This is a genomic window from Arenimonas sp., from assembly GCF_035721105.1.
Classification (GTDB): domain Bacteria; phylum Pseudomonadota; class Gammaproteobacteria; order Xanthomonadales; family Xanthomonadaceae; genus Arenimonas.
On record NZ_DASTNG010000040.1, the window covers coordinates 1 to 84,938 of the forward strand.

The window sequence follows — 84,938 nt, forward strand, 5'->3', positions numbered from 1 at the left end:
AGATGGTGATGCCGGGCGACAACGTGAAGATGGTGGTCACCCTGATCGCCCCGATCGCGATGGACGAGGGCCTGCGCTTCGCGATCCGCGAAGGCGGCCGTACCGTCGGCGCCGGCGTGGTTGCCAAGGTCATCAAGTAAGCGTATAGTGCGCGGCTCGGTCGCCCCCAGGGGCGGCCTACATACGAAATGAGGGGCAGGACGCCCCTCGTGTTCGCGGCCAGGACGGTCGAAGCTGTGTAAAACAACCCTTTACAGGGCGGTTTAACACAAGCTATACTTTCTTGCTCGGTGGACCAGACATGGTCCGCCGAGTTTGTTTTCCACGGGAACCAGGGCGCAAAGCCCCTGGTTCCGACGCTCTTTACCGAAACAAGGAATTCGCCATGGCGGACCAGAAGATCCGGATTCGGCTCAAGGCCTACGATCATCGCCTGATTGATCGTTCGGCTTCCGAAATCGTGGAGACGGCCAAGCGGACCGGCGCGCAGGTGCGCGGCCCGATCCCGCTGCCGACCAAGATCGAACGCTACACCGTGCTGGTGTCGCCGCACGTCGACAAGGACGCGCGTGACCAGTACGAGACCCGCACCCACAAGCGTGTGCTGGACATCGTCGACCCCAACGACAAGACCGTTGACGCGCTCATGAAGCTCGAGCTCGCGGCCGGCGTCGACGTCCAGATCAAGCTGACCTGAGGCAAAGACCATGACGACCAAAAACATTGGAATCGTGGGCCGCAAGGCGGGCATGAGCCGCATCTTCACCGACGATGGCCGTTCCATCCCGGTGACCGTGATCGAGGCCAGCCCGAATCGCATCACCCAGATCAAGACCGTCGAGAACGACGGCTACACCGCCGTGCAGGTCACTGCCGGCACCAAGCGCGCCGCGCTGGTCAACAAGCCGCTGTCGGGTCACTACGCCAAGGCGAAGGTGGAGTCGGGCCGCGGTCTGTGGGAGTTCCGCATCGCCGACAAGGACGCGGGCAACTACGAAGTCGGCGCCGAGATCAAGGCTGACATCTTCGCCGTCGGCCAGATGGTCGACGTCGCCGGCGTCACCAAGGGCAAGGGCTTCCAGGGCACGATCAAGCGCTGGAACTTCAAGATGGGCGACGCCACCCACGGTAACTCGCTGTCGCACCGCTCGCCGGGTTCCATCGGCCAGCGCCAGACGCCGGGCCGCGTGTTCCCGGGCAAGAAGATGTCCGGCCACATGGGTGCCGAGAACCAGACCATGCAGAACCTCGAAGTGGTCAAGGTCGACGCCGAGCGCGGCCTGATCGCGGTCAAGGGTTCCGTTCCCGGTGCGCCGGGCGGCGATGTCATCGTCCGTCCGACGAGCAAAGGTTGAGGAGTAAGTAATGGAACTCGCCGTTATTGGAAGCGCCAAGCCGCTGTCGGTCTCCGACGCCGTCTTTGGTCGCGAATTTAGCGAGGATCTGGTGCACCAGGTGGTGGTTGCTTTCCGCAACGCCGGCCGTGCAGGCACCAAGGCCCAGCTGACGCGCTCGGAAGTCTCCGGCACGACCAAGAAGTTCAAGAAGCAGAAGGGCGGCGGTGCCCGCCACGGTGACTACCGCGCCCCGATCTTCATCGGTGGTGGCGTGACGTTCGCCGCCAAGCCGCGCAACTTCGCCCAGAAGGTGAACCGCAAGATGTACCGCGCCGCTGTCTGCGCGATCATCTCGGAGCTCAACCGCCAGGGTCGCCTGAAGGTCGTCGATTCGTTCGACGTGGCCGAGGCCAAGACCAAGGCGCTGGTCGCCAAGTTGAACGAGATGGGCATCGCCCGTCCGCTGATCGTCACCGAGGACGGCTCCGACGCCCTGTTCCTGGCCGCCCGCAACCTGCCGTACGTGCAGGTCCGCGACGTCCAGGGCCTGGACCCGGTCGCCCTGGTCGGTGCCGAGTACGTGATCATGACCGCGGAAGCGGTCAAGAAGGTCGAGGAGTGGCTGGCATGAGCAACATCAAGATCCTCGGCGTGATCCGCGCGCCGCGCGTGTCTGAAAAGACTGCGCGCATCCAGGAGCAGAGCAACCAGTACGTCTTCGAAGTGGCGACGACTGCGACCAAGGCCGACGTCAAGTCCGCCGTTGAGTCGCTGTTCAACGTCAAGGTCGAAGCGGTCAACGTGTTGAACGTGAAGGGCAAGAGCAAGACCTTCCGTTCGCGCGCAGGCCGTCGCGGCGACTGGCGCAAAGCATACGTTCGCCTGGCCGATGGCCAGTCGATCGACGTGATGGCCAAGGCCTGAGGCATTACCCATGGCACTAATGACTTTCAAGCCGACCTCGCCTGGCCGCCGCGCCATGGTGCGCGTCTCCACCGCCGGCCTGCACAAGGGCGGCCCGCTGGAATCGCTGGTCGAAAAGCAGAGCAAGAGCGGCGGCCGTAACAACTACGGTCGCATCACCACCCGCCACATCGGCGGTGGCCACAAGCAGCATTACCGCATGATCGATTTCAAGCGCGACAAGGAGGGCATCCCCGCCCGTGTCGAGCGGATCGAATATGACCCGAACCGCACCGCGCACATCGCGCTGCTGTGCTATGCCGACGGCGAGCGCCGCTACATCATCGCTCCCAAGGGCCTGGCCAACGGCGACCAGGTGATCGCCGGCAAGGACGCGCCGATCAAGACCGGCAACAGCCTGCCGCTGCGCAACATGCCGGTCGGTTCGACCGTGCATTGCGTCGAGATGAAGCCGGGCAAGGGTGCCCAGCTGGCCCGCGCCGCTGGCGCCGGCGCCCAGCTGATCTCCCGCGACGGCGGCTACGCCACCCTGCGCCTCCGCTCCGGCGAGATGCGCAAGGTGCCGGCCGACTGCCGCGCCACCATCGGTGAAGTCGGCAACGTCGAGCACAACCTCGAGAAGCTGGGCAAGGCCGGTGCCAAGCGCTGGCGCGGCGTCAAGCCGACCGTCCGCGGCGCCGCCATGAACCCCGTCGACCATCCGCACGGTGGTGGCGAGGCCAAGGCTGGCCAGGGCAACCCGCACCCGGTGTCCCCGTGGGGCACGCCGGCGAAGGGTTACAAGACGCGCAAGAACAAGCGCACCCAGAAGTTCATCGTGCGCGATCGCAGGGGTTGATAGGCCATGGCACGTTCTCTTAAGAAAGGTCCCTTCATCGACCACCACCTCATCAAGAAGGTGGAGGCCGCCCAGGGCAACAGCAAGAAGCCGATCAAGACTTGGTCGCGTCGTTCCATGGTCTCGCCGGAAATGGTCGGGCTCACCATCGCCATCCACAATGGCAAGGTGCACATCCCGGTCCTGGTGAACGAGAACATGGTGGGTCACAAGCTCGGCGAGTTCGCCCTCACCAGGACCTTCAAGGGTCATGGCGGCGACAAGAAGTCCGGCAAGTAAGGGGTATGACCATGGAATCCAAAGCCATCCTCCGCACCGCCCGGATCTCGCCGCAGAAGGCCCGCCTGGTCGCCGACCAGGTCCGCGGCATGCAGGCCTCCCGCGCCCACGATCTGCTGAAGTTCTCGGACAAGAAAGCCGCCCACCTGATCGGTAAGGTCCTGTGGTCCGCGATCTCGAATGCCGAAAACAACCTCGGCGCTGACATCGACGAGCTCAAGGTCGCCACCATCATGGTCGACGAGGGCCCCGTCCTGAAGCGTTTCATGGCCCGCGCCAAGGGCCGCGGCACCCGCATCCTCAAGCGCACCAGCCACATCACTGTGGTTGTGGGCTCGGGCAAGTAAGGCAGGGACGAAGAATATGGGTCACAAAGTTCATCCGACCGGAATCCGCCTGGGCATCGCCAAGGATTGGAATTCCAAGTGGTTCGCCAACAAGCGCGACTACGCCCAGTACCTCACGTCCGACCTCAAGGTCCGTGCGATGCTGCGCAAGAAGCTCGCCCAGGCCGGCATCTCGAAGATCCTGATCGAGCGCCCGTCGAAGTCCGCCCGCGTCACGATCCACTCCGCCCGCCCGGGCGTGGTGATCGGCAAGCGCGGTGAGGACATCGAGAAGCTGCGCAAGGAAGTCTCGGACATCATGGGCGTCCCGGCGCACATCAATGTCTCCGAGGTGCGCAAGCCCGAGCTCGACGCGCAGCTGGTGGCCGAGTCGATCGCGCAGCAGCTCGAGCGCCGCATCATGTTCCGCCGCGCGATGAAGCGCGCCGTCGGCAACTCGATGCGCCTCGGTGCCCTGGGCATCAAGGTCAACGTCGCCGGCCGCCTGAACGGCGCCGAGATCGCGCGTTCGGAGTGGTACCGCGAGGGCCGCGTGCCCCTGCACACCCTCCGCGCCGACATCGACTACGGCTTCGCCGAAGCCCTCACCACCTACGGCATCATTGGCGTGAAGGTGTGGGTCTACAAGGGCGAGATTTTCGATTTCAGCCAGGTTGGCCAGGAGAAAGTGGAGGAGCGCTCCGAGCGCCCGTCCCGTCCTGCGAAGGAAATGAGGTAAGCCGCCATGCTGCAACCCAAGCGAACCAAGTACCGCAAGGTCTTCAAGTCCCGTAACGACGGCCTGAGCTGGGCCGGCGCCGCCGTCAGCTTCGGCGAGTACGGCCTGAAGGCCACCTCGCACGGCCAGCTGACCGCTCGCCAGATCGAGGCCGCGCGTCGTTCCATCAGCCGTTACGTCAAGCGTGGCGGCAAGATGTGGATCCGCGTGTTCCCCGACAAGCCGATCACGAAGAAGCCGATCGAAGTCCGAATGGGCGCCGGTAAGGGCAACGTCGAGTACTGGGTGGCCCAGATCGCCCCCGGCCGCGTGATCTATGAAATCGAGGGTGTCGACGAAGCCACCGCTCGCGAGGCGTTCCGCCTGGCGGCCGCGAAGCTCTCGGTCACCACCACTTTCGTGACCCGGACGGTGCGCTGATATGGAACTCAAGGAACTGCGTCAAAAGTCGGCGACCGAGCTGAAGACCCACCTGCTGGACCTGCACAAGGAGCAGTTCGCGCTCCGCATGCAGAAGGCCACCGGTCAGCTCAACGCCCCCCACCGAATCAAGCTGGTCCGTCGCGAGATTGCGCAGACGATGACCCTGCTGACCGATAAGAAGTAAGGGCGAGCCATGAGCGATAATGCCAACCAGACGCGCACGGTCGAAGGCCGCGTCGTCAGCAACAAGATGAACAAGTCCGTGACGATCCTCGTGGAGCGCCAGGTCAAGCACGCCCTGTACGGCAAGTACATCCGGCGCTCGACCAAGCTCCACGCCCACGACGAAGAGAACGCCTGCAACGAAGGCGACGTCGTCCGGGTGACCGAGTGCCGTCCGCTGTCGAAGACCAAGAACTGGCGCGTGGTGGAAATCATCACGCGTGCCGTGAAGTAAGGAGGCCAGACATGATCCAGGTACAGAGCTACCTCGAGGCCGCCGACAACTCCGGCGCCAAGGAAATGATGTGCATCAAGGTGCTCGGCGGCTCCAAGCGCCGTTACGCCCACATCGGCGACATCATCAAGGTGACCGTCAAGGACGCCATTCCCCGCGGCAAGGTCAAGAAGGGCGAGGTCTACGACGCCGTCGTCGTCCGCACCCGTTCCGGCGTGCGCCGGGCCGATGGCTCGCTGATCCGTTTCGACGGTAACGCCGCCGTGCTGCTGAACAACAAGCAGGAGCCGATCGGCACCCGCATCTTCGGGCCCGTGACCCGTGAACTTCGCTCCGAGAAGTTCATGAAGATCGTCTCGCTCGCTCCCGAAGTGATCTGAGCGAAGGAACCGACAATGAACCGTATTCGCAAGGGCGACCAGGTGATCATCATCGCCGGCGCCGACAAGGGCAAGAAAGGTGAGGTCGTGCGTGTTGCCGGTGACAAGGTCATCGTGCAGAACGCCAACATCATCAAGCGCCACACCAAGCCGAACCCGCAGGCGAACGTCGCCGGTGGCATCGTCGAGCGTGAAGCGCCGATCCACATCTCCAACGTGATGCTGTTCAACCAGGCCTCGGGCAAGGGTGAGCGCATTGGTTTCAAGGTGCTCGAGAATGGACGCAAAGTGCGTGTGTTCCGCTCGAGCGGTGAGGCGATCGACGCCTAAGGAATGATGTCATGAGCACCCGTCTCGAAAAGATCTACAAGGAAACCGTGGTCCCGCAGCTCATGGAGCAGTTCGGCTACGAGAACATCATGCAGGTTCCCCGCATCTCCAAGATCACGCTGAACATGGGCGTGGGCGAGGCCGTGGGCAACAAGAAGATCCTGGAAAATGCCGTCGCCGACATGACCAAGATCGCCGGCCAGAAGCCGATCACCACCAACGCCCGCGTCTCGGTCGCCAGCTTCAAGATCCGCGACGGCTGGCCTATCGGCTGCAAGGTGACCCTGCGCCGCGCCAAGATGTTCGAGTTCCTCGACCGCCTGATCAACATCTCGCTGCCCCGCGTGCGTGACTTCCGCGGCGTCTCGGGTCGTTCGTTCGACGGCCGCGGCAACTACAACATGGGCATCAAGGAACAGATCATCTTCCCCGAGATCGATTTCGATGCCGTTGACGCGATGCGCGGCATGGACATCGCCATCACCACGACGGCGAAGACCAACGAAGAAGCCAAGGCGCTGCTGCAGGCCTTCAACTTCCCGTTCCGCAACTGATTTCGAGGATATAGATCATGGCCAAGACGTCGATGGTTAACCGCGACATCAAGCGGAAGAAGCTGGTAGCCAAGCACGCGACCAAGCGCAACGCGCTGAAGGAAATCATCAGCAGCGTCACCGCTTCTTTCGAAGAGAAGATGGACGCCGCCACCAAGCTGCAGAAGCTGCCGCGCGACTCGAGCCCGAGCCGCGTGCGCAACCGCTGCGAACTCACCGGCCGCTCGCGCGGCGTGTACAGCAAGTTCGGCCTCGGCCGCAACAAGCTGCGCGAAGCCACCATGCGTGGCGACGTCCCCGGCCTGCGCAAGGCCAGCTGGTAATCGCCGGTCCCCCTCGGGGGACTTGCGGATATCGGTGCTCCTGAAACCTAGAAGGTAATAACAATGAGCATGACTGATCCTATCGCCGACATGCTGGTGCGCATCAAGAATGCGCTCGCCGTCGGCAAGCAGCAGGTTTCCATGCCTGCCTCCAAGATGAAGCTGGCCATCGCCACCGTGCTGAAGTCCGAAGGCTACATCGGCGACTTCCGCGTGAGCGGCGAGGGCGCCAAGGCCAAGCTGGAAGTCTCCCTGAAGTACTACGAAGGCAAGCCGGTGATCGAGCGCCTCGAGCGCGTCTCCCGTTCGGGCCTTCGCCAGTACAAGGGCAAGGACGACCTGCCGAAGGTGCTCGCCGGCCTCGGCGTCGCCATCATCTCCACTTCCCAGGGTCTGATGACCGATCGCCAGGCCCGCGCTGCGGGCGTGGGCGGCGAAGTCATCTGCCTCGTGGCCTAAGGAGAACGCACCCATGTCCCGCGTTGCCAAGAAGCCGATCCAGATGCCCAAGGGCGTCGATTTCAACGCCACCGCCGACCAGGTCACGGTCAAGGGCCCGAAGGGCACCCTGAGCCTGGCCAAGCCGGCCGGCGTCGAGTTCAAGCTCGACAATGGCGTCCTGCAGCTGTCCGCAGTCAATGCCGAGAACATCCCCATGGCCGGCACCGCCCGCGCCATCCTGGCCAACATGATCCAGGGCGTGGCCGAAGGCTTCACCCGCAAGCTCGAGCTGGTCGGCGTCGGTTACCGCGCCGCCATGCAGGGCAAGGACCTGAACCTGAGCCTGGGCTTCTCGCACCCGACTGTTTACGTGGCGCCCGAGGGCATCACGCTGTCGACCCCGACCCAGACCGAGATCCTGGTCTCCGGTGCCGACAAGCAGCAGGTGGGCGAAGTTGCCGCCAAGATCCGTGCGTACCGCAAGCCGGAGCCCTACAAGGGCAAGGGCATCCGTTACTCCGGCGAGAAGATCATCATGAAGGAAGCCAAGAAGGCCTAATGGGCGCTTCCGCTTCCTCGAGGTAAGAAACCATGGACAAGAACATCGCCCGCCTGCGTCGCGCCAAGACCACGCGTTCGCACATCCGCAAGCTCGGCGTCGCCCGCCTGTCGGTGCTGCGCTCGGGTCAGCACATCTACGCCCAGCTCTTCACCTCCGACGGCTCCAAGGTGCTGGCTTCGGCCTCCACCGTGCAGGCCGAAATCAAGGATGGCCTGAAGGGTTGCAAGAACATGGAAGCCGCCGCCAAGGTCGGCCGCACCATCGCCGCCAAGGCGCTGGCTGCTGGCATCGACAAGGTCGCCTTCGATCGTTCTGGCTACCGCTACCATGGCCGTATCAAGGCCCTGGCCGACGCCGCCCGCGAGGGTGGCCTGCAGTTCTAAGCCCGGCCATCGCGGCAGGGCTTGTGTTTCCAGTACCAACCACAACCATAAGCGGCCATAGGCCGTAAGCAAACCCAGGAATCCATCCAAATGGCTAGCAACGAGCGCGATCGCAATCGCGGGGAAAGCGACGACGGCTTCATCGAGAAGCTGGTCGCCGTCAACCGCGTCTCCAAGACCGTCAAGGGCGGTCGTCAGTTCACCTTCACCGCGCTGACCGTGGTCGGCGACGGTGCCGGCAAGGTCGGCTTCGGCTACGGCAAGGCGCGCGAAGTGCCGGTCGCCATCCAGAAGTCGATGGAATACGCCCGCAAGGCGATGGTCCAGGTCGATCTCAACGAGGGCACCCTGTGGCACCCGGTCAAGGCCGGCCACGGCGCCGCCCGCGTCTACATGCAGCCCGCCTCGGAAGGTACCGGCGTGATCGCCGGCGGCGCCATGCGCGCCGTGCTCGAAGCGGTCGGCGTCAAGAACGTGCTGGCCAAGGCCGTCGGCTCGCGCAACCCGATCAACCTGGTCCGTGCCACCGTCAAGGGCCTGACCGAGACCACCTCGCCGGCGCGCATCGCCGCCAAGCGTGGCAAGAAGCTCGAGGAGATCCTCAATGGCTGACAAGACCGTCAAGGTTCGCCTGGTGAAGGGCCTTCGTGGCTGCCAGGCCCGCCACCGCCTTTCCGTGAAGGCCCTGGGCCTGAACAAGCTCAATGATGTCCGCGAGCTCAAGGACTCCCCGTCCGTGCGCGGCCTGATCAACCAGGTGCATTACCTGGTTCGCGTCGAGTCCTGAGCGAGCCAAGGAGAACCCATATGAAGCTCAATACTCTCAAGCCCGCCGACGGCGCCCGCAAGGATCGCGTCCGCGTTGGTCGCGGCATCGGCTCCGGCCTCGGCAAGACCGCGGGTCGCGGCCACAAGGGCTCGTTCGCGCGCGCCGGCAAGGGCAAGATCAAGGCCGGCTTCGAAGGCGGCCAGATGCCCATCTACAAGCGCCTCCCGAAGGTCGGCTTCCGCTCCAAGCTGAAGAACGACACCGCCGAAGTGCTGCTGTACCAGCTCGACAAGCTCGAGGCCGGCGAGATCGATTTCGCCGCCCTGCGCGCCGCCAAGCTGGTGCCGGCCAACGCCAAGCAGGCGAAGGTCGTCAAGAAGGGCGAACTGACCAAGAAGTTCGTGCTCAAGGGCCTGCTCGCGACGGCCGGTGCCAAGGCCGCCGTTGAAGCGGCCGGCGGCAGCGTGACGGAGTAAGGCCTTGACGCAGTCCACTTCCGCAGCAAGCGCCCTGGGAGGGCTCGGTAAGTTCACCGAGCTCCGCCAGCGCCTGGTCTTCGTGATCCTGGCCCTGGTCGTCTACCGCGTCGGCAGCTACATCCCGGTGCCGGGCATCGATCCCCAGGCCATGCTGCGGTTGATGGAGGCCCAGCAGGGCACCATCGTCGACATGTTCAACATGTTCTCCGGTGGCGCCCTGAACCGCTTCAGCCTGTTCGCGCTGAACGTGGTTCCCTACATCTCCGCTTCCATCATCGTGCAGCTCATGGGCCAGATCTACGAGCCCTGGAAGGCGATGAAGAAGGAAGGCGAGAGCGGTCGGCGCAAGCTGACCCAGTATTCCCGCATCGGTGCGGTCGTCCTGGCCGTCGTCCAGGCCGGCTCGATCGCCAGCATGCTGCAGCAGCAGCCGGGCGTGGTGTATGCGCCGGGCCCCGGCTTCATCCTGACCGCCATCGTGGCCCTGACCGCCGGCACCATCTTCCTGATGTGGCTGGGCGAGCAGATCACCGAGCGCGGCATCGGCAACGGCATCTCGCTGATCATCTTCGCCGGCATCGTCGCCAGCCTTCCCAGCGCGGTCTTCTCGACCCTGCAGCAGGCCGGTAGCGGCGAGCTGAGCTGGTTCGCCGTCATGGCGATCCTTGCCCTGGTCATCGGCGTGACTTACTTCGTGGTGTTCATGGAGCGCGGCCAGCGCCGCATCACCGTGAACTACGCCCGCCGGCAGGGTGGCCGCCAGGCCTACATGAACCAGAACTCGCACCTGCCGCTGAAGCTCAACATGGCGGGCGTGATCCCGGCGATCTTTGCCTCCAGCCTGATCATGTTCCCGGCGACCATGGTTCAGTGGTTCGGCCAGGCCGGTGAGCCGACCGGCGTCGCCTGGCGCGACAACCTCAATGTCTGGCTGCAGGACCTGAGCCAGGCCCTGGCGCCGAGCGAACCGCTGCACATGCTGCTCTACGGCGGCCTGATCGTGGGCTTCGCCTTCTTCTACACCGCCCTGGTCTTCAATTCCCAGGAAACCGCGGACAACCTGAAGAAGTCGGGCGCCCTGGTCCCGGGCATCCGTCCGGGCAAGGCCACCGCCGACTACATCGACGGCGTGCTGACCCGCCTGACCCTGATCGGCGCCCTGTACCTGGTGCTGGTCTGCCTGCTGCCCGAAGTCATCCGTGCCTTCTGGTCGGTCCCGTTCTATTTCGGCGGCACGTCGCTGCTGATCGTTGTCGTGGTGGTGATGGATTTCACCGCCCAGATCCAGGCCCACCTGATGTCCCATCAGTACGAAAGCCTGATGAAGAAAGCGAATCTGAAAGGTGGCGGCCGGGGCCTGACCCGCGGCTGACACCAACGATGGGCGGTCCGCGCGGCGGCTTGGCGCGCGGATAAGCCGGAACTGGTTCCTGCGCTGGAGTAGCGCGGGGCGCCCGACCCCAGGAAGGGGGAGGGCAGGTTCCAGCTTGTCGCCGGAGCATGGGCACACTCCCCATGCCGGGTTTCCCGGGTCCTTGGACCCGGGGGGCTACAATTAAACCCCAAGCCCTGTTATAATTCGTGATTCACTGCGCTCAATTTTAAGTTGGAGAACGCCTGATGGCGCGCATTGCGGGTGTCAACCTGCCTGTCCAGAAGCATGTCTGGGTGGGCCTGCAGAGTATCTTTGGCATCGGCCGTACCCGGTCGAAGCTTGTTTGTGACGCGGCTGGCGTGGCCCAGGCCACCAAGATCCGCGACCTGTCCGAGCCGGAAATCGAGCGCATCCGCGCCGAGGTGGCCAAGTACATCGTCGAGGGCGACCTCCGTCGCGAAGTCGGCATGTCGATCAAGCGTCTGATGGACCTGGGCTGCTACCGCGGCCTGCGTCATCGTCGCGGCCTCCCGATGCGCGGTCAGCGTACCCGGACCAACGCCCGTACCCGCAAGGGTCCGCGCAAAGCCATCAAGAAGTAAGGGCAGCCAATGAACAAGCCGGCAGTCAAGACCAAGAAGAAGATCAAGCGAGTCGTCACCGACGGCATCGCCCACGTCCAAGCTTCTTTCAACAACACCATCGTCACCATCACCGATCGCCAGGGCAATGCGCTGTCGTGGGCCACTTCGGGCGGCGCGGGTTTCCGCGGTTCCCGCAAGTCGACCCCGTTCGCCGCCCAGGTGGCCGCCGAGAAGGCCGGCAAGGCCGCCCTCGACTACGGTGTGAAGACCCTGGAAGTCCGTATCAAGGGCCCTGGCCCGGGCCGCGAGTCGGCCGTGCGTTCGCTGAACGCCGTCGGGTACAAGATCACCAACATCATCGACGTCACCCCGATCCCGCACAACGGGTGCCGGCCGCCGAAGAAGCGCCGCGTCTAACGGGAACTGGAGACTATATAAATGGCTCGTTACATTGGTCCCACCTGTAAGCTCGCCCGCCGCGAAGGCGCCGACCTCAGCCTGAAGTCGCCCGCTCGCGCGATCGACTCCAAGTGCAAGCTCGAACAGAAGCCCGGCCAGCACGGCCCGGTTGCCCGCAAGGGCAAGCTGTCCGACTACGCCACCCAGCTTCGCGAGAAGCAGAAGGTCAAGCGCATCTACGGCCTGCTGGAGCGTCAGTTCCGCTCGTACTACACCAAGGCCGCCCGCAAGAAGGGCAACACCGGCGAGACCCTGCTGCAGATGCTCGAGCAGCGCCTCGACAACGTCGTCTACCGCATGGGCTTCGCCGTCACCCGTCCGCAGGCCCGCCAGCTGGTGTCCCACAAGGGCGTGCTGGTCAACGGCAAGCCGGTGAACCTGCCGTCCTACCAGGTCAAGGCCGGCGACGCCGTCACCCTGACCGAGAAGGCGCAGAAGCACCTGAACGTCCAGGAAGCCGTGAACCTGTCCCAGCAGATGGACCTGGTCCCGAGCTGGTGCGAAGTCGACGCGAAGAAGTTCGCCGGCGTCTTCAAGGCCGTCCCGGATCGTGCCGACCTGCCCTCGGATATCAATGAAGCGCTAATCGTCGAGTTGTACTCGAAGTAATCCTCTCAGGAGACACCTTGACCATGACGGTTACCGCCACCCAGGTGCTGCGTCCGCGCGGCCCGCACATTGAACGACTCGGTTCCAACCGCGCGAAGGTGGTCATCGAGCCGCTGGAGCGCGGCTACGGCCACACGCTGGGCAACGCCCTGCGTCGCGTGCTGCTGTCTTCGATCCCCGGCTTCGCCATCACGGAAGTCGAGATCGACGGCGTGCTGCACGAGTACACCACCGTCGAGGGCCTGCAGGAGGACGTGCTCGAAGTCCTGCTCAACCTCAAGGACGTCGCCATCCGCATGCACAACGTGGACCACACCACGCTGACGCTGCAGAAGAAGGGCCCGGGCATCGTCACCGCCGCCGACATCAAGGTCGACCACAACGTCGAGATCTTGAACGGTGACCACGTGATCGCCCACCTCACCAAGGACACGGCGCTGAACATGCGCCTGAAGATCGAGCGCGGTTTCGGCTACCAGCCGGCCGCCGATCGCCGCCGCCCGGACGAAGAGTCCCGTGCGATCGGCCGCCTGGTGCTGGACGCGACCTTCTCGCCGGTCCGCCGCGTCGCGTATGCCGTGGAAGCGGCCCGCGTGGAGCAGCGCACCGACCTGGACAAGCTGGTCCTGGAGATCGAGACCAACGGCACGATCGATGCCGAGGACGCGATCCGCACGGCCGCCGACATCCTCACCGACCAGCTTTCGGTCTTCGGTGACTTCACCCAGCGCGACCGCAGCGCCGCCAAGCTGCCGGCGACGGGCATCGATCCGGTGCTCCTGCGCCCGATCGACGACCTGGAGCTGACGGTGCGTTCGGCGAACTGCCTCAAGGCCGAGAACATCTACTACATCGGCGACCTGATCCAGCGCACCGAGGTCGAGCTGCTCAAGACCCCGAACCTGGGCAAGAAGTCGCTCACCGAGATCAAGGAAGTGCTGGCTCAGCGCGGCCTGTCCCTCGGCATGAAGCTGGAGAACTGGCCGCCGGCCGGCCTGCAGCAGGGCATGCTGGGCTGAGCCCGGTAATTCACTAAGGAAACACGACCATGCGCCATCGTAATTCCGGACGCCAACTCAGCCGCAACAGTGCCCATCGCGAAGCGATGTTCAGCAACATGGCGGCGTCCCTGATCAAGCACGAACTCATCCGCACCACCTTGCCCAAGGCCAAGGAACTGCGCCGCGTGGCCGAGCCGCTCATCACCATCGGCAAGACCGATGGCGTGGCGAATCGCCGCCTGGCCATGTCCCGCCTGCGTGACAAGGAAGCGGTCGGCAAGCTGTTCGTCGAGCTGGGCCCGCGTTACCAGGCCCGTCCCGGCGGCTACCTGCGCATCCTCAAGTGCGGCTTCCGTCCGGGCGACAACGCCCCGATGGCCTACGTCGAGCTGGTGGACCGTCCGCAGGCCGCGGCTGACGCCGAGTAAGCCAAGCGACACCGCAACACACCAAGACCCCGGCTCCGGCCGGGGTCTTCGTTTCCGGCCCGGGCCACCGGCCGGGCCGGCGCCAGAACTTCACCGCGCCGGCGCGGTCTGTGTACCCTGAGCCCCTCCGACACGGATTTGCACGATGACCGCCAACCCCTTCGCCTGGACCTTCCGTGCGCAGTACCTGACCGGCTTCGTGCTGTGCTTCGGACTGATCGGCTACGCGCTCTACGTGCAGTTCGGCATGCTGATGCTGCCGTGCCCGCTGTGCATCCTGCAGCGCATCGCGTTCGCGGCGCTTGGCCTGGTGTTCCTGGTCGGTGGCCTGCATTCGCCGCGGGGCCGGCTGGGCCGCGGTATCTACGGTTTCCTGGCGCTGTGCGCCGCCGGCGCCGGTGCCGGTGTCGCCGGCCGCCACGTCTGGCTGCAGTCGCTGCCGCCCAGCGACGTGCCGCTGTGCAGCAGCATGGGCCTGGACTACATGCTCGAGGCGATGGGGCCGCTGAAGGCGCTGTCGAGCATCCTGCAGGGCTCGGGCGAATGCGCCAAGGTCGACTGGACCTTCCTCGGCGTGTCGATGCCGGCCTGGACCCTGGTGTGGTTCGTCGGCCTGGGCCTGGGCGCGCTGTGGGCCGCGCTGCGCCGTCGCCCCTGAGTCAAGCAAGGCAGCACGCCCCGCGGCGCGATCGCCCGCGAGGCCGCCAACACAGCGTCCTGACAACGCCTCGGCGACGCTGTGGCATGATTTCCTTCCCTCTTTGAAACGGAACCACGATGAGCGCCAGTGATCGCAACCTGCAGTCCGTACCAGTGCCCGGCGATTGGACGCCGGCGAGCTGGCGGGGCCGGGTTGCGACCCAGCAGCCCACCTATCCCGATCCCGCCGCGCTGGCCCAGGTGCAGGATGAGCTGGGCCGGCTGCCGCCGCTGGTGACGTCCTGGGAAATCCTGGCGCTGAAGAAGCAGCTGGCCGAGGCCCAGGAAGGCAAGCGCTTCCTGCTCCAGGGCGGCGACTGCGCCGAGAGCTTCGCCGACTGCGAATCCGGGCTGATCTCCAATCGCCTGAAGGTGCTGCTGCAGATGAGCCTGGTGCTCGTGCACGGCCTGCGCCTGCCGGTGGTGCGCGTGGGCCGCTTCGCCGGCCAGTACGCCAAGCCGCGCTCGGCCGACACCGAGGAGCGCGGCGGCGTGTCGCTGCCCAGCTACCGCGGCGACTTCATCAACCAGCCCGAGTTCAGCGCCGAGGCGCGCACGCCGGATCCGCGGCGCATGGTGAAGGGCCACGCCCGCTCGGCGATGACGATGAACTTCGTCCGCGCCCTGGTCGACGGCGGCTTCGCCGACCTGCACCACCCGGAATACTGGGACCTGGGCTGGGTCGGCCACTCGCCGCTGTCGGACGAGTACCAGAAGATGGTCGCCGCGGTCGGCGACGCCGTGCGCTTCATGGAGACCATCGCCGGCGAGGCGCTGCACAACCTCAATCGCGCCGATTTCTACACCTCGCACGAAGCGCTGCTGCTGCCCTACGAGGAAGCGCTGACCCGCCAGGTGCCGCGCCAGTGGGGCTGGTTCAACCTGTCCACCCACTTCCCGTGGATCGGCATGCGCACGGCCGCGCTGGACGGCGCCCACACCGAGTACTTCCGCGGCATCCGCAATCCGATCGCGGTCAAGATCGGCCCCTCGGTCACGCCCGACCAGCTGCTGCGCCTCACCGACGTACTCAACCCCGAGAACGAGCCGGGCCGCCTGAGCTACATCCACCGCATGGGCGCCGGCAAGGTCGCTACCCAGCTGCCGCCGCTGCTCGACGCCATCCGCAAGGAGGGCCGCCGCGTGCTCTGGATCTGCGATCCGATGCACGGCAACACCGAAAGCACCAGCAACGGCTTCAAGACCCGGCGCTTCGACAACATCCGGGGCGAGGTCGAGGCCAGCTTCGAACTGCACGCGGCCGCCGGCACCCGCCTGGGCGGCGTGCACCTGGAACTGACCGGTGAAAACGTCACCGAATGCACCGGCGGCGCCCGTGACCTGACCGACATCGACCTCGAGCGGGCCTACCGCTCCACCGTCGATCCGCGCCTGAACTACGAGCAGTCGCTGGAGATCGCGATGCTGATCGTGCGCAAGCAGTCGCTGCTGGCCGCGCCGGTCCCGGCCTGAGACCGGCGCCGCCCGGCGGCCTCAGGCGCCCTGCGCCTGCGAGTAGCCCGCCTTGCCGTCGAACCGGTACAGGTTCTCGGTCTTGATCACGTCCAGGCCGGCGTGCGCGGCGCGCGCCATCAGCGCGGCGATCGCCAGCGGCGACACCCCGGCCGGGGCGCGGAAGCGGCAGCGCCAGTGGTCGGAGCACAGGGTGCGCGCGTTGCCGTTCGGGTAGACCTTCACGCCGCGGTTGGTGATCAGCTCCAGGCTGAAGTCGGGCCCCGCGATCCGCTCGAGGCGTGCGCCCAGGGCGGCGGGGGAGCGACCGTCCTGGTCCCAGTGCAGGAACAGGTCGACGCCTTCGAGCTGCTTGTCCGCGGCCGGGCGCCGCGCGACCGACAGGGTTCGCGCCGGCGCGGCCGCCGTCGTTTCCGTCCGGCTCGGGTAATCGACGGCACGCAGGCGGGTGGGCGCCTGGCCGAGCCGCTCGATCACGGCGTCGGCGAAGGCCTGGGTCCCGACCCGCCGGACCTGGCCCGCCGCCGCCACGTCGCCGGTCAGCACGCCGTCCTCGAGCGTGCGCAGCCAGGCGTTGTGGACCAGGGTGGCCGGCGCGCCGCGACCCAGGTGCACCAGCATCATCACCGCCGACAGCAGCAGGCCCGACGGGTTGGCGAGGTCCTTGCCCGCGATGTCGGGCGCCGAGCCGTGCACCGCCTCGAACATCGCCGCGCCGTAGCCGATGTTGGCCGAGGGCGCCAGGCCGATGGAGCCGGCCACTTCCGCGGCGACGTCCGAGAGGATGTCGCCGTAGAGGTTCGGGGTGACGATGACGTCGAAGTCGCGCGGGCGCGTCGCCACCCGGGCGGTGCCGATGTCGATGATCATGTGCTCGGTGGCGATGCCGGGGTACTCGGGGGCGATCTCCTCGAAGACGGCGTGGAACAGCCCGTCCGTGAGCTTCATGATGTTGTCCTTGGTCATGCAGGTGACCTTGCGGCGGCCGTTGGCCACGGCGTATTCGAAGGCATGCCGCACGATGCGCTCGCAGCCCGGGCGCGTGATCAGCTTCAGGCACTGCACCACTTCGTCGGTCTGCCGGTGTTCGATGCCCGCGTAGGTGTCCTCTTCGTTCTCGCGCACCACCACCAGGTCCATGCCCGGGTGCGGGGCCGGCAGCGCCGGGTGGTAGGCCACGCAGGGCCGGACGTTGGCGAACAGGCCCAGGGTCTTGCGCAGGGTGACGTTCACGCTCTTGAAGCCGCCGCCCTGGGGCGTCGACAGCGGCGCCTTGAGCAGCACGCCGTGCGAGGCGATCACGTCCAGCGCGTCGCCATCGAAGCCGCCGGCATGGCCGGCCTCGTAGGCCTTGAGGCCCAGCGACACTTCGTGGAAAGTGAGGGCCGGATCCGCTGCGGCAAGCACGCGCAGGGTGGCCGCCATGATTTCCGGACCGATGCCGTCGCCATGGGCGACCGCGATGGTACGGGCGGGGAGGGTGGCAGGCAGGCGATTTCCAGCGGCAGCAGACATATGAACTCCAATGCACGAAAAAAATGTCGTGAATATAGAATCAGGTTTTGAGCCGCCCGTCAATGACCCGGCCGCGTCCGCGGGCTGGACCTTCATGTCCAACCACACCCACGTGCTGGTGGCCCTGGCCTCGGTGCCGGGCGCGACGCTGCGCGAAGTCGCGGCGAAGGTGGGGATCACCGAGCGGGCGGTGCAGCGGATCGTGGCCGAGCTGGAGGGCGCCGGCGCGCTGGTGCGGGAACGCGAGGGCCGGCGCAACCTCTACCGAATCCAGCACGACCTGCGGCTGCGCCACCCGCTGGAGGCGCACCGTACGATCGGCGAATTGCTGGAACTGGTGCTGTCCGGGGCCTGAGCCCCGGCGGCGCTCAGGGCGCCAGCGTCGGCAGGTAGCGCGGCGGCTTGCGCGCCTTCGTGGCCTGCTCGAAGGCATGGCCCAGGGCCAGCAGCTCCGGCTCGCTGTAGGGCCGCCCCATGAACACCAGCCCGATCGGCAGGCCCTGCACCTCGCCCGAAGGCACGGTCAGGCTGGGTGTGCCGGCCACCGCGGCGCTGCCGTAGCCGGCGCCGCTGAAGTGGTCGCCGTTGATCCAGTCGGTCGGCCAGGCCGGCGAGGTGCTGGGGGCGATGATGGCGTCGAGCTGCGCGCCATCCAGCGCCTTGAGCAGGCCCTCGGCCCCGGCCAGGCGCCGGATGCGGTCACGCGCGGCCAGGTAGTCGGCCGAATCGAGCCCGCCCTTGGCCTGCGCCTGCAGGAACAGCTCCTGCCCGAACCAGGGCATGGCCTCGTCGGCGTGGGCGTCGTTCCAGGCGATCAGCGCTTCCAGCGAGCCGGGCACGCCGTCGCGCCCGGCCAGGTAGGCGTTGAGCCCGTCCTTGAACTCGTAGAGCAGCACCTCGAGCTCGTCCGCGCCCCACTGGCCCAGGGTGTCGATACGGACGTCCACCACCTCGGCGCCGGCGGCGCGCAGGGCGGCGATCGAGGCCTCGACGTTGGCGTCCACGCCCGGGTGGTAGCCCATGGCCTGGCGCAGCACGCCCAGGCGCTTGCCGGCCAGCGCGCCGGCATCCAGCGCGGCGGTGTAATCGACCGGAAGATTGCCGGCGGCCGCGTGCGAGGCCGGATCCTGCTCGTCGATGCCGGCCAGGGCGTTCATCAGCGCCGCCACGTCCGCCACCGTGCGGCCCATCGGGCCGGCGGTGTCCTGCGAGATCGAGATCGGAATGATGCCGTCCCGGCTGACCACGCCCACGGTCGGCTTCAGGCCCACCAGCCCGTTCACCGCGGACGGGCAGATGATGCTGCCGTCGGTCTCGGTGCCCACGCCCACGGTGGCCAGGCTGGCGGCGATGGCGCTGCCGGTGCCGGCGCTGGAGCCGCAGGGATTGCGGTCGAGCACGTAGGGGTTACGGGTCTGGCCGCCGCGCGAGCTCCAGCCCGAGCTTGAGCGGGTCGAGCGGAAGTTGGCCCACTCGCTCAGGTTGGTCTTGCCCAGGATCACGGCGCCGGCGTCGCGCAGGCGCGTGACCAGGAAGGCGTCGTCACCGGGGCGGTTGGCGGCCAGCGCCAGCGAGCCGGCGCTGTTGGCCATGCCGACCGCGTCGATGTTGTCCTTGAGCAGCACGGGGATGCCGTGCAGCGGGCCGCGCAGCTTGCCGGCGGCGCGCTCGGCGTCGAGCGCGCGGGCCTCGTCGATCGCCGCGGGGTTGGTTTCGATCACCGCCCGCAGGGCCGGGCCTTCGCGGTCGATCGCATCGATGCGCGCCAGGTAGGCGCGGGTGAGCGCTTCGGACGAGGTCTCGCCGGACGCCATGCGCGCTTGCGCGTCGGCGACGCCGAGCTCCTCCACGACGGGGTCGGCTGCGGCCATCGGCGCGGGCTCGGTGCCGGCGGGGGACGGGGCAGGCGATGGCGTGCAGGCCGCCAGCAGCAGGAGGAGGGCGAACGGAAGCAGACGGCGCATGGCGGGAATCCGGGCGGGCGGGCAGGGTGCGCCGCCGGCCGAGTATCCGGCGCGTCGCCGGACGCCGCAATGCACGTCAGGTGAAGAACACGCCCCAGGCCAGCCGCGCCACCAGCGCCAGCACCACCGCCAGGAAGACCATGCGGATGAAGCGGTCGCCCTGGCGGATCGCCAGCTTGCTGCCGACGTAGCTGCCGAGCATGTTGCCGATGATGAGCGGGATCGCCAGCAGCCAGACCACGTAGCCCGACAGCGCCAGCACGGTCCACGAGCTCAGGTCGGCGGCGACGTTGGTGGACTTCGAGACGGCGGAGGACTTCAGGAAGTCCAGGCCCAGCACGCTGACGAAGGCGAACACCATCAGGGTGCCGGTGCCGGGCCCGATCAGGCCGTTGTAGAAACCGCAGGCGCCGCCGACCGCCACCGCGGCCCAGGCTTCGCGATGCGGCGCGAACCGGCGCGCTTCCTTCTGGCCCAGGTCCTTGCGCAGCACCGTGTAGACGGCCAGCAGCACGCAGACCACCAGCACCGCCATCTTCAGGAGCTCGGGATCGCTGCGTTTGGCGAACTGCACGCCGATCGCCGAAGCGGCGAGGGCGGACACCAGGGCGGGGACGACGATGCGCCGCTCCACCACGACGTGGCGGAAGTAGTTCCAGGCGGCGACGCTGGTGCCCAGCAGCGAACTGGTGCGCTGGGTGCCGATGGCCTGCAGGATGTTCAGGCCCGGATGCAGGTTCAGCATGGCGGGCGTGAGGATCAGCCCGCCGCCGCCCACGATGCTGTCGAGCAGGCCGGCGGCGAAGCCGGCCAACGCAGTCAGCAGCCACAGTTCGGCCGTCATGGCCGTGCCTGCTACGGAAGGGCTCCCGGCTTAGCCGCGCGAGGCCTTCTTGCGGTCGTTCTCGGTGCGGAACTTCTTGCGCAGGCGGATCGCGACCGGGGTGATCTCGACCAGTTCGTCGTCGTCGATGAACTCCAGGGCCTGCTCGAGCGAGAACTTGACCGGCGGGATCAGGCCTTCGTCCTTGTCGGTGCCCGAGGCGCGGAAGTTGGTCAGCTGCTTGCCGCGCAGGGCGTTGACCGTGAGGTCGTTGTCCTTGGAGTGGATGCCGACGATCTGGCCTTCGTAGATCTCCTCGCCCGGCTCGACCATCAGGCGGCCGCGCTCCTGCATGGCGATCTGGGCGTAGGCCGGCGACGGGCCCTGGCCGTTGGAGATCAGCACGCCGTTCTGGCGCTGGCCGATCTCGCCTTCCTGCTTCGGCGCGTAATGGTCGAAGACGTGGAAGAGCAGGCCGGTGCCGGCGGTGATGGTGCGGAATTCGGTCTGGAAGCCGATCAGGCCGCGCGCCGGGATCAGGAAGTCGATGCGGACGCGGCCCTTGCCGTCCGGCTCCATGTTCTGGAGGATCGCCTTGCGCTCGCCCAGGCGCTGCATCACGCCGCCCTGGTACTGCTCCTCGAGGTCGACCACCAGCGACTCGAACGGCTCGGACTTCACGCCGTCGATGTCCTTGATGATCACTTCCGGGCGCGACACGGCCAGCTCGTAGCCTTCGCGGCGCATGGTCTCGATCAGGATCGAGAGGTGCAGCTCGCCGCGGCCACTGACCTTGAACTTGTCGGCGTCGGCGGTGTCCTCGACCTTCAGCGCGACGTTGTGCTGGGTCTCGCGCATCAGGCGGTCGCGCAGCTGGCGCGAGGTCAGGAACTTGCCGCCGCTGCGCTCCTTGCTGCCGGCGAAGGGCGAGTCGTTGACCTGGAAGGTCATCGAGATGGTCGGCTCGTCGACGGTGAGCACCGGCAGCTGCTCGGCGGCGCCGAGGTCGCAGACGGTGTCGGAGATGCCCAGGCCTTCGATGCCGGAGATCGCGATGATGTCGCCGGCGCGCGCTTCCTTCACCTCATGGCGCTCCAGGCCCATGAAGCCGAGCACCTGCAGCACCTTGGCGTTGCGGGTCTTGCCGTCGCGCGCGACCACCGTGACCTGCTGGTTGGTGCGGATGGTGCCGCGCTGCACGCGGCCGACGCCGATGATGCCGACGTAGTTGTTGTAGTCGAGCGAGGTGATGCGCATCTGGAACGGGCCGTCCATGTCGACCGGCGGCGGCGCCACCTTGTCGACGATGGTCTGGAACAGCGGGGTCATGTCGCCCGAGCGCACCGATTCGTCCATGCCGGCGTAGCCGTTCAGGCCCGAGGCGTACACGGTGGTGAAGTCGAGCTGCTCGTCGGTGGCGCCCAGGCGGTCGAACAGGTCGAAGGTCTGGTTGAGCACCCAGTCCGGGCGCGCGCCCGGGCGGTCGACCTTGTTGATCACCACGATCGGCTTGAAGCCCATTGCGAAGGCCTTCTGGGTCACGAAGCGGGTCTGCGGCATCGGGCCGTCCATCGCATCGACCAGGATCAGCACCGAGTCGACCATCGACAGTACGCGCTCGACCTCGCCGCCGAAGTCGGCGTGGCCCGGGGTGTCGACGATGTTGATGCGGTATTCCTGGCCGTCCGGCGCGGTCCAGCGGATCGCGGTGTTCTTGGAAAGGATCGTGATGCCACGCTCCTTTTCGATGTCGTTGCTGTCCATCGCGCGCTCGGCGAGCTGCTGGCGTTCACCCAGGGTGTTGGACTGCTTGAGCAGCTGGTCGACCAGGGTCGTCTTGCCATGGTCGACGTGGGCGACGATGGCGATGTTGCGGAGCTTTTCGATGGACATGCGGATGGACGCCTCGCGGCGTGCTGCTCTTGGCTGGGGAAGCCGGCGATTATAGCGGTAAACCCTTGCTGAATGCCTGTTCAGGCGCCCGGGCGCGGGCCCGCCTGTGGCATCCTATCCGGCCCGCCGGGTCCCGCCCGGCCACCCCTGCCGGAGCCCGACATGTCCCTGACCGCCGTTTTCACCACTTCCCGCGGCCCGATCCGCATCAAGCTGCACGCCGACAAGGCGCCGCTGACGGTCGCCAACTTCGTCAACCTGGCCCAGCGCGGCTTCTACGACGGCCTCAGCTTCCACCGCGTCATCCCCGATTTCATGATCCAGGGTGGCTGCCCCAAGGGCACCGGCACCGGCAACCCGGGCTACCGCTTCGAGGACGAGTGCCGCGCCGACCTGCGCCACGACAAGCCGGGCGTGCTGTCGATGGCCAACGCCGGCCCGGGCACCAACGGCAGCCAGTTCTTCATCACCCACGTCGCCACCCCGTGGCTCGACGGCAAGCACACCGTGTTCGGCGAAGTCATCGGCGCCGGTGACCAGCAGGTCGTGGACGCCGTGCGCGGCGGCGACAAGATCGAGAGCGTGAAGATCGAGGGCGACGCCGCGCCGCTGCTGGCCAGCCAGGCCGCCCGCGTCAGCGAGTGGAACAAGGCCATCGACGCCCAGGCCTGAGGCCCGGCGCCGGCCGGGGCGCGACGCCCCGGCCGCGCCTCACTCCACGAAGCGCAGGCTGTCGAACAGCCGCGAGACCGCTTCCGCGTCCCGGCCGTAGTAGTGCTCGGCCGGCGCGATCCACACCAGCAGGGTCAGCCGGCCGTCGTGTTCGGCCGCCGTGGCCAGGCCGCGGTATTGCAGGCCGCCCGGGTTGTCCAGCGCCAGGTCGAAGCGGAGTCCCGGCGTCGGTCCCCAGGTTGCCGGCCGCAGGTCGCTGCCGCGCACGTTGGCCCAGCCGCCGCCGCGCAGGCCGTCGAGCACGATGTCGCGGACCTCGTCCGGCCGCATGCCGGCGCGGAACCAGGGGCCATCGGGCCGGCTGCGGCGCGCCTTCGCGCCCAGGAACACGTGCTCGCCCGGCTTGATCCGGGAAATGATCATCAGCTGGTTCAGCGGCGCGCCGTCGATCGTCCACTGCTCCTGGCGCGGCGCCTTCAGCCGGGCCCAGTCGAGCTCGGTGTCCAGCGCCAGGTCGAACACGCGGGCATCGCCGGCGGTCTGCAGGCGGCCGCCCGCGCCGCCGGTGGCGCAGGCGGCGAGCACCGCCACGGCCAGCGCCAGGGTCACGATGCGAAGCAGTTTCCGGCTCATCGGGCGGTCTCCAGTTCAGCGAGGTATTGCTGCACGAACGCGGCGTCTTCGGCGTCCGGCGCCAGGTCCAGGTAGTGGCGCAGCGCCGCCGTCGCCTCGTCCGGACGCGCCTGCGCGCGCAGGGCCAGGCCGTGTTCGCGGAAGGCGGCCGCGGGCGGGTCGGGCAGGGCCACGGCCTCGGCGTAGAGCGCATGGGCGCGGGCCAGGTCGCCCTCGGCCGCGCGCCGGCGGTAGGCCTCGCCCTCGAAGAAGGCGTAGGTCGCCTGCAGGTCGGGCTCGGCGTGGGCGCGCAGGTCTGTGATCACCCGCACGGATGAGTCGTACATCCGCCGCGACAGCTCCATCTCCAGCCAGTGCGCCAGGAACGGCCGCACCGCGGCGCGGTAGGCCTCGCGCCCGGATTCGCCTTCGTCCCGGGGGTGGGCGGCGGCCGCGGCGCGCACGTCCTCGAGCCGCTCGGCGGTCTTCGGGTGGCTGGCGAACACCGGCACCGGCTTGCCGTAGCGGCGGGCGTCCTCCTCGTCCTTCATGCGCTGCCACAGCCGGGCCCCGGCGTGGGCGTCGTAGCCCTGGCCGGTGGCGACGTCGAAGCCGATGTCGTCGGCCTCGCGTTCGGCGTCGCGCGAGAACTGGTACATGCTGGCCGTGCCCAGGATGTTGGCCAGGTAGCTGGCCGCCCCGGCGCCGCCGCCCCAGGCCAGCAGCCCGAACGAACCCAGGAAGGCCGAGCTGCGCTTGGCCCGGCGCCACTGCTGGAGCGAGTGCCGCTGGCGGAAGTGGGCGAATTCGTGGCCCAGCACCAGGGCCAGTTCGGCTTCGTCCTGGAAGCGGAGCAGGGCGCCGGTCCAGACGATCATCATGCCGTTGGGCGACATCGAGGCGTTGAACCAGGGCTGTTCGACGATGTAGACCCGCATGTCGCCGCAGTGGTCGGCGGCGACCCGGCAGGCGACGCCGCGGACGTATTCGTTCAGGGCCGGGTCGCGCACCAGGCTGGGGTGCTGCTGCAGTTCGCGCTCCGAGCGCTCCATCGCGTACCACAGCTCGTCCTCGTCGCTGCCGGCCGGCGGGCGCTGGCCCGGGCGCGCCGGGTCCACCGCCTGCAGGGCGGGCGGGGCGAGGGCCAGCAGGCAGGCCAGCAGCAGGGCCGGGCGGCGGCTCACAGCGGCAGTCCGGTCATCATTTCCTCCACGGTCTGGGCCGCGCCTTCCGGGTCGCGCAGGTCGCCGGACTGGTTCGACATCAGGTTGAACCACACCACCTGGCCCGTGCGCAGGTCGACCAGGGTGGCGACGCCGACCTGCTGGCCGCCGCCGATGTCGACATAGCTGCCCATCGCGGCCCCGGCCAGGAAGCCGAGCACGCGCATCGCCTTGCGCCCGCCGCTGGCGTAGCTGTCGCGGATGTAGGTGAACAGCGCGTAGTCGGCGCCGGTAGCCTCGCGCAGGGTCTCGACGCCGGGGCCCAGGGTCCAGTCGAGCTTGCGGTCCTTGGTGGCCAGGTAGCTGCCGGAGCGGGTGTAGACGGCGATGCTGGTGGCCACCGCCTCGTTCAGGCGCACCACCTGGCCCAGGCGGGAATCCGGCGCGAGGTCGTCGGGGAGGTCGAAGTCGGGCTGGCGGGCCGTGCCGCCGGCGTCGAGCAGGCGCGCGACCTGGGCGGGGAAGTGCCGCCGCGCGGCCTCCGACCACTCCCGGCGCGGCTCCTGCAGGCCGCCGGCGGTGACCTCGGTCAGCTCGATGTCGGGCTCGACCACCACCACGCTGCCCTGGATGCGCAGCGGGCGGCCGGCATCGTCGGTGGCGACGCGGTTCTGGTCGTAGGCCGCGGCCTGCAGCGGAAGCCACAGGGCCAGGGCCCAGGCGAGGTGAAAGCGGATGCGACGGGTCGTGGCCATGGCGTTCCTCCTGGCCCACAGCATGCCCGATTGCCCGTCACGGGCAAGCCCGGCCCGGGGCCCGGGACAGGCGTGCGTGGTATCCTTTCGGGGTTTTTCCGCCCCGCCACAACATCCTGCGAGGATTGCGATGCCCCAGCTCGCCACGCGCATGGGCCGTGCCAAGCCCAGCGCCATCATGGCCGTCGCCGACAAGGCCAAGAAGCTCAAGGCCGAAGGCCGCGACATCGTCAGCTTCTCGATCGGCGTCCCCAACTTCCTGCCCGGCGAGCACGTCTACGCCGCCGCCCGCGAGGCCCTGGCCAAGGACAGCGGCCAGTACGGCAGCAACCGCGGCTCGGACGCCCTGCTCGACGCCTTCCTGCACCACCTCGAGGGCCTGGGCCTGACCGGTTACACGCGCCTGCACTGCGCCACTGGCATCGGCGCCAAGCACATCCTCTACAACCTGGCCGAGGCCCTGCTGGACGAGGGCGACACCATCGCCTACGCCGTCCCGTACTGGACCACCTACGCCGACATCGCCGAGGTGCTCAACGCGAAGATCCTCGAGCTGCCGTGCCCGGCCAGCCAGGACTACAAGCTCACCCCGGCCCAGCTCGACGCGGCGCTGGCGACCAAGCCCAAGGTGTTCCTGTTCAACAACCCGAACAACCCGACCGGCATGGTCTACACGCGCGAGGAAATCGCCGCGCTCGCCGATGTGGTCGCGAAGCATCCCGATACCTGGGTCATCACCGACGACATCTACAACACGATGGTGTTCGACGGCCTGGGCTACCACAACTTCGTGCAGGCCCGTCCCGAGCTGCGCGACCGCGTCATCTTCGTCGACTCGCTGTCCAAGACCTACGGCATGCCCGGCTGGCGCGTCGGCTTCATGGCCGGCCCGGAAGTCGTGGCCAAGGCGATGACGGTGCTCAACTCCACCCACATCACCAACCTGCCGGAAGTCGTCGTGGCCGCCGCGGTCGCCGCACTCACCGGCCCGCAGGACGTGCCGCTGGGCAAGTGCGCCGAGTTCCAGGCCAAGCGCGACCTCGTGGTGGACACGATGAACGCGATCCCGGGCGTCATCTGCCCGAAGCCGCAGGGCGCGTTCTACGTGTTCCCCGACATCAGCTGCGCCTTCGGCAAGTCGCACGACGGCAAGCTGATCGCCAACGACGTCGATTTCTGCAGCGTGCTGCTGGAAGCCAAGGGCGTGGCCTGCGTGCCGGGCTCGGCCTTCGGCGAGCCGCGCGCGCTGCGCATCAGCTACACCTGCCCGACCGAGCAGCTGCCCAAGGGCCTGCAGCGGATCCAGGAATTCTTCGCCGAACTTTCGTAAGGAGCTGTCATGAAAACCCCCGTTCGCGTTGCCGTCACCGGTGCCGCCGGCCAGATCGGTTACTCCCTGCTGTTCCGCATCGCCTCGGGCGAGATGCTGGGCAAGGACCAGCCGGTGATCCTGCAGATGCTGGAACTGCCGATGGAGAAGGCCCAGGCCGCCCTCCGCGGCGTGATGATGGAGCTCGAGGACTGCGCCTTCCCGCTGCTGGCCGGCATGGTCGGCACCGACGACCCGATGGTCGCGTTCAAGGACGCCGACGTGGCCCTGCTGGTCGGCGCCATGCCGCGCGGCCCGGGCATGGAGCGCAAGGACCTGCTGCTCAAGAACGCCGAGATCTTCACCGTGCAGGGCAAGGCCATCAACGCCGTCGCCTCGCGCGACATCAAGGTGCTGGTGGTTGGCAACCCGGCCAACACCAATGCCTACATCGCCATGAAGTCGGCGCCGGACATCAGCCCGAAGAACTTCACCGCGATGCTGCGCCTCGACCACAACCGCGCGCTGTCGCAGCTGGCCCTCAAGGCCGGCGCCGACGTCGCCGGCATCGAGAAGCTGATCGTCTGGGGCAACCACAGCCCGACCATGTATCCCGACTACCGCTTCGCCACCGTGGCCGGCGGCTCGCTCAAGGACAGGATCGGCGACGAGGCCTGGAACCGCGAGACCTTCATCCCGAAGGTCGGCAAGCGCGGCGCCGCCATCATCGAGGCCCGCGGCCTCAGCTCGGCCGCTTCGGCCGCCAATGCCGCCATCGACCACGTCCGCGACTGGGTGCTGGGCACGAACGGCAAGTGGACCACGATGGGCATCCCGTCCGACGGCAGCTACGGCATCCCGAAGGACGTGATGTACGGCTTCCCGGTCACCTGCAAGGACGGCAAGTACGAGATCGTGCAGGGCCTTGAGATCGACGAGTACTCGCGCACGATGATGGACAAGACCCTGGCCGAGCTCGAGGAAGAGCGCGCCGGCGTCGCCCACCTGCTCTGATGGCACCGCGAAGGCGACCTCCGGGTCGCCTTCGCGCTTGAGGGAATCGAAATGACAGACAAGCATTCGGCCGGCGCGCGCTTCCGCGCCGCCCTGGCCGCCGAGTCGCCGCTGCAGGTGATCGGCGCCATCAACGCCAACCACGCGCTGCTGGCCCAGCGCGCCGGTTATCGCGCGATCTATCTCTCTGGCGGTGGCGTCGCCGCCGGCTCGCTCGGCATCCCCGACCTTGGCATCACCGGCATGGAAGACGTGCTGGTCGACACCCGCCGCATCACCGACGTCTGCGACCTGCCGCTGTTGGTCGACATCGACACCGGCTTCGGCCCCAGCGCCTTCAACATGGCGCGCACGGTGAAGTCGCTGATCAAGGCCGGCGCCGCTGCCTGCCACCTCGAGGACCAGGTCGGCGCCAAGCGCTGCGGCCACCGCCCGGGCAAGGAGATCGTGCCGGTCGACGAGATGGTGGACCGCGTCAAGGCCGCGGTGGATGCGAAGACCGACAAGGACTTCTTCATCATCGCCCGCACCGACGCCATCGCCGTGGACGGGGTGGACGCCGCGATCGAGCGCGCGGTGCGCTGCGTCGAGGCCGGCGCCGACGGCATCTTCGCCGAGGCCGCCTACGACCTGCCCACCTACCAGCGCTTCGTCGACGCGGTGAAGGTGCCGGTGCTGGCCAACATCACCGAGTTCGGCCAGACCCCGCTGTTCACCCGCGACGAACTGGCCTCGGTCGGCGTGGCCATCCAGCTCTACCCGCTGTCCGCGTTCCGCGCCATGAACAAGGCCGCCGAGGCCGTGTACACCGCCATCCGCCGCGATGGCCACCAGAAGGCGGTGGTCGATTCGATGCAGACCCGCGACGAGCTCTACGACCGCATCGGTTACCACGCCTACGAGCAGCGCCTCGACGCCCTGTTCGCCAAGAAGAAATAAGGGAGACCACCATGACCGAATCCACCCTGCCCAAGCCCAAGAAGTCCGTCGCCCTGAGCGGCACGCCGGCCGGCAACACCGCGCTGTGCACCGTCGGCCGCAGCGGCAACGACCTGCACTACCGCGGCTACGACATCCACGACCTGGCCACGAAGGCCGGCTTCGAGGAAGTGGCGCACCTGCTGGTGCACGGCGTGCTGCCCACCGCCGCCCAGCTGGCGGCCTACAAGACCAAGCTCAAGCGCCTGCGTGGCCTGCCGGCGATCGTCACGGACGCGCTGGAGCTGGTGCCCGCCAATGCCCATCCGATGGACGTCCTGCGCACCGGCTGCTCGGTGCTGGGCGTGGTGCTGCCCGAGCGCGATGGCCACCCGGTGAACGAAGCCCGCGACATCGCCGACAAGCTGATGGCGAGCTTCGGTTCGATGCTGCTGTACTGGTGGCACTTCACCCGCAACGGCCGCCGCATCGACGTCGAGACCGACGACGACACCATCGCCGGGCATTTCCTGCACCTGCTGCACGGCGAGCCGCCCAGCGCCTCGCACGCGCGCGCGCTCGACCAGTCGCTGGTGCTGTACGCCGAGCACGAGTTCAACGCCTCCACCTTCACCGCGCGCGTCATCGCCGGCACCGGCTCGGACCTGTTCAGCTGCATCACCGGCGCCATCGGCGCGCTGCGCGGCCCCAAGCACGGCGGCGCCAACGAAGTGGCGATGGAGATCATCGCGCGCTACGGCAGCGCCGACGAGGCCGAGGCCGACATCCGCGCCCGCGTCGAGCGCAAGGAGATCGTCATCGGCTTCGGCCACCCGGTGTACACCATCGGCGACCCGCGCAACCCGATCATCAAGGACATCAGCCGCACGCTCTGCAAGGAGGGCGGCAACCAGGTGCTGTTCGACGTCAGCGAGCGCATCGAGACGCTGATGATGGACCTGAAGAAGATGTTCCCGAACCTCGATTGGTACAGCGCGTCGGCGTACCACATGATGGGCGTGCCGACCGCGATGTTCACCCCGCTGTTCGTGATCGCCCGCACCAGCGGCTGGTCGGCGCACGTGATCGAGCAGCGCATCGACGGCAAGATCATCCGCCCCAGCGCGAACTACACCGGTCCCGAGGACCGCGCCTTCGTCGCCATCGACAAGCGCTGACCCGGCGACCCCGGGGAACGAAAAAGGCCGCGCAGGGATGCGCGGCCTTTTTTATTGCCCGGTTGGCCCGCCCGGCGGAGAGCCCGGCCGGCGCCGCCGGCGCGCGCTCAGGGCGCCAGGCGCTGGGTCTGGTGCGGGCCGGCCGGCACGCCGACCGTCGGCACCGTCATGGTCACGGTCGGCGGCGTCAGGCGCTGGACCCGGAAGAAGGTGTGGTCGCCGATGGTGGCCACCCGCGGGGCCGTGGCCCAGGCCGGGTTGGCCAGGTCCAGGGCGGCGAAGTGGCTGGCGCCCGGGACGACCTCGTTGCGCTGGCCGGCCGGCTGGCGCCAGTCGTTCTGGGTCTCGAACGCGACCTGCACGGCCTTTTCCCAGGCCTTGAGGTTCTTCATCCGCAGGCCCGGATGGACGATGGTCGGGGCGAACTGCTTGCGGGCGGTCACCACCTCGCAGACCGAGGCGCCCCAGCGGCCGCTGTCGCGGCGGCGCAGGGCCACTTCGGCCACGGCGCGCTGGCCCAGTTCGGACTGGTCACGGGCTTCCAGGTAGATCGTCGTCGCCAGGCAGAGCGGGTCGGCGGCGGGCTGGGGCAGTACCTGGGCAAGCCACAGGATGAAAGACAGCTTCATGGCGGAACTCCTTGCTCCGTTGCGCCGCAATTCCCCGTCCGCCTCTCGGCGGGTCGCCTGCTGAAGTTCAACGGGACGAGGGAAGGCTTGCGGCCTGGCGTTTTGGGGATGGACGAGCGGGGCTCGCATTCCGGACGGGGCGGCGTAGGTTGGGCGCCGTCCGGAAACCCCGCCAAGCCATGCGCTGGGGGGCCGTATCTGGCCGGCGGGTCCTGGGGACGGGAGCCGGTTCCGACGCGCATGGTACGGCCAGAACCCGAACGCCAGCTGAACAGCCTTTCACAAGCTGTTGATTTTATTTGGAGTGAATACTCCAGCCGGCCGCGGAAAACGCGGCCGGAGGCTTTAAAACGCCGCGGCCAGCCGGCTGCCCTGGTCGATCGCGCGCTTGGCGTCCAGCTCGGCCGCCACGTCGGCACCGCCGATCAGGTGCGGCTGCCGCCCGGCCGCCACCAGCGGATCGAACAGGGCGCGCAGCGGCTCCTGGCCGGCGCAGACGACCACGTGGTCGACCGGCAGGCACTGTTCGCGGCCGTCGACCCGGATCCGCAGGCCCTCGTCGTCCACCCCCAGGTACTCGACGCCGCCCAGGGCCACGACGCCCTTGCCCTTGAGCGCGGCGCGGTGGATCCAGCCGGTGGTCTTGCCCAGGCGCGCGCCCGGCTTCCCGGGGCTGCGCTGCAGCAGCCAGACCTCGCGGGCGGGCGCCTCGGGCGCCGGCTTGGCCAGGCCGCCGGAGCCCTCGAAGTCCGGGGCCACGCCCCATTCCGCCAGCCAGCGGCGGGTGTCCAGGGTCGGCGACTCGCCTTCGTGGACCAGGTACTCGGCCACGTCGAAGCCGATGCCGCCAGCGCCGATGATCGCCACCTTGCGGCCGGGCAGGACCCGGCACGACAGCACGTCCAGGTAGCTGACGACCTTGGCGTGGTCGCTGCCCGGGAAGTCGACCCTGCGCGGGCGGATGCCGGTGGCCAGCACGATCTCGTCGAAGCCGCCGGCCAGCAGCTGCGCCGCGTCGACCGCCGCGCCCAGGCGCTGCTCGACGCCGGTGAGCTGCAGGCGCTTGTCGAAGTAGCGCAGCGTCTCGTGGAATTCCTCCTTGCCCGGGATGGTCTTGGCCAGGTTGAACTGGCCGCCGATCCGCGGCGAGGCGTCCATCAGGGTGACCTGGTGGCCGCGCTCGGCCGCCACCGTGGCGCAGGCCAGGCCGGCGGGACCGGCACCGACCACCGCGATCCGGCGCGGCGTGGCCGCCGGCAGGTAGTTGAGCTCGGTCTCGGCGCAGGCGCGCGGGTTGACCAGGCAGCTGGCCTTCTTGGCCACGAACACGTGGTCCAGGCAGGCCTGGTTGCAGGCGATGCAGGTGTTGATCTCGTCGCGGCGGCCGGAGCGGGCCTTGGCGACCCACTGTGGGTCGGCCAGCAGCGGGCGGGCCATGGACACCATGTCGGCCTGGCCGCGGGCCAGGATGTCCTCGGCAACTTCGGGCATGTTGATGCGGTTGGTGGCCACCAGCGGCAGCGCCACGTGCGGCTTGAGCTTGGCGGTGACGCCGGCGAAGGCTGCCCGCGGCACCGAGGTGGCGATGGTGGGCACCCGCGCCTCGTGCCAGCCGATGCCGGTGTTGATGATCGTGGCGCCGGCGGCTTCGATCGCCTTGGCCTGCAGCACGATCTCGTCCCAGTCCGAGCCGCCTTCGACCAGCTCGAGCATGGACAGCCGGTAGATCAGGATGAAGTCCGGGCCCACCGCCTCGCGGATGCGGCGGACGATCTCGACCGCGAAGCGCATGCGCTTCTCCGGGGTGCCGCCCCAGGCGTCGCTGCGCTTGTTGGTGCGCGCCGACAGGAACTGGTTGATCAGGTAACCCTCGGAGCCCATGACCTCGACGCCGTCGTAGCCGGCCTCGCGGGCCAGGCGCGCGGTGTTGACGAAGGCCTTGATCTGGCGCTCGACGCCCCAGGCGGTGAGCGCGCGCGGCGTCAGCGGGCTGATCGGCGCCTTCACCTTGGAGGCCGACACCAGCAGCGGATGCGCGGCGTAGCGGCCCGCGTGCAGGATCTGCATGCAGATCCGGCCGCCGGCCTCGTGCACGGCGCGGGTGACGATGCGGTGCTTGTGGATTTCCCAGGGCCAGCTGAGCTTGCCGGCGAAGGGCTTGAGCCAGCCGACCAGGTTCGGTGCGATGCCGCCGGTGACCATCAGGCCGACGCCGCCCTCGGCGCGTTCGCGGAAGTAGGCCGCGAGCTTGGGGAAGTCGCGGGCGTGGTCCTCCAGGCCGGTGTGCATCGAGCCCATCAGCACGCGGTTGGGCAGGATGCAGAAGCCGAGGTCGAGGGGCTGGAAGAGGTGCGGGTAGGGCGAGGCGGTCATGGCGGGCGGGTCGTTCGGCACAGCGCACCACCTTGCCCGGAATGGCCGCGACCGACAAGCCGCGGACGCGTCCTGTCGCGCGCCCCGGCGCCGTTATTCTGGGGGCCCCGGGTCGGCGAGACGGGGTCGCTTCTGGCACCATACGGTTCATCGCCCTCGCCACGACGCACGGACTGCCGCCCATGAGCCAGCAAGACATCCGTTCCGCCCAGCGCCCTGAGCCCGACCAGGCGATGGTGGACATCGCCAACTACGTCACCGACTACTACATCGGTTCGTCGGAGGCCTACACCACGGCGCGCTTCATGCTGCTCGACTCGCTGGCCTGCTCGATGCTGGCAATGCGCCACCCCGAGTGCGTCAAGCACCTGGGTCCGATCGTGCCCGGCGCCACCCTCCCGGGCGGCGCCCGCGTCCCCGGCACCTCGTTCGAGCTCGACCCGGTGCAGGCGGCCTACAACATCGGCGTCCAGGTGCGCTGGCTCGACTTCAACGACACCTGGCTGGCGGCCGAGTGGGGCCACCCGTCCGACAACCTCGGCGCCATCCTCGCGGTGGCCGACTACCTCAGCCGCAAGGCCGAGCGCGAACACGGCAAGATGATCACGGTCCGCGACGTGCTCACCGCCGCCATCAAGGCCCACGAGATCCAGGGGTCCTACGCCCTGCTCAACAGCTTCAACCGGGTCGGCCTGGACCACGTGCTGCTGGTGCGGCTGGCCTCCACGGCGGTCGCCACCCACCTGCTGGGCGGCGGCAAGGAAGAGATCATCAACGCCGTCAGCCACAGCTGGGTCGACGGCGGCGCCCTGCGTACCTACCGCCATGCCCCCAACGCGGGTCCCCGCAAGGGCTGGGCCGCCGGCGACGCCTGCCGCCGCGCGGTCACCCACGCCCTGAACGCGGTGAAGGGCTGCGTGGGCTACCCCAGCGCGCTGACCGCCCGCACCTGGGGCTTCTACGACGTGCTGTTCGGCGGCAAGCCCTTCGCCTTCGATCGTCCGTTCGGCAGCTACGTGATGGAAAACGTGCTGTTCAAGATCAGCCACCCGGCCGAGTTCCACGGCCAGACGGCGGTCGAGTGCGCCATGGCGCTGCATCCCAAGGTCGCCGGCAAGATCGACCAGATCGACCGGATCGTGATCGAAACCCAGGACGCGGCCCGCCGCATCATCGACAAGACCGGCCCGCTGGCCAATCCGGCCGACCGCGACCACTGCCTGCAGTACATGGTCGCCGTGCCGCTGCTGTTCGGCCGGCTGGACGCCGAGGACTATTCCGACGCCCGCGCCGCCGACCCGCGCATCGACGCGCTGCGCGACCGCATGGAGGTCCGCGAGAACCCGGACTTCACGCGCGACTACGCCGATCCCGAGAAGCGCTACATCGGCAATGCCGTCGAGGTCTTCTTCAAGGACGGCAGCCGCTCGGGCAAGGTCTCGATCGACGTCCCCCTGGGCCACCGCGAGCGGCGGGGGGAGGGCCTCCCGGTCCTGCTCCAGAAATTCGAGTCGGCCGCCCGGGGCCAGCTGCCCGGCCGGAAGGTCGACCAGATCCTGGCCCTCACCGGGGACACCTCCCGGTTCGAGGCCACCCCGATCCACCGCTTTGTGGATTTGTTCACGTTGTGAAGGGCAGGCTTGCCTAACGGGTAGTTCGAATGTTAGATTCCCGTTAACGCAAGAACAGTTAGCGTTGAATCGTGTCCACGTGGTGCGTCGCAACGTCGTCTGTGCCCCCGTGTAAAGTCACCCCTGTTGATATGGAGCTAGTCATGAAGAAGAACCTCCTGTGCTGCGCCCTGCTTGCCGCGGCCGCCATGGCGCAATCCGCTGCTGCTCAAGATTTTGATGACCGTTGGTACGTCTCCGGCGGTGCCGGCCTGAACTTCCAGGACGACGATCGCGCCACCGCCGACGGCATGTACTACACCCTCGGCATGGGCAAGTTCATCTCCCCGAACTGGTCGCTCGACGGTGAGATCAACTACCAGAACCCGAACTTCAACGGCCGCGAACTGCTGTTCAGCCAGTACGGTGCCACCATCGACGCGCGCTACCACTTCATCAAGGAAGGCCGCAGCTGGAACCCGTACCTGCGCTTCGGCCTGGGCGCGCAGAAGTCGGAAGAAGAGTTCGACAACTTCCCGAACCCGGCCTCCCCGGGCCAGCGCGAAGACACCAACCTGACCGCGCAGATCGGCCTCGGCGTGCAGGGCAACTGGGACCGCTACGCCCTGCGTGGCGAGCTGGCCGAGCGCCTGTCGTTCGACGACACCTCGGTCGTCGCCCCGAGCTCGGACCGCTTCAATGACCTGATCGCCGGCGTCACCCTGCTCGTGAAGCTCGGCGACCTCGCCGCGCCGGTCGAGCCGACCCCGGCCCCGGTCGTCCCGCAGACCACCTGCGCCGACCTGGACGACGACGGCGACGGCATCAACAACTGCGACGACAAGTGCCCGGGTTCGGCCGCTGGCCAGGCCATCGGTCCGGACGGCTGCCCGGTGCAGCTGACCATCGACCTGAAGGGCGTGAACTTCGACTTCGACAAGGACACCCTGCGTCCGGACGCCGAGGCCATCCTGGCCGAGGCCGTGTCGATCCTCGCCAAGTACCCGCAGCTGCGCGTTGAAGTCGCCGGCCACACCGACTCGGTCGGTTCGGAGCAGTACAACCAGGGCCTGTCCGAGCGTCGCGCCCGCACGGTGTACAACTACCTGACCAACAACGGCATCGACGCCGGTCGCCTGGTCGGTCCGAGCGGCTTCGGCGAAAGCCGTCCGCTGGACACCAACGACACCGCCGAAGGCCGCGCGCGCAACCGCCGCACCGAGCTGAACGTCCAGAACTGATTCCGATCAGTTCCGGCGGCAATCCACGGAGCCCGGCCTTGTGCCGGGCTTCGTTTTTTCGAGCGGCTGCATCGCTTTTGTGAACTGCCTCACGTTTTTCGTGATTGCGTGAGACGCAGGTCACACCTAAGCTGCCGCAACCCCCCGAACACCGGTGTCACATGATCCGCAGCGCCCTCCTGGTTTCCCTCTTCCTGCCGGCCCTCGCGGCCGCCGCCACCGCGCCCTGCGGTACCCCGGTGTCCCCGCCGGTCCCGGCCACCGTTCCGGCCCCCGAGATGTACCGCGCACCGCCGGCGTCCGCGGCCTGCGTGAACGTCACTGATTTCCTCGCCCGCGCCAGCCAGCCGGCGCCCCGCCAGGTCGCGGCGCGCGAGCAGGCCGCCGCGCCTGCCGCACCCGCCGCGGCCCCGGCCTACCAGCCCAAGACCGCGCACGACAATTCGCCCTGGCGCTTCGACATGAGCCAGAACGGCCGGCGCATGACCGCCGAGGAATTCGATGCGTGGATGAAGGCCAAGGGCATCCGCGTGGCCACCGGCAAGCCCGGCACCGCCACGACCACGGCCGCGCCGGCCGCCGCGCCGGCGCCCGCCGCCGCCGGCTGCCGCGTCACCGCTACCGAGAAGTGCTGAACCGGTAGTGGGCCACGGCCCACTCGTTGCCGCCTGAGTAGCCGAAGAGTTCGGCGCAGGCCATCCAGAACATCCGCCAGCGCTGGTGCCAGCGCGCCGCTTCGGCGGCGCCGTAGGCCTCGGTCAGCACCGCCATCACCTCGTCGCGATTGCGGTCCTGGTTCTCGAGCCACTGGTTGGCGGTGCGCTCGTAGTGGCGGCCCGACAGCAGCCAGCGCTGTTCGATCGACAGGTCGTCCTGGAAGTGCAGCAGGGTATCCGCCGACGGCATCAGGCCGCCGGTGAAGAAGTAGCGGCCCATCCAGTTGTCATCGCCCTCGGTCTCGAACGGATACATCAGGCTGCGGTGGCAGAAGATGTGCACGAACAGCTTGCCGCCCGGCACCAGCCAGCGCGACACGCGGCCCAGCAGGTGCTGGTAGTTGCGCATGTGTTCGAACATCTCGATCGACACCGCGCGGTCGAACTGGTGCTCCGGCAGCTCGAGCTGGTTCACATCGCAGGTGAGGATCTCGATGTTGCCCAGGCCGCGGCGTGCGGCCTGGGCCAGGATGTGCTCGCGCTGGGTGCGGGAGTTCGACACGCCGGTGATGCGCGCGTTCGGGAAGCGCTGCGCCATCCACAGCGTCAGCGAGCCCCAGCCGCAGCCCAGCTCGAGGATGCGCTGGCCGTCGGCCAGCTCGGCCCGCTCGCCGTACAGCGCCAGCATGGCCTCTTCCGCGGTATCGAGGTCCTCGTCGCCGTTGGCGTAGTAGCAGCTCGAGTACTTGAGCCGCTTGCCCAGGCACAGTTCGAAGAATCGGGTCGGCACTTCGTAGTGCTGCTCGTTGGCGGCCGCGGTCTCGATCGCGATCGGGCTCTGGCGCAGTTCGTCGAGCAGGCCGCGGAAGCGCCGGTCGGCCGCCTCCAGGTCACTGGCGCCCTCGTCGCGCAGGCGCTGCGCGCATAGGCGGCGGATGCCGAGGCGGGTGAGGGCATCGGGCAGCAGGCCGCGCTCGCACAGGTCGATCAGGGACATTCAGGGCTCCGGTCAATCAGGGGTTGCGGCGCGGCGGCCAGGGGAAGAAGGCGCTGACTTCGCGCTGGTAGCGGGCATAGTCCTCGCCGCGCGAGCGCAGCGACTGGGCTTCGGTCCAGGGGATGCCGCTGACCCGGTACAGGAAGGCGAACATCACCACCGGGCCGGCCAGCGAGAACCAGAACAGCGGGCTGCCCACGGCCAGCAGCACGTAGCTGAACCAGTGCAGCCATTCGAAGAAGTAGTTCGGGTGCCGCGACCACGCCCAGAGCCCGGCCCGGCAGGTCTTGCCGCGGTTGGCGGGTTCGGCGCGGAAGCGCGCCAGCTGGCGGTCGGCGAGCGATTCGCCGGCCATGGACACCAGCCACACCGCGATCGCCAGCAGGATCCAGCCGCTGACCTGGTAGTCCGGGTTGGCCGCGGCCGCCATGAAGGGCAGCGAGAACAGCACCACCACCACCGCCTGCAGCTGGAAGAAAGCGAAGAAGCGCGCCGGACTGCCGTTCCAGGCTTCGCGCAGGGCGCGGTAGCGGCCGTCTTCCTCCTCGTTCAGGACCCGGTGCAGCAGGTGCAGGCACAGTCGCGCGCCCCAGACGCTGCCGAACATCGCCACCAAGCCGCGCACCAGCGGCGCGCCCTCGCCGACGATGCCGGCGAACAGCGCCGCCAGGGCCATCAGCCCGGCCCAGCCGACGTCGACGTAGCCGACGTTACGGACCCGCATCGAGAACGCCCACAGCGCCGTCATCGCCAGCGCCGAGGCCAGCCAGACGATGCCGAGGGATTGCCAGCAGTTCACGCCAGCGCCTTTTCCGGCGCTTTCGCCCACAGGCGCGTGTCCAGCGCGAACAGGGCCGGCAGCACCACGGCCCAGCCCAGCGCCAGCGCGCCCATGACGGCGGCCACCGGGGCGCCGAAGCTGACCGCGTCGAACGCGCCCGCCGCGGTCCAGTAGGCCAGCGGCCCGCCGACCAGGCCCAGCAGGCAGGCTGCCAGCGGCCGCTCGCGCAGGAAGGCCATCGAGTGGTTCAGGGTCATGGCGAAGCCGGCCCACAGCGACCAGATCCAGACCGGCGCGGCCCAGGTCCAGGGCCAGGGCTCGGCGTAGCGCAGCCAGCCGGAGGCGGCGAAGGCGGTGTCGAGCGCGATGCCCAGCGGCAGCGCCACCGCCAGCAGGCGCAGGTCGCGGCCGCGGCGGCCGCCGAAGGCGAGCGTGGCGGCCACGAAGGCCAGCGCCGCCAGCGGCCCGGCCCAGACGTGGCCGGCGCCGGCGCCGGCGATGCTGGCCAGCCAGACCGCCTGGTAGCCGACTACGTTCGCCGCGGTGGCGAGGGCGCGGTTCACGTCAGGTCGCCTCGGGCGCGGGCAGGTACTGCGGCCGGCGATTGCCGGGCCGGGCGAACAGCAGGTGCACGTCGCCGATCGAGCGCTCGATGAAGCCGCCCTCGCAGTAGCACAGGTAGAACTCCCACATCCGGATGAAGCGCTCGTCGTAGCCCAGCGCCCGCACCTGGTCGAGCTTGGCGAGGAAGCGCTGGCGCCAGTGGTTGAGGGTGATGGCGTAGCTCGGGCCGATATCCTCGAGGTTCACCAGGCGCAGGTCGCTGGCGCGCGCCGCGGCGCCGGTGATCGCGCTCACCGAGGGGATGAAGCTGCCCGGGAAGATATGCCGCTTGATGAAGTCGACCGAGCCCAGCGCCTGCTCGTAGCGGCTGTCCTCGATGGTGATCGCCTGGATCAGCGCCAGCCCCTCGGGCTTGAGCAGGGAGGCGCACTTGTCCAGGTAGGTCCCGAGGTACTGGTGGCCGATGGCCTCGATCATCTCGATCGACACCAGCTTGTCGTAGTGGCCGGTGAGGTCGCGGTAGTCCTCCAGCAGCACCGTCACCCGGTCCGACAGGCCGGCCTGCGCGATGCGCGCGGTGGCCAGCGCGTGCTGTTCGCGGGAGATGGTGGTGGTGGTGACCCGGCAGCCGAAGTTGGCGGCCGCGTACAGCGCCATCCCGCCCCAGCCGGTGCCGATCTCGACCAGGTGGTCGGAGGGCTTGAGGTCGAGCTTGCGGCAGATCCGCTCGAGCTTGCGGCGCTGCGCCGCCTCCAGCGACTCGCCCGGCTCGGCGAAGATCGCCGACGAGTACATCAGGTTCTCGTCCAGGAACAGCTCGAACAGGTCGTTGCCCAGGTCGTAGTGGGCGGCGATGTTGCGGCGGCTGCCGCCGCGCGTGTTGCGGTTGAACGCGTGCAGGCCGCGCATGGCCAGGCCGCCGAGCCGGGCCAGGCCGGTCTCCATGGCGTCCAGGCGGTCACGGTTGATCACCAGCAGCCGGACCAGGCCGACCAGGTCGTCGCAGCGCCACAGGCCGTCCATGTAGGCCTCGCCGGCCCCGACCGAGCCGTTGCCGGCCAGCGCCCGGTAGAAACCGGCGTCCAGCACCTCCAGCGTGACCGAGAGGCCGCCGCTGGCCTCGCCCAGGGTCACGGTGCCCAGCCCGTCGCGAACGGTCACCTGGCCGCCGGACAGGCCGTCCAGGGTCGCCAGCAGGCGCTTGCGCAGGAACCGGTCCAGCGCGCCGTAGCGGCTGGCGGCGTCGGAGGCGCGGGCCAGGGTGTCGGCGGGACTGCTCATCGAATCAACTCCGGGTCGGGCTTTCAGGGTGCGGATGGAACGGAATGCGCTTGAACCAGAGGCGGGCCGCCTGCCAGTAGATGGCGGCCGCGACCTTCACGGTGATGAATGGATACCGCGCCAGGCATGAAGCCAGCGTGTGCGCGTCGGCCGGCCGGCGCGCCAGCACCAGGGTGGCGTCGAACTCGCGGGCCTCGCCGTCGAGCACGTCCATGTGCACCCGCAGGCCCTCGCAGGGCACCTGGAAGGCCCAGCGGTAGCGCCGCTGCATGGCCATGAAGGGCGACACGTGGAAGGCCTTGTCGAAGTCCCAGTGCAGGGCGTCGCCGCGGCGCTCGGCGCGGTCCACCGGCAGCAGGTAGGCGTGGCGCTCGTTCCAGGGGGTGTTGGTGATCTCGGCCAGGATCCAGTCCAGCGTGCGGCCGTCGGCCTTGAAGCCGTAGTAGAAGCTCACCGGGTTCATCACCACGCCGAAATAGCGGCCGTGGGTGAGCAGGCGGATCGGGCCGTCCGGGCGCCGGCCCAGCGCGGCCTCGACCCGGTCGCGCACGGCGGTGTCGAGCGGCACGGCCGGATCGCCCAGGTAGTCGCTGCGCTTGAACTGGGCCAGGTTGCGCCGGCCCACCGACCAGAACCAGCGGCCCGCGAACACCCGGTCCAGCTCGGACAGGTCGAGGTAGAGCTGGAACATCCGGTAGCGGAAATCGTGCGGCCGCGGCGCGTAGCGGCGGTGCCGCACCCAGCCTTCGTAGATGGCGGAGTTCAGGGCCACGAAGCGCCCAGCGCCCGCGCGACCTCGATGCCGCTGCGCAGGCCGTCCTCGTGGAAGCCGAAGCCCCAGTAGGCGCCGGCGTACCAGGTCCGGTTCACGCCGCTGACCTCGCCGCGGCGCGACTGCGCGGCGACGCTGGCGTGGGTGTAGACCGGGTGGTGGTAGCGCATGCGCGCCAGCACCTTGGCGGGATCGATGTCCTTGCTGCGGTTGAGCGTGACCACGAACGGATCGCGCGACTCGATGCCCTGCAGCAGGTTCATGCAGTAGCTGACGGTGCAGGCCGCGCCGGGCTCGGCTGGCACGTAGGCGCTCCAGGCGGCCCAGGCCTTGCGGCGGCTCGGCAGCAGGCGGGCGTCGGTGTGCAGCACGGTCTCGTTGGCCTGGTAGGGGATGGCGCCCAGCACCTCGGTCTCGGCCGCGCTGGGGTCGGCCAGCAGGGCCAGGGCCTGGTCGCTGTGGCAGGCCAGCACCACCTGGTCGAAGCGCTCGACGCCGGTGTCGGTGTGCACGTCCACGCCGTCGGCGTCGCGGTGCACGCGACGGACCGGGCTGGAGAGCCGCACCTGCACCGCCCAGTCCTTCTCGAGCGCGCGGATGTAGCTCGACGAGCCGCCGGTCACCACGCGCCAGGGCGGGCGACCCTGCACCTGCAGCATGTGGTGGTTGTCCATGAAGCGCGCCAGGTACTTCGCCGGGAAGCCCATGATGCCTTCCGCCGGCGACGACCACAGCGCCGAGGCCATCGGCACCAGGTGGTCCTCGATGAACATCGCCGAATAGCGGTTCTGCGCCAGGTAGTCGCCCAGCGACGGCCCGTCGCCCGGCAGCGCCAGCAGCGCCGGCGCTTCGCGGTAGAAGCGCAGGATGTCGCGCACCATGCCCCAGAACCGCGGCGACACCAGGTTGCGGCGCTGGCAGAACAGGCTGTCGAAGTCGGTGGCGTTGTACTCGAGCCCGCTGCGCGCGTCCTGCACCGAGAAGCTCATGGTGGTGGCCTGCGACGGCACGCCCAGGTCGTCGAGCATGCGCGAGAACAGCGGGTAGTTGTCGGCGTTGAAGACGATGAAGCCGCTGTCGACCGAGTAGCTGCGCTCGCCCTGGCTCACCGTATGCGTGTGGGTGTGGCCACCCAGGCGCGACTCGCGCTCGAACAGCACCACCTCGTGCTCGCGCGAAAGCCGCCAGGCCGCGCCCATGCCGGCCACGCCGCTGCCGATGACCGCGATCCTCATGCCGATTCCGGACGCGCGGTGCGCATGTTGGCCGGCACCGGCTTGAGGTCGCGGACCAATCCGAACAGGGCCATCGTGCGCAGGACCAGGTAGGTGATGTCGAGCTCCCACCAGGCGAAGCCCTGCCGCGCCGACCCGGGGAAGTGGTGGTGGTTGTTGTGCCAGCCCTCGCCGAAGGTCAGCAGGGCGAGCAGGGCATTGTTGCGGCTGTCGTCGCGGGTGGCGAAGCGGCGCGTGCCCCAGCGGTGCGCGAGCGAGTTGATGGTGACGGTGACGTGGAACAGCACGATGGTGGACACGAAGAAGCCCCACACCAGCAGCTGCGGCCCGCTCGTGCCCAGGCCCGGATACGCGCCTTCCAGCCACGCGCCCAGCGCATACAGGCCCACGGCCAGCAGCACCGGCACCAGGATGTCGAAGCGGTCGAGCAGGCGCAGCTCGGGGAAGCGCGCGAAGTCCTTGATGGCGTCGAGGTTGGTGGCGAAGCCGCGGCGGGTCAGGAACCAGCCCATGTGGCTGCGGAAGAACCCGTGCCGCGGCGAATGGATGTCGTGCTCGGTGTCCGCGAAGCGGTGATGGTGCCGATGGTGCGCCGCCCACCACAGCGGCCCGCGCTGCACCGAGGCCGCGCCGACCACCGCGAACACGAACTGCACCGGCCGCGAGGTGCGGAAGGCCTTGTGCGAGAAATAGCGGTGGTAGAAGCCGGTGATCGCGAACATGCGCGCGGCGTACAGCGCCACCGCGATGCCAAGCGCGAACCACGAAAAACCGACCCAGAACACCGCCAGGCAGGCCAGGTGCAGGGCGATGAACGGCACCACCCGGAGCCAGTCGATCCGGTCCGGGTCCTCGCCTTCGACGGGCGCCGCGGAGGTGTCGAACCAGAGGGCGGCCGCGCGCAGGGCGCGGCGCCAGGGGGACGGGGCGTCGGAATGGCGGTCAGGCATGGGATCTATGGTCGGTATCCGGCGGTGATGGGTCGGTGAACCGGCGGCGCCGCGGCATACCGCAGGCGTCGCACGACGACGAAGACTAGCCGTGTTGACTACGCATGCGCCATGCTCCGCGGATGCGATCGCCCCCTTCCCACCGACCGGCCGCGACCGTGCGCCACGGTATAGCGCGCGTGCTGTCCAAGGCCGGGCTGTGTTCGCGCACCCAGGCCGCCGAGTGGGTGCGCGCGGGCCGGGTGGCGGTCAACGGCCGCCGCGTCACCGATCCCGAGCATCCGGTGCGCCAGGGCCTGGACCAGGTCGCGGTGGACGGGCGCGCCCTGGGGGCCGCCGCGCGCGTCTACGTCGCGCTGAACAAGCCCCGCGGCCTGGTCACCACGGCCCGCGATGAACGCGACCGCGGCACCGTCTACGACTGCCTGGCCGGAAGCGGCCTGCCCTGGCTGGCGCCGGTGGGCCGGCTGGACCAGGCCAGCGAGGGCCTGCTGCTGCTGAGCAACGACCCGGCCTGGGCCGCGGCCATCACCGACCCGGTGCAGGGCCTGGACAAGACCTACCACGTGCAGGTCGACGCGATCCCCGGGCCGGACCTGCTGGCGGCGCTGGTCGCGGGCGTGGTGGACGCCGGCGAGCCGCTGTCGGCGAAGTCCGCGGCCTTGCTGCGCAGCGGCACCCGCAACGCCTGGCTGGAGATCGTGCTGGACGAAGGCCGCAACCGCCAGATCCGCCGCCTGCTGGCCGCGCACGGACTGGGCGTGCTGCGCCTGGTCCGGGTTGCGATCGGCGGCGTCGCGCTGGGCGAGCTGCCGAAGGGGGCTTGGCGCGAGCTCACGGCTGGGGAAGTATTGGGACTGGCCCTGCCCACCGTTGACTGAAGCCATGACCCCGCCCATCACCGTGCGTCGCGCCGAGCCCGAGGATTTCGCCGCCGTGCAGGCTATCTACGTCGCGCCACGCGCCCAGGCCGGGACGCTGCAATTGCCGTTCCCGTCGCTGGACCTCTGGCGGCAGCGGCTGCAGGTCGCCAACCCGAACGCCCACGTGCTGCTGGCCTGCGCTGGCGACGAGGTGGTGGGCCAGCTCGGCCTGTACGTCTCCGCCAATCCCCGCCGCCGCCACGTCGGTGACCTGGGCATCGGCGTGCGTGACGACTGGCAGGGACGCGGCGTCGGCACCGCGCTGCTGGCGGCCGCCATCGACCTGGCCGACCGCTGGTTGCAGCTGAGCCGCCTCGAATTGCAGGTCTATGCCGACAACGTGGCCGGCATCGCGCTATACGCGCGACACGGATTCGTGGAGGAGGGCCGACACCGCGATTTCGCCTTCCGCGACGGCGCCTTCGTGGACGCTCTTTCGATGGCGCGCCTGAGGCCTTAGCCCGCCGGCGCGAACACCACGTGGTAGTGCTCGTCGTGCCGCACCCAGGCTGCCCGCGGGCTGAAGCGCACGCGCTGGCGCAGGCGGGCGCCGCCCTCGGCCGCGAACAGCGCGGCGTGCAGCGGCGGATCGAAGATGACCACCTCGATGCGCAGGCCATGGCCACGCGCCGCCTCGTCGAGCGCCAGGAGGTGCGCAGCCATGGCCTCGAAATCAATGCGCAGCCCGCCCAGCCGGCCCTCGGCGTCGAATTCCAGGCCGTAGCCCCACTGGTTCCAGGCGGCGGTCGGCAGCCAGCGCGACCGGCCTTCGGCGTCGACCACCGGCACGTGGAAGTCGACCGCCATGCCGTTACGGTGCGTGCGGTGCGGACGGAAGCGCCCGCCGGACGGCCAGCCGGTTTCCGCATAGACGTAGCGCGTGGCGGGCCGCGTGGTCGCGAGCGTGGCGTAGGCGTCGACCACGGAATTGCGCACCGCGTGGTGCACCGCGTTGCGCCCGGCCAGGGTGCCGAGCGAGGAATAGGCGCGGAAGTTGTCGCCCCGGCTGGGCAGCCGCTTGCCGTTCTCCAGCCGGCCGTTGCCGGGCGTGCCGTGGCTGCGGCTGGGCGCGTCGTCCTCCAGCGCGATCGCGACGTCGTTGCCCCAGCGCAGCACCGCCAGCCAGGCCAGCAACAGGCCGCCGGCGACCAGCCAGCGCTTGCGCGCGCGGCTCACCCGCCGATGACGCCGAGCTCGCGGCCGACCCGGGTGAAGGCGTCGATGGCGCGGTCGAGGTGCTCGCGGGTGTGGGCGGCGCTCATCTGGGTGCGGATGCGGGCCTGTCCCTTGGGCACCACCGGGAAGAAGAAGCCGATCGCGTAGATGCCTTCCTCGAGCAGGCGCTGGGCGAACTTCTGCGCCAGCGGGGCGTCGTACAGCATCACCGGCACGATCGGGTGCACACCGGGCTTGAGATCGAAGCCGGCGGCGGTCATCCGCTCGCGGAAGTACGCGGTGTTGGCCTTGAGCTGCTCGCGCAGGTCGCCGGCGGCGGCCAGCATGTCGAACACCTTCGTGCCCGCGGCCACCACGTGCGGCGGCAGCGAATTGGAGAACAGGTAGGGGCGCGAGCGCTGGCGCAGCAGCTCGATCACCTCGGCGCGGCCGGTGGTGAAACCGCCCAGTGCGCCGCCGAGCGCCTTGCCCAGGGTGCCGGTGATGATGTCGATGCCGTCCAGCACGCCCTTGACCTCGGCGCTGCCGCGGCCGCTGTCGCCCAGGAAGCCGGTGGCGTGGCATTCGTCGATGTGCACCAGCGCGTCGTACTTGCGGGCCAGCGCCACGACCTGGTCCAGGGGCGCGATGAAGCCGTCCATCGAGAACACGCCGTCGGTGGTGACCAGGATCGTGCGCGCGCCGTCGGCCCGGGCCTGCTGCAGCTGCTTCTCGAGGTCGGCCATGTCGCAGTTGGCGTAGCGGTAGCGCTTGGCCTTGCACAGGCGCACGCCGTCGATGATCGAGGCGTGGTTGAGGGCGTCGGAGATGATCGCATCCTCCTCGCCCAGCAGCGGCTCGAACAGGCCGCCGTTGGCGTCGAAGCAGGCGGCGTAGAGGATGGTGTCCTGCTTGCCGAAGAAGGCCGCGATCTTCGCCTCCAGTTCCTTGTGCAGGTCCTGGGTGCCGCAGATGAAGCGCACCGAGGCCATGCCGAAGCCGTGCGTGTCCAGGGCGTCCTTCGCGGCCGCGATCACCTCCGGATTGTCGGCCAGGCCCAGGTAGTTGTTGGCGCAGAAGTTCAGCACCGTGCGGCCGTCGGCCAGGGTGATCTCGGCCGACTGCGGGCCGGTGATGACGCGTTCGGCCTTGAACAGCCCCTGGGCGCGGATCGCGTCGAGTTCGGCGGCATAGCGGGCGAGGGCGGCATCGGACATGGGCGGGGACTCGTCGGGCGGGGAAGGGCGCCATTATCCGGATTCAGCGCGCCGCGGGTCAGGTCCTGCCTCGCGACCCCGGCGGCCGGAGCGGTCCGGCGGTCCTGGCCCTGGCGCCCCGGGGCGCCCTACCGGCCTCGCGCCCGACCGCCGGAGGCATTCGACCGGCCGCGGGCCCGGCGCTATGCTGCGCTGCGGCATGCCTGTCCGGCCGGGCTGGGGGACACTGCGGCCATTATTTTCAACACCCCGTCCGGGTATTCGAAACGGACGACAAAGCAACAAATAACAACCACCGCTGCACTTCGCCCCAAGAAAACAGAGGACATCCCGATGAACCACAAGAAGCTTTCGCTTGCGCTCGCCGCCGCGCTGCTCGCGCTGCCGATGCTGGCCTCCGCCCAGGACGAGATGGGCGGTGACGCCGCCGAGGAAGAATCGTCGATCTTCAGCTGGAACGCCGCCCTGACCAGTGACTACGTCTTCCGCGGCGTGTCGCAGACCGACGAAGAGCCGGCCCTGCAGCTCGGCGCCGACCTCAACTTCGACTCCGGCTTCTACGTCGGCGCCTGGGCCTCGAACGTCGACTTCGGCAACGGCGGCCCGGACCTCGAGATCGACACCTACCTGGGCTGGAACGCGGACATCAACGACGCCTGGAACTTCGACATCCAGGTCAACCGCTACAACTACATCGGCGAAGCGTCCGGCTACGGCACCATCGACTACAACGAGCTGATCACCACGGTCACCTGGTCCGAGACCCTGAGCCTGACCTACGGCTTCACCAACGACGTCTACGCGCTCGGCGAGCGTGGCCAGTACTTCGGCCTGGGCGGCAGCTGGGACGTTGGCCATGACATCGGCCTGGACATCGGCGTCGGCATGAGCACCTTCGACAACGCGACCGGCATCGACAACTACCGCGACTGGTCGGTCAGCCTCAACCGCGACTTCGGTCCGGTGAACGCCGCGCTCGGTTACTACGACACTGACGGCGAAGGCACCAACAACTTCGGCGAAGTGGCCGACGGCCGCGTGGTGCTGACCTTCTCGATCGGCGGCTGATCGCGACGCAAGCCTGGAAACCAAAACGGGGCGCCGAAAGGCGCCCCGTTTTCATTGCGTCCGCCGCGGGCGGTCAGGACCAGCTGCAGACCACCTTGCCGCACTGCCCCGACTCCATCAGCTCGAAGCCCTTCTGGAAGTCGTCGATGTGCATCTGGTGGGTCAGCACCTTGCCCAGCGGGAAGCCCGACTGGATCAGCTGGGTCATCTTGTACCAGGTCTCGTACATCTTGCGGCCGTAGATGCCGTGCAGCACCAGGCCCTTGAAGATCACCTTGTCCCAGTTGATGCCGGCGCCGTTGGGCAGGATGCCGAGCAAGGCGACCTTGCCGCCGTTGTACATGCAGTCGAGCATGTCGTTGAAGGCGTGCGGGTTGCCGCTCATCTCCAGCGCCACGTCGAAGCCCTCCATGTGCAGGTCCTTCATCACCTCCTTGAGCGACTGCTTGGAGACGTTGACCACGCGGGTGGCGCCCATGTCGGCGGCGAGCTTGAGGCGGTAGTCGTTGACGTCGGTCACCACCACGTTGCGCGCGCCGATGTGCTTGCAGATGCCGGCGGCGATGATGCCGATCGGGCCGGCGCCGGTGATCAGCACGTCCTCGCCGACCACGTCGAACTCCAGCGCGCAGTGCGCGGCGTTGCCATAGGGATCGAAGAACGCGGCCAGCTCGGACGGGATCGAGTCCGGGATCGGCCACAGGTTGGAGGCCGGCATCACGATGTACTCGGCGAAGGCGCCGTTGCGGTTGACGCCGATGCCGGTGGTGTTCGGGCACAGGTGCTGGCGGCCGGCGCGGCAGTTTCGGCAGTGGCCGCAGACGATGTGGCCCTCGGCCGAGACGCGGTCGCCTTCCTTGTAGCCGGTGACGCCCGGGCCCATGCCGACCACGCGGCCGACGAATTCGTGGCCGATCACCAGGCCGGGCTTGATGGTGCGCTGGCTCCACTCGTCCCACTTGTAGATGTGCAGGTCGGTGCCGCAGATCGCGGTCTTCTCGAGCTTGATCAGCACCTCGTTCGGGCCCGGCGTGGGCACCGGCACCTGTTCCATCCAGATGCCTTTCTCGGCGTGGCGCTTCACCAGCGCCTTCATCATCGGCTGTGCCATTTCTCTGCGTCCGCGTGGGCCCGACCGGGCCGGTTGGGCGGCGATTATACGCGCCGGGCGTGAACCGCCCGGAAAGGCCGCCCGGCCGCGGCGCGGAACTCAGGGCAGCTCGATCCGCCAGCCCAGCGCCAGCAGGCGCTCATGCAGGAAATCGTGGCCCAGCCGCTGCCGGACCTCGACGAAGGCCGAGTGCCCGCCGGTGAACACGAACACCGCACCAATCCCGGCCTCGGCCCAGTCGCTGTCGGCATCGTCGGTCTCGAACACCACCCGGGTGCCGTTGGCGTCGCCGAGGAAGCGCACCCCGAGCGGCCGTGCCGGATTGGCGAACTCGTGGCGCCAGCCCACGCGCACCATCGGCTGCCAGACGCCCCAGCCGGCGGAGATATTGCGCGCCAGGGCGGCGTCCAGCCGCCCGCGCTGGCTGGTGATGCTGCGTCCGGGCACGAACAGCGCCAGGCCGGCGCCGCCGCGTTCGGCATAGGGATCGATGTCGGTCCGCTGCCAGTCGACGCCGGCACCGAGCTGCCACTCCCAGGCGCCCGCGGGCAGGAACCACGACAGGCCCAGGCCCGCGAGCCGGCGCTCGGCCTCCGGGTCGGCCGCGGCCAGGGTGCGCACGCTCACGCCGCTGGGCAGGCTGTAGTCGATCTGCCGCCGCAGCCGGTAGTCGCCCTGCAGCAGGCCGGCGTAGGCGTCCACCGACACCGCGTCCGACAGGTTCCAGCCGCCGGTGGCCATCAGCCCGGTGAAGCGGGTGCGGGTGGTGCCGTCGGAGCCGAGGAAGTCGAGCGAGTCGCGCGTGTGGTTGAGCAGCAGGCCCAGCCGCCAGGGGCTGCCCGGGGCCCAGTCGACGCCGGCGGTCAGGGCGCCGGTATCGCCGTCGAAGGGCGCCTCGTTGCTGCCGTCGCGCCGCTTCAGCCGGCCCACGTCGGCGGAGGTGAACACGGCCCAGCCGGCGCCCAGGTCCTGCCGCAAGGCCTCGTCGCCGGGCGAACCGTCGCGGGTGGCGACGCGGCCCTGGCCGGGGATTTCGCCCAGGAAATTGCCGGCCGCGGCGGCGGCGTTGCTGCCGGGGCCGCCGGCGAAGATCTCGGCGCAGCGCGTCGCCAGGTCCGAACCCGGTGCCGCCCCCGCGCACACCGCGGTCCAGCCTCCGGCAAGGGCGTCGTCGGGTGATTGCGCCCGCGCGCGGTCCGGCGCCGCCATCAGCAACAACAGCAGCAGGCAAGGCATGAGTGCACGCATATCCAGTCCCCGGTTGTCCCCTGTCGAAAGTCTACTCCGCCCTCACGCCCCCGCAATCGCCGGCGCTGCTAGGCTTGGGGTTTGCCAGCCGACCCAGGAGCCACCATGCGCCTTGCCGTACTCGTCGCCGCCATCTCGCTTTCCTTCGCCGCCCAGGCCAAGGAAGGCATGTGGGTGCCCCAGCAGCTGCCGGAGATCGCCGGCCCCCTCAAGCAGGCGGGCCTCAAGCTCGATCCCAAGCAGCTCGCCAACCTCACCGGCGACCCCATGGGCGCCGTGGTCGCGCTGGGCGGCTGCACCGCCTCGCTGGTCTCGCCCGAGGGCCTGGTGGTCACCAACCACCACTGCGCCTATGGCGCCATCCAGCTCAACTCGACCGCCGAGAAGAACCTGATGACCGACGGCTTCATCGCCGCCAGCCGCGACCAGGAGCTGTCGGCCGGTCCGAACGCCCGCGTCTACGTGATGGACCAGATCACCGACGTCACCGACAAGATGCTGGCGGCCACCTCGCCCGACCAGGACGGCCTGGCCCGCCAGATGGCGCTCGAGGACACCCAGAAGGCGCTGATCGCCGGCTGCGAGTCCGAGCCCGGCTACCGCTGCACGCTGTACAGCTTCTTCGGTGGCCAGACCTACCGCCTGTTCCGCCAGATCGAGATCAAGGACGTGCGCCTGGTGTACGCGCCGCCGAATTCGATCGGCACCTTCGGCGGCGACATCGACAACTGGATGTGGCCGCGCCACACCGGCGACTTCACCTTCTACCGCGCCTACGTCGGCAAGGACGGCAAGCCGGCGGCGTATTCGGCCGACAACGTGCCGTTCAAGCCCAAGCAGTACCTCAAGCTCGCCACCGAATCGCTCGACGAGGGTGATTTCGTGATGGTCGCCGGCTACCCGGGCAGCACCAACCGCTACGCGCTGTTCGACGAATTCCAGAACGTGTCCGGCTGGCAGTACCCGGTGGTCGGCCAGCACCTCAAGAACCTGATCAAACTGGTCGAGGCCGCGGGCAAGGCCAACCCCGAGGTCGCGGTGAAGTACGCCACCTCGGTGCGCGGCTGGAACAACACCAGCAAGAACTGGGACGGCCAGCTCGAGGGCTTCGAGCGCATCGATGCGGCCGCGACCAAGCGCGCCGAGGAAGAGGCCGTGCTGGCCTGGCTGCGCAGCCGCGGCGACGAGGGCAAGGCGGCGCTGGAAGCGCACGCGCGCCTGGCCGAGCTGTCGGCCGAGACCCGTGAAACCCGCGTCCGCGACCTGGCCGTCGGCCAGATCGCCGGTACCGGCCTGCTGGGCAACGTGCGCAGCCTGTACCGCCTGGCCATCGAGCGCGAGAAGCCCAACGCCGAGCGCGCCCCGGGCTACCAGGAGCGCGACCTGCCGGGCATCGAGGGCGGCACCCGCCAGCTCGATCGCCGCTTCGACCCGGGCATGGAGAAGCAGCTGATGGCCTACTGGCTGGCCGAGTACGTGAAGCTGCCGGCCGACCAGCGCGTCGCCGCCATCGACGCCTGGCTGGGCGGCAACGATGCCGCCGCGATCCAGCGCGCCCTGGATGAAACCTACGCCGGTACCCGGGTCGGTGACGTCGAGGCCCGCCTGGCGCTGTTCAATGCCGACCGCGCCGCCTTCGAGTCCAGCACCGATCCGCTGGTGAAGCTGGCCGTCGCGCTGCAGCCGACCATGCTCGAGCAGGAAACCAAGGCCAAGGTCCGCAGCGGCGAAAGCACCCGCTACCGCCCGGTCTACCTGGCCGCGGTGCAGGACTACAAGCGCAGCCAGGGCCAGGCCGTCTATCCCGACGCCAACCTCAGCCTGCGCATCACCTACGGCAACGTGATGGGCTATTCGCCCCGCGACGGCGTGGCCTACACGCCGTTCACCACGCTGGACGGCGTGGTCGCCAAGACCACCGGCGTGGAGCCGTTCGACGCGCCCAAGGCCCAGCTCGACGCCACCGCCGCGATGAGCGCCGCCGAGAAGGCCAAGGTGCCGGTGAACTTCCTGTCCGACCTCGACATCACCGGCGGCAACTCCGGTTCGCCGGTGCTCAACGGCAAGGGCGAGCTGGTCGGCCTGGCCTTCGACGGCAACTGGGAGAGCGTGAGCTCGAACTGGGTGTTCGACCCGACCATGACCCGCATGATCGCGGTCGACCACCGCTACATGGTCTGGATCATGGACAAGGTGTTCCCGGCGCCGCACCTGCTCGAGGAGCTCGGCGCCAAGCGCTGAGTCCCGCCAAGCGCTGCAAAGGCGACGGCCGGGCTTGCCCGGCCGTCGTCGTTTCTGCGATACATTGGGCGTCTACCGCGCAAGGATCGAGCATGCGAGTCCGCTTCCACGGTGCCGCCGGTGAGGTCACCGGTTCCTGCCACGAGGTCGAGGCCGGCGGCCACCGCGTCCTGCTCGACTGCGGCCTGATCCAGGGCAGCGAGGAGGACGAGAAGCGCAACTTCGAGCCGTTCGGCTTCGACCCGGCCTCGGTCGATGCGCTGGTGCTCAGCCACGCCCACATCGACCACTGCGGCCGGCTGCCGGTGCTGGTCAAGCGCGGCTTCAAGGGGCCCATCTGGACCCAGGCCGCCACCGCCGACCTGCTCCGGATCATGCTCGATGATTCGGCCTTCCTGGCCGAGATGGACGCCGAGCACGCCAACAAGCGCAACGAAGACGGCCACGCCAGGCACAAACCGCTGTTCACCCGCGCCGACGTCGGCCAGGTGATGCGGCAGGTGCGGGCGCTGCCCTACCACCAGCCCAGCGAGATCCTGCCCGGGCTGACGGTGCAGTTCCGCGAGGCCGGCCACATCCTGGGCTCGGCCACCGTCGAGCTGCGCGCACGCGCCGGCGGCGACGAGCGGGTGCTGGTGTTCTCCGGCGACCTGGGCATGAAGGGCACGCCGATCCTGCGCGACCCGGAAGCCGTCGCCCAGGCCGACCTGGTTCTGCTGGAGGCGACCTACGGCGGCCGCGCCCACCGCGACCGCGCCGCCACCGTCACCGAGATCGGCGACGTGCTCGAGCACGCCTGGACCGACGGCGGCAACCTGCTGATCCCCGCGTTCGCGGTCGGCCGCACCCAGGAGATCCTGTACTGGTTCGCCCGCTACTGGGACCGCTGGAACCTCGACCGCTGGAAGATCTTCCTCGACAGCCCGATGGCCTCGAAGGTCACCGAGGTCTACGACCGCCACGTCGAACTGTTCGACAGCAAGGCGCGCGACGTCTGGCGCGGCCAGCCGCATCCCTTCCGGCTGCCGAACCTGCGCTACACCGAAAGCGTCGAGGAGTCGCGCGGCATCAACGCCCACGAGCGCGGGGCGATCATCATCGCCGGCGCCGGCATGTGCAACGGCGGCCGCATCCGCCACCACCTGCGCCAGAACCTGGGGCGCCGCCAGTCGCACGTGATGTTCGTCGGCTACCAGTCGCGCGGCACGCTGGGCCGCCGGCTGGTGGACGGCGCACCGCGGGTGAAGCTGTTCGGCGAGGACATCCAGGTCAATGCCCAGCGCCACACCGTCGGTGGCCTGTCGGCGCATGCCGACCAGCCGGGGCTGCTGGACTGGTACGACGGCTTCGCCAACAAGCCGCCGGTGGTGTTGGTGCACGGCGAGGACGACGCCCGCGAGGCGCTGGCCGGCAAGCTGCGCGAGCGCGGCACGTCGGTCGAGCTGGCCCGGCCCGACGCGGTGCGCGAGGTCTAGCGCGGACGGATCAGTCGCCGGCCGGCGGCGGGGCGCAGCGGCAGGCCCCGTCGTCGAACACGACCTGCCAGCGGCCCGTGTCGTCGCGGCGCCAGGTCGAGCGGAATTCGAGCACCGGCTGGCCATCGGGGCCGGTGACCGGTCCCTTGGTCTGCCCCAGGCGGCCACTGTCCAGCACCACCACCGTTTCCGGCGCCCAGGCGAACGGCGCCTGTTCGCCTTCGAAGTAGCCCGCCCACGCGGCGAGGATCGCCGTCTTGCCCCGCAGCGGCTGGCGGCCATTGACGAACACGGCGTCCTCGGCGATGAAGCCCCCGAAGGCCTGCAGGTCCCGGTCGGCCATCGACTTCGCGAAGGCGGTCTCGGCGTCCCGCAGCTGCTGCTCCAGCGCGGCCACGTCCACCGGGCCGGGTGCGGCGGCGGCCGCGGCGAAGGACATCGTCATCAACATCAGTGCGGCGAGGGCGCGGGAAGGCTTGGTCATTGTCTGGTCCATGGCGGGCCCCTCCGGGGCCGGGGCGGTCGGGCGAACAACGTCGCGGCGACGCTAGCACGGCGCCGGGCGGCGCCAGACGTGCCGGAGGGCAGCCCGTCGGCCGGGCCACGTGCTAGCGTCGGCCGAATCCAAGCCACCGGCTGCCCGGCATGACGCCCGTCGAAAACGACCGTCCCTTCGTGGTGCCCTGCGCGACGCTGGCGCGCGGCGCGCCCCTGCGCTGGCTGGTCTTGGGCTGGCGGGATTTCCGGCGCGCGCCCGGCCTGAGCCTGTTGTTCGGCGGGGTCGTGCTGGTCGTCAGCCTGGGCGTGTCGGCGCTGGCCTGGTCGCTGGGGCGGTTCGCGCTGCTGGCGACGCTGCTGTCGGGCTTCGTGTTCGTGGCGCCGCTGATCGCGGTCGGGCTGTACTGCGTCAGCCGGGCGCTGGAGGCCGGGCGCCGGCCGACGCTGCGCGAAAGCTTCGTGCTGGCGCGCCGGGTGGCGGGCCAGGCCGGCGTGTTCGCGCTGGTGCAGCTGGTGATCCTGTTGCTGTGGTCGCGCGCCGGCATGATGGTCAACGCCTTCGTGCCGATCGAGGATGGCAGTACGCGCGCGCTGCTCGAGTTCCTGCTGATCGGCTCGCTGGCCGGCTCGGTGTTCGCGGCGCTGACCTTCGCCATCGCTGCGTTCTCGCTGCCGATGATCGCCGACCGCGACGTGGACATGGTCACCGCCGGCATCTCGAGCGTGAACGCCGTGCTGCGCAACAAGGGCGTCTGCCTGCTGTGGGCGGTGATCATCGCCGCGCTGACCGCGGTGGGCTTCCTCACCGCCTACCTGGGGCTGGTGGTGGTCATGCCCTGGCTGGCCTACGCGGCCTGGCACGGCTACCGCGAGACGCTGGACGCGGGCGAGTGGCCCCGCCTGGACTGACCCGCGGGGGGCGCCGGCACCGGCGCGCCGGTCACTCGCGCAGCCAGCGCCGCATGTGCGGGTAGGGCGCTTCGCCGCGCTGTCGCGCCTGCTCGCCGGTGCTGGCCATGCCGGCCTGCACCAGCCCGTGTGCCCCGGGGTAGACGCCCAAGGCGTAGGTCCGCACCAGGTCCGCGGACCGGCCGTGGTAGCCGCCCGCGTGGAACAGCACGGCCGGATCCAGCCCCAGCGCGACGGTGGCGGCGTAGGCCCAGGCCGTTGCCTCCATTTCGCCGGCATGCGGCACCTCGTCGTGCCCGGCCAGGGCGTCCGACATCGCCGCGCGGTGGCTCGGCGGCAGCACCGCCAGGTGTCCGGCTTCGTGCAGCAGGTCGCCGGGCCAGCGCAGGTGCGCGCGGTCGACCACCAGCCCGCCGGCGTCGACGCGCACGCCCGGCAGGAAGGCGTCGCCGCCGGCGTCGCCGTCGCGCACCGGCAGGCCGATCGAACGCAGGAAATCGAGGATGCGGTCGGTGACGTCCCCGGGCCGCGGCGGCGCGCTGGGGTTCATGGGCCGTCGACCACCCGGAACAGCCGCTGGATGTAGGTGTTGCGCAGCGCCAGCAGCTCGCCCTGGCGCGCGCGCAGGGCGTCGGCCAGCGCCGGATCGAGGTCGGCATAAGGATCGGGCAAGGCCGCCATCACCGCGCCGGCCTGGCGGCGGGCCTCGGCGGCGGTGGCGGCGTCCATGCCGCGGGTGTCGGGGTCGCCGTACTCCGCTTCCAGCGCCGTCCGGGTCTCGATCGCCCCCAGGTGCTCGTAGAGCGCGTCGCGCAGGCGGCGGTAGTCGTGCACCGCGAGGCCGGCGGCTTCGGCGCCGACGGCGTCCAGGCGCTCGGCCTCGATTCCGGCCAGCGCCACCAGCCGGGCGGCGTCATCCCGGGCGTCCTGCAGGCGCGACAGCGTTTGCTCGAGTCGGGCGTTCTCGGCGGCGATGCCCTGCGCCAGCGGATCCAGGTGCGCGGCCGCGAGTCCGGCCACCGGTGCCAGCGGACTGTCCCCGGCCATCGATTCGCCGGCGTCGTCGGCGGCGATCGCCGCCACCTCCGCGGCGGTCGCCGGGGCCCCGGGTGGCGGGCCGCCGCAGCCTCCCAAGGCCAGCAGGCTGGCGAGCAACCACGGGTTCGAACGGGGCATGGGCGGGATCCGGCGGGCAGGGCGTGGGCCAGCAGGATGTCCCCGACGCAGGCGGAACGTCCAGCCCTTGGCCGACCCGGTCCGCGTGCGCGGGGGCTCAGTCCCGGGCGGCCGCCGCGCGCAGCTGCGCGGCCTGGCCCTGGCCCAGGTAGGCGGTGATGCCCCGGCGCACCAGGTAGAGCAGGGGGATCAGGGCGATCGCCGCGGCCATCTTGTAGGCGTAGTTCAGGCTGCCCACCGCCAGGAACAGGCTGGTCGGCCACTGCTGCGGCCCGAGCACGAAGGCGATGTACAGCACGATGAAGCTGTCGACCAGCTGCGACACCGCGGTCGAACCGGTGGCGCGCAGCCACACCATGCGCTCGCCGGTGAGGCGGCGGATGCGCTGGAAGACGCTGACGTCGATCAGCTGGCCCAGCAGGAACGCGACCAGGGATCCGCCGATGGTCCAGAGCCCTTGCCCGAACACGGCGGCGAACGCCTTCTGGTAGTCCGGCACGCCCTGCTCGGCGGCCACGCCGACCCACCACGACGCCGGCGCCAGCGCGATGGCCGCGTAGGCGAACAGGAAGCCGTAGACGATCAGCACCACCGCCAGCCAGCTGATGAAGCGCACGCCGCGCTTGCCGTAGAACTCGTTGATGACGTCGGTCATCACGAACACGATCGGCCACAGCAGGGTGCCGGCGGTGAAGTTGAGCGAACCGGTCTGGCCGAACAGGTTCCACTCGAACGGCGCCAGGCCCAGGGTGTCCTCCAGCGCGAAGATCTTCACGCCGATGAACTCGGCCAGCAGCGCGTTGCTGACGAAGAACGCCGCCAGCACCAGGAACATGCGGTTGGCGCGCTCCTGGCCGGTCACGCCTGCTCACCCGCGCGCTGGAAGGGAATGGTGTCGGGGCTGACCGCGCCGCCGGAGATGATGAAGGCCATCGCCTCGTCCACGGTCCAGTCGGTGGGCGTCAGCCGGTCCACCGGCACGATCTCGAGGTAGCCGGACGTGGGGTTGGGCGTGGTGGGCACGTACACCGCGGCCAGTTCGCGGCCGGTGCCGTGTTCGCGCACGACGCGGGTGACGAAGCCCACGCACTTCATCTCGCGGTGCGGGAAGTCGATCAGCACCACGCGCTGGGTGCCGTCGGGCTTGGTCTGCAGCAGGTCGAGCAGCTTGCGCGCGCTGCCGTACACGGTCTTCATCAGCGGGATGCGGGCAATCATGCCTTCGAACCAGGCCAGCAGCCGCTGCCCGACCACGCGCCGCGCCAGCGCGCCCACCGCGATGATCACCAGCACCGTGCCGATGACGGCGAACGTGGCCTGCGCCCAGGGATCGTCCATCCAGCCCAGCCAGGCCGGGTGCGCCGCCGCCAGCCGCACCGACAGCGGGCCGACCCAGGGCTGGCTGATGTCGGAGAGCAGCGCAAGCACGAACTTGAAGACGATCCAGACCAGCCAGATCGGCAGCAGGGTCAGCAGGCCGGTGAAGAAATAGGCGCGGAGTCGTCGCATGCCCGGATTGTAGGGCAATCGGTGCTCGACGAATCAGCGTGCGGCCAGTTCCTCGGCGGTGACTTCACGCACCAGGCGGAAGCCGACGTCGTCGAAGCCGGTGTCGGCATCGAAATCGTTGGTGCCCTGCGGGTTGGCGCGCGCGGCCGGATCGCGCCAGCCGACGCCGCCGACCAGACGGCGGGCGCAGCCGCGGTCGCAGTCCGACAGCCATTCGCGCGCGTTGCCGCGCATGCCGGTGAGGCCCAGGTGGCTGGCGGGTCCCTGGCTGGCGGCGACGGTGCCTTCGTTGCCGCAGGCGATGCGGCCGTCGCGGCAGGCGTTGCCGGTGCCGCGGTAGCTGGCCAGCGGGACCCATTCGGCGCGGGTCGGCAGGCGGTATTCATGGCCGGTGCGGCGACCCAGCCACTGCGCATAGGCGCGGGCATCGTCGAAGCTGACGCAGACCACCGGGTGGGTGCCGGCCTGGCCGAAGCCTGGATCGTCCCAGCTGCGGCGCTTGAGTGAAATCGGCGCCAGGCGGTTGCGGCACCGCGCCTCGGCACGACCGCTGGCGGCGTCGAAGGCGGCGTATTCGCCGCGCGTGACTTCGGTGCGCATCGCGGCCAGGCCGGGGCGGCCGTCGCGCGGCAGCGACACCAGCACCATCGCCACGCCGTTGTCGTCGATCGGGTCGCCGGCCTTGGGCAGCTGCACCGCCTGCGACCAGGCCGGCTCCAGCGCCGCCGGGTCGATGGCCAGCGAGCCGGCCAGCGACTTGGTGCGGGCCACGGCGTCGGCGTCCACCTGCTCCAGCCCGGCCTGCAGGCGGGCAAGCAGCGCCGGCACCAGGGCCTCGCGCATGCGGGTCCAGGGTGCCCCCTCGGCGCGCGCCATGTCCTCGACGAACGGAGCCACGCGTGCGTGGTCGTCCAGCGCGTCCTGGTCCTGGCCGGACTCGACCGCGGTGACGATGCGGCCGGCGTAGAACGCCACCACTTCGTCCGCCAGCCGGGCGATGGCCGGCTCGCGCGGCGCCAGGTCGCGGGCGGCGCGCAGCGACTCCATGGCGTTGTCGCCGGGCGGCAGGCTCAGGCGCTGGCGATCGATCTGGCGCCGTGCGGCGGCGAGCTCGCGGGCACCGGGCCGGGTGGGGTCGTAGTCGAGCGGGTGGACGGTGACTTCGGCGCTGACCTGCGCGAACGGTGCGGCCGGTGCCGCCGCCGCGTCGGCCGGCGTCGCCGCCTCGGCCGGCGCGGGTGCGGCGACGGCATCCTGCGGCGGCGCCTCGTCGGGCGCGGGCGTTGTCGCCGGGGCCACGACGGCCGGGGCGTCCTGCACGGTGAAGAAATCGGATTCCGGCGCCGCGGCCGGCGGGTCGCGCAGGAACCAGGCCAGCGCCACGGCCACCACCGCCACGCCGGCGATCGCCGCCAGCGCCGGCTTCCAGTAGGGCGCCACGGCGCCCCGCAGCTTGGCCAGGTCGACGGCGGGTTCCGGCGGCTTGCCGTTGGCGATCTGGTTGAGCGCGCTCAGCATCTGCTGCGCGTTGCGGTAGCGATTGTCGGGCGACTTCGCCATCGCCCGGTCCAGGAAGGGCTGCCAGTGCTTTTTCTCGGGCGGCAGCCGCGGCACCGGGTCCTGGGCATGCATCAGCGCCAGCGCCAGCGGGTCGGCGGCCTGGTAGGGCAGGCGGCCCATCAGCAGTTCGTAGGCCAGCACGCCCACGCTGTAGAGGTCGGCGCGGCCGTCCACGACTTCGCCGCGGGCCTGCTCTGGCGCCATGTAGCCGCCGCTGCCGACCGCCAGGCCGGCGGTGGTGATGCGGGTCTGGTCTCGCTTGCTCAGCGCGATGCCGAAGTCGGTGAGCAGCGGCCGGTCGGCGTTGTCGAACAGGACGTTCTCGGCCTTGACGTCGCGGTGGACGATGCCGCGCGCATGCGCGTATTCCAGCGCGGAGAGCAGCGAGCGCAGCACTTCGATCGCGCGGTCTTCGTCGTGGGTGAAGTCGCGCTGGCCCAGGTGGCCCTTGGCCAGGTAGGGCAGCACGTAATACAGCAGGCCCTGGCGGGTGCGTCCGACCTCGTGGATGCCGACGATGCAGGGGTGCTCGAGCTTGGCGATGGTGCGCGCCTCGTGCTCGAAGCGCTGCTTGGAGATTTCGTCGGTGAGCGCGGCCGGCGACATCACCTTGATGGCGACCTGGCGGTCCAGCGATTCCTGCACGCTCAGGTACACCTGCGACATGCCGCCCTTGCCGATCCGGCGCAGCACGCGATAGCCGGGGATCTCGGGCATGTAGCTCGAGAGCAGCGCGGTCAGTTCATCAGGCGAGAGTTCTTCTTCCTGCTGCATGTCGCGGTCGGGGGCGGGGCGGGGGGCCGGGAGGGCCAGCATACGGCGTCCGGCCGTTCAGGCAAGCCATTTGTGAAAGTGTGAACTGGCTCACGTTCCCGGGGTGGCGGCGGCGCCGGCGTCCCGCTTCCGCCGCACGTAGACCTGCTTGCGGACCTTGGCCACCACGTCGCCGCTGGCATCCCTGACGTCCATCTCGAACCAGCGCAGCACCTTCTCGCCCCCGGACGCGGCGGCCCGGATCTCGTCGAGCACCGATTCGTCCAGGTCGAACTCGACCGACACCGTGCCCCGGCCGGGCTTGGTGAAGCGGATGTCGGCGGCCTGGTCCCAGACCAAGTAGTCGCGGCCGAGCCGGCGCAGCACCATGATCATCCAGAACGGATCGGTCATCGCGAACAGGCTGCCGCCAAAGTGGGTGCCGACGTAGTTGCGGTTGTACCAGCGCTGGCGCAGTTCGACCCGGGCGTGCCGGAAGTCGTCGTCCAGGCGCGTGATGTGGATGCCGGCGAACAGGAACGGCGGCCAGAAGTTCATGTAGCGGCGGAGCGAGCTCGCTTTCATGCCGGCGCGCTCAGAACAGCACCGAGGCCATCTTGCGACGGTACTGGCCGACCAGGTCCTCGTCCTCGACCACGCGGAAGGCGTCGATCAGCGCCTTGCGCGGCAGGCCGTCCTCGAAGCCGCGGTCGCGGCGCAGCATCTCCAGGAACTGCTCCATGCCGGCGGCGGCGTCGCCGTCGACCAGGTGGCGCGCGCCCAGCAGGTGGCGGGCGCGCAGGTCGGCGGGATTGGCGGCGATCGCGGCTTCCAGCACGGCGGCCGGCGGCGCGTCCTTGAGCAGGGCGGCGAAGCCCAGGCGCGCGCGTCCGCGCAGCGCGCGGTCGTCCTGCGCCAGGTTGGCGGGCAGGGCGTCGATCAGCTGTTCGGCCTCGGCCACGGCGCCGGTGCGCAGCAGGGCCAGGGCCAGGTCGAGCCGGTGCTCGTCCTTGTCCGGCTCGGCCAGCACCAGCGCGCGCAGGCGCACCACCTCGGCGTGCGGGTCGGCCGGCGCCTCGGCTTCGGGCGCCGCCTCCTCCACCGCGGCCCGGGCCTCGACGCCGTGGTGCTTGAGGAATTCGCGCAGCTGGCCCTCGGGAAGCGCGCCCGGGAAGCCATCGACGATCTGGCCGTCCTTGACCAGCATCACCGTCGGCACCGACTTGATCTGGAAGTAGCCGGCGAGCTGCTGCTCCTTGTCGACGTCGACCTTGGCCAGCAGGAAGCCGCCGTTGAACTCGGTGGCCAGCTTCTCCAGCACCGGGCCCAGGGTCTTGCAGGGCCCGCACCAGGTCGCCCAGAAGTCGAGCAGCACCGGCACTTCCTTGGATTTAAGCAGCACGTCCTGTTCGAAGGTCGGCAGGCCGGCGTCGAAAACGTGGGGATTGGCGGGGGTCATCGCGGGTCCGTCCGGGTGGGGTGACATCCCCAGATGGTACCGGCAGGGCGCCGGCGCAAGCCCGGTGCCGGCTCAGCCCGGCTCGCTGCGCCGGAACCAGGCCAGGCCGGCCAGGGTCGCGGCCACGCCGCCGGCCAGGCTGTAGGCCAGCACCCGTGGCGCCACGCTGGCGTCGTCGGCCAGCACCTGCAGCGGCAGCGACCACGGATACCAGGGCCCGAAGCGGGCGGACTGGCCGACCAGGAAGCCCATCACGGTCGCGCCCATGCCGATGCCGACGGCCACCGCGAAGCTGCGCCAGCGGATGGCGATCCAGGTGTGCAGCGCCGCCAGCAGCACGGTCGCGCCGAAGATCGCGGCCAGGGTGGCGCCCAGCGTGGTCCAGGGCGGCGCCCCGGCGAGGCCGAAGCCGGGCTTGGCCAGCATCAGCACCGCGCCGCCCAGCGGCACCAGCGCGAACATCGCCAGCTGCGACAGGCCCAGCATGGCCAGCAGCGCGATCAGTTTCGCCAGGTAGTGCACGTGCCGCGGCGGTGCCAGCGCCAGCAGGTGCTTCCATTGCTGGCCCTGGTGCTCCAGGCCCGCCAGCAGCGCCGCCTGCAGCGTCACCAGCAGCGGCAGCATCAGGAAGGCCCACAGCACCAGCGTCGCCTGCATGAAGGCCTGCCAGGCCTTGGCGCCGTCGGCCGGGTCCAGGCGCGCGGGGAAGGTGGAGAAGATGATCTGCAGGACGTAGACGCCGACCACCAGCGCCGGCGCCACCAGGCACATCCAGAGCGCCAGCGTGCCGCGCAGCTTCAGCTGTTCGGCCCACAGGGCCCCCGCCAGCGCGCTCATGCCACCTGCTCCCGGCGCGGATCCGGTCCGGTGAGTTCGAAGAACAGGCGCTCCAGCGTCACCGGTTCGATGGCCAGGTGGGTGACGGCGACGCCCGCGGCCACCAGCCGGCGGTTGATCTCCGCCACCGGCAGGCGCGGCCACAAACGCAGGGCGTGGCCCTCGGCCAGCGCCGGGTCTTCGCCGGCATCGACCAGCACCCGCACGGCGCGCGACGGGTCGTCGCAGCGAAGCAGCAGGGCGTGGCGGGCGCGCTCGCGCAGCGCCGCCAGCGTGCCCTGGAAGCGCAGGCGGCCGCCGTCGAGCACGCCGACATGGCTGGCCAGCTGGTCGATCTCGCCGAGCAGGTGGCTCGACAGGAACAGGGTCAGGCCCTCGGTGGCCACCAGCTCCCGGAGGAAGCCGCGCAGCTGCTGGGTGCCCGCGGGGTCCAGGCCGTTGCCGGGCTCGTCGAGCACCAGCAGCCGCGGCCGCGACAGCAGGGCCAGGCCGATGCCCAGGCGCTGGCGCATGCCCAGTGAATACTCGCGGACGCGGCGGCCGGCGTCGGCGGCCAGGCCGATGCGTTCTAGCACTTCGCCGACGCGGGTCGCCGGCAGCCCCAGCAGGCGGCGGGTGACTTCGAGGTTGGCGCGGCCGTCGAGGTGTGGATACAGCGACGGGTTCTCGACCAGGGCGCCCACCCGGGCCAGCACGCCGCGGCGGAGCGGATCCAGCGGCTCGCCCAGCAGCCGGATCTCGCCGGCGTCGGCGCGCAGCAGGCCCAGCAGCAGGCGGATGGTGGTGGTCTTGCCGGCCCCGTTGGGGCCCAGGAAGCCGTAGATGGCGCCCGCCGGCACCGCGAGGTCGAGCGCGTGCACGCCCTGGCCGCCGGGGAACCGGCGGCTCAGGCCTTGGGTCTGCAGTGCAAGTTCCATGGCGGCCGGGAGCAGGGGGCGGGGCGGCCAGTGTGACCGCCGCCGGCGCGGCCGCCCCGTGCCATGGGTTGCCCAACCGCGGTCATGCCGCGGCGGGGGCTTACTCCGGGCTGCGGACGATCACGCCGTCCTTCATCACGAAGTCGACCCGCTTCACCGCCTGGATGTCGGCCAGCGGGTCGCCCGGCATGGCCACCACGTCGGCGCGGAAGCCCGGCGCGATGCGGCCGATGTCGGTGACGCCCAGTACCTCGGCGGCGTTGACCGTGGCGGTCTGCAGCGCGGCCGCGGCCGGCATGCCGGCCTCGACCATGAACAGGAACTCGTCGGCGTTGTCGCCGTGCAGGCTGACGCCGGCATCGGTGCCGAAGCCAATCTTCACGCCCGCGCGCCAGGCCCGGCCGAAGGTGCCCTGGATCAGCGAGCCGATGCGCGCCGCCTTGGGCCGCACCACCTCCGGGTAGAAGCCGTCGATCTTGGCCTTCTCGGCCACGAAGCGGCCGGCGCTGATGGTGGGCACGTACCAGGTGCCGTTCTTCTTCATCAGCGCGAAGAGCTCGTCGTCCATGTAGGTGCCGTGCTCGATCGAGGTCACGCCGCCGACGATGGCGCGGCGGATGCCCTCCTTGCCGTGCGCATGGGCGGCGACGCGGTAGCCGTAGTCGTTGGCGGCCTCGACCACCGCGCGCACCTCGTCCACCGTGAACTGCGGGCCGTCGCCGCTGGTGGCGTAGCTGAGCACGCCGCCGGTGGCGGTGATCTTGATCAGGTCGGAGCCGTCCTGGTAGCGCTCGCGCACGGCCTGGCGGGCCTGGTCGGGGCTGTTGATCACGCCTTCGGCCGGACCGGGCTCGCCGATCGCCTCCTCCAGCAGGTGGTTGAGGCCATTGGTCGAGTCGGCGTGGCCGCCGGTGGTGGCGATCAGCTTGCCGGCGGCGTAGATGCGCGGACCTTCGATCAGGCCCTGGTTGATGGCGTCGCGCAGGGCCAGGGTGGTGACGCCGCCCAGGTCGCGCACCGTGGTGAAGCCGGCGTCCAGGGTCTTGCGCGCATAGCCCACCGAGCGCAGCACGGTGAACTCGGGGTTGAGCCGGAAACCTTCGGAGTAGGACTGGGCGCTGGACTGGCCGTTCAGGTGCACGTGCAGGTCGATCCAGCCCGGGCTGCAGGTGTGGCCACGCAGGTCGACCGAGCGGGCGCCCTCGACCGCGGCCAGGCCGGCGCGGACTTCGCGGACCTTGCCAGCCTCGACCACGATGGTCTGCTCGGCGCGGCTGCGGCCGCTGGCGCTGTCGAACAGCTGGCCGCAGTGCAGGGCCAGGGTTTCGGCCTGGGCGGCGGCGGGCAGGGCGAGGCAGAGGGCGAGCGGGAGCAGGGCACGGGTCGGTCGCATGGGGTTCCCCTTTGGATGGAAGCCCGATGTTACCCCCTGGCGGGCACGGCGCCGTCAAGCCCCGCCGGCGCCGCCGGGGACCGGGCGGGGCGCGCCCGCGGGCGCGCCGATTTGTTACGCTGGACGCCTGTTTTTTCCCGCCCCAAACCCATGTCCGACATCCAAGACCCCAGCGCCTACGACCCGAAGGCGGTGGAATCCGCCGCGCAGACCCATTGGCAGGCCACGGCCGCCTTCGCCGTGCGCGAGGACACCTCGCGCCCGAAGTACTACTGCCTCTCGATGCTGCCCTATCCCTCGGGGGCGCTGCACATGGGCCACGTGCGCAACTACACCATCGGCGACGTGATCAGCCGGCACCGGCGCATGAAGGGCTTCAACGTGCTCCAGCCGATGGGCTGGGACGCCTTCGGCCTGCCGGCCGAAAATGCCGCGATCAAGAACAAGACCGCGCCGGCGAAGTGGACCTACAAGAACATCGAGCACATGCGCGGCCAGCTCCAGCGCCTGGGCTTCGCCTACGACTGGACCCGCGAGTTCGCCACCTGCACCCCGGAGTACTACCGGTGGGAGCAGCTGATGTTCACCCGCCTGATGAAGAAGGGCATGGTGTTCCGCAAGAACTCGGTCGTGAACTGGGACCCGGTCGACCACACCGTGCTGGCCAACGAGCAGGTCATCGACGGCCGCGGCTGGCGCTCGGGCGCGCTGGTGGAAAAGCGCGAGATCCCGCAGTGGTTCCTCAAGATCACCGATTACGCCCAGGAGCTGCTGGACGGGCTGGACACGCTGTCGGGCTGGCCCGAGGCGGTCAAGACCATGCAGCGCAACTGGATCGGCCGCAGCGAAGGCCTGGAGATCCGTTTCGCCATCGACGGCCTGGCCGAGCCGCTGGAGGTCTTCACCACGCGCCCCGACACCCTGATGGGCGTCACCTACGTCGCGGTCGCGGCCGAACACCCGGTGGCGCTGTGGGCGGCGTCGGGCAATGCCGACGTCCGCGCCTTCATCGATGAATGCCGCCGCGGCGGCGTCACCGAGGCCGAGCTCGAGACGCAGGAGAAGAAGGGCGTCTTCACCGGCCTGCACGCCATCCACCCGGTCTCGGGCGACAAGGTGCCGGTGTGGGTCGCCAACTTCGTGCTGATGGGCTACGGCACCGGCGCGGTGATGGCGGTGCCCGGCCACGACGAACGCGACTTCGAGTTCGCGCACAAGTACGGCCTGCCGATCCGGCAGGTGATCGCGATCGAAGGCGAGACCTACGACAGCGGCACCTGGCAGGACTGGTACGCCGACAAGACCGACCCGCGCATGCACGTGGTGAACTCGGGCGCCTTCGATCGCCTCGGCTTCCAGGCCGCGTTCGATGCGTTCGCCGAAAAGCTGGCCGACGAAGGCCTCGGCCGGCGCCGGGTCAATTTCCGCCTGCGCGACTGGGGCGTGAGCCGCCAGCGCTACTGGGGCTGCCCGATCCCGGTGATCTACTGCGAGCAATGCGGTGCGCTGCCGGTGCCGGAAGACCAGCTGCCGGTCGTGCTTCCCGAGGACGTCGCCTTCACCGGCATGGCCTCGCCGATCAAGGCCGACCCGGCCTGGCGCCAGACCACCTGCCCGGGCTGCGGCGGCGCCGCCGAGCGCGAGACCGACACCTTCGACACCTTCATGGAGTCGAGCTGGTACTACGCGCGCTACACCTCGCCGGGCGCCACCGACCTGGTCGACGAGCGCGCCAACTACTGGCTGCCGGTCGACCAGTACATCGGCGGCATCGAGCACGCGATCATGCACCTGATGTATTTCCGCTTCTACCACAAGCTCATGCGCGACGCGGGCCTGGTGACGACGGACGAGCCGGCCACCAACCTGCTGTGCCAGGGCATGGTGATCGCCGACACCTTCTTCCGCGACAACGCCGACGGCTCCAAGGACTGGCACAACCCGGCCGACGTCGACGTGCAGCGCGACCCGAAGGGCCACGCCACCGGCGCGGTGCTGCGCAGCGACGGCCAGCCGGTGCGCATCGGTGGCACCGAGAAGATGTCCAAGTCCAAGAACAACGGCGTCGACCCGCAGACCATGGTCGACAAGTACGGCGCCGACACCGTGCGCCTGTTCTCGATGTTCGCGGCGCCGCCCGAGCAGAGCCTGGAGTGGAACGAGGCCGGCGTCGAGGGCATGGCGCGCTTCCTGCGCCGGCTCTGGACCCAGGTGCACCGGCACGTGGCCGAGGGCCCGGCGCCGGCGCTGGACGTGGCCGCGCTCGACAGTGCGCAAAAGGCGCTGCGCCGCCAGCTGCACGAGACCATCCAGAAGGTCGGCGACGACTACGGTCGCCGCCACACCTTCAACACCGCGATCGCCGCGGTGATGGAGCTGCTGAACGCGATCGCGAAGTTCGACGACGCCAGCGACGCCGCCCGGGCCCTGCGCCAGGAGGCCTTCGAAGCGGTGGTGCTGTTGCTCAATCCGATCACGCCGCACACGTCGCACGCACTCTGGCAGCGCCTGGGCCACGCCGAGGCCACGCTCGAGGACATTGCCTTCCCGCAGGCCGATCCGGCCGCGCTGGTGCGCGAGGCGGCCACGCTGGCGGTGCAGGTCAACGGCAAGCTGCGCGGTACCATCGAGGTATCGGTGAACGCCGGCAAGGACACGATCGAAGCCCTGGCCCTGGCCGAGCCGAACGTGCAGAAGTTCCTGGAGGGCCTGGCGGTGCGCAAGGTTATCGTGGTGCCGGGCAAGATCGTCAACATCGTCGCGGGGTGAAGCTGATGCAGCGTCTATTGGTCCTGGTCTGCCTGCTCGCGGTCGCCACCGCCTGCGGTTTCCATCCGCGCGCGACGCTGGCACTCGCCGACGACCTGGGGCCGGTGAAGGTGTCCACCAGCGATCCCTACAGCCCGCTGGGCCAGGGCCTGTCGGTGGCGCTGACGCGCGCCGGCGCCGCGCCGGCCGTCGATGGCCAGCCGGCGGCGGTGCTGCGGGTGCTGTCGGAGGCGATGGGCACGCGGCCCCTGGCGCTGGACCGGCTGGCCCAGGTGCGCGAGTACGAGAGCACCTACCGGGTGCGCTTCGAGCTGGTCGGTGCCGACGGCGCCGTGCGGGTGCCCGCCCAGGACATCGAGCTCACCCGCGAATACACCTACGACAGCGTCGCCTCCGCCGGCAGCCCGGCCGAGCAGGCGCTGATCCAGGAAGAGCTGCGCCGCGAGATGCAGGCCGCGATCCTGCGGCGCCTGGACGCGGTGCTGCGCGCCGACTGATGGAACTGCGCGCCGACCGCCTGGAGCGCCAGCTCGCCGGCGAACCGCTGCGCCCGGTCTATCTGGTGGCCGGGGGCGAACCGCTGCTGGTGCAGGAAGCCGCCGACGCCATCCGCGCCCGTGCCCGCGAAGAGGGCTATACCGAGCGCGAGGTCTACGACGCCGAGGGTGGCTTCGACTGGAACACGCTGACGCGGGGCATGGCCTCGCTGAGCCTGTTCGCCAGCCGCCGCGTGTTCGACCTGCGCCTGCCGACCGGCAAGCCGGGCAAGGACGGCAGCGAGGCCATCCGGGAATATTGCGAATCCCCGCCGCCCGACACGGTGCTGCTGATCACGGCCCAGGACTGGAGCAAGACCCACGCCGGGAAGTGGAGCGAGGCGATCGCCCGCGCCGGCCACTTCCTGCCGGTATACCCGCTCAAGACCCACGAGCTGGGCGACTGGCTGCAGCGTCGCCTGCGCAGCCGCGGCCTGGTCGCCACGCCGGATGCCGTGCAGCGCCTCGCCGACCGGGTCGAAGGCAACCTGCTGGCGGCGGCCCAGGAAGTGGACAAGCTGGCGCTGCTGGTCGGCGGCACGCGCGGTCCCACCGCCCAGGCCATCGACCTGGCGCAGATGGAGCAGCTGGTCGCGGATTCCTCGCGCTTCGATGTCTTCAAGCTGGTCGACGCGGCGCTGGCCGGCGACGCCGCCCGCGCGGTGCGGATGCTGGCGGGCCTGCGCGCCGAGGGCGACCAGGTCGCCGGGCTGATGCCGATGGTGGCCAAGGAAGTGCTGTCGCTGTGCGCGATCGCACGCGCCGCCGAGTCGGGCAACGTGATGTCGGCGATGCGCGAGGCCCGCGTCTGGGAGAGCAAGCAGGCGATGTATCGAAGGGCGATCGAGCGCCATCCGCCCTCGCGCTGGGAGGCCTTCGCGGCCGAGTGCGGCGCCATCGACCGCGCCGCCAAGGGCCGCGGCGGCGGCGATCCCTGGCTGCGGCTGGAGCGGCTGCTGGCGGCGATCGCAGACGCCCGCGCCCGCGGCCTGCTGGCGACGTGAGCCTGGCGCTGTTCTACGGCGGCACCTTCGACCCGGTCCATGCCGGCCACCTGGCGGTGGCGCGGGCGGCGCGCGGCGTCTTCGGCACCGACCTGGCCTTCGTGCCGGCGGCCGATCCGCCGCACCGCGCCGCACCCGGCGCCAGCGCCGCCCAGCGTGCGCAGATGCTGGCCCTGGCGATCGCCGGCGAGCCCGGCTTCCGGGTCGACCCGCGCGAGCTGCTGCGCAGCGGGCCGTCCTACACCGTCGGCACCCTGCGCGAACTGCGCGCCGAGCGCGGCCCCGACGCCCCGCTGGCCTGGGTGCTGGGCGCCGACGCATTCCGTGGCCTGCCGGACTGGCACGCGTGGCAAGCCCTGATGGACCTGGCCCATTTCGTGGTCGCGGTCCGCCCGGGCCACGCGCTGGACGCCCTGCCGCCGGCGCTGCAGGCGGCCTGCACCGGGCGCTGGCACGCTGACCCGGCCGACCTGGCCGCGGCCCCGGCCGGCCGACTGTACCGGCTGGACATGGCCCTGCATCCGGCCTCGGCCACCCAGATCCGGCGTGCGCTGGCCGCGGACGCGGGCCGGGAGGCCTGGCTGGATCCGGCCGTGGCGGCCTACATCGACCGGGAAGGGCTCTATCGGGGCGGTCCGGGCCCGGCGGGCGTATAATGCGGCCCGTCTTTCCGATTCGAGCGCCACGTTGACCACCCAAGCCCACGTCATCAAGACCCAGATGCCCGACCCGGCCCCGTCGCCGGAAGCCATCCTCAAGCAGGTGCACCTGGCGCTGGAGGAGATGAAGGCGAAGGATGCCGTCGAGATCGACGTGCGCGGCAAGACCAGCATCGCCGACTACCTCGTGGTGGTCTCGGGCACTTCGACCCGGCACGTGAAGTCGGTGGCCGACGAAGTGGTCCGCTTCGCCAAGAAGTGCGGCGTCATGCCGCTGGGCGTCGAAGGCGAACGCGAGGCGGAATGGGTGCTGGTCGACCTGGGCGACGTCATCGTCCACGTCATGCTGCCCCGCGTCCGCGAGTTCTACGCCCTCGAACGCCTCTGGACCGTCGGCGACCAGCCGCCCGAGGAGCCGGCGTCGCCCTGAGCCTCGCGCTGAACGGGCGCCGTATTTCGAACGCGGATCAGATCTGAAAAGGGCGGATAAAAGCGGATGATTTGGACTGAATTCCAAGGATCCGCTTTTATCCGCCCTTTTCGGCTTTTATCCGCGTTCGATGCTTTTGGTTCCGGGCCGCGATGAAGGCGCGGTTGATCGCGGTGGGGGAGCGGGCGCCGGACTGGGTGGCCAGCGGGTTTTCCGAGTACCAGAAGCGGCTGTCGCACTGGCTGCCGCTGGAACTGGTGGAAGTGGCGCCGGGGATGCGCGGCAAGGGCCGCGATGCGGTGCGGGCGATGGCCGAGGAGGGCGAGCGGGTGCTGGCGGCGGTGCCGCGCGGGGCCCATGTCGTCACGCTCGACGGCCGCGGCAAACCCTATTCCTCCGAACAGCTGGGCCAGCGCCTCGAGCACTGGCGCCAGCAGGGCCGGGACCTGGCCTTCCTGGTCGGCGGGCCCGAGGGCCACTCGCCCGAGGTGATCGCCGCCGCCGGCGAGAGCTGGTCGCTGGGGCCGCTGACGCTGCCGCACATGCTGGTGCGCCTGGTGCTGGCCGAACAGCTCTACCGCGCCGCCAGCCTGCTCGCCAACCATCCCTACCACCGCGCCTGAACTTGCCTGCCGCACGCTGAAGCGGCGCACGCGGGAACTGCCCGTGGACGGTGCCAGCGGCTATGCTTGGGCGATGCTCTACCTTGCCTCGCAATCCCCGCGCCGCCGCGACCTCCTGGCCCAGCTGGGCGTCGAATTCGGCCTGCTCGACGTCGACGTGCCGGAACAGCGCCTGCCCGGCGAACCGCCCGAGGCCTACGTCAGCCGCGTCGCCCGCGAGAAGGCCGGCGCCGGCCTGCTGGCGGTGATGGCCACCCCGGGCGCGGTGGTGCTCGGCGCCGACACCGAAGTGGTGCTGGGCGACCGCGTGTTCGGCAAACCCGCCGACGCCGCGGACGCCGCGCGCATGCTGCGCGACCTGTCGGGCCGCCCCCATCGCGTCATCTCCAGCGTGTGGCTGGTGAGCGCCGGCCGCGAGGCGCATGCCAGCAGCGTGTCGGAGGTGCGGGTGGAAGCGCTGGACGACGCCATGGTCGCCGCCTACGTCGCCACCGGCGAATGCTTCGGCAAGGCCGGCGCCTACGCCATCCAGGGCCGTTTCGGCGCCCACGTCGCCCACCTCGCCGGCAGCTACACCGGCGTGATGGGCCTGCCCCTGCACGAGACCGCGCGCCTGCTGCGCGGTTTCGGCGCCATTGCCTGAGAGGGACGCGCGTGTCCGAGGAAATCCTGATCAACGTCACCCCGCGCGAAACCCGCGTGGCGGTGGTCGAGAACGGCATGCTGCAGGAGCTGCACATCGAGCGCGCCTCGCGCCGCGGCGTGGTCGGCAATATCTACAAGGGCCGGGTGCAGCGGGTGATGCCCGGGATGCAGGCCGCCTTCGTCGAGATCGGCCTGGAGCGCGCGGCCTTCCTGCACGCCTCCGACATCCTCAAGCTGCCGCTGGCCCAGCCCGGCGAGGGCGACGAGGCGCCGCCGCCCGGCCCGCCGCCGACCATCAACTCGCTGGTGCACGAAGGCCAGGAGATCGTGGTGCAGGTGGTGAAGGACCCGATCGGCAGCAAGGGCGCGCGCCTGACCACCCAGATCTCGATCCCGTCGCGCTACCTGGTGTTCCTGCCGCACTCGCGCGTGCTGGGCGTGTCGGCGCGGATCGAGGACGAGGCGCAGCGCGCGCGCCTCAAGGCGCTGATGGCGACCCTGTCCAACGGCTCCGGCCAGGGCTACATCGTGCGCACGAATGCCGAGGGCCAGCCGGACGAGGCGCTGGCCGAGGACGTCGCCTACCTGCAGCGCGCCTGGGGCGTGATCCGCGCGGCCAGCGCCAGCACCAAGGTCGGCCAGCGCATCTACGAGGACCTGGCGCTGCCGCTGCGCGCCGTGCGCGACCTGATGCGCAAGGAAGTGGACAAGGTGCGGGTGGATTCCCGCGAGGCCTTCGACAAGCTCACCGCCTTCGCCAACCAGTTCATGCCCGACCTGGCCGAGCGCATCGAGCACTACGCCGGCGAGCGGCCGATCTTCGACCTCTACGGCGTCGAGGACGAGATCCTGCGCGCCATGCAGAAGGAGGTGCCGCTCAAGTCCGGCGGCCACCTGATCATCGACCAGACCGAGGCGATGACGACGGTGGACGTGAACACCGGCTCCTTCCTGGGCCAGCGCAACCTGGAGGAAACGGTGTACCGCACCAACCTCGAGGCGGCGCAGGCGGTGGCACGCCAGCTGCGGCTGCGCAACCTGGGCGGCATCATCATCATCGACTTCATCGACATGACCGACGACGAGCATCGCCGCCAGGTGCTGCGCACGCTCGAGAAAGGCCTGCTGCACGACCACGCGCGCACCTCGGTGCACGAGTTCTCGCCGCTGGGCCTGGTGGAGATGACCCGCAAGCGCACCACCGAAAGCCTCGAGCGCCAGCTGTGCGAGCCCTGCCACGAGTGCGGCGGCCGCGGCACGCTGAAGACGCCGGAAACGCTCACCTACGAGGTGTTCCGCGAGATCACCCGCGCCGTCCGCCAGTTCGAGGCCTCGCAGCTGCTGGTGATCGCCTCGCCCAAGGTGGTGGCGAAGATCACCGAGGAGGAGTCGGCGGCGGTGGCCGAGCTCGAGGAGTTCCTGGGCAAGTCCATCCGCTTCCAGGCCGACGACCAGTACGCGCAGGAACAGTACGACGTGGTCCTGCTCTGAGCCACGGATGATCTCGCCGCTGCGCCGACGGATCCGCCACGCCCGCCGCATCACCGGCTACGGGCTGCTGGTGCTGCTGATCCTCGCCGCCACCGTGGTCGGCGGCCTGAACCAGCTGCTGCCCCTGGTCGAGCGGCATCCCGACCAGGTCGCCGCCTGGCTGTCCGAACGCATCGGCCAGCCGGTGTCGTTCACCGCCGCGCGCGGCGAATGGACCCGGCGCGGACCGCGCTTCACGCTCGACGGCCTGCGCATCGGACCGGACGGTCGCCGGCTGGACATCGGCCGCGCGGAGCTGCTGGTCGCCGTGTACTCGGGCCTGCTGCCGGGCGCCCCGCTGACTGAACTGAAGGTGCGCGAGCTGTCGCTGGTGCTCGAGCAGGGCGAGGACCGGCGCTGGCGCATGGTCGGCCTGCCGTTCCAGCCCGATCCCGCGGTGGACCCGCTCGATACCCTCGAGGCGCTGGGCGAACTGCAGGTCGAGCGCGCGCGCCTGGCCGTGCGTTCGCCGTCCCTGCGCCGCGAGCTGCAGCTGCCGCGGGTCGACCTGCGGCTGCGCGTCAGCGGCAACCGGTTGCTGGCCGGCGTACGCGCCCGGGCAGTGGACGAGGGCACGCCGCTGCAGGCGGTGGTCGATCTCGAGCGCGACGGTTGGACCGGCACGATGTGGGCCGGCGGCGAGTCGCTGCGGCTCGACGAGTGGTCGCCGCTGCTGGCCGACACCGGGCTGGTGGTGGCCGGCGCCGGCGACCTCGACCTGTGGGCGCGCATCGACCGCCAGCGGGTGATGGACGTGCGCAGCCGCGCTGAATTCGCGCCGCTGGCGCTGGGTGCGCGCACGCCCTGGCACCGCGAGGGCGGCGGCGCGCTCGGCTCGCCGCCGGTGGCCTTCGAACGGGCCGACCTGCTGGCGCGCTGGCAGGTCGACGGCAACGGCTGGCAGCTGCATGCGCCGGAGCTGCACTTCCACGAAGCGGGCCGCCGCGACCCGCACAGCTTCGACGGCCTGTGGCTGGCCGGCGGCGAGCGCTTCGCACTGCAGGCGCCGCGCATGGACCTGGCGCCGGCCCGGGCGCTGGCGACGCTGTCCGACGCGGTGCCGACCGGCCTGCGCCAGTGGCTGCACGAGGCCACGCCCGACGGCGTGCTGCACGACGTGCAGGTGCACGGGCGCCGCGGCGACTGGTCCGGCACGGCGCGCATCGAGTCGGTCGGCTGGGATCCCTATGGCGACCGTCCCGGCGTGCAGGGCCTGGGCGGCAACGTCGCCTACGACCAGGCGGGCGGCGTGCTGAGGCTGTCCGGTGGGCCGGCGCGCTTCGACTGGCCGCGATTCCGCCAGCCCATCGATTTCCGCCTCGGGGGCACCCTGGGCTGGTGGCGCGAGGGCGACCTGTGGACCGCCGGTGCCAGCGACCTGCGCGTGCGCGGCGCCGACTTCGGCGCACGCGTCCGCGCCGAAGTGCATTTCCCGGGCGATGGCGCGCGGCCGCGGGTCGACCTGGCGGCGGTGGTCGACCCGTCGCCGGTGCAGGCGGCGGGCAAGTTCTGGGTGCAGGGCAAGATGCCGCAGACCACCATCGACTGGCTCGACCGCGCGCTCGAGGGCGGTTCGGTCGAACAGGGGCGGGCGGTGCTGTCGGGCGATCTTTCCCACTGGCCGTTCCGCGACGGCGAGGGGCGCTTCGACGCCCGCGCGCGGCTGTCGCAGGCCCGGGTCAACTTCAATCCCGAGTGGCCGGTGGCCGAGGCGATGGACCTGGACGTCGCCTTCGACGGGCCCGGCATGACGCTCGAGGGCCAGGGCATGATCCTGGGCAACCGCGTGCGCCGCGTCGCCGGCGGCATCGCCAGCTTCCGGGATCCGCGGCTGGTGCTGGACATCGAGGCGCCCGCGGCCGGCGAATCGCTGCAGGCGCTGATGCTGGCCAGCCCGCTGCGCGCGCGCTTCGAAGACCACCTGCTCAACGCCAGCATCCGCGGCCCGGCCGAAGTGACGCTGGCCCTGGACCTGCCGCTGGCCGCGCGCCTCGGTGGCCGCCGCATCGAGGGCCGCATCGATCTCGACGGCGCGCGCCTGCTCGATCCGCGCTGGGACATCGACCTGCGCAACGTCCGCGGCCGCACCCGCTTCAGCGACCGGGGCTTCGCCGCCGAGGCACTGGAGGTGGACTTCGAAGGCGAACCCGCACGCTTCAGCCTGCTGGTCGGCGAGGACTACGTCGGTGACCCGGGGCTGGCCGCGCGCGCCAGCCTGGTCGGCGACTTCCCCGCGCAGAAACTGCTCGACCGGCACCCGCCGCTGGCCTGGCTCGATCCCTACCTGGTCGGACGCAGCACCTGGTCGGTGACGGTGGACATCCCGCAGGCCGTGCCCGGCCAGCCGGCCGCGCCCTCGCGGCTGAGCATCGACTCCAACCTCGCGGGCACCGCCGTGGGCCTGCCGGCGCCGCTGGCCAAGCCGGCGGAAGCCACCTGGCCGCTGAGGCTGAAGGCGCCGCTGCCGCTCGCCGACGGCGAGGTCAGCGTCCAGCTCGGCGACACCTTGCGCCTGCGCGGCCGCATGGGCAGCGACCGGGCCATGAACGGCGTGCTGCAGTTCGGGCCCGGCGACGCCGCGCCGGTGCCGGCCCAGGGCCTGGTGGCACTTGGCCGCACCGAAACGCTGGACGCCGCCGGCTGGATCGCCTTCGCGGCGCAGGGCGAGGGCACCGGCGGCCTGCGCCAGGTCGACCTGCAGGTCGCCCGGCTCGACCTGCTCGGCTCGCGCTTCCCGGACAGCCGCCTGCAGCTGGTGCGCGAGGCCGAACGGACCCGGCTCTCGCTCGACGGCCCGGCCGTCTCCGGCAGCCTCACCATTCCGCGCGAACTGTCGCAGGGCATCGACGGCCGCTTCGCCCGCCTGCACTGGCCGGAGAAGCCCGAAGCCACGCCCGAGCAGCTGGCCGATCTGGCGCTGGGCCGCAGCGACGATCCGTCGCGGCTGCCGCCGCTTCGCTTCAACGTGCAGGACCTGCGGCTCGGCGCGCTGGCGCTGGGCGTGGCCGACCTGCAGGCGCAGCCGATCCCCGAAGGCCTGCGCATCGAGCGCTTCGACACCACGTCCGAGGCGATCGAGCTGCGCTCGCGCGGCGAGTGGCTGCGCGACGGCGAGGGCACCAGCCGTTCGCGCTTCAGCGTCGAGTTCGGCGCCGACAGCCTGGGCGACATGCTCGGCGCCTTCGGCCTGGCCGGCATGGTCGAGGACGGCGAGACCCGCGGCCGGCTCGAAGGCGAATGGCCGGGCTCGCCGGGCGCCTTCGCGCTGGCGCGCTTCGAGGGCAGGCTGGCGGTCGAAGTCGGCGAAGGCCAGCTGCTCGAGGTCGAGCCCGGCGGCAGCGGCCGCGTGCTGGGCCTGATCAGCCTGGCCGAGATCCCGCGCCGGCTCAGCCTCGACTTCAGCGATTTCTTCGAGAAGGGCTTCGGCTTCAACACCATGAAGGGCGAGTTCGTGTTCGCCGACGGCCGCGCCAGCACCGACCTGCTGCAGATCAACGGCCCGGCGGCCGAGATCCGCGTCAGCGGCGACACCGACCTGCGCGCGCAGCGCTACGACCAGCGCATCGAGGTGCTGCCCAAGGCCGGCGGCGCCCTGCCGGTGATCGGCGCCATCGCCGGCGGCCCGGTCGGCGCCGCGGTCGGCGCGGTCGCCCAGGCCGTGCTGCAGAAGCCGCTCAAGCAGGCGGCCCGCACGGTCTACCGGATCACCGGGCCCTGGGCCGAGCCGGTGATCGAAGTGGTCGAGAAGGGGCCGCCGCCGACCACCCGCGACCCCGGGGCTGCGCCGTCCCCCGCGCCCGTCGAACCTGGCTAGCCCGCGCTCTACACGGTTGAATCACCTCGCGCGGACCCGCATCTGTCAGGCTATGCCCTTGTCCACGCACGCGATCCGCCCATGACCGATACCCTGCAACTCGCCCAGTCGCGCCTGCTCACGCCCGGTGGCCTTGGCCTGGACGGCCTGGATGCGGCCTTCGGCCGGCTGATGGGTCCGGGCGTGGACTACGGCGACCTGTATTTCCAGCACAGCCGGCGCGAGGGCTGGAGCCTGGAGGACGGCATCGTCAAGGACGGTTCGCACTCGATCGAGCAGGGCGTGGGCGTGCGCGCGGTCAGCGGCGAGAAGACCGGCTTTGCCTACTCCGACGACATCCGCGCCGACGCGCTGCTCGAATCAGCCTCGGCGGCGCGGGCGATCAGCCGCAGCGGCCAGCAGGCCGGCGGCGGCCAGCGCGTGCTGGTGCGCGGCCGCGAGCTGTACGCGCCGGTGGACCCGATCGACGGCATGGCCACCGACGAAAAGATCCAGGCGCTGCGCGAAGTCGACCAGTGGCTGCGCGCCCAGGACCCGCGTGTGAAGCAGGTCATCGTCAGCCTGTCGGGCGGCGTCGACACCGTGCTGGTGGCGCGCAGCGACGGCACCCTGGCCTCGGACGTGCGGCCGCTGGTGCGCTTCAACGTGCAGGTCATCGTCGAACACGACGGTCGCCGCGAGCAGGGTTATTCCGGCGCCGGCGGCCGCTATTCCTACGCCGAGCTGTTCTCGGGCGGGCGTCCGCGCGCGGTGGCGAAGGAAGCATTGCGCCAGGCGCTGGTGAACCTCGAGGCGGTCGACGCGCCGGCCGGCACGCTGCCGGTGGTGCTGGGCCCGGGCTGGCCCGGCGTGCTGCTGCACGAGGCGGTGGGCCACGGCCTGGAAGGCGACTTCAACCGCAAGGGCACCTCGGTGTACGCCGGCCGCATCGGCGAGCGCGTGGCCGCGCCCGGCGTCACCATCGTCGACGACGGCACGCTGGCTTCGCGCCGCGGCTCGCTCAACGTCGACGACGAGGGCACGCCCACTCAGTGCACCACGCTGATCGAAGACGGCATCCTGCGCGGCTATATCCAGGACACCCTCAACGCCCGCCTGATGGGCGTGGCGCCGACCGGCAACGGCCGCCGCGAAAGCTTCGCGCACCTGCCGATGCCGCGCATGACCAACACCTACATGCTGGCCGGCGACTACGACCCGGCCGAGATCATCGCCTCGGTGAAGAAGGGCCTGTACGCGCCCAACTTCGGCGGCGGCCAGGTCGACATCACCAGCGGCAAGTTCGTGTTCTCGGCCACCGAGGCCTACCTGATCGAGGACGGCAGGATCACCCGCCCGGTGAAGGGCGCCACCCTGATCGGCAACGGCCCCGAGGCCATGACCCGCGTCAGCATGGTCGGCCGCGACCTGCAGCTCGACCAGGGCGTGGGCATCTGCGGCAAGGACGGCCAGTCCGTGCCCGTCGGCGTCGGCCAGCCCACCCTCAAGATCGACGCCATGACCATTGGCGGCACGCGTGCCTGACGTTGTCCGCGCGTTTGAGGGTTCAGGAATTGAACGCGGATCAGAGCGGATCAATTCGGATAAGAGCGGATTGACCCATTGGAAAAGCGCACCCCAATGAATTCTTCCTTAGCCGCTCTTATCGGTGTCTATCCGCTCTTATCCGCGTTCGGAAAGTGGACGTCCGGTCGTAGCCGCGTGGCCCGGTCGTGGCCCGCGCCGTCAGTCGTGAGCCGCGTCGTCGGGGGCGGAGAGCAGGGTGCGGAGTTCGCGGAAGAGTTCGCGGTAGGCGTGCGGGGGCTTGTTCTTCAGGCGTTCCTGGTGCGCGTTGCGGGCCAGCTGGCGCAGGTGCTGGCGGTCGGCGTGCGGGTGGTTGGCCAGCAGCTCGGAAAGCGCTTCGTCGCCGTCGTCCACCAGCTTGTCGCGCCAGTACTCGACCTCGTGCAGGGCCTGCGCCTCGCGGCGGCCTTCGGCCTTGTCGTGGTCGAGCGCCGCGCGGATCAGCTGCAGCGCCTCGTCGTCCTGGCGCCGCATCTGCTTGGCCAGGTAGTGGATCTGCCGCTTGCGCGCGATCTGCGAGGTGATCTTCTTCGAGGCGATCACCAGCGCCAGCAGGTCCTCGTCCATCGGGATCTGCTGCAGCCGGGCATCGCTTTCCCCGACCAGCTTCATGGCCAGGTCCAGCACCGCCAGCGCCTCGCGGCGCTGCTCGCTGCGGCTCGGGCCGTAGTCGTGTTCCTCGTCTTCGAAGTCTTCTTCGTGCATCGTCCACCACCTTCCTGGAGCGAAAGGATACGCCCATGCAGCCCCTGACCGCAGCTTCCGATGATTCCCTGGCCCGCATGGACCGCCTGTCGGGCCTGGCCCGCGAGGTCCTGGACCAGTGCGCGCGGCTGGGCGCCAGCCAGGCCGAGGTGACCATGAACGAGGACGCCGGCCTGTCCGTGAACGTCCGCATGGGCGAGGTCGAGACCGTCGAGCGCACCCGCGACCGCGGCGTCGGCCTCACCGTCTACTTCGGCCAGCGCAAGGGCAGCGCCAGCACCGCCGACCTGCAGCCCGACAGCCTGCGCGCGACGGTCGAGCAGGCCTGCGCCATCGCCCGCCACACCGAAGCCGATCCGGCCACCGGCCTGGCCGACGCCGACCGCATGGCCACCGACCTGCGCGAATTCGACGGCTGGCACCCCTGGCCGCTGGACGCCGACCGCGCCATCGCGCTGGCGCTGGAGGCCGAGGCCGCCGGCCGCGGCGCCGACGCCCGCATCTCCAACTCCGACGGCGCCGGTGCCTACAGCAGCGAAAGCATCTCGGTGTACGCCAACAGCCACGGTTTCCTGGGCGCCGAGCGCGGCACCAGCCACTCGCTCAGCGTGTCGCTGATCGCCGGCAGCGGCGACAAGATGCAGCGCGACTACTGGTACACCAGCGCCCTGTCGCCCGATGACCTCGAAGCCCCGGGCCAGGTCGGCCGCCGCGCCGCCGAGCGCACGCTGCGCCGGCTCAACCCGCGGCCGATCAGGACCGGCGAGTACCCGGTGCTGTTCGCGCCGGAGATGGCGCGCAGCCTCGTCGGCCATCTGCTGGGCGCAGTCTCGGGCGGCTCGCTCTACCGCCGCGCCAGCTTCCTGCTCGACCACGCCGGCAAGCAGATCCTGCCGTCCTGGTTCGCCATCGCCGAGCGGCCGCACAAGCCGCGCGGCCTCCGCTCCTCGGCCTTCGATGCCGAGGGCGTGGCCACCCTGGATTCCGACCTGGTGCGGGACGGCATCCTGCAGCGCTACGTGCTGGGCAGCTATTCGGCCCGCAAGCTCGGCCTGCAGAGCACCGCCAACGCCGGCGGCGTCAACAACCTCGAGATCCGCGCCAACGCCACCGGGCTCGAGGACATGGCCCGGGCCATGGGCCGCGGCCTGCTGGTCACCGAGCTGATGGGGCAGGGCGCCAACACCGTCACCGGCGACTATTCGCGCGGCGCCGCGGGCTTCTGGGTCGAGGGCGGCGAGATCGCCCATCCGGTCGACGAGCTGACCATCGCCGGCCGCCTGGCCGAGATGTTCCTGGGCATCGAGGCGGTGGGCGCCGACGTCGACCCGCGCTCGCACGTCTCGGTCGGCTCGATCCTGGTCGGCCGGATGATGGTGGCCGGCGAGGCCTGATCCTGCGTTGCCTTGACAGCCCCTTCACAAGACCGGAAATTACCCGGGCTACGGCACCGTGGGTGCCGACCACCGCAGGGGATATGCAATGAACGAAGTTACGCAGGAACAGAAGACGTGGGGCATGGTGGCGCATCTTGCCTCGCTGGCCGGGCTGATCATCCCGCTGGGCAACATCGTCGGCCCGCTGGTCGTCTGGCTGATCAAGAAAGACACCATGCCGTTCGTCGATGACCAGGGCAAGGAAGCGCTGAACTTCAACATCACCGTCTTCATCGCGGCCCTGGTCAGCGGCGTGCTCACGCTGGTCCTGATCGGCATCCTGATGCTGCTGGTGGTGGGCCTGGGCTGGCTGATCCTGACGATCATCGCGGCGCTCAAGGCCAACGAGGGCACGGCCTACCGGTATCCGTTCACGCTGCGCCTGATCAAGTAAGCGGCGCAGGCGGTCGCGCGGGTCAGTTGGCCCGCGCCACCGCGAACTCGGCGAGCCGGCGCAGTGCGCCGGCTTTGTCGCCAAGCGGCCCCAGGGCCGCTTTTGTTTTTTCTGAAAGCTCCGCCAGCAGCGCCTTCGAACGCGCCATGCCCAGCAGCGCCGGGTAGGTGGACTTGTCCTGCGCTGCGTCCTTGCCGGCGGTCTTGCCCAACTGCGCGCTGTCGCCCTCGACGTCGAGGATGTCGTCGCGGATCTGGAACGCCAGGCCCAGCGCCGACGCATAGTCGTCCAGCCGCGCCAGCGTGCCGGCGTCGGCGCCGCCGGCCAGTCCGCCCATGCGCACCGCGGCGCGGATCAGCGCGCCGGTCTTGAGGGCGTGCAGCCGCTCCAGTTCGGCCAGGGCCAGCACGTTCCCGGTGGCGTCCATGTCCAGGGCCTGGCCGCCGCACATGCCGCGTGCGCCCGCGGCCGCGGCCAGCGACTGCAGCCAGGCCACGCGCAGCGCCGCGTCGGCGGGCGCCTCCGCCAGCACGCTGAAGGCCAGCGCCTGCAGCGCGTCGCCGGCGAGGATGGCGGTGGCTTCGTCGAAGGCGATGTGCACGGTGGGGCGGCCGCGGCGCAGGGCGTCGTCGTCCATCGCCGGCAGGTCGTCGTGCACCAGCGAGTAGGCGTGCACCAGTTCGACCGCGGCGGCGGGCGCATCGCAGGTGTGTTCATCGGCCACGGTGGCGGCGCCGGCGGCGTAAACCAGCAGCGGGCGCAGGCGCTTGCCGCCGCCCAGCACGGCGTGGCGCATGGCGGCATGCAGGCGCGCCGGCGACTCGTTGGCCGGGGGCAGGGCGCTTTCGAGGCGGGCTTCGACGCGCTGGAGCCAGCGCGCCGCGGCCGGATCAACCGGCATCGGGCTGGAACGGCTGGCCGCTGTCGGGATCGGCCGGGTCGCTGAGCAGCCGCACGCGCAGTTCGGCCTGCTCCAGCGCGCCCTGGCACTGGCGGTAGAGGCCGACGCCGCGCTCGTACGCCGCGAGCGAATCGTCGAGCGAGAGATCGCCCTTCTCCATCTTCTGCACCAGCTGCTCGAGCTCGTCGAGCGAGGTCTCGAACTGGGCGACGGGGGACGGCGGCGATGCGGGGGTCTTGGCGGCCATGCGCGGAGTTTGCGGGGGCAGGCGGTGGGCGGTCAACGTGGGCACGGCGGCGTCGGCGACTGCAGGCGCAGGCAGGCGCCGCGGGCGGCCAGCCAGTCGTGCAGCGGCGCCGCCAGGGCGACGTCGCCGGCGGCCAGCAGTTGGCCCCTGGCGTCGAACAGCAGCGGCAGCCGCGCCCGCAGCCAGGGCGGCACGCCGAGGTCCTGCAGCACGTGCTTGAGTTCGCTCGAATGCGCGCGCCCGGGCAGGACCAGGCGCTCGCCGCCCTGGCGCGCACGGACCTGCAGCGGCGCCTCGAAGGCCCCGCCCGGCAGCAGCGCGAGCGTGTCGCCGGTGGGCAGGGACAGCGGCGCGGGGCCATCCCAGGCGCAGGCGAAGTCCTCGGGCAGCGGCGCCAGCGCCGGGCCGGCGTACAGCAGGTCGCGCCAGCGTCGCACCACCGCGCCCGACCAGGCGAAGGCCGGCTCGCCGTCGGCCCGGGCCGGCACCAGTTCGTCCGTGATCGCGCGCAGGCCGTCCGGCGGTAGCGGCGGCAGGGCGCGCGTGGCCAGCCAGTGGCGCAGGACGCGGTCGCGCCAGGCCGGCGCCAGCGCCATCAGCGCCGGCACCGACACCGTGCCCGGATCCAGTCCCTGCACCTGGGCCAGCCGCCGCGCGTCTTCACCGGCCAGCAGCTCGCCCTGGCGGGCCAGCAGCGCCGCGCTGCGGGCCAGGCCGGCGGCGGCGCCCGGCCAGCGCGCCGCCAGCGCCGGCATCACCTGCAGGCGCAGGAAGTTGCGGTCGGCCTGGGGTGTGGCGTTGCTCGGGTCCTCGACCCAGCGCAGGCCGTGGTCGCGGGCATACCGGGCCAGGGCGTCGCGCGGCTGGTCCAGCAGCGGCCGCCAGAGCCAGCCGGCGCCGAAGCGCCGCAGCGGCCGCATCGCCGCCAGGCCGTCGCCGCTGCCGCGCAGCAGGCGCAGCAGCACGGTTTCGGCCTGGTCGTCGCGGTGGTGGGCCAGGGCGACCCGTTCACCGGGCTGCAGGCCCTCGGCCAGGGCCTCGTACCGGGCCTCGCGGGCAGCGGCCTCCAGGCCGTCCCCGGCGTCGCGTACGGCGACGCGGCGCGATTCGAAGTCCACGCCCAGCGCGCGGCAGGCGTCGGCACAGTGGCGCGCCCAGGCGGCGGAATCGACCTGCAGGCCATGGTCGACGTGCAGGGCGCGCAGCCCGCCGGCGCGCACGGCCGGGCTGGAGGCCAGCCAGTGCAGAAGGACGGTCGAATCCCTGCCGCCGCTGAAGGCGACCCGGATCGGGCAGCCCGGCGACGGCGGCGGCGATGTCAGGGGCATGCGCGCTGGCGTCGGCGGCCGCCGGGCGGAATCAGGCCGCCTCGTAGGCGCCGTAGCTGCGCAGGCGCTGGTAGCGGTTTTCCAGCCGCGTCGGCACGTCATCGCGGTCCAGCGCGGCCAGCTCGGCCTGGATGGCCTGCTTGAGCGTCGCCGCCATCGCCGCCGGGTCGCGGTGGGCGCCGCCCAGCGGTTCGGGGACGATCTTGTCGACCAGCCCGTGTTCGAACAGGCGCTTGGCGGTCAGGCCCAGGGCCTCGGCGGCGTCGCGGGCCTTGTCGGCCGACTTCCAGAGGATCGAGGCGCAGCCCTCGGGCGAGATTACCGAGTAGGTGCTGTATTCGAGCATCAGGGTGCGGTCGCCGACGCCGATGGCCAGGGCGCCGCCGGAACCGCCTTCGCCGATCACGGTGCAGATCACGGGGATCTTGAGTTCGGCCATTTCCAGCAGGTTGCGGGCGATGGCCTCGGACTGGCCGCGCTCCTCGGCGCCGACGCCGGGGTAGGCGCCCGGGGTATCGATGAAGGTGAGCAGGGGCAGTTGGAAGCGTTCGGCCATCTTCATCAGGCGCAGGGCCTTGCGGTAGCCCTCGGGGCGCGGCATGCCGAAGTTGCGCTTGATCTTGGCCTTGGTGTCGCGGCCTTTCTGCTGGCCGATCACCATCACGGCGCGGCCGTCCATGCGGGCCAGGCCGCCGACGATGGCGGCGTCGTCGGCGAAGGCGCGGTCGCCGGCGAGTTCGTGGAACTCCTCGAACATCAGGCCGATGTAGTCGTTGGTGTACGGCCGCTGGGGGTGCCGGGCCAGCTGGGAGATCTGCCAGGGGGTGAGGGCCTTGAAGATCTCGGCGGTGCGGGCGCGCAGTTTCTCCTGCAGGCCGTTGACCTCGGTTTCGATATTGACCGCGGGGCCGGTGCTGGCCTTGCGCAGTTCCTGGATCTTGGCGTCCAGTTCGGCGATGGGTTGTTCGAAATCGAGGAAGTTCGGATTCATGCGGGTACTCGGTTCAGACGCGCCAGCCTGGGGCCGTCGGTCTAGAGCAAAGGGTCTAGCCGGGGATTCTATCCGTTCTTGCCCCCGATTCTGTAGGCCGGGCCCCCAGGCCCGGCGGCCCCGGCCTCGTGGCGCCGTGGCTCCCGGGTGGCGTGCTGCCGTGCCGCTGTGCCGCCGTGCCGCCGTGCCGCTGTGGCGCCGGGATCGATCGCGGCGAGGGTCCGCCGCACGCGAGGTCCTTTCCCCGGGGACGCCGTGGATCCATCCATGGAGGCTTCTCGAAAACGTCCATGTTTTCGAGACCCCGGGGAAAGGACCTCGCGTGCGACGGACCGCGGGGTATCCGGGCCGGGAGATCGGGCGCGAAAGCGCTGCGGCTAGTGTGGAACGGCGGGCAGAGAGCAGTGGGTCCTGGTCGCGAGTCTTCCGGATGCCGGCTTTTGCCGCGAGTCTTCCGGATGCCGGCTTTTGCCGCGAGTCTTTGGTGCGCGGCTTTAGCGGCGCGGCTCGTCTGGTCGAATGAACGCCGCTCTGGAATTCGAGCCGAATCGCGGAATCGACAGTCCGTCCGCAGATCGCCCAGCGCGCTCCCTTTGCCCTGCGCTCACTGACTCGAGTCCGTCGTCGACCCGTCGGCTGGAAGCAGCGCCTCGGACACACGAGCTTTTCGCGATCGATCCACTGGCGCTGGACGGGCGGCCATGATCGCGCGCGATGTCGCACGGGCTTTTCAGGATCGATCCACCGGCCCTGGAGGGTCGGAGGGCGTCGTGCGCGAGGTCCCTTTCCCGGGGTCTCGAAAACATGGACGTTTTCGAGAAGCCTCCATGGATGGAT

General features: G+C 70.1%; 91 protein-coding genes and 2 pseudogenes. 57 read left to right on the top strand and 36 right to left on the bottom strand.

Annotated features, from left to right (window positions below; translation table 11 throughout):
* The 30 genes and pseudogenes from VFQ84_RS05320 to VFQ84_RS05465 form a co-directional block, all read left to right on the top strand.
* A pseudogene (locus tag VFQ84_RS05320) lies at positions 1–140 on the top strand (elongation factor Tu); the annotation flags it as partial.
* 245 nt (positions 141–385) lie between these two features.
* Positions 386–697, top strand: a complete 312-nt coding sequence (rpsJ, locus tag VFQ84_RS05325; protein ID WP_022968186.1) for a 30S ribosomal protein S10 — start codon at positions 386–388, stop codon at positions 695–697.
* Between the two features lie 10 nt (positions 698–707).
* Complete coding sequence (rplC, locus tag VFQ84_RS05330; RefSeq protein ID WP_325129975.1) at positions 708–1,355, top strand: 50S ribosomal protein L3; 648 nt, start codon at positions 708–710, stop codon at positions 1,353–1,355.
* Between the two features lie 10 nt (positions 1,356–1,365).
* The gene (gene rplD, locus VFQ84_RS05335; protein ID WP_325129977.1) at positions 1,366–1,968 is read left to right on the top strand and encodes a 50S ribosomal protein L4; all 603 of its coding nucleotides are present in this window, start codon (positions 1,366–1,368) and stop codon (positions 1,966–1,968) included.
* Positions 1,965–2,261 (top strand): 50S ribosomal protein L23, encoded by a 297-nt coding sequence (rplW, locus tag VFQ84_RS05340; protein ID WP_034213340.1) that lies wholly within the window; start codon positions 1,965–1,967, stop codon positions 2,259–2,261. The genes rplD and rplW overlap by 4 nt, the downstream gene beginning before the upstream one ends.
* A gap of 10 nt (positions 2,262–2,271) precedes the next feature.
* Positions 2,272–3,099: a 50S ribosomal protein L2 gene (gene rplB / locus VFQ84_RS05345; protein WP_325129982.1), complete on the top strand. Its 828-nt coding sequence runs from the start codon at positions 2,272–2,274 to the stop codon at positions 3,097–3,099.
* Between the two features lie 6 nt (positions 3,100–3,105).
* The gene (gene rpsS / locus VFQ84_RS05350; RefSeq protein ID WP_325129984.1) at positions 3,106–3,378 is read left to right on the top strand and encodes a 30S ribosomal protein S19; all 273 of its coding nucleotides are present in this window, start codon (positions 3,106–3,108) and stop codon (positions 3,376–3,378) included.
* 11 nt (positions 3,379–3,389) lie between these two features.
* On the top strand, positions 3,390–3,725 hold the full coding sequence (rplV, locus tag VFQ84_RS05355) for a 50S ribosomal protein L22 (protein ID WP_034213338.1): 336 nt from the start codon (positions 3,390–3,392) through the stop codon (positions 3,723–3,725).
* A gap of 16 nt (positions 3,726–3,741) precedes the next feature.
* Positions 3,742–4,443 carry a 30S ribosomal protein S3 gene (gene rpsC / locus VFQ84_RS05360; protein WP_325129987.1) on the top strand — a complete coding sequence of 234 codons (702 nt, stop codon included), beginning with the start codon at positions 3,742–3,744 and terminating at the stop codon, positions 4,441–4,443.
* Positions 4,444–4,449: 6 nt separating this feature from the next.
* Positions 4,450–4,863, top strand: a complete 414-nt coding sequence (gene rplP, locus VFQ84_RS05365) for a 50S ribosomal protein L16 (protein ID WP_034213302.1) — start codon at positions 4,450–4,452, stop codon at positions 4,861–4,863.
* Position 4,864: 1 nt separating this feature from the next.
* Entirely contained in the window at positions 4,865–5,050 is a 186-nt protein-coding gene (rpmC, locus tag VFQ84_RS05370) for a 50S ribosomal protein L29 (RefSeq protein ID WP_325129991.1), read from the top strand.
* Positions 5,051–5,059: 9 nt separating this feature from the next.
* Complete coding sequence (gene rpsQ / locus VFQ84_RS05375; RefSeq protein ID WP_325129993.1) at positions 5,060–5,323, top strand: 30S ribosomal protein S17; 264 nt, start codon at positions 5,060–5,062, stop codon at positions 5,321–5,323.
* 11 nt (positions 5,324–5,334) lie between these two features.
* On the top strand, positions 5,335–5,703 hold the full coding sequence (rplN, locus tag VFQ84_RS05380) for a 50S ribosomal protein L14 (RefSeq protein ID WP_034213292.1): 369 nt from the start codon (positions 5,335–5,337) through the stop codon (positions 5,701–5,703).
* A 15-nt stretch (positions 5,704–5,718) separates the two neighbouring features.
* A complete protein-coding gene (gene rplX / locus VFQ84_RS05385) occupies positions 5,719–6,033 on the top strand; it encodes a 50S ribosomal protein L24 (RefSeq protein WP_034213288.1) in 315 nt (104 codons plus the stop codon).
* 11 nt (positions 6,034–6,044) lie between these two features.
* Positions 6,045–6,587 (top strand): 50S ribosomal protein L5, encoded by a 543-nt coding sequence (gene rplE / locus VFQ84_RS05390; protein ID WP_325129997.1) that lies wholly within the window; start codon positions 6,045–6,047, stop codon positions 6,585–6,587.
* A 17-nt stretch (positions 6,588–6,604) separates the two neighbouring features.
* Positions 6,605–6,910 carry a 30S ribosomal protein S14 gene (gene rpsN, locus VFQ84_RS05395; protein WP_325129999.1) on the top strand — a complete coding sequence of 102 codons (306 nt, stop codon included), beginning with the start codon at positions 6,605–6,607 and terminating at the stop codon, positions 6,908–6,910.
* 63 nt (positions 6,911–6,973) lie between these two features.
* Positions 6,974–7,369: a 30S ribosomal protein S8 gene (gene rpsH, locus VFQ84_RS05400; RefSeq protein ID WP_325130001.1), complete on the top strand. Its 396-nt coding sequence runs from the start codon at positions 6,974–6,976 to the stop codon at positions 7,367–7,369.
* A 13-nt stretch (positions 7,370–7,382) separates the two neighbouring features.
* Positions 7,383–7,910 (top strand): 50S ribosomal protein L6, encoded by a 528-nt coding sequence (rplF, locus tag VFQ84_RS05405; RefSeq protein ID WP_325130003.1) that lies wholly within the window; start codon positions 7,383–7,385, stop codon positions 7,908–7,910.
* Positions 7,911–7,942: 32 nt separating this feature from the next.
* A complete protein-coding gene (gene rplR, locus VFQ84_RS05410; RefSeq protein WP_325130005.1) occupies positions 7,943–8,296 on the top strand; it encodes a 50S ribosomal protein L18 in 354 nt (117 codons plus the stop codon).
* A gap of 90 nt (positions 8,297–8,386) precedes the next feature.
* The gene (gene rpsE / locus VFQ84_RS05415; RefSeq protein WP_325130007.1) at positions 8,387–8,908 is read left to right on the top strand and encodes a 30S ribosomal protein S5; all 522 of its coding nucleotides are present in this window, start codon (positions 8,387–8,389) and stop codon (positions 8,906–8,908) included.
* Entirely contained in the window at positions 8,901–9,083 is a 183-nt protein-coding gene (rpmD, locus tag VFQ84_RS05420) for a 50S ribosomal protein L30 (protein ID WP_325130009.1), read from the top strand. Before rpsE ends, rpmD begins: the two co-directional genes overlap by 8 nt.
* 20 nt (positions 9,084–9,103) lie before the next feature.
* Positions 9,104–9,541, top strand: a complete 438-nt coding sequence (gene rplO / locus VFQ84_RS05425; RefSeq protein WP_325130011.1) for a 50S ribosomal protein L15 — start codon at positions 9,104–9,106, stop codon at positions 9,539–9,541.
* 4 nt (positions 9,542–9,545) lie between these two features.
* A complete protein-coding gene (gene secY / locus VFQ84_RS05430) occupies positions 9,546–10,916 on the top strand; it encodes a preprotein translocase subunit SecY (protein WP_325130013.1) in 1,371 nt (456 codons plus the stop codon).
* 248 nt (positions 10,917–11,164) lie between these two features.
* A complete protein-coding gene (gene rpsM / locus VFQ84_RS05435; protein WP_034213264.1) occupies positions 11,165–11,521 on the top strand; it encodes a 30S ribosomal protein S13 in 357 nt (118 codons plus the stop codon).
* Between the two features lie 9 nt (positions 11,522–11,530).
* Positions 11,531–11,920: a 30S ribosomal protein S11 gene (gene rpsK, locus VFQ84_RS05440; protein WP_034213261.1), complete on the top strand. Its 390-nt coding sequence runs from the start codon at positions 11,531–11,533 to the stop codon at positions 11,918–11,920.
* A 21-nt stretch (positions 11,921–11,941) separates the two neighbouring features.
* Positions 11,942–12,571, top strand: a complete 630-nt coding sequence (gene rpsD / locus VFQ84_RS05445; protein ID WP_290886151.1) for a 30S ribosomal protein S4 — start codon at positions 11,942–11,944, stop codon at positions 12,569–12,571.
* Between the two features lie 23 nt (positions 12,572–12,594).
* Complete coding sequence (locus tag VFQ84_RS05450; protein ID WP_325130017.1) at positions 12,595–13,590, top strand: DNA-directed RNA polymerase subunit alpha; 996 nt, start codon at positions 12,595–12,597, stop codon at positions 13,588–13,590.
* A gap of 29 nt (positions 13,591–13,619) precedes the next feature.
* Entirely contained in the window at positions 13,620–14,000 is a 381-nt protein-coding gene (gene rplQ, locus VFQ84_RS05455; RefSeq protein WP_325130019.1) for a 50S ribosomal protein L17, read from the top strand.
* 145 nt (positions 14,001–14,145) lie between these two features.
* Entirely contained in the window at positions 14,146–14,658 is a 513-nt protein-coding gene (locus VFQ84_RS05460) for a disulfide bond formation protein B (RefSeq protein WP_325130021.1), read from the top strand.
* A gap of 119 nt (positions 14,659–14,777) precedes the next feature.
* A complete protein-coding gene (locus tag VFQ84_RS05465; RefSeq protein WP_325130023.1) occupies positions 14,778–16,172 on the top strand; it encodes a class II 3-deoxy-7-phosphoheptulonate synthase in 1,395 nt (464 codons plus the stop codon).
* Positions 16,173–16,193: 21 nt separating this feature from the next.
* On the opposite strand, the gene VFQ84_RS05470 is transcribed toward VFQ84_RS05465, so the two are convergent.
* A complete protein-coding gene (locus tag VFQ84_RS05470) occupies positions 16,194–17,687 on the bottom strand; it encodes an NADP-dependent isocitrate dehydrogenase (RefSeq protein WP_325130025.1) in 1,494 nt (497 codons plus the stop codon).
* 94 nt (positions 17,688–17,781) lie between these two features.
* Here VFQ84_RS05470 and VFQ84_RS05475 point away from each other — a divergent pair, with 94 nt between their 5' ends.
* Complete coding sequence (locus VFQ84_RS05475; RefSeq protein WP_325130026.1) at positions 17,782–18,042, top strand: helix-turn-helix transcriptional regulator; 261 nt, start codon at positions 17,782–17,784, stop codon at positions 18,040–18,042.
* A 13-nt stretch (positions 18,043–18,055) separates the two neighbouring features.
* Here the strand turns inward: VFQ84_RS05475 and VFQ84_RS05480 are convergent, their stop codons facing one another.
* From VFQ84_RS05480 to typA, 3 genes are all read right to left on the bottom strand, one after another.
* Positions 18,056–19,651 carry an amidase gene (locus VFQ84_RS05480; RefSeq protein WP_325130028.1) on the bottom strand — a complete coding sequence of 532 codons (1,596 nt, stop codon included), beginning with the start codon at positions 19,649–19,651 and terminating at the stop codon, positions 18,056–18,058.
* Between the two features lie 76 nt (positions 19,652–19,727).
* Entirely contained in the window at positions 19,728–20,495 is a 768-nt protein-coding gene (locus tag VFQ84_RS05485) for a sulfite exporter TauE/SafE family protein (RefSeq protein WP_325130030.1), read from the bottom strand.
* Between the two features lie 30 nt (positions 20,496–20,525).
* Positions 20,526–22,367, bottom strand: a complete 1,842-nt coding sequence (typA, locus tag VFQ84_RS05490) for a translational GTPase TypA (RefSeq protein WP_325130032.1) — start codon at positions 22,365–22,367, stop codon at positions 20,526–20,528.
* Between the two features lie 162 nt (positions 22,368–22,529).
* On the opposite strand from typA, the gene VFQ84_RS05495 reads away from it, so the two are divergent.
* A complete protein-coding gene (locus VFQ84_RS05495; RefSeq protein ID WP_325130034.1) occupies positions 22,530–23,039 on the top strand; it encodes a peptidylprolyl isomerase in 510 nt (169 codons plus the stop codon).
* Between the two features lie 39 nt (positions 23,040–23,078).
* Here the strand turns inward: VFQ84_RS05495 and VFQ84_RS05500 are convergent, their stop codons facing one another.
* The 3 genes from VFQ84_RS05500 to VFQ84_RS05510 are packed head-to-tail and all read right to left on the bottom strand — an operon-like array spanning position 23,079 to position 25,569.
* Positions 23,079–23,672: a hypothetical protein gene (locus VFQ84_RS05500; RefSeq protein WP_325130036.1), complete on the bottom strand. Its 594-nt coding sequence runs from the start codon at positions 23,670–23,672 to the stop codon at positions 23,079–23,081.
* On the bottom strand, positions 23,669–24,835 hold the full coding sequence (locus VFQ84_RS05505) for a M48 family metalloprotease (protein ID WP_325130037.1): 1,167 nt from the start codon (positions 24,833–24,835) through the stop codon (positions 23,669–23,671). The genes VFQ84_RS05500 and VFQ84_RS05505 overlap by 4 nt, the downstream gene beginning before the upstream one ends.
* Positions 24,832–25,569, bottom strand: a complete 738-nt coding sequence (locus tag VFQ84_RS05510; protein WP_325130039.1) for a hypothetical protein — start codon at positions 25,567–25,569, stop codon at positions 24,832–24,834. Before VFQ84_RS05510 ends, VFQ84_RS05505 begins: the two co-directional genes overlap by 4 nt.
* Before the next feature lie 130 nt (positions 25,570–25,699).
* Between VFQ84_RS05510 and VFQ84_RS05515 the strand changes: the two genes are divergently transcribed.
* From VFQ84_RS05515 to prpC, 4 genes are read left to right on the top strand one after another with little or no spacing between them, the layout of a single operon-like run.
* Positions 25,700–26,899, top strand: a complete 1,200-nt coding sequence (locus VFQ84_RS05515) for an aminotransferase class I/II-fold pyridoxal phosphate-dependent enzyme (protein WP_325130041.1) — start codon at positions 25,700–25,702, stop codon at positions 26,897–26,899.
* Positions 26,900–26,908: 9 nt separating this feature from the next.
* Entirely contained in the window at positions 26,909–27,892 is a 984-nt protein-coding gene (locus tag VFQ84_RS05520; protein WP_325130043.1) for a malate dehydrogenase, read from the top strand.
* A 51-nt stretch (positions 27,893–27,943) separates the two neighbouring features.
* Entirely contained in the window at positions 27,944–28,831 is an 888-nt protein-coding gene (gene prpB / locus VFQ84_RS05525) for a methylisocitrate lyase (protein WP_325130045.1), read from the top strand.
* A gap of 11 nt (positions 28,832–28,842) precedes the next feature.
* The gene (gene prpC / locus VFQ84_RS05530) at positions 28,843–29,988 is read left to right on the top strand and encodes a bifunctional 2-methylcitrate synthase/citrate synthase (protein ID WP_325130047.1); all 1,146 of its coding nucleotides are present in this window, start codon (positions 28,843–28,845) and stop codon (positions 29,986–29,988) included.
* Between the two features lie 182 nt (positions 29,989–30,170).
* Here prpC and VFQ84_RS05535 read toward each other — a convergent pair.
* Both VFQ84_RS05535 and VFQ84_RS05540 read right to left on the bottom strand, forming a co-directional pair.
* A pseudogene (locus VFQ84_RS05535) lies at positions 30,171–30,617 on the bottom strand (cell wall hydrolase); the annotation flags it as partial.
* Positions 30,618–30,962: 345 nt separating this feature from the next.
* The gene (locus tag VFQ84_RS05540) at positions 30,963–32,990 is read right to left on the bottom strand and encodes an NADPH-dependent 2,4-dienoyl-CoA reductase (protein WP_325130049.1); all 2,028 of its coding nucleotides are present in this window, start codon (positions 32,988–32,990) and stop codon (positions 30,963–30,965) included.
* Between the two features lie 182 nt (positions 32,991–33,172).
* Here VFQ84_RS05540 and VFQ84_RS05545 point away from each other — a divergent pair, with 182 nt between their 5' ends.
* The 3 genes from VFQ84_RS05545 (at position 33,173) to VFQ84_RS05555 (ending at position 36,476) form a co-directional block, all read left to right on the top strand.
* The gene (locus tag VFQ84_RS05545; protein WP_325130051.1) at positions 33,173–34,621 is read left to right on the top strand and encodes a bifunctional 2-methylcitrate dehydratase/aconitate hydratase; all 1,449 of its coding nucleotides are present in this window, start codon (positions 33,173–33,175) and stop codon (positions 34,619–34,621) included.
* 143 nt (positions 34,622–34,764) lie between these two features.
* Positions 34,765–35,841: an OmpA family protein gene (locus tag VFQ84_RS05550; RefSeq protein WP_325130052.1), complete on the top strand. Its 1,077-nt coding sequence runs from the start codon at positions 34,765–34,767 to the stop codon at positions 35,839–35,841.
* Between the two features lie 161 nt (positions 35,842–36,002).
* Entirely contained in the window at positions 36,003–36,476 is a 474-nt protein-coding gene (locus VFQ84_RS05555) for a hypothetical protein (protein ID WP_325130054.1), read from the top strand.
* Here the strand turns inward: VFQ84_RS05555 and VFQ84_RS05560 are convergent.
* From VFQ84_RS05560 to VFQ84_RS05590, 7 genes are read right to left on the bottom strand one after another with little or no spacing between them, the layout of a single operon-like run.
* Positions 36,460–37,494 (bottom strand): cyclopropane-fatty-acyl-phospholipid synthase family protein, encoded by a 1,035-nt coding sequence (locus VFQ84_RS05560; RefSeq protein WP_325130056.1) that lies wholly within the window; start codon positions 37,492–37,494, stop codon positions 36,460–36,462. The two genes, VFQ84_RS05555 and VFQ84_RS05560, sit on opposite strands and share 17 nt — an antisense overlap.
* A gap of 16 nt (positions 37,495–37,510) precedes the next feature.
* On the bottom strand, positions 37,511–38,242 hold the full coding sequence (locus VFQ84_RS05565) for a DUF1295 domain-containing protein (RefSeq protein WP_325130142.1): 732 nt from the start codon (positions 38,240–38,242) through the stop codon (positions 37,511–37,513).
* 47 nt (positions 38,243–38,289) lie between these two features.
* Positions 38,290–38,838, bottom strand: coding sequence for a DUF2878 domain-containing protein (locus VFQ84_RS05570; protein ID WP_325130058.1), 549 nt, complete (start codon positions 38,836–38,838; stop codon positions 38,290–38,292).
* A 1-nt stretch (position 38,839) separates the two neighbouring features.
* On the bottom strand, positions 38,840–40,120 hold the full coding sequence (locus VFQ84_RS05575; RefSeq protein ID WP_325130060.1) for a cyclopropane-fatty-acyl-phospholipid synthase family protein: 1,281 nt from the start codon (positions 40,118–40,120) through the stop codon (positions 38,840–38,842).
* Between the two features lie 4 nt (positions 40,121–40,124).
* Positions 40,125–40,961 (bottom strand): DUF1365 domain-containing protein, encoded by an 837-nt coding sequence (locus VFQ84_RS05580; RefSeq protein WP_325130144.1) that lies wholly within the window; start codon positions 40,959–40,961, stop codon positions 40,125–40,127.
* On the bottom strand, positions 40,883–42,127 hold the full coding sequence (locus tag VFQ84_RS05585; protein WP_325130062.1) for an NAD(P)/FAD-dependent oxidoreductase: 1,245 nt from the start codon (positions 42,125–42,127) through the stop codon (positions 40,883–40,885). Before VFQ84_RS05585 ends, VFQ84_RS05580 begins: the two co-directional genes overlap by 79 nt.
* Positions 42,124–43,077 (bottom strand): acyl-CoA desaturase, encoded by a 954-nt coding sequence (locus VFQ84_RS05590; protein ID WP_325130064.1) that lies wholly within the window; start codon positions 43,075–43,077, stop codon positions 42,124–42,126. The genes VFQ84_RS05585 and VFQ84_RS05590 overlap by 4 nt, the downstream gene beginning before the upstream one ends.
* A gap of 122 nt (positions 43,078–43,199) precedes the next feature.
* Here VFQ84_RS05590 and VFQ84_RS05595 point away from each other — a divergent pair, with 122 nt between their 5' ends.
* Positions 43,200–43,958 carry a pseudouridine synthase gene (locus VFQ84_RS05595; protein ID WP_325130066.1) on the top strand — a complete coding sequence of 253 codons (759 nt, stop codon included), beginning with the start codon at positions 43,200–43,202 and terminating at the stop codon, positions 43,956–43,958.
* Between the two features lie 4 nt (positions 43,959–43,962).
* Positions 43,963–44,460 carry a GNAT family N-acetyltransferase gene (locus VFQ84_RS05600; protein ID WP_325130068.1) on the top strand — a complete coding sequence of 166 codons (498 nt, stop codon included), beginning with the start codon at positions 43,963–43,965 and terminating at the stop codon, positions 44,458–44,460.
* Here the strand turns inward: VFQ84_RS05600 and VFQ84_RS05605 are convergent.
* Positions 44,457–45,176 (bottom strand): hypothetical protein, encoded by a 720-nt coding sequence (locus tag VFQ84_RS05605; RefSeq protein ID WP_325130070.1) that lies wholly within the window; start codon positions 45,174–45,176, stop codon positions 44,457–44,459. The genes VFQ84_RS05600 and VFQ84_RS05605 overlap by 4 nt on opposite strands.
* Positions 45,173–46,372, bottom strand: a complete 1,200-nt coding sequence (gene kbl / locus VFQ84_RS05610) for a glycine C-acetyltransferase (RefSeq protein WP_325130072.1) — start codon at positions 46,370–46,372, stop codon at positions 45,173–45,175. Before kbl ends, VFQ84_RS05605 begins: the two co-directional genes overlap by 4 nt.
* A gap of 333 nt (positions 46,373–46,705) precedes the next feature.
* On the opposite strand from kbl, the gene VFQ84_RS05615 reads away from it, so the two are divergent.
* Positions 46,706–47,440 (top strand): TorF family putative porin, encoded by a 735-nt coding sequence (locus VFQ84_RS05615; RefSeq protein WP_325130074.1) that lies wholly within the window; start codon positions 46,706–46,708, stop codon positions 47,438–47,440.
* A gap of 73 nt (positions 47,441–47,513) precedes the next feature.
* Here the strand turns inward: VFQ84_RS05615 and tdh are convergent, their stop codons facing one another.
* Together tdh and VFQ84_RS05625 are read right to left on the bottom strand one after the other, a co-directional pair.
* Positions 47,514–48,551, bottom strand: a complete 1,038-nt coding sequence (gene tdh / locus VFQ84_RS05620) for an L-threonine 3-dehydrogenase (protein WP_325130076.1) — start codon at positions 48,549–48,551, stop codon at positions 47,514–47,516.
* Between the two features lie 99 nt (positions 48,552–48,650).
* The gene (locus VFQ84_RS05625; RefSeq protein ID WP_325130078.1) at positions 48,651–49,787 is read right to left on the bottom strand and encodes an autotransporter outer membrane beta-barrel domain-containing protein; all 1,137 of its coding nucleotides are present in this window, start codon (positions 49,785–49,787) and stop codon (positions 48,651–48,653) included.
* A gap of 180 nt (positions 49,788–49,967) precedes the next feature.
* On the opposite strand from VFQ84_RS05625, the gene VFQ84_RS05630 reads away from it, so the two are divergent.
* Both VFQ84_RS05630 and VFQ84_RS05635 read left to right on the top strand, forming a co-directional pair.
* Positions 49,968–52,040, top strand: a complete 2,073-nt coding sequence (locus VFQ84_RS05630; protein WP_325130146.1) for a S46 family peptidase — start codon at positions 49,968–49,970, stop codon at positions 52,038–52,040.
* Positions 52,041–52,132: 92 nt separating this feature from the next.
* A complete protein-coding gene (locus VFQ84_RS05635) occupies positions 52,133–53,515 on the top strand; it encodes an MBL fold metallo-hydrolase (protein WP_325130081.1) in 1,383 nt (460 codons plus the stop codon).
* Positions 53,516–53,525: 10 nt separating this feature from the next.
* Here VFQ84_RS05635 and VFQ84_RS05640 read toward each other — a convergent pair whose 3' ends face one another.
* Positions 53,526–53,999: a nuclear transport factor 2 family protein gene (locus VFQ84_RS05640; RefSeq protein WP_325130083.1), complete on the bottom strand. Its 474-nt coding sequence runs from the start codon at positions 53,997–53,999 to the stop codon at positions 53,526–53,528.
* A 161-nt stretch (positions 54,000–54,160) separates the two neighbouring features.
* Between VFQ84_RS05640 and VFQ84_RS05645 the strand changes: the two genes are divergently transcribed.
* Entirely contained in the window at positions 54,161–54,922 is a 762-nt protein-coding gene (locus tag VFQ84_RS05645) for a DUF2189 domain-containing protein (RefSeq protein WP_325130085.1), read from the top strand.
* 31 nt (positions 54,923–54,953) lie between these two features.
* Here the strand turns inward: VFQ84_RS05645 and VFQ84_RS05650 are convergent, their stop codons facing one another.
* The 10 genes from VFQ84_RS05650 to VFQ84_RS05695 form a co-directional block, all read right to left on the bottom strand.
* Positions 54,954–55,472 (bottom strand): hypothetical protein, encoded by a 519-nt coding sequence (locus VFQ84_RS05650; RefSeq protein WP_325130087.1) that lies wholly within the window; start codon positions 55,470–55,472, stop codon positions 54,954–54,956.
* Positions 55,469–56,098 carry a hypothetical protein gene (locus tag VFQ84_RS05655; protein WP_325130089.1) on the bottom strand — a complete coding sequence of 210 codons (630 nt, stop codon included), beginning with the start codon at positions 56,096–56,098 and terminating at the stop codon, positions 55,469–55,471. The genes VFQ84_RS05650 and VFQ84_RS05655 overlap by 4 nt, the downstream gene beginning before the upstream one ends.
* 97 nt (positions 56,099–56,195) lie before the next feature.
* On the bottom strand, positions 56,196–56,933 hold the full coding sequence (locus VFQ84_RS05660) for a queuosine precursor transporter (RefSeq protein WP_325130149.1): 738 nt from the start codon (positions 56,931–56,933) through the stop codon (positions 56,196–56,198).
* Positions 56,934–56,956: 23 nt separating this feature from the next.
* On the bottom strand, positions 56,957–57,607 hold the full coding sequence (locus VFQ84_RS05665; protein WP_325130091.1) for a DUF502 domain-containing protein: 651 nt from the start codon (positions 57,605–57,607) through the stop codon (positions 56,957–56,959).
* 33 nt (positions 57,608–57,640) lie between these two features.
* The gene (locus VFQ84_RS05670) at positions 57,641–59,941 is read right to left on the bottom strand and encodes a bifunctional serine/threonine-protein kinase/formylglycine-generating enzyme family protein (RefSeq protein ID WP_325130094.1); all 2,301 of its coding nucleotides are present in this window, start codon (positions 59,939–59,941) and stop codon (positions 57,641–57,643) included.
* 90 nt (positions 59,942–60,031) lie between these two features.
* Positions 60,032–60,505: a DUF4442 domain-containing protein gene (locus VFQ84_RS05675; protein WP_325130096.1), complete on the bottom strand. Its 474-nt coding sequence runs from the start codon at positions 60,503–60,505 to the stop codon at positions 60,032–60,034.
* 10 nt (positions 60,506–60,515) lie between these two features.
* Positions 60,516–61,379, bottom strand: coding sequence for a thioredoxin (gene trxA / locus VFQ84_RS05680; RefSeq protein ID WP_325130097.1), 864 nt, complete (start codon positions 61,377–61,379; stop codon positions 60,516–60,518).
* Between the two features lie 72 nt (positions 61,380–61,451).
* Entirely contained in the window at positions 61,452–62,216 is a 765-nt protein-coding gene (locus tag VFQ84_RS05685; RefSeq protein WP_325130099.1) for an ABC transporter permease, read from the bottom strand.
* Positions 62,213–63,133, bottom strand: coding sequence for an ABC transporter ATP-binding protein (locus VFQ84_RS05690; RefSeq protein ID WP_325130101.1), 921 nt, complete (start codon positions 63,131–63,133; stop codon positions 62,213–62,215). The genes VFQ84_RS05685 and VFQ84_RS05690 overlap by 4 nt, the downstream gene beginning before the upstream one ends.
* Positions 63,134–63,233: 100 nt before the next feature.
* The gene (locus tag VFQ84_RS05695; protein WP_325130104.1) at positions 63,234–64,526 is read right to left on the bottom strand and encodes an amidohydrolase family protein; all 1,293 of its coding nucleotides are present in this window, start codon (positions 64,524–64,526) and stop codon (positions 63,234–63,236) included.
* A gap of 150 nt (positions 64,527–64,676) precedes the next feature.
* Here VFQ84_RS05695 and leuS point away from each other — a divergent pair, with 150 nt between their 5' ends.
* From leuS to tldD, 10 genes are all read left to right on the top strand, one after another.
* Positions 64,677–67,295 carry a leucine--tRNA ligase gene (leuS, locus tag VFQ84_RS05700; protein ID WP_325130106.1) on the top strand — a complete coding sequence of 873 codons (2,619 nt, stop codon included), beginning with the start codon at positions 64,677–64,679 and terminating at the stop codon, positions 67,293–67,295.
* Positions 67,296–67,300: 5 nt separating this feature from the next.
* Positions 67,301–67,792: an LPS assembly lipoprotein LptE gene (gene lptE / locus VFQ84_RS05705; protein ID WP_325130108.1), complete on the top strand. Its 492-nt coding sequence runs from the start codon at positions 67,301–67,303 to the stop codon at positions 67,790–67,792.
* Positions 67,792–68,835: a DNA polymerase III subunit delta gene (gene holA / locus VFQ84_RS05710; RefSeq protein WP_325130110.1), complete on the top strand. Its 1,044-nt coding sequence runs from the start codon at positions 67,792–67,794 to the stop codon at positions 68,833–68,835. Before lptE ends, holA begins: the two co-directional genes overlap by 1 nt.
* Positions 68,766–69,491: a nicotinate-nucleotide adenylyltransferase gene (gene nadD / locus VFQ84_RS05715; protein ID WP_414637003.1), complete on the top strand. Its 726-nt coding sequence runs from the start codon at positions 68,766–68,768 to the stop codon at positions 69,489–69,491. Before holA ends, nadD begins: the two co-directional genes overlap by 70 nt.
* 31 nt (positions 69,492–69,522) lie before the next feature.
* Positions 69,523–69,924, top strand: coding sequence for a ribosome silencing factor (gene rsfS / locus VFQ84_RS05720; protein ID WP_325130113.1), 402 nt, complete (start codon positions 69,523–69,525; stop codon positions 69,922–69,924).
* A gap of 152 nt (positions 69,925–70,076) precedes the next feature.
* Positions 70,077–70,547: a 23S rRNA (pseudouridine(1915)-N(3))-methyltransferase RlmH gene (gene rlmH / locus VFQ84_RS05725; RefSeq protein WP_325130115.1), complete on the top strand. Its 471-nt coding sequence runs from the start codon at positions 70,077–70,079 to the stop codon at positions 70,545–70,547.
* Positions 70,548–70,620: 73 nt separating this feature from the next.
* On the top strand, positions 70,621–71,190 hold the full coding sequence (locus tag VFQ84_RS05730; protein WP_325130151.1) for a Maf family protein: 570 nt from the start codon (positions 70,621–70,623) through the stop codon (positions 71,188–71,190).
* An 11-nt stretch (positions 71,191–71,201) separates the two neighbouring features.
* Complete coding sequence (gene rng, locus VFQ84_RS05735) at positions 71,202–72,683, top strand: ribonuclease G (protein ID WP_325130118.1); 1,482 nt, start codon at positions 71,202–71,204, stop codon at positions 72,681–72,683.
* Between the two features lie 7 nt (positions 72,684–72,690).
* Positions 72,691–76,536 carry a YhdP family protein gene (locus VFQ84_RS05740; protein WP_325130122.1) on the top strand — a complete coding sequence of 1,282 codons (3,846 nt, stop codon included), beginning with the start codon at positions 72,691–72,693 and terminating at the stop codon, positions 76,534–76,536.
* A gap of 81 nt (positions 76,537–76,617) precedes the next feature.
* Entirely contained in the window at positions 76,618–78,060 is a 1,443-nt protein-coding gene (gene tldD, locus VFQ84_RS05745; protein WP_325130124.1) for a metalloprotease TldD, read from the top strand.
* 201 nt (positions 78,061–78,261) lie between these two features.
* On the opposite strand, the gene yjgA is transcribed toward tldD, so the two are convergent.
* Positions 78,262–78,804, bottom strand: a complete 543-nt coding sequence (yjgA, locus tag VFQ84_RS05750) for a ribosome biogenesis factor YjgA (RefSeq protein ID WP_325130126.1) — start codon at positions 78,802–78,804, stop codon at positions 78,262–78,264.
* 35 nt (positions 78,805–78,839) lie between these two features.
* On the opposite strand from yjgA, the gene pmbA reads away from it, so the two are divergent.
* Entirely contained in the window at positions 78,840–80,198 is a 1,359-nt protein-coding gene (gene pmbA / locus VFQ84_RS05755) for a metalloprotease PmbA (protein WP_325130129.1), read from the top strand.
* Between the two features lie 124 nt (positions 80,199–80,322).
* Positions 80,323–80,634 (top strand): DUF4870 domain-containing protein, encoded by a 312-nt coding sequence (locus VFQ84_RS05760; RefSeq protein WP_414637004.1) that lies wholly within the window; start codon positions 80,323–80,325, stop codon positions 80,632–80,634.
* 22 nt (positions 80,635–80,656) lie between these two features.
* Here VFQ84_RS05760 and VFQ84_RS05765 read toward each other — a convergent pair whose 3' ends face one another.
* Genes VFQ84_RS05765 through VFQ84_RS05780 form a run of 4 tightly spaced genes read right to left on the bottom strand, consistent with a single transcriptional unit; the run spans position 80,657 to position 84,101 of the window.
* Positions 80,657–81,535, bottom strand: coding sequence for a farnesyl diphosphate synthase (locus VFQ84_RS05765; protein ID WP_325130133.1), 879 nt, complete (start codon positions 81,533–81,535; stop codon positions 80,657–80,659).
* On the bottom strand, positions 81,525–81,782 hold the full coding sequence (locus tag VFQ84_RS05770) for an exodeoxyribonuclease VII small subunit (RefSeq protein WP_290888461.1): 258 nt from the start codon (positions 81,780–81,782) through the stop codon (positions 81,525–81,527). The genes VFQ84_RS05765 and VFQ84_RS05770 overlap by 11 nt, the downstream gene beginning before the upstream one ends.
* Positions 81,783–81,814: 32 nt before the next feature.
* Positions 81,815–83,110 carry a tRNA lysidine(34) synthetase TilS gene (tilS, locus tag VFQ84_RS05775; protein WP_325130138.1) on the bottom strand — a complete coding sequence of 432 codons (1,296 nt, stop codon included), beginning with the start codon at positions 83,108–83,110 and terminating at the stop codon, positions 81,815–81,817.
* Between the two features lie 31 nt (positions 83,111–83,141).
* On the bottom strand, positions 83,142–84,101 hold the full coding sequence (locus VFQ84_RS05780) for an acetyl-CoA carboxylase carboxyltransferase subunit alpha (RefSeq protein ID WP_325130140.1): 960 nt from the start codon (positions 84,099–84,101) through the stop codon (positions 83,142–83,144).
* Positions 84,102–84,938: the final 837 nt, after the last annotated feature.

Coding starts and splice junctions, on each gene's coding strand:
- VFQ84_RS05560 (WP_325130056.1), bottom strand. CDS start 37,494: ATGTCCCTGATCGACCTGTGCGAGCGCGGCCTGCTGCCCGATGCCCTC.
- VFQ84_RS05645 (WP_325130085.1), top strand. CDS start 54,161: ATGACGCCCGTCGAAAACGACCGTCCCTTCGTGGTGCCCTGCGCGACG.
- VFQ84_RS05550 (WP_325130052.1), top strand. CDS start 34,765: ATGAAGAAGAACCTCCTGTGCTGCGCCCTGCTTGCCGCGGCCGCCATG.
- VFQ84_RS05770 (WP_290888461.1), bottom strand. CDS start 81,782: ATGGCCGCCAAGACCCCCGCATCGCCGCCGTCCCCCGTCGCCCAGTTC.
- rplF (WP_325130003.1), top strand. CDS start 7,383: ATGTCCCGCGTTGCCAAGAAGCCGATCCAGATGCCCAAGGGCGTCGAT.
- rlmH (WP_325130115.1), top strand. CDS start 70,077: ATGAAGGCGCGGTTGATCGCGGTGGGGGAGCGGGCGCCGGACTGGGTG.
- VFQ84_RS05660 (WP_325130149.1), bottom strand. CDS start 56,933: ATGTTCCTGGTGCTGGCGGCGTTCTTCGTCAGCAACGCGCTGCTGGCC.
- VFQ84_RS05695 (WP_325130104.1), bottom strand. CDS start 64,526: ATGCGACCGACCCGTGCCCTGCTCCCGCTCGCCCTCTGCCTCGCCCTG.
- VFQ84_RS05510 (WP_325130039.1), bottom strand. CDS start 25,569: ATGGCCACGACCCGTCGCATCCGCTTTCACCTCGCCTGGGCCCTGGCC.
- rplP (WP_034213302.1), top strand. CDS start 4,450: ATGCTGCAACCCAAGCGAACCAAGTACCGCAAGGTCTTCAAGTCCCGT.
- tdh (WP_325130076.1), bottom strand. CDS start 48,551: ATGGCACAGCCGATGATGAAGGCGCTGGTGAAGCGCCACGCCGAGAAA.
- rplW (WP_034213340.1), top strand. CDS start 1,965: ATGAGCAACATCAAGATCCTCGGCGTGATCCGCGCGCCGCGCGTGTCT.
- rplE (WP_325129997.1), top strand. CDS start 6,045: ATGAGCACCCGTCTCGAAAAGATCTACAAGGAAACCGTGGTCCCGCAG.
- VFQ84_RS05640 (WP_325130083.1), bottom strand. CDS start 53,999: ATGACCAAGCCTTCCCGCGCCCTCGCCGCACTGATGTTGATGACGATG.
- rplO (WP_325130011.1), top strand. CDS start 9,104: ATGAAGCTCAATACTCTCAAGCCCGCCGACGGCGCCCGCAAGGATCGC.
- rplQ (WP_325130019.1), top strand. CDS start 13,620: ATGCGCCATCGTAATTCCGGACGCCAACTCAGCCGCAACAGTGCCCAT.
- VFQ84_RS05595 (WP_325130066.1), top strand. CDS start 43,200: ATGCGATCGCCCCCTTCCCACCGACCGGCCGCGACCGTGCGCCACGGT.
- VFQ84_RS05600 (WP_325130068.1), top strand. CDS start 43,963: ATGACCCCGCCCATCACCGTGCGTCGCGCCGAGCCCGAGGATTTCGCC.
- rplN (WP_034213292.1), top strand. CDS start 5,335: ATGATCCAGGTACAGAGCTACCTCGAGGCCGCCGACAACTCCGGCGCC.
- rpmC (WP_325129991.1), top strand. CDS start 4,865: ATGGAACTCAAGGAACTGCGTCAAAAGTCGGCGACCGAGCTGAAGACC.
- VFQ84_RS05500 (WP_325130036.1), bottom strand. CDS start 23,672: ATGAGCCGGAAACTGCTTCGCATCGTGACCCTGGCGCTGGCCGTGGCG.
- prpC (WP_325130047.1), top strand. CDS start 28,843: ATGACCGAATCCACCCTGCCCAAGCCCAAGAAGTCCGTCGCCCTGAGC.
- rpsE (WP_325130007.1), top strand. CDS start 8,387: ATGGCTAGCAACGAGCGCGATCGCAATCGCGGGGAAAGCGACGACGGC.
- rplB (WP_325129982.1), top strand. CDS start 2,272: ATGGCACTAATGACTTTCAAGCCGACCTCGCCTGGCCGCCGCGCCATG.
- VFQ84_RS05575 (WP_325130060.1), bottom strand. CDS start 40,120: ATGAGCAGTCCCGCCGACACCCTGGCCCGCGCCTCCGACGCCGCCAGC.
- VFQ84_RS05540 (WP_325130049.1), bottom strand. CDS start 32,990: ATGACCGCCTCGCCCTACCCGCACCTCTTCCAGCCCCTCGACCTCGGC.
- VFQ84_RS05650 (WP_325130087.1), bottom strand. CDS start 55,472: ATGAACCCCAGCGCGCCGCCGCGGCCCGGGGACGTCACCGACCGCATC.
- VFQ84_RS05670 (WP_325130094.1), bottom strand. CDS start 59,941: ATGCAGCAGGAAGAAGAACTCTCGCCTGATGAACTGACCGCGCTGCTC.
- VFQ84_RS05555 (WP_325130054.1), top strand. CDS start 36,003: ATGATCCGCAGCGCCCTCCTGGTTTCCCTCTTCCTGCCGGCCCTCGCG.
- VFQ84_RS05730 (WP_325130151.1), top strand. CDS start 70,621: ATGCTCTACCTTGCCTCGCAATCCCCGCGCCGCCGCGACCTCCTGGCC.
- VFQ84_RS05585 (WP_325130062.1), bottom strand. CDS start 42,127: ATGAGGATCGCGGTCATCGGCAGCGGCGTGGCCGGCATGGGCGCGGCC.
- prpB (WP_325130045.1), top strand. CDS start 27,944: ATGACAGACAAGCATTCGGCCGGCGCGCGCTTCCGCGCCGCCCTGGCC.
- rplV (WP_034213338.1), top strand. CDS start 3,390: ATGGAATCCAAAGCCATCCTCCGCACCGCCCGGATCTCGCCGCAGAAG.
- rplD (WP_325129977.1), top strand. CDS start 1,366: ATGGAACTCGCCGTTATTGGAAGCGCCAAGCCGCTGTCGGTCTCCGAC.
- typA (WP_325130032.1), bottom strand. CDS start 22,367: ATGTCCATCGAAAAGCTCCGCAACATCGCCATCGTCGCCCACGTCGAC.
- VFQ84_RS05515 (WP_325130041.1), top strand. CDS start 25,700: ATGCCCCAGCTCGCCACGCGCATGGGCCGTGCCAAGCCCAGCGCCATC.
- VFQ84_RS05470 (WP_325130025.1), bottom strand. CDS start 17,687: ATGTCTGCTGCCGCTGGAAATCGCCTGCCTGCCACCCTCCCCGCCCGT.
- yjgA (WP_325130126.1), bottom strand. CDS start 78,804: ATGCACGAAGAAGACTTCGAAGACGAGGAACACGACTACGGCCCGAGC.
- VFQ84_RS05765 (WP_325130133.1), bottom strand. CDS start 81,535: ATGCCGGTTGATCCGGCCGCGGCGCGCTGGCTCCAGCGCGTCGAAGCC.
- rpsS (WP_325129984.1), top strand. CDS start 3,106: ATGGCACGTTCTCTTAAGAAAGGTCCCTTCATCGACCACCACCTCATC.
- VFQ84_RS05450 (WP_325130017.1), top strand. CDS start 12,595: ATGACGGTTACCGCCACCCAGGTGCTGCGTCCGCGCGGCCCGCACATT.
- holA (WP_325130110.1), top strand. CDS start 67,792: ATGGAACTGCGCGCCGACCGCCTGGAGCGCCAGCTCGCCGGCGAACCG.
- tldD (WP_325130124.1), top strand. CDS start 76,618: ATGACCGATACCCTGCAACTCGCCCAGTCGCGCCTGCTCACGCCCGGT.
- VFQ84_RS05495 (WP_325130034.1), top strand. CDS start 22,530: ATGTCCCTGACCGCCGTTTTCACCACTTCCCGCGGCCCGATCCGCATC.
- pmbA (WP_325130129.1), top strand. CDS start 78,840: ATGCAGCCCCTGACCGCAGCTTCCGATGATTCCCTGGCCCGCATGGAC.
- rpsQ (WP_325129993.1), top strand. CDS start 5,060: ATGAGCGATAATGCCAACCAGACGCGCACGGTCGAAGGCCGCGTCGTC.
- trxA (WP_325130097.1), bottom strand. CDS start 61,379: ATGACCCCCGCCAATCCCCACGTTTTCGACGCCGGCCTGCCGACCTTC.
- rpsJ (WP_022968186.1), top strand. CDS start 386: ATGGCGGACCAGAAGATCCGGATTCGGCTCAAGGCCTACGATCATCGC.
- VFQ84_RS05665 (WP_325130091.1), bottom strand. CDS start 57,607: ATGCGACGACTCCGCGCCTATTTCTTCACCGGCCTGCTGACCCTGCTG.
- leuS (WP_325130106.1), top strand. CDS start 64,677: ATGTCCGACATCCAAGACCCCAGCGCCTACGACCCGAAGGCGGTGGAA.
- VFQ84_RS05475 (WP_325130026.1), top strand. CDS start 17,782: ATGTCCAACCACACCCACGTGCTGGTGGCCCTGGCCTCGGTGCCGGGC.
- rplR (WP_325130005.1), top strand. CDS start 7,943: ATGGACAAGAACATCGCCCGCCTGCGTCGCGCCAAGACCACGCGTTCG.
- kbl (WP_325130072.1), bottom strand. CDS start 46,372: ATGTCCGATGCCGCCCTCGCCCGCTATGCCGCCGAACTCGACGCGATC.
- VFQ84_RS05465 (WP_325130023.1), top strand. CDS start 14,778: ATGAGCGCCAGTGATCGCAACCTGCAGTCCGTACCAGTGCCCGGCGAT.
- rpsM (WP_034213264.1), top strand. CDS start 11,165: ATGGCGCGCATTGCGGGTGTCAACCTGCCTGTCCAGAAGCATGTCTGG.
- VFQ84_RS05630 (WP_325130146.1), top strand. CDS start 49,968: ATGTGGGTGCCCCAGCAGCTGCCGGAGATCGCCGGCCCCCTCAAGCAG.
- VFQ84_RS05780 (WP_325130140.1), bottom strand. CDS start 84,101: ATGAATCCGAACTTCCTCGATTTCGAACAACCCATCGCCGAACTGGAC.
- lptE (WP_325130108.1), top strand. CDS start 67,301: ATGCAGCGTCTATTGGTCCTGGTCTGCCTGCTCGCGGTCGCCACCGCC.
- rplX (WP_034213288.1), top strand. CDS start 5,719: ATGAACCGTATTCGCAAGGGCGACCAGGTGATCATCATCGCCGGCGCC.
- rpsK (WP_034213261.1), top strand. CDS start 11,531: ATGAACAAGCCGGCAGTCAAGACCAAGAAGAAGATCAAGCGAGTCGTC.
- rpsH (WP_325130001.1), top strand. CDS start 6,974: ATGAGCATGACTGATCCTATCGCCGACATGCTGGTGCGCATCAAGAAT.
- VFQ84_RS05565 (WP_325130142.1), bottom strand. CDS start 38,242: ATGACGGCGCTGTGGGCGTTCTCGATGCGGGTCCGTAACGTCGGCTAC.
- VFQ84_RS05615 (WP_325130074.1), top strand. CDS start 46,706: ATGAACCACAAGAAGCTTTCGCTTGCGCTCGCCGCCGCGCTGCTCGCG.
- VFQ84_RS05690 (WP_325130101.1), bottom strand. CDS start 63,133: ATGGAACTTGCACTGCAGACCCAAGGCCTGAGCCGCCGGTTCCCCGGC.
- VFQ84_RS05625 (WP_325130078.1), bottom strand. CDS start 49,787: ATGCCTTGCCTGCTGCTGTTGTTGCTGATGGCGGCGCCGGACCGCGCG.
- rplC (WP_325129975.1), top strand. CDS start 708: ATGACGACCAAAAACATTGGAATCGTGGGCCGCAAGGCGGGCATGAGC.
- rpsC (WP_325129987.1), top strand. CDS start 3,742: ATGGGTCACAAAGTTCATCCGACCGGAATCCGCCTGGGCATCGCCAAG.
- VFQ84_RS05675 (WP_325130096.1), bottom strand. CDS start 60,505: ATGAAAGCGAGCTCGCTCCGCCGCTACATGAACTTCTGGCCGCCGTTC.
- rpsN (WP_325129999.1), top strand. CDS start 6,605: ATGGCCAAGACGTCGATGGTTAACCGCGACATCAAGCGGAAGAAGCTG.
- VFQ84_RS05520 (WP_325130043.1), top strand. CDS start 26,909: ATGAAAACCCCCGTTCGCGTTGCCGTCACCGGTGCCGCCGGCCAGATC.
- VFQ84_RS05590 (WP_325130064.1), bottom strand. CDS start 43,077: ATGCCTGACCGCCATTCCGACGCCCCGTCCCCCTGGCGCCGCGCCCTG.
- VFQ84_RS05485 (WP_325130030.1), bottom strand. CDS start 20,495: ATGACGGCCGAACTGTGGCTGCTGACTGCGTTGGCCGGCTTCGCCGCC.
- VFQ84_RS05740 (WP_325130122.1), top strand. CDS start 72,691: ATGATCTCGCCGCTGCGCCGACGGATCCGCCACGCCCGCCGCATCACC.
- VFQ84_RS05545 (WP_325130051.1), top strand. CDS start 33,173: ATGAGCCAGCAAGACATCCGTTCCGCCCAGCGCCCTGAGCCCGACCAG.
- VFQ84_RS05480 (WP_325130028.1), bottom strand. CDS start 19,651: ATGCGCCGTCTGCTTCCGTTCGCCCTCCTCCTGCTGCTGGCGGCCTGC.
- VFQ84_RS05685 (WP_325130099.1), bottom strand. CDS start 62,216: ATGAGCGCGCTGGCGGGGGCCCTGTGGGCCGAACAGCTGAAGCTGCGC.
- rpsD (WP_290886151.1), top strand. CDS start 11,942: ATGGCTCGTTACATTGGTCCCACCTGTAAGCTCGCCCGCCGCGAAGGC.
- VFQ84_RS05635 (WP_325130081.1), top strand. CDS start 52,133: ATGCGAGTCCGCTTCCACGGTGCCGCCGGTGAGGTCACCGGTTCCTGC.
- VFQ84_RS05655 (WP_325130089.1), bottom strand. CDS start 56,098: ATGCCCCGTTCGAACCCGTGGTTGCTCGCCAGCCTGCTGGCCTTGGGA.
- tilS (WP_325130138.1), bottom strand. CDS start 83,110: ATGCCCCTGACATCGCCGCCGCCGTCGCCGGGCTGCCCGATCCGGGTC.
- VFQ84_RS05460 (WP_325130021.1), top strand. CDS start 14,146: ATGACCGCCAACCCCTTCGCCTGGACCTTCCGTGCGCAGTACCTGACC.
- rpmD (WP_325130009.1), top strand. CDS start 8,901: ATGGCTGACAAGACCGTCAAGGTTCGCCTGGTGAAGGGCCTTCGTGGC.
- VFQ84_RS05760 (WP_414637004.1), top strand. CDS start 80,323: ATGGTGGCGCATCTTGCCTCGCTGGCCGGGCTGATCATCCCGCTGGGC.